Origin of the sequence: Dactylosporangium sp. CA-233914 (genome assembly GCF_050942935.1) — a bacterium.
Classification (GTDB): domain Bacteria; phylum Actinomycetota; class Actinomycetes; order Mycobacteriales; family Micromonosporaceae; genus Dactylosporangium.
Genome location: NZ_CP192030.1, coordinates 4325164 through 4440506, shown reverse-complemented (window position 1 = coordinate 4440506; position 115343 = coordinate 4325164). Strand labels below are relative to the sequence as shown.

Genomic DNA, 115343 nt, shown 5'->3' with positions numbered 1-115343 from the left:
GTCGTGCAGGATCGGCACGCTCCCCGTCCGGGAACGCCAGCTCGGCGGTCTCGACCGCACGCCGCAGGTCCGAGGTCAGCACCACGTCGACGGCGCCCTTGCGGCGCCTGCCGAGCTCGGCCGCGAGGCCCCGCCCGCGTGACGACAACTGGCCGGGCAGCCAGCCGCTGGCCACACCGCGATCGTTGTCCTCACTCCAGGGGTGCGTCTCAAAAACGATTCCAGTCGACATACACCAGACATTACCGACGTCACGCCGGACAGCCACGCCTCGTGCCCGTGTGGGGCGTGTCCCGGTGTGCAGCACGGCGACGATGCCGCGTGGTCGTGCCGGTCAGGACGGCGGCAGCCCCCAGGTCTGGATCACCTTCTGGACAGTGGAGGTCTGCACCTGCAACTGCTGCGGGCGGGGCGCTACGGCGCTCGACACGATCAGGTCCATCTGGAACACCGGCGCGCCGGGCAGGCCGGCGACCGCCGTGCCGCCGAGCTGGAGGGCCGGTGCACCGCCGGTGAGCCGCACCGTGCCGTAGACGGCGTCCGCCGCGACCTGGACTCCCGCCGGCCGGTGGAACCCGCCCGGTGCGGAACCGGACCGGGTCTGGAACGCCGGGAAGTACGCGGCGGCCACGGTGTCGTACTGCTGCACGGTCACCGAGAACGCCACGACCACGGCCGCGGTGCCGCCCGTGCCCATGGCCGTGAGCTGCTGCCGGTTCGCGGCGGAGATCAGCACCGACATGGTGATCGGGTCGGTGGCATCGACGACCAGGTCAGCGCGGCGAGGATGCCGCAGACCTGGGTGCCGAGGGGCCGCTGCGCCGTGCCCGCCGCCACGAGGTCCGGCAGGACCGGCAGGTCACCGATCACCAGCTGCTTCAGGTAGCCGTACGTCGCGGTCGGGTGGACCGTGAGGTCGTACCCACGCAGCGGGTCGCACTGGTACGTCAGGGCAGCGGCCATGAAGGATCCCATCTCTCGTCGCCGTCGGTCTGCTCAACCAGCCACCGCACGGCGAGCCGGTGATACCAGCGGGTCGGATCCTGGACAGCGGCACGACGGCCCGGCGGCCAGCGCGGGTCACGCGGTCAGCCCGGCCCGCAGCGACTCGATGTCGCGGGCGCAGGACCGCAGGCGGTCCGCGCGTTGCCGGGTCAGCTCGATGCGGGTGGCGAGGTCGTGCAGCTGCGCGCGATACCGGCGGTCGTGCTGCCGGACGGCGGCGAGGTCGGCCGCCAGGAGCCGGTGGATGTGCTTGTCCCAGTGTTCCAGGTGCAGACCGACCTGGTTCACCTGATGGTGGGCGTGGTGGCTGAGCGCTGCGCGTGCGGCGGCGAGGTCCCGTGCCGCGAGATCGGCGATGCTGCCCAGCGCCAGGCCCGCCGCCGACCGGCAGCGGCTGGTCGTAGTTCGACGAAAGGCGACGGGTTCCGAGAATCCCAAGGGCCTGACGCCCCGAACTCGCTGGCTCTGTAGACGTTTGACGCGACAAGTGCGTCGGGTTCGGTCGAGTCGCTCCGGTGGTGGCCCTCGCCTACCGATCCTGCGTCGCCGACCTCATAACGACCTCTGCCAAGCTCGTCTGGCGACCGCTATCCCGTAGGGTGGTGCATCGGTCTGAGGCCAACGCCACGTGGTCGGCGCTTACAGCTGGGCCGTGGGTCGTCGCAGGAGGTCACCATCGCCCCGGACAACGTCATCACCGACGTCACTCGGCGCAGGCTCCTTGAGGGCCTGCCGCAGGTCTGTGGTCAGCCGCCCAGCGGCCGGCGGATGTTCCTCGAGCCGCAGCAGAGCTTCTGGAGCGGCTCACTGCCGGAGCCGGACTTCCTGGCGCGTTTGTACGATCTCGAAGCCCTGCCGAGCCACGACTCTCGGTATACCACCGCGTTCCAAGACTTCGTGCAGCATCGCATGGCCAATGACGACTGGGACGAGGACTGGATCTTCACCGATGACCGGTTCGGCCTGGTCGACAGTGACGAGAAAGTTGCTGCTGTTCCTCGCCGAAATGCTGCACCCTGCGGTCCGCACTGATCCGGACGAGGTGGAGCGAATCCACGCCTTCGTCAACGGCGTACTCGTGCATGACGGCTACGAGCTCGTGCAAGTTGACGCGATCAGCGGTGCTCCGGTCTTCGCTTCGCGCCGCATCGGCGCAGGGGTCCGCGGGACGATGAAGAATCTGATCTTCGCCGCGATCGGCCGGAAGCCGCAGATCGCCATTGTCGACGCGCTCAACAACGACCTGCGGATCACCGGCAATGTTGACAACTGCCTGATGTACGACCGGCCGCTGCCCGCGCACGGCCTGACATGGCGCACTTGACCTTCTGGTGGGCCGAGCAGCAGGGCATGGACGGCGCCTCCGATCACGAGGTGTCCCTCAGCCTGTACCAGCGGCTCAACCAGTCGCTCGGCGACAACGAAGCCGAGCGGCGGGTCCTGCGGACCTACGCCGACCGGTACGCGCGCCTCGGGTCCGACATCCCAGCGCTGATCCCGCAGGTATATCTGCACTACGACCCGTACGTCCGCAGCCAGTACCCGCCTGGACAGGCGCCCCTGCAGCGCCAGCGCATGGACTTCCTGATGCTGCTGCCGCACCGCGCCCGAGTGGTCATCGAATGCGATGGGCAGCAGCACTACGACGGCCGCGCGAGCCTGCGGCGGTACGCCGACATGGTGGCCGAGGACCGCGAGTTGCGGCTAGCCGGCTACGAGGTCTACCGCTTCGGCGGCGCCGAGCTCGTCAAAGGCCCCGCCACCGTTGAGCGCCTCAACACCTTCTTCGACCGCCTCGCCGCCCGGCACGCCACCTGACCACCGCACCTCGCGATCGCGAGAGCGGGCACGACTGAGTTGGCCGAAGTGCTCGGCATGGCCTCCAGTCGATCCAGTGCGCCGACGCTGGCGGCCGCTCCAGGACTGGTGTCAAGGGCCGCCGGGCGTCAGGGCACCGGCGTGGCGCCTGCGGGCACCGCGGCCGGGCGGGCGCCGGGCAGGGTCAACATCGGCGGCTGCCGTCGCTGCTCGTACAGGTCGAGCGCGGCGTCGGCGAGCGTCGTGGCGTCCGTCAGCCAGTCGCACAGTCCGGCCACGTTCGGGGAGAGGTGCAGGTCCGCCATGCCCGGCCTGGCGGACGGCTGGCGTGTCTGGCCGGGGATCGCGATCGATGCCCATAGGTCGCCGTGCGCGAGAGCACTGCACGCGCGCCACTGTCCGAGGAGGTTATCGGCACCGATCTCCGTCGTGTCGCCGGCCTCCCGCACGACCTGCTCGAGGCGCAGCGGCTGCAGGGCGAGCTTCGGGTCTAGGCCCCGGGAGGTGGCTGCGTCGCGGACCTGATCGAGGCGTTGGGCTCGGGTCTTGCGGCCGGGCTGGCGGATAAGCTCGCGGAGGGACTCGTTGTTGCGGATATCCGCGGTGGCATGCCGCAGCCGGCGCAGCACCCGGTCGTCGCGGGCCGCCGGGCTGAGCAGCCACAGCGTGACGGCAGCGTTCTCGATCACCGACCGCAGAAGCGTGAACTGCGCAAAGAGGTGCAGATGCATCGTCACCTCGCCGTGCTCGGCGCACCCGACCGTGGCCACCCGCAGGGTGTCGAGGTGGTCGGCGGCGACGACCAGATGATTCCACGCCGCGGCACTGAGCGTGAAGATGCCGGCCTCCCGGTCGTCGCCGGCGAGCGGACTGCCGGGGCCCGGCTCGTACTGCGCGATGTCGGTGTCGCGGATCCGCCGCGCCAATTGGTCGGTTGTCGCGAGCAAGGCCGCGAGCCGCTGCAGATTCTGCTGCTCACTGTCTGTCATGGCTTTGGAGCGTAGGTGTGCTGGCGCCTGGGTCGCATCTGGGTTTGCGGCGAGGACGCCGGCGACCTGCTGCCAGACAGGCCCTGGCTCTGCACGGATCGCAGCCGAGTCGCCTGCCACGTCAGCATCCGCCGTTGGTGGTCCGACTGCGATGGTTGGCCGGTTGCGGGAGGCTCGGTCAAACCCGCTCCGGTGCTCCACCCCGGTGAAGGCGGGAAACCAGGCGGCTCACCGGTACGCCTCAGCTGGCCGGGCCAAGCTAGCGCGCCGCGGCGTACCCGTCTGTATCGGGATCGTCGGCATCCTGATCCACATCACCGCTAAGACCGCATCTCATTTGGGGTTGTTGTAGCGCCGGGTCGTTCGTTGTACGGGTGTGGGTGATGTGGAGAAGTACTGCCCGGACTCGTTGTGGCATCTCGCGCAGCCGCTACTGCCCGAGCATCCGAAACGGCATCAGGGCGGAGGGCGGCGGCGGATCAGCGACCGGATCGCGCTTGCCGCGATCTTGTACGTCCTGGACTCCGGCTGCGCCTGGAACAAGCTGCCGGAGTCGTTCCCGATTTCCTCGGCCAGCGCGCACCGCCGGTTCAGCGAGTGGGTCGTACAGGGGGTGATGGCCGCGCTGCACCAGGCGTTGCTCGACGTGCTCGGCGCTGCCGGGCATATCGACTGGTCGCGGGCCAGTATCGACGCTATGCACGTACGGGCGCTCAAAGGGGGGACCTGACCGGGCCGAGCCCGGTCGATCGCGGGAAGCCCGGCTCCAAGATCCACGCGGTCGGTGATCGGAACGGGCTTCCGCTGCATGCCGATATCTCTGCTGCCAACGTCAACGACCACAAGGTTCTGCCGGATATGGTCGACGGCATCACCCCGGTGCGCCAGCCGATCGGCCGGCCCCGGAAACGGCCGGCGAAGCTGCATGGCGACAAGGGCTACGACTACCGGGCCTGCCGGCAAGCCCTCGCCCAGCGCAGGATCAAGGCCCGGATCGCCCGCAAGGGCATCGAGTCCTCGACCCGCCTCGGCCGGCACCGCTACGTGATCGAGCGCTGCTTGGAGTGGATCACCCGGTTCCCGCGCCTGGCCCGCCGCTACGAACGCAAGGCTACCCACTTCCGCGGATTCCTGCGCCTGGCATGCGCTGTCATCTGCTACCGCCGCGCCGTCAAGCTGAACCTGCTGCCCAGCAACAACCCCAAATGAGATGCGGTCTAAGGAACGGTTGCCGCTAGCCCGGGTCGTCGATGTGCGTCAGCATGCTCAACAGCATCCGCGGGATCTGCCCGATCGCTTCGTCGAGGAGATGCTCGATCGCCGTCGCGTGCGGCGACGCGTTCACGTCGATCATCTTCACCCAGCTGGCCGGCTCGTAGCGGGCTAGTGAGGACAGCGCCAGCAGCACCGCCCACCAGGCCAGGATCGGATGCAGCGGTCCGGTCATGCTGCCCGCCGGTGGGGTGATGAAGACCTCGTTCTCGACCTGACCGACGTACCGGGCGCCGAGCCGTGAGCCCGGCTGCAGAATGGCGGGCTGCTTGCCGTCGACGAGTTCGAACTGCACGTCGAGGTTCGCGGCGAAGTCGTGCACCTGCCACGGCACGTCCCGGCCCGCCGTCCACGACAGGCCCCGCAGTGCTGGGTAGCGCGCGAAGTGCTGAGCCAGACCCTGCTGATCCCGGTCGTAGCGGTGCCGCACGGCATGCCGGACCCAGGCGAGCTTTGCGGTGTAGACGCGGTGGTGCGGCGGCCACGGCCCTGGCCAGAACATGATCGCGGACAGGGTCTCGGTCTTGTCGAGCGGAGCGTTAATCGACTCTGGGATCATCGGCCAGAGGTCGCCGAGCCGGACGTGTTCCTGTGGCACGAGTGCGGGGAAGTCGAGGACCCTGGCCAGTGCCTGGAACAGGCCGTCGCCGTTGGCGGAGACCGTCACGTCGGGCAGGACGGTCGTGTCCGTCACCGTGCTGAGCCCGTGGCCGTGGATGCGCCAGTTCGCGCCGATCCGGGGCGACGCGGTGACCACCGCCCTCGTTCCCTGCGACATCGCGTAGAACAACTGCAGCGGCCGGGTGGCCGGGTCGGCGCCACCGGCCGCGCGGACGAACTGCTCGCACTGTTCCAAAGCGGCCTGGAACGTGGCGCGGCGGGTGCCTCGACCGTTGCCGTTCGCATGCCCGGGCGGGTCATGGCGCAGCGATCGAAGGTCTCGCCAGGTCGAGGTGCTCACCGCGGCAACGTATCCCTGCAACGTGCCAGCGCACCAGGAGATTACCCGCGGCATCGACGGCAGCCAGTCCAACGGGCTGGCTAGCGCGGGCCGGTGAGAGGTTGCGGGCGGGCCGCTCGGACGTATCGCATCGCGGTGCCCGTCCTGGATGCCGAACAGGCGAATCAGCCGGACCGGGTCGGCGGTGACGGTGGCCTCGTGCAGGATGCGATCGGTGCGCAGGGCTGATGGGTCGACGCCGAGGCCGACTCGAGCACCACAACGTCAGCGGTCCGCGGCACGGCGGGTACCGCTCCTCGCCGCGCGAGTACGCGATTTCGGGATAGAATCATCGAATCCGTGAGCTGCTCATGAGATCGGGGAGTGCCTCACGCATTTCACCCACCTGAGCTACATCCCTCCACCGGCAGGATGACCTGCGCAAACCTCGGCCATCTGACGGCAGCATCATGAGGAACTCGCACGAACTCCAGCAGCATCCGGGCGATCACTCGGACGGCGGGAACCGGCCTGGCCATGCATTCGCGTGCCGGACACGACATCACGAACGGGTTCCCGGAAATCCGGGAAATCGTCTTCGCGCTGCGCGGCCGGCGGGCGGTTCTCGACGGCGAGCTCGTCGCCGTCGACCCGGACACGTCGCTGCCATCCTTCGCCCGGCTGTAGCGCCGCGTGCACGTCGGATCGCCCCGACCGGCCCTGCTGGCCGCGGTCCCGGTCCGGCTCTTCGTCTTCGACGTGCTGCATCTCGATGGGCACCCGACGATCCAGCTGCCGTACCACGAGCGGCGGGCGTTGCTCGACCACCTCGGCCTCGACGGCGACCGGGTGTGGGTCCCGCCCGCGTTCGACGACGCCGCCCACGCGCTCGACATCGCCGGCGGTGGCTTCGAAGGGATCGTGGCCAAGGTCAACGGCGGACGCTATCTGCCCGGTCGGCGCTCGTCGAACTGGCGCAAACACGTTTCTATCAGGGAGCCGGGCTGTTCGGCAAGGCCAACTGCCTGCGCAGCTGCACAGCCTCTTGCGCAGCCGTCTGCAACATCTGTCGGAGACGGCTGGCGCGCCCCCAGGTCCCGCTCTGTGACCCTACTGAAGGACAGCTCCCGCCCGAGCACGACGACGCTCCGGCTGCGTTCCGGCCGGTTGGCCAACATCCGCTCATAGCCGATGAGCGTGCATCCGGTCTTCGATTGTGTGATCGTTCGCGGGTGACGATCTTCCCCGACGTCCCCCGGGATGTCCTGCAATCTGCGGCGGCCGATCCCGCCTCCCCGGCCTGGAAGACCATCTGGGAAGCATCGTGTCACCAGGGAACGTGCTTTCCGGCAAGCGCGCTGCTCCTGCCCTGGCTCGCGCAAACCTGCGCCGCGTTCTCCGCACAGGAGCGCGAAGAGGCTCTGGCATTGGCGGGCTTCATCGCGGTGGACGCCACGGACGCTGACCGCGCCGCGTACGCCCGCGAGATCTCCGCCCTCCGCACGCTCGCGATCGAATCCCTGCGTAACGCGTCAACCGACACCATGTTCGTGTACTTGCAGCAGGCTGTGCTCGGCTTCGACTGCGACGAAGTCTGGGCCAAGGAACTCGACCGTATCAATGACGGAGAAGTCGACGTGCAGTGTCCAGAGTGCGAGGAGGAACTGGTCGTAGACCTCACATCCGACGACCCACTGATCAAACCAGGACTGTCCTCCGCGCTGGCCGTCCGTCTGCACGCTGAGGCCATCCGCGCGACCCGCAGCAACGTGGCCACCATGCTGCAACGCCTGTTCGGCCAACTCGCCTGCCCCGGCTGCGACACCCTGTTCCCGGTGGCCGACCACCTGGCCGGCGTCTCCTACGAGTGACCTCGCCTCATCGCCGAGCCACCGATCGAGCACGGCCTGGCCATCGGGACCGCACAATCATGTGCGCGCTCATGCCGCGCTCCGGTGCGACACGATGTCGCACGTTTTGAGTAGTTTCGTCGATGGGAGGTTCGGCTTGATGCCGAAGACGTGACTCCGGTCAGTGTCCTGGAGACCGGTCCCCGCTCCTGGCGTGCGTGGTCAGTAATGGCCGGGTGCGGAGCCCAGGGGAAAGCCCAAGGATGCCCGTTCCGACCGGGTGTCACAGGTGAGGGGAAGACCGAAAGGGTGAACGCGAGTGAATCAGTGGTGATGCCTCGTTACGGCAACTCCCCAGGTCGGGTCGTGGTCGTGGGGATGATGAGGAGCGGGCCGTTGAGAATCGGCAGGCGGCGATCGAGGACGGATCTACGGTCGTGTGGACACCGCTGCTCCCGGGGTAAAGCTGACACCCGACCCGGTCGTATCTCATACGTGTGGAACGTGGGAACCCCGTCAGGTCCATCACGGTTGTTTGTGGTGGTAGGCCAACCGTGAGGAAGGCGTAATCCCGTGGCGGGAACAGGACGCCCAAGAAGCGAATGCCGGTAGCCGAAAGGCGACAGGAAAGCGAACCGTACATGCCGGTCCTTCCCGTCGGCGGGTTCGTATAACTGGCCGGATACCGGGCCTGGTGCCCGGCTGCGAAAGCAGGCTGACGTGTGGCGGGTGAGCCTTTGAACAGAATGTCCCGAACCCACCAGAACCGAAGGGCAAGTTAGACGCGATGACAGCTTTTGCCTTCGATGTTGCGATGGCGGCTCTCGGAGCGAACAGACCGGAGGACAAGACCCTCGACTGGGACACGATCGTGTGGCCTGTGCACGAGGAGCACGTACGGCGGCTACGGGGCAGGATCTTCAAGGCGTCGAAGGCCGGGGACCTGACCAGGGTCAGGAACCTGCAGAAGATGACTGCGCCACGAAGCGCTCTGTTGTATCCCCGGCTCAGCCGGGAGGAATTCGAAGGGAGATTCCTGGACCCGATGCCTTACCTGGACCTGAAAGGGAAAGGGAACCACAGCATGGCAGAAAACTAGTGGCCGTGTCCAGGCGTAAGGAGCGGTGCATTAGGGGGTCCGCGCGGCACGGCTAAAGCTAGACTGCCTGAACCATAATCTCCAGAAGGTGCGACTGCACGCCCGCCGGAAAGACGCCTGAAACCGGTGCCGCATCCTGCGTTGGTCTCATTAGCTGGCCAGCGCACCCTCGGGATGCGGAGCGATGCCCAGCGAGGGTATTCAAGGAGATGAAAGTGGAGCCTAAACCGCGCTAGTACGTATGGCAGAGACGAACGTGGGATCGCCTAACGGGCGCGAGCCCTATGGTGACACAGGTGCCGTAGTAGTCGTGCGAGTAACGCCGCACCAAGGGGGACGGGAAGGCCGTCCGCAGGGCGAAGGGCACCAGGTGGCGGGATATCCGGATACTGAAAGGGTATGCGAAATGCAGAGCGCCGAAACGGTACTGGGTGTCCTCCGTGAACGCGGCAGGCGCGGCCTGCCGGTGGATGAACTGTTCCGACAGCTGTTCAATCCGGAGCTGTACTTTCTGGCATACGGGAACATCTACTCCAACAAGGGGGCGATGACACCCGGGCCAGACGGGGAAACCGCAGACGGCATGTCGCGGGGCGAGATCGGTCGCATCATCGATGCGATGCGCCACGAGCGCTACCGGTTCCAGCCCGTGCGGCGAGTCTACATTCCGAAAAAGAACGGGAAGATGAGACCCCTCGGGATGCCGTCCTGGTCGGATAAGCTGGTTGGCGAGGTAGTCCGTCTCCTGCTGGAGGCGTATTACGAGCCGCAGTTCTCCGGCCGCTCGCATGGTTTCCGTCGCGGTCGCGGCTGCCACTCCGCGCTGAGCGAGGTGGCGGAAACGTGGACCGGGACAGCCTGGTTTATCGAGAGCGACATCTCTGACTGCTTCGGAAGCTTCGACCATGAGGTCATGCTGTCGACCCTGGCGGAGAACATCTACGATAACCGGTTCCTGCGGCTCATCAAACAGATGCTCCAAGCCGGGTACCTGGAAGAATGGGAATACCACGACACGCTGAGCGGCGTTCCGCAAGGCGGAGTAGTGTCGCCCGTGCTCTCCAATATTTACCTGCACCGGATGGACGAATTCGTCGGGACAGTTCTCATGCCGGAATATACCCGGGGACAGCGCAGGGCATCCAACCCTGCCTACTTCAGGCTAAGGTCGGCAGCCCGACGCGCACGTACACGCGGCGACCACGCCAAGGCGCGGGAACTGCGTGCGCAGCAGCGCAGCCTGCCCAGTTCGGATCCCCATGATCCGGGCTACCGGCGGCTGCGGTATGTCCGGTATGCCGACGATGCCCTCCTCGGGTTCGCCGGACCGAAAGCCGAAGCAGAGGACATCAAGAGCCGCCTCGCGGCGTTCCTGCGTAACGATCTCAGGCTGGAACTCAACGAGGACAAGACCCTGCTCACGCACGCCAGGACCGGCGCTGCGTCCTTCCTCGGCTACGAGGCCACCGTCCAGCACAGCAGAACCCGCCCGCACGTCAACGGGTCCGTCTGGCTGCGCGTGCCCCTGGCGGTGATCAAGGCGAAATGCGCCCCGTACTTCCAGCACGGCAAACCCGAGCGCCGCACCGGGCTGCTGAACTTCGATGACTCACTCATCATCAGCACCTACGGAGCCGAGTACCGGGGCATCGTTCAGTACTACCTGCTCGCTGGCGACGTGTGGAGGTTCAACCGGCTCGAATGGGCCGCCAAGACCTCCATGCTCAAGACGCTGGCCGCCAAGCACCGCTCCCGGGTGTCCCGCATGGCCCGCAAGTACCAGGCCAAGGTCGACACCCCGCACGGGAAACGGAACTGCTTCGAGGCCGTCACCGAGCGGCCGGGCAGGAAACCACTGATCGCCAGGTTCGGCGGCATCCCGCTGAAACGGCAGAAGAAGGCGGTCATCGACGACCGCCCGGCAGTCCCGGCAACCACCCGCAAGGAACTGGTCACCCGGCTCCGCGCGGGCCGGTGCGAGTGGTGTCAGCGGCACGCGCCCGTGGAAGTCCACCAAGTCCGCAAGCTCGCCGACCTCACCCGGCCGGGACGACCGCAGCCCGCGTGGGCGCAACGCATGGCCAGGATGCGCAGGAAGACGCTCGTCGTCTGCATCCCCTGCCACCAGGCCATCCACGCGGGAACCCTCACCACTGCCACGGCATAGCCACTGGAGAGCCACGTGCATTGAAAAGTGCCCGCGTGGTTCGGACCGGGGGTCGGCGGAAAAGGACCTGCCCGCACGGCAGGCACCTCGCCGCCGGCCCACCGGTGTCGCTGCGGAGCTGGTCCAACACGCTGATCAGCGTGCGGCAAGTGACGCAACGCAATGCTGGACGCGCGACCGCAGGGGTGGACGGGCAGGTCGCGTTGACCTCCTCCGCCCGGATGGATCTGGCCGTGCTGGTGCACCGCACGGCGCGATCCTTCCAGCCCCAGCCGGTCCGCCGAGTGTTCATACCGAAAGCCAATGGAAAACGCAGACCGCTCGGAATTCCCGTGATAGCCGACCGCGCCCACCAGGCACGTGTTCGGAATGCACTGGAACCAGAGTGGGAGGCCCGGTTCGCGCCCCGAACATACGGGTTCCGGCCGGGCCGAAGCTGCCAGGACGCCATCGCCGTCATCCACGTTATGGGCTGCGGGAAGAACCCCCAACGCCGGTGGGTGCTGGACGCGGACCTGAGCGCCGCATTCGACCGGATCGACCATTCCCGACTATCAGCCGAACTCGGCACGTTCCCCGGCAGGGAAATGATCCGCCGATGGCTGAAAGCGGGCGTGTTCGAGAAAGACGCGGGATTCGCACCGACCGATGAGGGAACCCCTCAGGGCGGTGTCATTTCACCGTTATTACTGAATGTTGCGCTGCATGGGCTGGAGGAAGCGGCCGGAGTCCGTTACGAGGCGAGCGATCCGGCTCGCACGAAGCGAGGCTGCCCGGCCCTGGTGGTCTACGCCGACGACATGGTCGCCCTCTGCCACTCCCGGCAGCAGGCCGAGCAGGTCAAGACGCAATGCCGTTCAGATAAGGCTTCTGCCGAGGTCAGCGTGGTGAGCTGACGTCGATTGTGGAGGCCGGTACGGTGGCTGGCCGTGACGTCATCGATGGCGGAGGAACGGCTGTGGGGTCGGTTGACCGACCATGTCGGGTTGGGTGTGGTGTCGGCCCGGTTCAGTCGCGACCTCCTCGAGGAGGTCCTCAACCGCACGCAGCGGCGGGAGCAGCGGTCCCGGCGGCTGCCGGCGCACGTGATGGTCCGGTATGTGATCGCGATGGGGTTGTTCTTCGCCGAGTCGTACGACGAGGTGATGCGCAGGCTGGTGGGTAACCTGCGCAAACTCGGTTCTTGGGACGACGATTGGCAGGTCCCGACCAAGTCGGCGATCACCCAGGCCCGGCAACGCCTCGGTGTCGAGCCAATGCAGGCGTTGTTCGAGCGGGCCGCGGTGCCCCTGGCCACGCCGGGCACGAAAGGCGCCTGGCTCGGCCGGCGCCGGTTGATGGCGATCGACGCGACCAGCTTCGACGTGGCCGACACCCCGGACAATGCGGAACGGTTCGGCCGGATGGGGTCCGGGCCGAAAGCGTCGGCGTACCCGAAAGTGCACGTCGCCGCCCTCGCGGAGTGCGGCAGCCACGCCATCATCGGCGCGGTGCTAGGCGGCTGCCGGACCGGGGAACGCACTCTGGCCGCTGGCCTTGCCGGCGCGGTCGGCCCGAACATGCTGGTCATGGCCGACGCCGGCCTGTATTCCTACGAACTGTTCCAGGCGTTCGCCGCCACCGGCGCTGACCTGGCCTGGCGGATCGGCGCGTCGGTATCGGTCGGGCACCTGCGCTGGCTGCCCGACGGCTCCTACCAGGCGCTGATCTACGCTCCCGGCCTGAGTGCTCAGCGGCGGGCTCGGCTGGTCGAGCAGGCCAGAGCCGGCCACGATGTTCCCGCGGACCTGGCCCGTCTGGTCCGAGTGGTCGAGTACACCGTCCCCGACCGCAACCCTGACGGCGACCTGATCGTCGTGGTCACCACCATCACCGACCCACACGAGGCCCCGGCCAGGGACCTGGCCGAGGCCTATCACCAGCGCTGGGAGGAAGAATCCGCGCTGGACGAACTGAAAACCGACCTGCGTGGCCGCGGTGAGGTCCTCCGCTCCAAGACCCCGGACCTGGTCGAACAACAAATGTGGGGCCTGCTGCTGGCGCACTACGCCATCCGCGCGCTGCTGCTCGACGCCGCCGACCCAGCCGGTTACGACCCGGACCGGATGTCGTTCATCAAAGGCCTTCGCGTCGTGCGCCGCCAGGTCACCGACCAGGCGGCCATCACCCCCTGAACACCTTTCCGACGCCCTGACCGACGCGCTCACCGAAATCCGCAGCCAGCCCAACCCACCCCGCCGCGACCGGACCTGCCCCCGCGTCATCAAACGCGCCCGACACAACTCCTACCGCGTCAAACGCCCCACCGACCGGATCACCTGCCATCCCGGCCCACCCACACCGTTACTGGCCTGCCCAGACGGCCTTATCTGAACGGCATTGGGTCAAGACGCGCATGGCCGAGTGGCTGGCCCCGCGGGGCCTGTCATTCAACGAGGCCAAAACACGGATCGTGACACTGGAAGACGGGTTCGACTTCCTCGGTTTGTGACTGATCAGGTGGTGGCTGCGGCGGTGGGTAGCCAGGGATGGCCGGTGGCGAGTTCGGTGAGGGCGTTGATGATGTTGCGGCCGTGCGCGGCGGCGGTGGCGAGGTAGGAGCGGATCAGCGTGAATTGCTGGGCTCCGTCGAGGGTGCGTAAGCAGCCGGATACTTTCTGCCGGATTTTGACCATGCGGATCTGCCGCTCGGCGGTGTTGTTGTCGAACGGGGACCGCAGATCGGTCGCGAAGCGCAGGTAGTCGTCGATCCGGTCGCGCATCCGCCGGGCCAGGGCAGTCAGTTTCCGGCCGGTCTTGCAGGTCTCGTGCTGGTGGTCCTTGACCGCGACCAGGGCGGCCTGGCGGAACAAGCCGGTCTGCTCCGCGAGGAGCTCCGCGTCGATCCCGGTCCGGCCCGCAGCGCGGGCGGTGTCAGCGGCGGTCTTGAGTGCCAGCAGCGCGTCTGTCGCTTGTCCGGGCCACACCGCCTCGGGTGCCAGTTCGCCGGCGGCGGCAAGCTCGCGCAACAGATGCGCACAGCACAACTGGTGTCCACCCGGGGTGTAGGTGTCGTACGGGGCCCACGCGTCGTGCACGGCGATCCCGGTCATGCAGCCCATGATCTGCCCGGCGTCGATCCCGGCCCGGCCACGCTTCGGATGGACCCATACCAGGGTGTATTTGCCGGTGGTAGCCACGTGCACCCAGTGCAGCCGCCCCGCGACCCGCAACCCGGACTCGTCGACATGGACCACGCTCGCGCTGCTGAGCGCGTCACGGACCTGATCGACAAACTCCGAATCAGCCAGGACGTCGCTGGCACGAGCGTGCGCGGCAGCGACCGCGCCGGCCGACATCGCCACCCCGAACAGATCCGCCATCGCCTGCGCGGTCCGCGCCTGCGCCCCGAACAACGCCTGCTGCAAATACACTGCGGCAGCCTGGGCCCGGGGCCCGTACTGCACCGGGGCATCGACCCCGTCCGGCGCCCGGCCCGCGGTGACCTGCCCGCACCCGCACCGGCGCGACACGATCCGATGCTCGCTCACCCGCACCCCGATATCGGGCAGCTCGAACACCTGCCGCACCACCGTCGCGGCCAGCGGGGCACCACTCAGGTCATCACCGCACCGGCCGCAGCCGGCCGGTTCATGCGTGATGCGCTCGTGCGGGTCGGTGACCTGCCGCAGCGTGCGGCCCTCATGGCCGGGCTGCCCGCCCGGGCGGCGACCCGACCGCTGCCGCAACGACCTCGGCACCGGCTTCCCCAGGCCGTCCGACGACGGCGGCTTCGACGAGTTCGACGAGTCCTGCCCGAGCCGGGCCCGCAGATCTGCGTTCTCCGCCCGCAACACCGCGTTCTCTTGCCGCAGCCCGCCGTTCTCACGCTCAAGCGCACCGATCCGAGCCTCCAACCGGGCAAGCCGCTCAAGCAGCTCCACGATGGACGGCGATCCGGACACCCGATCATGATCCAGCACAAACCACGCAGGTCAAGTCAACCCGCCGACCAACACCTGATCAGTCACCTCGGTTTTACGATCCGCAGGCACGCCGGCAAACTGATCACCAGGCCGAGCAAGGCCGCCGTCAAGCGGGTCAAACACCGCCTGGCCGTCGAAATCCGCGCCCTGCGTGGCGCGAACGCGGCGGCCGTCCTCGCGAAGATCAACCCGATCGTGCGGGGATGGGCGAACTACTACCGGGGTGCGGCGTCGTCCAGGATCTTCGCGGCCCTGGACCACTACCTGTGGCAGCTCACCTACAAGTGGGCCTGCTTCAGCCACCAGAACAAACCGAAGTCCTGGATCATCTCCCGGTACTACGGCCGGTTCAACCCCGCCAGCCAGGACCGGTGGATCTTCGGCAACCGTGACAACGGTGCCTGGCTGCCCCGGTTCGGCTGGACCAAGATCGTCCGGCACAGTCTGGTCCTCGGCGCAGCGTCTCCGGACGACCCCGCCCTGACCGACTACTGGGCCCGGCGGCGCGGCAAGAACCCGCCCCTGCTCGACCGCAGCGTCCTGATCCTGCTCGCCAAGCAGCACGGCCGCTGCGAACTCTGCCAGGGACTCCTCCTGCACGCCGACCACGAGCCACGCAGCCCAACCGAATGGGAACAATGGCACCGGGCCACCCGCAAAGCGATCACCAAGCACCACGTGATCGCCCACACGGACGGGCCCGCCCAGGACGACACCCGCCTGGTTCACTCACACTGCCAGCGCCGGGCAACCGGCGCCCGCAAAGACCCAGCCAATCTCTACGCCTGACACGCCCTCCGGGGCTTGCTTGAGCCGTATGCCGCGACGAGTGGCATGCACGGATCTGAGGGGGCCCCGACGCAGCAATGCGTCGGGGCTACCCGACGTTCCTTGGGCTAACCGGTAGGATGGTCGGTGCACGTGGCCGGGCTGGTTCAGGTGCTCGGGAGCCCGGGGTGCTCTGGGGGCTGGGCCGAGTCTGCGTCGGCGAATCTCCTAGAGCGGACCGGGGTAGCGGTGCGGCGGCGTGACGCTATGGCTTGTGCTATTCGGTGCTGGACGGCGTAAGGCGGGTCTGGATCTCGACGCGGTGGCGGAGGTAGTCGTCGTGGGAGCTGCGGGCGATTTCGACGGCGCGGGCCGCCAGCGGTCGCAAGTCGGCCGGGTATGCCTCGGGCGTCAGGTTCAGGCCGGGCAGGATGCAGCGGCGGAGGTCGAGGTCGTCGTCGGCGACGAAACGGCGTAGGGCGGTGTCCGCGTAGCGGCGGTCAAGGTCGTGATAGCGGGCCTGTTCCTCGATGCTTTCCGCGGTCGGGGTGCGGGCACCGGCGAGGTAACGCAGCGGGACCATCGTCCAGTACCAGGCCCGGGCAGCGCCTGCGGCGTCCGGAGTCGGGCCGTTCTCGAGGTGGGCGAGCAGGCCGAGGCGCACGCGGCGCCGGCCGAAGGCTGACACGGCCGGCTGGACGAGGTCCCGGACGAAGCTCGGGTCCGGCTCGTGGACCGCGGCGCGGATCAGCGGCTCATACCATTCGTCGGGCACCGGGCCGGCCTCGCTCGCCTGCTCGACCCGGACGGCGACGGCAAGGCTGACGGCCCGTCGGGCGCGGGCCCGCCAGAACCGCCGACCCTCGTCGAGCCCGGGTGCCTCCGCGCCGACGAGCGACAGCAGATCGCGCAGCATCATCTCGTATGTAGCTGACCGGTCGACGGTGCGCCCGGGCAGTTGCTGGAACCCGACGGCACCGTCATTCGTGGACGTCACCATCGAACCATATCGACAGCACCGAACGCTCGACCGATTGGCCGACACCGCATGATCACGTTTCCGGATCTGCCGCCGGTAGTTTGCGCCACTCGGCGGTACCGTCACGCTGGCGCGGCGAGGGCAGCTCGATCAGAAGATCTCCAGCTGTCCCGGGAAGCACGGCCGGCGGGTCGGGCGGGGGCAGGAAATCGGCGGCTTCGACTACGAGGCGGTCGATCGTGTCGACCGGGATCACGAAGGCGATATCCCACGCCTCGTCGTCCGAGCCGATCAGCGCCGTCGCGGTGTCGTCCTTGTTGATACACCAGTGCACCGGGACGCCGGCAACATCGCCGATCTGCAACGAGCGGCGAGAGGTCCAGTCAGCTTGACGAATCGAGCGCAGCTGGCCGAGCTGGCTCAGATGCGCGCGGAAGTTGAACTCCCACGACGGCGCTTGCAGCTTCACCCGCATGACGGCGGGATCATCGCCGCTTTGCTCGACCGACACGTCAACCATGACGGCAAGGATGGCAGCAGAGACTCTCCGCGCGGAAGCTCGGCGACCGGCCGGTGGCTCGTCACCGACGGTGAATAGCCCGGCGGGAGCCGGGCTTCCGATCGTGCCGATGACAGCGCACGGGACTTGCTCACCGAAGATCGGCGGGTGTTCGGCACCATTGGCGAATGGGGATCATCGCCGGAGTCGGTGTCGAAGCCGTGAGGATCGGTGACGTACGCGAAGAGGTCGAACGGCGGCTTGGGCGTCCGGTTCATGACCGCGATGACTCTGGGGCCCTTGCCTGCCGAGCCGTCTACGACACCACGGACCCGATGCTTGTCGTGACCTACGACCGGGAAGACGTTGTTGAACTCGTCGAGGTCGGCTACGGCCCGGAAGACCAGGTGTTCTTCGAAGGGGCAGCTGACTTACCGGTTCATGGACGAGGTGATCGCCGAGCTGGCCGCCAACGGACACTCGAGCACTCCGTCGGACATCGGGTTCGACATGCCGGCTGGGTTCGCGATCTTCTCCATGGCGTCGCTGTCGGCCCGAGATCTGGACCCGGGCGCGCCCGAGGAGGACAGCCGCCTCGTCGTCGAGGGGGTGGCCATTGCGCCGTATTCGTACTTTGCCGCTGACAAACCGCCGGTGAACGGGACCATCGAGGAACTCGAAACCTGGCTGCGGCATCGACGCGTACTTCCGATGGAGTCGTGACGGCTGGAAACGATGGGTTTCTCGTCGGTCATGACCAATGAGACCCGTGTCGCGATGCCTCGGCTGGACAGGACTGCACGCAAGGGCGGATACGACCATCGACAGTGACGTCGTGCGGATACCGCTCGACACGGTGTGGCCTGTAACGAGGATCGTGGATCAGACCGCGGGATGCGAACTCATGCCGCGTAGGTTCGCCACTCCTCCTGCGGAATGCGACTTTCGGACGTATCCCAGCAGCGGTCCGCCCAACTCGTGGCCACCATCACCGGTCGGCTCAACACGAAGTCGCCGGCTCGCTGCACCCGGAGAACCAGCCCGAGTGAGGCCGAACACGGATCGGCAGCCTGGGAGTACTGCCCCTTTCTGCCCAACGCCTCGAGGTACTCGGTGAACCGATCCTCCAAACGCGATGGCGTCTGCCCCACCAGGCGCATCCCATCCAGGAACACCTGTGGGCCACGCAATGCATCGACAGCGATACCCGCCAGGCGCGTCGACGCGTCGTAGTACGTGGTGACCGCCGGCCCACTGAAGCTCGGGCCAGGGCTTGGCGCATGCGAGAAGACCGCCCACTTCTCATTGCCCGGGCAACCCGCCGAGAAGTCAACTCGCAAGACGCCGTGCACCGCCACACTGACCTGCTCGTGCGTCATGCCGAACGCCAACGGGCCGACGCGATCAAGAGGCACGAACGACCATGCCGGCCGTTGCTCCTCGGCCAGCAATCCCCAGACGTCCGTCGCCATGCTTCCGGTTCTGTTGGCGTGGGCTGTGCGGCATCGTACTACGTCGAACGGGTCTCCCGGCTGTGACGGCAAGAGAAGCCGCGGGCCCACTGGGTGATCTCGACGTCCGGATCTGCCGCGACCCGCGCGGCACCTCCCAGCGACGGACGACCGACTCCGCCGATGTGCGTGCACTCGGTCGGCACTGAGTCGCGAATCCGGGCCCCGGTCGTGGGTCGGGACCGCCGTTCAGCGCCGGAGTATTACGCCGTCCCTGAGGGCGCGCCGCAGGTTGGGCAACGACCCGCGTCGGTGCGGACCGGTCGGCCACCTGACGGCAGTCGGCCCCGCGCCGCGAGGGCCAGCGGCATCGAAACCAGGCCGACCGTCAATACCAGCACTGACGCGGCGACCATGGATGACCACGCCGGGATGACGGGCCTGCCGGGGCCGGCGTCGTCGAGCATCGCACCGAGCGGGTTCAGTGCCAGCATGCCGATCGGCGTGAGCAGGATCAGCAGCGCCCAGACGCCGCGGTAGTCGTGCCGGGCGGCCAGGCCGAGCGCGAGCAGCGTCCCGCCGATCAGCAGTGTCACCGCAGCGGCCGGCAATGCCGTCGCGGCGGCTTCGTAGTAGTAGTCGCCGGAGAAGACGAAGCGCGGCGCGGCGCTGGCAGCGACCGGCACGCTCGCTGCCGCGGCGGCGAGCGGTATCAGCCGAACCCACCAGGACTGCGGCCCGGCCGCGCCGAGCGCGACGATACCGAGCACGAGCTGGGGCAGCAGCACGAACAGCGGCGGCCGGTAGGTTTCGGTCAGCATCGCAACGCCCGCAGTCACCAGCACGGCCAGGCCGACCGCCCACCGGAACCACCGGCCGGGTGCGACAACGTGCACGACGACGGCCAGCAACCAGGCCGCCCACACTGGGACGCCGAGCGACAAGAAAGGCCCGCGCTGCCGAAACCACGGCGCCCAGGGCACCACCGCCTCGAAGATCGCCCACCCGGTCGCGAACGCGGCCAGCGTGGCCAGCGCGAGCACGCCGGCGAGCCGGAAACCGGGACCGAGGCCTTGCGCGATTCGCAGGTGCTGGCGCAGCCCACCGACCGCGAGGTCCACGACGTCGGCGGCCGAAGGTCTCTTGCGGTCGGGCGCGGCCAGGGACAGGTAGGTGTCCACCAGCTCCGAACCACGCTCCCGCCGATAGTCGGCCGGATAGAACAGCGCCGTCCAGCGCGCATAGCGGCGTTCCAGATCGGTCATGGCCGAGCCTCCCTGGTCCTGCCCTTCCGGGCGGTCATGCCGGCGTTCCGCCGGGCTCACGCGACCCCTCCACTGAGGCGGGGCGCAGCCTGGATGGCCCGCAACCGCGCGGTTGCGGCATCGACGTTGCGGCGCATGCGTTCGGTCTCGGCGGCCAGCACCTCGCCGCCGGGCTCGGTGAGCTGGTAGTAGCGACGCAACCGGCCTTCGACGATCTCCTCGTGGTCAACGCGCACCAGGCCGGCGTCGACCAGCCGGTCGAGCGCCCCGTACAGCGTGCCGGGCCGCAGCGAGATACGGCCGCCGGACAGCCGATCCACCTCGGCGATCAAGCCGTACCCGTGCAAAGGCTCACCGGCCAGGGCCGTGAGGATCAGAAACGTGGGTTCTCGCAGCGGGGTCTCCACGCGAGCCAATATATCGGCTGCGAAGGTATGACGAAAGCGCGCCACCGCCCGGCACAACTCGGATACAGATGCGTCGTCGCCGCATCCGGAACCCTGTTCCAGCCACACGTCGACGGCGGCGCGCCCGGATGGCGGCTCGATCCACTGGGGCGTGGAAGCTCAGCGTCCGCTCATGCCGCAGGTGTTGCGCAGCGTCAGGACACCGCTGGTAACAGCGAGTGACAGGCTCGACGGGCCCGAGGCTTCCTGTCCTGCCGAGAATCGGATGTTGCCGGGCGGTCAGGTGGCAGTCGGGGTGTAACGCCACCCCCGTGCAATCAACCTTGGTGTTCCAGCGGGCGCCGGCTCTGCCAGTTTTTGTTTGGGTCCAACATGTCGAGGGCGGAACCGCCTGGAACCATCAGAATCATGACGACCTTCCGTCTGCTGCGGCAGACGAATCGCTCCTCGCGATTCGCTCAGGTCACTGTCGAGGTAGCGGCATCGAGCCGGTCCGAGGTCGAGGTGACCGCCATCGCCGCCGACGAACACCGGCGTGAAGCCGAACTGGGCGCTCGGTGGGCTCTGCGCGGCCTCCCCGCGGCGGCGAAGGTGACCGTGACAGACGTGGTCATCACTGAGGTCGACACCAGCACAGGCGATGTCTACGAGGCCACTGCCCGCGCCGTGTGGCAGGCGCTGCGCGTTGAGCACAGGGCGCCGTACGCGGGCTTCAGCGATCCCGAGATGGTTGCGTCGTGGCTGAAGAACATGTTCGGCCGACGGCTCGACGCCGTGACGGAGGCCCGGCACTGGTACCAGGGACGACGTGAGCCCGACGCCGAGAGTCTGCTGCACGCTTGGCTGTTCTTCGAATATGTGATGCCGGTCGGTCTGCACGGCCGCGCCGATCAACTCCTGCTCGCGAAGGAGGATCCATACCGTTCCTACGACATGGACGAGTACGGAGAGACCAGGGTCGGTCCGGCACAACCTCCGGACATACTTTCTGGGTCCATCGGGGCCCTGCTCACCGACGGCGCCGTGATCGTCGGGCACGACGGTGACGCGGTCTGCGCTGGTCTCGTGCTGCGATTCGAGAACGGCGACCTCGTTATCGGCACGCTCGGCGACGAGTGGGTCCTCGCCGTCGGCTCGGTGCCGGCCCCCGCCGCTCACTACTGGGCTCTGCAGCCCTTCCTACGCGGCGCTGACCGGAACGGTTGATCCGGCCATCTCGCCGGTAGTCCGGTGCGGCCGGCTTGCTACCGCCCAGATCGCAGTAAAGGCCATCCGCCGCGGACGGTGCGCGAGGGGCGGCCCGAGTTCGTCACCGACCGTGACCAGTTTCCGCAAGGCCGAGGCTTCCCGTGTTTCGATAAGCGTTTCGTCGGGCGCCGGCTTTGCCGGTCGGGAGTTGCTCTGTTCACTCGCAGTGTTCCTCCAGAAGTGCGGCGCCCTCGATTGGGCGTCCAAGCATGCCGCGCGCGGCGATGCTCGGATCAGCGCCTCGCTCCAGCAGGTGTGATCTCAATATCGTGGCGTGAGGAATTGGACCAGACGGCGGTGCCAGACCAGCAACGTGGCCGGGGTGACCAGACGATGCCCACGCAGCCAACCGGGAAGCAACCGCGTCAACCCGGACAGCACCGCCCGGTCCGGCCACAACGGTCGCGGCCGGCCGACCCGCCGGCGCAGGACCGCGACCTCATAGCGCAGGACGAACAGCTCCGCGGTCTTGACGGCGTCGCTGCGCGATAGCCACACAAGCCAGTCGAACACTTGAACCATGATCAGATACAGCAGCCGAAACACCATCACCTGATCGTCCATCGCCAGGCAAAACCCCAGCTCAATGCCGTGCAACGGGTTATGGCACGGCACAGGGTACTGCTGCTCGAGCAGCCACGGAGCGTTCGCGGCTAGGCCGACCTGCTGTTCCCCGCGGTGAACGCGGTCAGCCTCCGGCCCTAGAACAGCCACCGGCCGGCCGTCCCGGCGCTGAAGAAACTCGCCGGGCCGTGGCATGGCGACGCGACGACCTTGCTGTCGTCTCCGAGCATCGCGGCGAGGATCCAGGCCACGTCGGGTTGACCGCCAGGTCCTGTATCGGGCCGTGGCCGCCCGGGATGAGCACACCGTCGAAGTCTGCCGGATCTATCTCCTCCAGCTTGGCCGGCGCGTCGAGCGGCGCCTGCACCTTCGCCAGGGAGGAACTCAGCTCGGCGACCTTCTCATTGTCGTCGTTGTTCACCTGCAGCGACAGGCTCGACTCGTCCGGCACCGGGACCAGGCCGCCCGGGGTAGCGATCGTCACATCCACCCCACCCTCGACGAGGATGCGATGCGGTGCGGCGAACTCCTCGGCCCAGAACCCGGTCGGGCGCTGCCTGCCGTCCTTCTGGCTCCATTTCCGCGCGGCGGTGAGAACAAACGGCACAGATGGCATGACTACCTCCGTTGATCCACAGATGAATCGCCTGTGACGATTGCCGCGCCCAGCGTCGCCCGCGCTCACCAGCGTGTCGATCGGGCCTTTCCGCCGCGTGGAAGCCACTGGGGACCCGGCGCCGGCCGCTTGCCCGCGTTGATGTGGTCGGCGAAGCCAGCCGCCAGCGCGACCAGCGCAACATCGAGGCAACAGTGAGGTCGCCATCCGCCTGGGAAACCCGGTCCGCACACTGACGAAGACCGTTGCTAAATCGCACAGAGTAGCCGATGCAAGACGGCATTCGTTACTGTGCGAAGATGCATACCGCCGAACTCGTAGAGCGGATGACCGAACGCGACGCCAGCGGCATCGCCCGGTGCCTGGCAGGGCTGATCCACGATCGCGCGCTGCCGGCCGGTGCTCGGTTGCCCACCGTGCGGAAGCTGGCTACGGCCCTCGGGGTCAGCCCGACCACCGTCTCCGAAGCGTGGCAGGAGTTGCAGCGCCACGGCCTCATCGAGGCACGCGGCCGGGCCGGCACCACGGTGAGCTACGACCCGCGGCCGGCCGCTGAGAGCCGGTTCGGGTCGCTGCAGCCGCGGCGGCCCGGCCGGCTCGACTTGTCCACCGGAACGCCCGACCCGGCGCTGCTGCCTTCGCTGCGCCCGGCGATGACCACGGCCCCCGGCGACGCCCGCATCAGCTCCTACTTCGATCCGCCGGTGCTGCCCGAGCTCGAGGCCCTGCTGCGGGCCGACTGGCCCTACGAGGCCGGCGAGCTGATGGTGGTCGACGGCGCGATGGACGCGATGGAGCGGGTCATCGCCGAGACGGTGCGCTACGGCGACACCGTGCTGGTCGAGAACCCCACGTTCCCGGCGATCCTCGACCTGCTGCAGCGGGCCGGCGCCGCCGTGGTGGGCATCCCGCCCGGGCCCGACGGGCCGGACCTCGAACCGTTGCGGGAGGCGCTGGCCGGCGAGCCCGCGTGCCTGATCCTGCAACCCCGCGCGCACAACCCCACCGGGCACCGCTTGACCGGTCGGCGGGCTGCTGGGATCGCTGCGCTGTTGCCCGAGCGCACCATCGTGATCGAGGACGACCACAGCGCGGCACTGTGCCAGAGTCCGCTGGTGAGCCTGGGCGGCCACCGGCCGGAGCAGACCGTGCACATCCGCGGCTTCTCCAAGGCGCTCGGCCCCGACCTGCGCCTCGCCGCGCTGTCGGCCCCACCGGCTGTCATGCGCCCGCTGGTCGGCCGCCGGCAGCTCGGCCCGGCCTGGTCGAGCCGACTGCTGCAGGCGATGCTGGTCAACCTGCTCACCAGTGATGTGTCGCGCGCCGAGGTGGCCGCCGCGCGAGCCGCCTACGCCGAACGCCGACTCCGGCTCACCACCGCCCTCGCGGCGTACGGCATTGCGGTCGAGGGGCATGACGGGTTCAACCTGTGGCTGCCGGTGCGCGACGAGTCGGCCGCGCTCGTCCACCTGGCCGGCCACGGGGTCACGGTCGCGCCGGGTTCGCCGTTCTGGGTCAACGGGCTGCCGCACGCCCCGCACATCCGGATCACTGCGGCGTGCGTGACCGATGGCTTCGACGAGCTCGGCCTGCTGCTCGCCGAAGCCGCCCAGCTCGGTTCCTACGCGCTGCGCCCGGCCCGGTAGTACCGGTCGGCGACATCAAGGGCGTCGTCCAGGATGGCCAGGCCCTCGCGTATTTCCTGCTCGCTGGCCGTGCACGGCGGCACGACGTGCGTGCGGTTGAAGTGGGTCATCGGCCAGAGCCCGCGCTGCTTGCACGCCGTGGCGAACTCGTTGATCGGCTGTGCGTCGGCGCCGGTGGCGTTGTAGGGCACGAGCGGCTCCCGGGTGTCGCGGTCGCGCACCAGTTCCACCGCCCAGAATACGCCCAGGCCGCGCACCTCGCCGACCGACGGGTGCCGGTCGGCCAGCTCGGCCAGTCCGGGGCCGATGACGTCGGTGCCGAGCCGGCGGGCGTGCTCGATGACGCCCTCGTCGTAAAAGATGTTGATCGAGGCGACCGCGCTCGCGCAGGCGAGCGGGTGGCCGGAGTACGTCAGTCCGCCCGGGTAGACCCGCCGCTGGAACGTCTCGTTGATCGCGTCGTTGATCAGTACTCCGCCGAGTGGGATGTAGCCGGAGTTCACGCCCTTGGCGAAGGTGATCAGATCGGGTGTCACGTCCCAGTGGTCGACGGCGAACCACTCCCCGCAGCGGCCGAACCCGGCCATCACCTCGTCGGCGACCATGACGATGCCGAACTCGTCGCACAACTCGCGCACGCCCTGCAGGTATCCGTGTGGCGGCACGAGGACGCCGTTGGTGCCCACGACTGTCTCCAGCACGATCGCGGCGACGGTGTGCGCACCTTCGACCATGAGCAGGTCGCGCAGGTGCTGCAGAGCCCGTTCGCACTCCTGCTCCGCAGTTGTGGCGTGGAATGCCGAGCGGTACAGGTACGGCCCCCAGTAGTGCACGACCCCGGCGATTCCCGGCTCGACGCCCCAGCGGCGTGGATCGCCGGTGAGGGTGAGCGAGCCGGCCGTCGCGCCGTGGTAGCTGCGGTAGGCGGCGAATACTTTGTGTCGTCCGGTGTGCAGCTTCGCCAGGCGAATCGCGTTCTCGTTGGCCTCGGCGCCGCCGTTGGTGAAGAACACCCGGTTCAGGTCGCCCGGCGCCACTTCGCAGATCAGCCGGGCGGCCTCGCTGCGCGCGTCGTTGGCGAAGGCCGGCTGGATGGTGGTCATCCGGGCGGCGTACTCCTGGATCGCGGCGACCAGCTTCGGGTGCTGGTGGCCGAGGTTGACGTTCACCAGTTGGGCGGCGAAGTCGAGGTAGCGGCGGCCGTGGTAGTCGGTGAAGTAGCTGCCCTGGGCCGAGGCGATCGGCAGCGGGTCGATGAGCGCCTGGGCAGACCAGGAGTGGAACACGTGCGCGCGGTCGAGCCGTTGCACCGTTTCGGCATCGGCCGGGATGGTGGCAAGTGGGTTCATGGAGGCCTACCGGGTCCGGGGGAAACCGAGGTCGACGGTGGAGGTGGCCGGGTCGGGCCAGCGGGAGGTGACGACCTTGCCGCGGGTGTAGAAGTTGATGCCTTCCGGGCCGTACATGTGCGTGTCTCCGAAGAGCGATGCCTTCCAGCCTCCGAAGGAGTAGTAGGCCACCGGCACCGGGATCGGCACGTTGATGCCGACCATGCCGACCTCGACGTCGAACTGGAACTGGCGGGCCGCGCCGCCGTCGCGGGTGAAGATGGCGGTACCGTTGGCGTACTCGTGGGCATTGATAATGTTCAGGGCATCTTCGTAGCTGTCGGCGCGCACCACCGACAGCACCGGGCCGAAGATTTCGTCGTGCCACACGCTCATGTCGGGCCGCACGTGGTCCAGCAGCGTGGTGCCGAGGAAGAAGCCCTCGGCCGGCACGTCGGCGGTGCGACCGTCGACCACCACGCGGGCGCCGGACCGCTCGCCGGCGGCGATGTAGCTCGCCACCCGGTCGCGGTGCTCGGCGGTGATCAGCGGGCCCATGTCGGTGTCGGGCTCGGCGCCGTCGCCGACCTTCAGCTTCGGTAGCCGGGCGGCGATCGCGTCGACCAGCCGGTCGCCGGCGTCTCCCACCGCCACGGCCACCGCCACGGCCATGCAGCGCTCACCGGCCGCGCCGTAAGCGGCCGAAACCGCGGCGTCCGCGGCGAGGTCGATGTCGGCGTCGGGCAGGACGACCATGTGGTTCTTCGCCCCGCCGAGGGCCTGCACCCGCTTGCCGTGCCGGGTGGCCGTCTCGTAGATGTACCCGGCGATCGGAGTGGAGCCGACGAAGCTCACCGCCTTGACGTCGGGGTCGGTCAGCAGCGCGTCCACGGCCTGCTTGTCGCCCTGCACCACGGTGAAAACCCCGTCGGGCAGGCCGGCCTGCTGCCACTTGCGGGCCAGCCACAGCGCCGCCGACGGATCCTTCTCGCTGGGCTTAAGCACGAACGCGTTGCCACAGGCGATCGCGTTGGCGCACATCCACAGTGGCACCATGGCCGGGAAGTTGAACGGCGTGATGCCGGCGACCACGCCGAGCGGCTGCCGGATGGAGTACACGTCCACTCCGGTGGACGCCTGCTCGCTGAAGCCGCCCTTGAGTAACTGCGGCACACCACAGGCGAACTCGACGTTCTCCAGCCCGCGGGCGATCTCGCCGTGCGCGTCGGCGAGCACCTTGCCGTGCTCGGCGGTGATGATCTGGGCCAGCTCGCCGGCCCCGTCGAGCAGCAGTTGGCGGAAGGCGAACAGCACCGCCGAACGCTTCGACAGCGACGCGCTGCGCCACGCCTTGAACGCCGCCTTCGCGCTCGCAACGGCTGCCGCGACCTCGCCGGCCGAGGCGAGGCCGACCTCGCCGGACTGCTTACCGGTGGCCGGATTGAACACAGGGCTGGTGCGGCCGGAGGTGCCGGCGCGGGCCGCGCCGTCCATCCAGTGCGGGATGCGGTTCGCCATGCCGAGGACAGTACGTTACACGCAATGCTGACACAATTGTCATTTTGTTACTGGTACAAAAGATCGCGAAGCTAGCGGGTTAGGACTGACTGCGCGAACGCCTCCGTCACAGCGGTAACCGCAGGTGAGTTGCCTGCCGCCGCCCGGTGCGCTGTGAACACAGCACGGGACGGACGGCCCGGAAATTCAAGTCGATCGACGCGGGGCCGCTCTCTGCGAAGGAGCAACTCTGGAACGACAGCGATCGCGTGTCCGGTCTCGACCAGGCGCACCTGGACCAGCAAATCGGGGGACTCATATTGGACGCGAGGCTCGACGCCCAGGTCCCGGCACGCCGCAACTGCCCATTGCCTCGCGTCGCTGCCCTCGGGCTCCATGACCCAGGCTCGCGCGAAGATCAGCTCACCGACCGGCCCGTGTCCGGTGCCGGGGGAGACGACAAGCACAAGCGGATCCTCGAACAGCGGCACCAGCGTGATCCCGGCCGGACGGGCGACTGGACGTCCGGGGTACTCCTCGCCGAGAACGAGGTCGTGCTCCCTCGCTGCCAGTGCCGGCAGAGCTCGGGCCGGATCGATGTGACTGACCACGACACGCAGCTTGGGATGAGACGAGGCCAGTAGGTCGAGCGCCGTCGGCAACACCGAGAGCGCCGCGGTCTGGAACACGGCGACGCGGATCGTGCCGGCGGCCGTACCGCGCAGTCGCGCGAGATCCGACTCGGCCTCCTCCATCCGCGCCAGGATCTCGCGTGCATGCTCGGCGAGCGCGCGGCCCTCGCGCGTCAGCACGAGGCCCCGCCCGGCCCGTTCGACGAGAGACACCCCGACCTCCTGCTCCAGCACCTTGAGCTGCTGCGACACCGTGGACGGGCTATAGGAGAGGGCGCCGCCGACGGCGTGCACCGTCCCGGATCGCGCCAACGCATCCAGCAGTGCAAGGCGATTCGCGTTCAGCACTCGTAACATCCTCCGTTCGATTTCTTCGAATGGTATCCGCCACAAATGTGCGATGGACTCGGAGAGTCGCCTGGGCGAGTCTCGGAACATGCCACGCACCGAGTTCCTGTTCCTCTCCGAGCACGACATGGTCGCGGCCGGGGTCCGGGATGCCGCGCGCAGCGTGGACATCGCGGACGAAGTCTTCCGGCTGCTGCACAGCGGCGACTTCCTCATGGGCGGCCCGAACCGCAACAACCACGGCCTCGGGCTCGTCTTCCCGCCCACGTCGCCGTTCCCGAACATGCCGGTCGCCGGCCCCGACCGGCGCTTCGTCGCGATGCCCGCCTACCTCGGGGGCCGCTTCGACGTCTGCGGCATCAAGTGGTATGGCTCGAACGCCGCGAACCCCGCATCGGGCCTGCCCCGGTCTGTGCTGACCGTGATGCTCAACGATCGCGGGACCGGCGAGCCGCTCGCCCTCCTCGCCGCCAACAGCCTGAGCGCGGTGCGAACCGGTGCCGTTGTCGGCGTCGCCGTCCGCTACCTGGTCCCGACAGTTCCCCGCAGACTGGCGGTCATCGGATGCGGGGTCATCAATCGCGCCGCCGTCGCGGCCCTGCTGTCCCAGCTCTCATTCACCGACGTCGTCTGCCACAACCGCAGCCGCGGCAAGGCGGAGGAGTTCGCTCGCTGGCTTGGCGACGAGCACGGTCTCGCATCGCGCGTGGCCGACTCAGCCGAGGAGGCGGTGCACGGTGCCGACGTCGTGACCGTCGCCGCATCCCGCGCCGCCCCGCTCGAGGTGCGGAGCGAGTGGTTCACGCGCGAGGCGGTGATCCTGCTGAGCGGGCCGATGCAGGCCAACGACGAGCTGTGGACGCAGTCGCGCCTCGTCTACGACCACATCCCGCTCCATCACGCCTACGTCGCCGACGCCCGCGCCTCCCCCGACCTCGACGCCGCCTACGGGGCGACCATGGGCGGGCCGCTCTACCGGCTCATCGATCAGGGGCGCCTGCCGCAGCTCGACGACTCCGAGGACCTCGGAGCCGTGATCGCGGCGGGCACTTCGCCACCTCGTGGACGCACCGTCTTCATCTCCTGCGGGATGGCGGTGTTCGACGTCGCATTGGCCTTCGGCGTGCTGGCCTCGGCGCGCGAGCGCGGGATCGGCACCGCCCTGGAGCTGTGGGGCGACGCGTGAAGATCCGGAATCACGACGAGCTGCGGGCGACCGGCAGCGCGACGTCCCGCGCGATGGTGCTCGACATCGTCGAGGACGCGCTCGCTCGTGTGGACTCGTACGACCGCATCCGCTCCATCATGTCTCTCGACGGGGACCTGCTGCGCATCGGGCACCGGGAGTGGGATCTGCGCACGAAGCGCAACGTCTATCTGATCGGCGCCGGCAAGGCGTGCAACGCGATGGCCATGGCCGTCGACCACGTGCTCGGCGATCGACTCACCCGCGGGATCGCGATCGTGAAGATCGCCGAGGACTCAGATCGGTTCCATCGCACCGAGGTGCACGTGGGCGGCCACCCGATCCCCGATGGGCGGGGCCACGCGGCAGCGCTGCGCGTCCTCGACCTCGTCGACGCGTCGGGTCCCGACGATCTGTTCATCGCCGTCATCAGCGGAGGCAGCTCGGCACTGATGAACGTCCCGGTCGACGGGATCAGCGTCCGCGACGAGGCGATCGCCACCGAGCTCCTGCTGACCTCGGGTGCCGGCATCGCCGAGATCAACGCGGTGCGCAGGCACATCTCCCAGGTCAACGGAGGACGGCTCGCCGAGCGCATCCGCGCGCGCGGCGCGGAGCTGATCGGTATTGCGATCTCCGACGCCGTCGGGCGGCCCGGAACAGAGGACATCGCCGAGCCGGATCCCGGCTACCACGGCACACCGATCGGACCGGACCGCACCACGTTCGCCGACGCCCGGGCGACCATCCGCGACTACGAGCTCGCCGACCGGCTGCCGCGGAGCGTGCGGGACTTCCTGGCGACTGCCGGCCCGGAGGCGGAGACCCCGGCCGCGACATCCGGATGCACCTACTTCCTCGTCAACAGCCTGCCCGACCTCGCCGCGGCGGCCGAGGACGCGGCTCGAGCGAAAGGGCTCCGCGTCCACGTACTGACGACCGGGCTGACCGGCGAGAGCCGCGATGCGGGCGCCTTCCTCGCGGCGATCGCGGCGGAGGTGAACGCCACCGGGCGGCCGTTCGCCGCACCCTGCGTGATTGTCTGCGGCGGCGAAACCGTCACCTGGATCCGCGAGCACGACCGCATAACAGGGCGTGGCGGACCGTCGCAGGAGCTCGCACTCGGCTTCGCGCTGGCCGCGAGCGGCATTCCCGGCGCCGCCCTATACGCGATGGATTCGGAGGGGACCGACGGCACCTCGCCTGCGGCCGGAGCTCTCGTCGACTCGACGACCGCGGATCGTGCCCGCGTGCTCGGCGTCGATCTGCGGGCGCACCTGCGTGGACATTCGTCCTACGAGGCGCTCTCGAAGGTGGGTGACGCGGTGCGGACCGGCAACACCGGCACGAACCTCTGCGACCTCAACGTGCTCTACGTGCCGGGGAGCCCGCGATGACCCGGATCACCGAGGTCATCGCGCGCCAGGTACTGGACTGCAAGGCGCGCCCGATGGTGGAGGTCGACCTTGTGACGGCGTCCGGGCACCTCGGCCGGGGTGCCGCTCCGACCGGCTCGTCGGTGGGCGCGCACGAAGCGGTTGTGCTGCGCGACGGCGATCCGGGCGACTACCGGGGGCTCAGCGTCCACACCGCGGTGCGCAATGTGCTTGACGAGATCGTTCCGGCCATCATTGGCAGGGACATCGTCGACCAGGAGGGGTTCGATCGCATCCTGATCGACCTGGATGGCACGTCCGACAAGAGCCGCCTCGGGGCCAACGCCGTCTACTCCGCTTCCGTCGCGTTCCTGCGGGCGCAGGCCCACGAGGCCGGCCAGCCCGTCTACCGCCATATCGCGCGCGAACCGCTGCGCAGCATCCCGGTACCGGCGTTCAACATGATCAACGGCGGGCGTGCCGGTGACGTGGTGCAGCCGTTCAACGAGTTCCTGGCCGTGCCGGTCGGAGCCCGCGACATCGACGAGGCGGTGCAGATGGGGGTGACGCTGTTCGCCGTGCTCGGGGAGGTGCTCACCCGCTTCGCCGCCCGGCCGCCCAGTGTGGGCGGATCGTACGGGTACCTCGCACCGTCATGCGATCCCGGCGTCGTGCTCGCCCTGATGGAGGACGCGGTCGTCGAAGCCGGATATGCGGGACGGGTCGCGTTCGCCCTCGACTGCGCGTCGAGCGAGTTCTACGACCGTGAGCGGGGCACCTACCGCTACGCGGACGCCGAGGTGACCGGCGCCGAGCTCATCGAGCGCGTGCGGTGCCTGAGCCTCAACCACGACCTGCTCTTCGTGGAGGACTTGCTCGACGAGGACGACTGGGCCGGGTTCACGCTGGCCAAGCAGGTGCTGGACCGGACACTGATCCTCGGCGACGACCTCATCGTCACGAACCGCGATCGGCTCGAGCGGGCGATCGCCGAAGCAGCCGTCGACGGGTTCGTCCTGAAGCCCAACCAGGTCGGCACGATCTCGGAGGCCCTGGACACTCACGAGCTGGCCCGGCGCAACGGGATTCTCTCGACCCCCTCCGGGCGCTCGGGCGGAGTCGTCGACGACATCGTCATGGATCTCTCTGTGGGACTGCAGGCGCCGTTCCAGAAGAACGGTGCGCCGCGATCCGGCGAGCGGATCGAGAAGCTGAACTTCCTCATCCGCGCCGCGCAGAAGATCGCCGGGGCAGAGCTCGCTCGCCTCGACGATCTCGCGCGGTTCGGCCCTGGACCAGCCGCAGGGTCCTCGCCGCCGGATCGCTGATCCGGACGCCGTCGTAGCCGAGCACCTCCATCAGTTCCTTCCCCTTCTCAGGCCGTTCTCCGCCACGAACCGGAGGATCTCCTCCGCAGCGCGTCCGGGCCGCTCCTGCTGGATCGAATGACCGGAGTCCTCGATCTCGACGCTCTCGCCCCGCGGGCTCAGCGCGGCGATGCGGGCTGCCTCGGCGGCCACCAGGCTGCGCAGCGGCTCCACCCGCCGCATCCCGATCAGAATCCGGATGGGCACCGGCGATGGAGAGGATTCGAGACGCGCGACCACCTCGCGGGAGCGGTAGAGCTCGCGGAGTTCGCGCCGCGCGGTGCGCAGGTCCCCCACGGTCAGCTGATCCTCCAGCGCGACGGCCAGGTCGCACGGGGTGTACTCGGGCCACCGGCCGTCGGCGAACGGGCGGAGCAGCCGCCGTCGGAATCCCAGCTGCGACGCCCACTGCCAGCGCGCGTACATCGCGCGGACGCCACGCATCGACCGTTCGCCGAACACCGCCGAGAACGTGGGGTCGACCAGCACCAGCCCGGTCACCCGGCCCGGCGCCCGCTCCTGGATCAGGCGGATGATGGGACCGCCCCAGCTGTGCCCGACGAGGACGACCGGCTCGTCGATCCCCGCGGCGTCGAGGACCTGCAGCGCGTCGCTGGCCATCGCGTCGATCGTGCGCGACTGCGGCGACACGTCGCTCCCGCCCAGGCCGGCCCGGTCGTACGACAGGGTGCGGCAGCTCGCCGCGAGGATCCGCTGGACGCCGATCCAGGTGCCCGCGGCATTGCCGAGCCCGCACTCGAAGAACAGCGCGGGCCCCCGCGCTCCCCCCTCGACGACCCGCATGGATCGACCGTCGAGCAGGGTCAGGTACCTCTCGGTGAGACCCTCGCCGGCGTCGCGCGCTGTCATCCTCGTGGACCGGCGGGCGCCGCGGTCGTACATCTGCGATCCGCCTACTTCGGCGAGATCTGCAGGATGTACGGCGTGACGTCGCTCGAGAAGGCGCTGAAGTCCTTCCACTCGAACGCGCCGGACAGGGCGACGCTGATGTTGCCGGCGTACAGCGGGATGTAGGGCACATCCTCGCCGACGATCTTCAGCAGCTCCGAGTAGTACCCGAACCGCTTGGCGGCATCGGTGGTCGCGTCGGCCTTGTGAATCAGGTCGTCGACCTTGGGGTTCTTGTAGTCGGCGAAGTTGTTCTGGCCGACGGCGGTCGCCGAGCTGTCGAGCGCCAGACGAGGCATGCCGCCCGGGTCCGGGGTGCGGTTGCTGAAGTAGGTGTACGAGATCGGCACCTCGGAGTGTGGCTTGGAGAACATGTTCTGGTATTGCGCCTCCGACTGCACGGTGACCGTGATGTTGATGCCCAGCTTCTTCAACTGCCCGGCGATCGCCTGCGCGGTCTCCACGTAGCCGCCGTACGACGGGGTCTTCAGCTCGGCGCTGAAGCCGTTCGGGTACGCCGACTGGCTCAGCTCGCCCTTCGCCTTGTCGAGATCGAAGTTGTAGGCCGGGAGCGAGCCGATCAGCGCGTCCACCTCATGTTGACTCGCGATCGACAGCAGCTGAGCCGGCGGGATCAGGGTGGAGTCCGCCACGGCGTTGCCGCCGATGACGTTGATGATGTCGTCCTTGTTGATCGCGTAGGCGACAGCGCGACGGACGTGCACGTCGTTCCACGGGGCGACGCCGACGTTCATCCAGAACATGCCCTGACGGGTTCCGGGGACCGAGGTCACCTTGGTGCCCGCGGTCGCCTCGAACGTGCGGACGTCGCTCGGGAACGCGACGTCGAGCTCGCCGGTGCGGAACGCGAGCGCCTCGCTGTTCTCGTCGGCGAAGCCCTGCAGGGTCGCCGTGGCGATCTTCGGCTTGCCGCCCCAGTAGTTCGGGTTGGCCGTGAACGTCACCTTGCCGTTGGTCGAGTCCAGCTCGTTGAGGACGTACGGACCGGTACCGATGACGCCGGTGCCGGGCTTGCCGAAGTCCTTCGCGTTCTTCGACTGGTGCTGTGCGTCGAAGACATAGCCGTTCAGGGCGAGGACGTACTGGAAGCTCGCGGTGGGGGCCTTCAGCGTCACGACGACGGTTTGGTCGTCGCGCGCCTTGATGTCGGTGATGTCGGCGTAGCGGAACGACTCCGAGAACTCCGGTTTGCGCTCGTAGTTGATCGACGCGACGACATCGTCGGCCGTGAGCGCGCGACCGCTCGAGAACTTCACGTCGTCGCGCAGGTGGTACACGTAGGTGACGTCGTCGGTCTGCTCGACGGACTTCGCGAGGTTCGGCTCGACCTTGCCGGTCGGGCTGAGCTTCATCAGGGTCTCGAGCATGAACGCGTCGATCTGACGAGCGAACCCGACGCCGGGGTCGATGTTGGAGAAATCGAGTCCGACGACGCCGACGCGGATCTTGTCGGCCATGGACGAAGGGGTGGAGCCGGTGCAGCCGGCCGCGGCGAGCGCCACCGACAGCACCGCCGCAGGCAGCAGTGCACGGGTTGTGAAACGAGTTCTCATGGTGCGGAGTCCTATTTCTGAAGGGGAGAATCGGTTGAGCAACGGTGACATGCCCCTGGAGGGTGAGGTAGACCACTCTTCTTTGTGCAGCCGCAAGCAAACCTTTGGGCTGACCGCGTGGATCACTGATTCGCTATGACCTGGGTGCCGGCGTTCGCTGCACGGTGACGCGGACGATCGTGCCGTGGAATCCGCGCGACGGATCGAAATCGTCCCAGCGGACGCCGACCCCGCGGCCGATGTAGAGCTGCCGCACCGGAGGTACGTGGAGCTGCGGGATGGACAGTTCCGCCGCCTGTTCTCGGTCGAGGCTCACGGTCACTCGTGCGCTGTCCGCCTCGCGGCGGAACCTCACCACCAGCGTGTGCCGCCCTTCCGTCATCGGGAGCGACGACGGGATGCGGTGCTCGCCGGTCAACCCGAATGTCAGGATGGGGACTCCGTCGACCACGTGACACGACCAGATCGGCCGGGTCGAGAAGGTGTACGGATTCGGGTGGTGTGCCCAGAGCACCCCGGACGACTCCGGGCCGGCTACCAGTTCGGCGGTGAGCTCGAAGGAGCCGGCGAGGAGGTCCGACGTCGTCACCGGCTGGCTTCCGGCGAAATAGACCTCGCGCGGTCTCGGGTCATCGCGCAGGGACCGGATCGAGTCGGGTCTGTCCCCGCTGTCGGAGATCGGGAGGACCTGATTGCGCTCGGCCTCGGCCTCCCAGAGTCCGACCATGCCGGCCAGGCGATCGGGCTCGGCGTCCGCGAGGTCGACGGCCTCAGAGAAGTCCGAGCCCAGGTCGAACAGAGCCCAGTGATCCTTCGCGAAATCGACGCTGCCCTCCATCGGAGGCTCCCACATCTCCGGGAACGGAAGGTGGTCCGTGGTCGCCTTCCAGCCGTCGTGGTAGATCGCCCGCGAACCGAGCATCTCGAAGTACTGGGTGTCCCGCGGAGCCGGGCTCGACGCGTCATCCATCGTGGAGAGCATGCTCGCCCCGTCGATGGCCTGCTGATCCACCCCGTCGACGGACGGATCGGGGGAGACGCCCGCGGCCTCCAGGATGCTCGGCATGACGTCGACGACGTGGACGAACTGCCGTCTCGCCGCATTGTTGTCCCGGCCGATCCGCGAAGGCCAGTGCACGATGAGCGGAGTACGCACCCCGCCCAGCCACGAGTAGCCCTTCCAGTAGCGGAACGGAGTCGTCCCTGCCCACGTCCATCCCCGGGCGTAGTGATTGTGCGTTCCGACACCGCCGAACTCGTCGACGTGCTCGAGCATGGTCGCTACGTCGTTCGGCTGGAACTTGGCCCAGGTTCCCGCTCGCGAGGGATGGTGCGCCGCCCCGTTGTCGGACGTGAGGTAGATGACGGTGTCATCGAGCTGATCGCTGAGCCGGAGGTACTCGACGATCCGGCCGATCTGCTCGTCGGTGTGGGTGAGGAAGCCGGCGTAGACCTCCATCTGCCGGGCGAACACGCGGCGCGCGTCCTCGCCCAGCTCATCCCAGGCCGGCACGGACGGCGGCCGCTCGGTGTTGACGGTTCCCGCGGGGATCACCCCGAGCTCCAGCTGCCGCTGGAACCGGCGCTCGCGCTCGACGTCCCATCCGTGATCGAAGGCGCCGCGGTAGCGCTCGATGTGGGAGGCGGGCGCCTGATGCGGCGAGTGGACCGCGCCGGGCGCGAAGTAGAGGAAGAACGGGTCGTCTCCCCGCGCGGCGCGGTGGGTCTGCATCATGGCCAGGGCCTCGGTCACGAGATCCTCGGTGAGGTGGTAGCCCTCCTCGGGCCCGTAGGGCACATCGGCCGGCGAGTTGTCGCGCACCAGGTCGGGGAACCACTGGTCGGTGAGCCCGCGCATGAACCCGTAGAACCGGTCGAAGCCTAGCTGCAGGGGCCAGCGATCGAAGGGACCGCCGGGTCCCGACTCGTCGCGCGGTGCGATGTGCCACTTTCCGACCGCGAACGTTCCGTAGCCGGCATCGCGGAGATGGCGGGCGACCGTGGCCGCCGACCGGGGGACCCGTCCGGTGTAGCCCGGTGCTTCCGCGGGTACGTCGGCGAGCATGCCCATTCCGACGGCGTGATGGTTCCGGCCGGTCAGAAGGCTGGCGCGGGTCGGCGAGCACAGCGGTGTCGTGTGGAAGTTGGTGTACCTCAGCCCGTCACGTGCGAGGGCGTCGATGGCGGGCGTGGCGATGCTCGACCCGAAGCACCCGAGCTCCGCGAATCCGAGATCGTCGAGCAGGATCACGACGACGTTCGGCCGCGAGCGCCGCTTCTCGCCGGTCACATCGCACCCCGGATCGATCGCGCGCAGCGGAATCCGATGTGGGTGGCCGCGGAGTCCACGCTCTGCCGTGAGCGCGCGGCCGGGCGGTACCTCAGGCAGTAGTCCGGTGAGCACAGGTGGGAGCCGCCCTTGAGCACCCGGTCGCCGGAGGTCGCGTCCGGCCCGCACCCGCAGTGTCCGGAGCCGTCTCCGCTCTCGTGTGTGGACCATGTCGTGTCCGTCCACTCCCAGGTGTTGCCCGTCATCTCGAACAGCCCGTAGCCGTTCGGCGGGAACGAGCGGACGGGAGCCGTCCCGATCCAGCCGTTCGCCCCGCTGTTCAGGTACGGGAACCTGCCCTGCCAGGTGTTCGCGCGCAGGACGTCAGGCTCCTGAGGATCGTCTCCCCAGGCGAATCGTGCGCCCACGAGGCCGCCGCGCGCCGCCCACTCCCATTCCGTCTCGGTTGGCAGTCGCTTGCCCGCCCACGCCGCGTAGGCCGTGGCGTCGTCGAACGCGAGCTGCACGACCGGGTGGTCGCCCGTCCCCTCGATCGTGCTCTCGGGTCCACGGGGATGCCGCCACTGCGCTCCCGGAACCCATCGCCACCATTGACGCCAGTCATCGAGATCGACGGGGCCGCGAGTCGGGGTGAAGACCAGCGACCCCGCAGCCCGGCCCGCCGGCTCCGGGATGTCGAACTCGGCCGGGTCCAGAGGCCGCTCGGCGACGGTCACGTAGCCGGTCTCGGCGACGAACCGGGCGAACTCCGCGTTGGTCACCGCGGTCTCGTCGATCTCGAACGCGGCGACGGCGACCTCGACGACAGGGCCCTCCTCCGGATAGAACTCCTCCGAGCCCATCAGGAGCGTTCCACCCTCGATCCTGCGCATCATGCGGTCAGCTCAGGGCGATCCGGGTCGTGCGGGCGGCCAGCTCGCTGATGCGGGATCCGTCGTATCCGAGCACGGCGCTACGCATCCGATCGTCGAGCGGTTCCACCCAGTGACGCGGAATGCCGGATGCCCCGGTGAGCACGCCGGCGACGCATCCGGCCGTGGCTCCGTTCGAGTCGGTGTCCAGTCCGGCCTGGACGGTGAGGCCAATCGCGGTCGTGAAGTCCCCCTCCGACCAGAGCAGGCCTGCCGTGACCGCAGCGGCGTTGTTGACGGCGTGCACCCAGTGGTAATGGCCGAGCTCGGCATCCGCCTTGTCGAGCGCGGCATCCCATCCGAGGCCCGCGTCGTACGACTCGAGGACCCCGCGCACAGCGACGGCGAGCCGGGATCGCGGAGGGATGTGACGAAGCGACTCGACGACGGCATCGCGAGGGCCATCGGCCGTGAAGGCGGCCGCGACCAGGGCCGCCGCCCACATCTCGCCGTACACGCCGTTCCCGCGGTGGGAGAGCGTCGCATCCTCGATCGTCTGCAGGGCCGCCGCCCGGGGACGCCCCGGATTCGTAAACCCGTGGATGTCGGCCCGGATCTGCGCCCCGATCCATTCGCGGTGAGGATTCCGGTAGCCGCCTGTCGCGGGCGGCCGCACTCCCTCGAGCAGGTTCGCGATCGTGATGATCTCCGCCGTGAAGGTGAGGAGAACGGGCAGGCGGGAGAGCCACTCCGCGGCGACGTCCGAGCCCGTGTACTCCCGGCCGTAGGTCTCCAGGACATGCAACCCGATGATCGTGTAGTCGAGATCGTCGTCGCGCGCCGAGCCGTGTATCCGGCCTCGAGCGGTCTCAGTCCAGCAATCGCGGAACCAGAGCTCGCCGTACCGGTCGGACTCGATCGGGACGTAGTCGCGCAGCGGGTAGGCGTCGACCGACTCCAGGTACCGCCTGATGACGGGACGTGTCCAGGTCTTGCCGCCCTCGACGGGCTTGCCGAGATTGCATCCCGCGACTCGCCCGAGCCAGCCGCCGTGCACCCGATCCTCGATCCGCGAATCCGATGACGGAGGCGGGGAGTCGTCCGCCGGCAGCGCGGCGACGATGTCGTCGCGGCTGTCCGGCTCCTCGAACGCCCAGGTCGGATCCCGGGGCAGATCGTCGAGGGCGTCGAAGATCTCCCAGACCATCGCGGCGGGCGGGTCGGCGGGCAGCGCGGCGAATTGCGCCTCGAGGCCGGACGGGTCGTACCCCGTCTCCCGGCGTTGCTCGAACTCGTACCGCAGCCGAGCCGAGGGCGACAGCTGCGGTTCGAGGGGTTCGAGTCCCTGGTACTCCACCATGTCAGCCCTCCCCCAGCCAGCCGGCTTCCGCGGACGGAACCGAGGCGATCAGCTTCCGCGTGTACGGGTGACTCGGTGTGCCGAGCACGTCGTCGACCGCTCCGGCTTCGACCACCGAGCCGTTGTGCATGACGTACACCCGCTCCACCACCTGGCGCACGATCGACAGGTCGTGGGTGATGAAGAGGTACCCGATCCCGTGCTCCTCGCGGATGCGCGAGAACAGGTTGAGCACCTGCGCCTGCACCGACACGTCGAGCGCGGCGACGGGTTCGTCGCAGATCAGCAGCTTGGGGTGCACCGCCAGCGCACGCGCGATCGCCACGCGCTGATGCTGGCCGCCGGAGAGCGCCGCGGGCTTCCGCTGCGCGTACTCGGGCTCGAGGCCCACCGAGTGCAGCAGCTCGCCCACCCGCTGCGACATGTTCCGCGCGGAGGGGTCACGGATCGAGATCGCCTCCGCGAGCGCCGAGCCGATCGAACGGGTCGGGTTGAGCGACGAGTACGCGTCCTGGAAGATCATCTGCACCGTGCCGCGCAACTTCTTGCGGTCGCGTGCCGACAGCTTCGACCAGTCGGATGCGTCGATCCCGTCGATCTCGATCGTCCCGCCGGTGAGCGTCTCCAGGCCCGCGATCGCGCGCCCCAGGGTGGTCTTGCCCGAGCCGGACTCTCCCACCAGTCCGACCCCCTCCCCCTCTCCGAGCCGGATGGACACCGACTCGAGCGCGGTCGCGGTCCGCTGACCGGAACGGAACTCCTTGTGCGCGTCGGTGACGACCACCAGCGCGGTCGCCGGCTCCGCCGCGAGGGTCTCCACCGCTTCCGCCTCGGCCGCGGAACGCACCTCGCGCAGCTCGCCCCGGATCCCGCCGATGCGGATGCACCTGCTCAGCCGCCCCGGCTCGACCTCGCTCAGTGCGGGGCGCCCGGCGAGGCACTCGGGCTTCGCCCAGACGCACCGCGTCGAGAACGGGCAGGCTGTCGCGACCTGATCGGCCGGCGGCACGGAGCCCGGGATCGCCACGAGCTCCGCGATCCGCCGGTCGGCGGGGGGCTCGGAGAGCAGCAGACCCTGCGTGTAGGGATGGAGCGGCTCGTGCTCGAGTTCGCTCGACGTCGCCGTCTCGACCATCACGCCCGCGTACATGACGTAGGCGCGATCGCACATCGAGAACGCGATCCGGAGGTCGTGGGTGATGAGGATCAGGCTCATCCCGCGCGCGAGCTGCAGCTTCTTGATGAGCGCGAGGATGTCGCGCTGGGTCGTCACGTCGAGCGCCGTCGAGGGCTCGTCCGCGATCAGCAGCTCGGGCTCGCGGGCCAGCGCCGCCGCGATCGCGACGCGCTGCCGCATCCCGCCGGAGAGCTGGAACGGGTACCGGTCGGCGACGCTCGCATCGGTGATCCCGACCTCGGTGAGCCGCCGGACGACGTCCTGCCGCCGCTGCGCACGGGTCATGCGGGACCGGTCCTCGGGACGCAGGGAGTCCTCGATGATCCGGCGCACGCGGAACACCGGGTTCAGCATCGTGAACGGGTTCTGCATGATCAGCCCGATGCGGGAGCCGCGCACCCGCTGCCACGCGTTCTCGTCCAGGGCCATGAGGTCGACCTCGGCGAAGTTCGCCTCACCCTCGGCCCGGATCCCGCGCGGCAGCAGCCCGATCAGCGCCTTCGCGGTCATCGACTTGCCGCTGCCGGACTCGCCGACGATGGCGATCGACTCGCCCGGCGCGAGGGACAGGTCCACGTCGTCGACGATCATGCGCTCGGATGCGCCCGCGACGACGCGCAGTCCGTCGACGGTCAGCCCGGTCATCGCGACACCCCCCGGCTCGACAGCCGCTCGTAGACCCAGTCACCCGCGATGCTCACCGTCGTCGCGGTGAGCACGATCATCGCGGCCGGGGCGAGCACCGCGACCGGGTTCACGAAGAGCAGGCTGCGGCCCTCGGCGACCATCAGGCCCCAGTCGGGAGTCCCGGCGGCGACGCCGAGGCCGAGGAACGAGAGCCCGGCGAGCGCGACGAGCGACCCGGCGAAATTGATGCTGGCGTTCGCGATCGCCGCCGGGGCGACGTTCGGCCAGATGTGGGTGAGCAGGATGCGCGGCTCGGAGACGCCGATGGACTTCGCCGCCTCCACGTAGGGGCGCGGCGCCTGCTCGAGCGTCGCGCCGCGGATGATGCGGGCGTCCCCCGGCGCCACCAGGATGATCAGCAACACCACCGCCAGCCAGTAGCTGCCGCCGAAGGTCCCGGCCACCACGATCACGACCAGAGTTCCCGGCAGCGAGAAGGTCAGGTCGACCCAGCGCATAATGATCGAGTCGATCCGGCCGCCCCGGTAGCCGGCGAGCAGGCCCAGGATGTTGCCGAGCACCATCGCGCCGAGGGCGATGACGAACGGGCCCACCACGGCGCTGGCCGTGCCCGCGAGGATGCGCGAGAGGATGTCGCGGCCGAGCGCATCAGTGCCGAGCCAGTGCTCGGACGACGGCGTCGAGAGTCCGAGTCCCAGGTCCTGCTGCATCGGGTCGTACGGCGAGACCAGACGGCCGAAGACGGCGAGCAGCACGATGAGCCCGAGGATCGTCAGGGTGACGACCACGAGCACGTTCGGCCGGGTCCGCGGCGCCTCGAGCAGCGAGATGACCTCGGTACGGGCGCTCATGCGAGGGTCCTGTTCCGCACCCGCGGGTCGGCCGCGAGGTACGCCAGGTCGGCGAGCAGGTTGAAGCCCATGACGATCAGCGCGATGAAGATCGCGACGCCCTGGATCATCGGCAGATCCTGCGAGTTCGCGGCCTTGACCACGAGCGAGCCCATGCCGTTGATCGAGAACGTCACCTCGATGAACACGGCGCCGATCAGCAGGAAGGCGAGCACCATCGCGCTGACGCCCAGGATCGGGATCATGGCGTTGCGCAGCACGTACTGAAACAGCACCTTCGACCGGCTGAGTCCCCGAGCTCGCGCGAACGTCACGTAGTCCTGGTCGAGCACCGCGAGCACGGCCGCCCGGACGTGCTTCACCACGAAGGCCGATCCGACGATCGCCAGCGAGAAGGCGGGCAGCGTCAGGTGCCACAGCCGGTCCAGGAAGCCCTCGCCCGCGCCGAACGCCGGGAACCAGCCCAGCGCGGCCGAGAACACGTAGAGCAGGAACACGCCGCTGACGAAGGCCGGGGTGCTCAGGCCGACCACGGTCAGCGCGACGAGGCCGCGGTCGGCGAGAGTGCGCTGCCGGAGCGCCGCGAGCACGCCGACCACGAGGCCGATCGCCATCTCGATGACGAACGCGTAGAGTGCCAGGAACACCGTGACGGGCAGCCGCGCGAGGATCTCGCCGGTCACGGGCAGCGTGGTCTGTATCGACTCGCCGAAGTCGAGCCGCAGCGCGCCCCGCAGCCAGATCCAGTACTGCGTGATGAACGGCTCATCGAGGTGGTACTTGGCGGTCAGCGCCCCGACGGTCTCGGGGGTGCGCGGCACGTTCTTCAGCAGGACGTCGATCGCGCTGCCCGGCGCGAGGTAGAGCAGCGAGAACACCAGGAACGAGATGACGAACAGCAGCACGAGCATGGCGAGCAGCCGTCGCACGATGAACCAGACGATCGCCACGGTCAGCGTCCGAGTTCGACGCCGGGCCAGTCGACGCTGACGCTCTTGGCGCGCACCGGCTCCGACATCCCGTCGCGCAGGTAGACGTACTCGAGGGATGAGGCGGTCGTGAACGAGGCGACCTCGCCCTCCGGCGTCATCGCGACCATGTTCATGACGGCGGAGTCCGGGAACTCCAGGGCGATCGGCAGCAGGTCCTCGATGGCGGCGCGGCCGGCGTCGACGAGCGGCTGCCCGGCGGCGAGGCGCGAGATGACGTCGCGCACGAGCCCGCCGCGCATCGACACCTCGCCGAGTCCGGTGCAACCGGCGGCGCCGTACCGGTCGTCGGCGTAGATGCCGGCGCCGACGATGGGCGAGTCGCCGATGCGGCCCGGGTACTTCCAGGCCCAGCCGCTCGTGCTGACCGCGGCGGCGAGGTGCCCGTGCACGTCGCGGGCGACGACGTTGACGGTGCCCGCAACGTGCTCCGGGTCGGCGGCGAGCGCGGTGAGCTGCGCCAGCGGGCCGCGAAACATCTCCAGCTTGCCGGGCAGGACGCCGTTGATTCCCTTCTGCCACATGTCACAGGTCTCGTCGGTGAGCAGGTCCTCCGGCGTCATGCCGATCTCGGAGGCGAACCGGGCGGCACCCTCGCCGACCAGGAACGTGTGGGGCAGCTTCTCCATGACCGCGCGCGCGACCGTCACAGGATGGCGGTACCCCGCGATCGCGCCGACGGCGCCCACGCGACGGTTCGCGCCATCCATGATCGCGGCGTCGAGCTGCACCTCGCCCAGGAGGTTCGGGTAGCCGGTGTAGCCCACCGAATGGTCGGCGGGATTGTCCTCGACGAGCCGGGTCGCAGCCTCGACCGCGTCGACGGCGCTGCCGCCCGCGGCGAGGATCTCCCACGCCGCCGGAAGGCCGATCTCCGCGTTGTGACTCCCCGCGACGACCGCGGTATTCGATGGATCCGGCTTCATCCGACTCTCTCTCCAACAGCGGGTACCACCTGACCAGGGATTCGTTGAGTCTGGCACGCCCCCGACTCCGATGGTAGGTTTGTTTTCCTTCCTGAAACCCAAGGATTACCTTTGACTCTGCGGCAGCTGCTCTACTTTCTCGGTGCGGCCGATCTGGGCTCGTTCACCGCCGTTGCAGCACGCATGCAGGTGACTCAACCGGCGGTCGCCGAGCAGATCCGCCAGCTCGAGCGCTTCCTGAAGGTCGACCTGTTCGTCCGCCTCGGACGAGGCATCCGACTCACACAGGCCGGCGAGGAGTTCCTCCCCCACGCCCGCCGCGTGGTCTCCGCAGCCGAGGAGGCGCAGCGCAGCGTCGCGGGGATGCGGGCGCTGCTGGGCGGGACCGTGACCTTCGGCGCGTTTGGCGCTCCGGCGCACTACCACTTCGCGGCGCTCATCCGGGACTTCGCGACCGCCCACCCGGCGGTGCGGCTCCGGCTGCGTGGGCGCAACTCCTCCGAGATCGCGGATGCCGTGCGGGCCGGCGCTCTCGAGGCCGCGTTGGTGGTGCTTCCGGTCAACGACGACGGCATCGATGTCGAGCCGATCGCGCGGGACGAGGTGCTGATCGTCAGCTCAGATCCCGATGTCACGCGGCGCCCGCTGAGCATCGAGGAGCTGGCGAAGAGCCCGCTCGTGCTCTACGAGGCGCAGTATGCGGAGCACGATCCCACCCGCCGCCAGCTGGCCGAGCGCGCGCAGACGGCCGGCATCCGCCTCGAGTTCCCGTTCGAGGTCGAGCACCTCGACACCGCCCTGCAGCTCGCGTCGGCCAGCCTCGCGACCACCTACGTGCCGAGCGCCGTCACGCGGTCGCCGGTGTTCCCCGCGAACCTGACGACCGGCAGCTTCGACCCGCCGATGTACGACGTCTTCGCGATCATCACCCGACGCGGAACCCGCGTCTCCCCCGCGACCGGGGAGTTCCTGCGCCGGGTCGTCCGCCACATGCGCGGCGTCGCGGAGCCCATCCGCCGCGACACCGACGAGGACTAGTCCGGGATCACTGGGAGCGTCACGCTCGACGCCCGCGAGCCTCCGTAATGCACGGCGTTGCGGGCGACGACGCCCTCGATCTCGTCGAAGTTCGCGCCGCCGGTGTTGAGGTTGCGCTCATACGCCGGGAAGCTGCTCGACGAGATCTCGAGCCGGATGCGGTGGCCCTCCTGGAAGCGGTTGCCCGTCACCATGTTCGGCAGGGTGATCCGGTAGACCTGACCCTCCTCGGCGTGCTGCGCCTGGTCAAACCCGGCGCGGTAGCGCAGCCGGAAGCCGTCGTCGGCGAGGTTGATCGCCGTGCCGTCGGGGAGCACATCGACGAGTCGGACGATGAAGTCGGTGTCCCGCGCCGAGGTGGAGACATCGAGGGTCACCTCGACCGGCCCGGCCACCGTGATCGCCTGCTCGAGGGGCGGCGTGCTGTAGACGAGCACGTCCCGTCGCGCCGAGATCGGGCGCTGATCGAGGGCTGCGTTGAACCCGAGCACCCCGCCGAGGTTCGGGGTCGGGTTCATCGGATCGTAGACGTAGGAGTCCTCGGACTCCTCGGCAGACGGGTCGGTCGAGAGGCCGCCGGCCTCGTTCCGGCGCCAGGCCTCCGGGTCGGCGACCAGGTGGAAGGTGGTCGGCACCGCGGCCGGCGGCGGCCAGCTCTCGGCCGAGATCCAGCCCTGGTGCATCACGAAGAGCTGCACCTTCGGCATGTCCGCGACGCCGTTCTCGGTGCCGCGCACCCACTTGTCGAACCAGGCCAGGTAGAGCTTCGGGTAGCCGTGGTCCACGCCGCGGTACCGCACGTCGCCGAGCTTCAGGTCGCCGAACACGAAGTCGCGCATGTCCGGGGCCGGCATGGCGTCGATCTCGGTGGTGGTGAAGCCGGCGAACATCTCCTTCGCGATCTTCTTGGTGAGCTCAAAGGGAAGCTCCTGCCAGATCGCGCAGTGCGGCCCGCCGCCGATGATGAGGTACTGCTCCGGGGTGTCGAGACTCTGCAGGTAGCTGAACAGCCGGGTGGTCTCACCGATGGCGAGGTCGTGCCAGGTGTTGATGTGCAGGGCGGGGACGCGCGGCTCGTCGCCCTCGCCGATCAGCTCGACCTCGTTCCACGCCGGGTCGGCGGGCGTGCGGGTCATGTAGCGATCGAACGGCGACACCGGCGCCCCGGCGTTGCTCAGCACGTCCTTGCTCGGCAGGTGGCGCAGCTGCTCCGCGGTGTCCGGCGCCCAGCCCTTCCGCGCTGAGAACTGGAAGTACTTGCGGATGCGCTGCCGCTCCTCCTGCGTGGCCCCGGCCGGGATCACCGGCTTCTCGGTCGGGGCGAGGCGCCCGTACCAGTTCGCCCAGTTGAAGAGCATCGGGATGCCGCCCTTGTAGAACGCGCCGCAGGTGTCGTTGCCCGGCACGTCGCCGACCGCGGTCCCCGACGCACCCGGCACCATGGCGACGTGGCCCGGCGCGTTCGCCGAGGCCATCGGCCACTGATGCTCGCCGGAGCTGGAGCACCCGATGGTGCCGACCCGGCCGTTCGACCACGGCTGCTCGAGGATCCAGGCGACGGTGTCCGGGCCGTCGGTGCCGGCACCCGCCAGGTAGTCGACGAACACGCCCTCCGAGAAGCGGAACCCGCGCTCGTTCTGCACGACGACCGCGTATCCCTGGCGCGCGAAGTAGTCGACCCACTTCGTGCGGACCGAGCCCTCGCCGTCGTCCTTGTCGTACGGGGTCTTCACCAGCACTGTCGGCAGGGGACCTTCGGCCCCGCGCGGGAGATAGACATCCGTGGAGAGACGCACACCGTCCCGCATCGGGACCATGACCTCCCGCTCGATGTCGAAGTCGTCGAAGAGCGGCTGCGGCAGCGGTCCCTGCCAGTAGGCGTCGTCGAGGATCATCCGATCCGTCCTTCCGCGAGGTGGAGCGAGGCGAGGAGCTCCGCGTCGGCGTGCTCGCTCGCCATCACGATGCCGCGGGTGTCGAGCATGCGCACCGGCGGGGGCGGGGTCGACCCGAACAGGTGCGTGACCAGGTGGTCGAGCCGCCGCCGCATCCCGTAGCCGGTGACCTCGTGACCGGCTACGGGCAGCACGACGAGGTCGAAGTCCTTGTTCTCGTCGATGAGGGCCTGCACGAACTGGAACAGCTGCGCCGGATGCACGCCGAAGTCTTCGAGCCCGTGGATGAGCATCAGATGCCCCTGCAGCCCCGCGGCGTACGTCTTCGCCGCAGCCCTCTCGTAGCCGGCGGCGTCGAACGGGCCCTGGTAGCGCTCGCCGAACCCGTGGGAGAACAGGCGGGGATCGAAGTTGCCAGAGGCGGCGACGGCGACCGAGAAGAAGTCGCCGTGCCGCAGCGCGCCGAGCGCGGCGAGATAGCCACCGCCGGAGAACCCGGTGATGGCGACCCGGTCGAGGTCGATCGGATGCCGGGCGGCGAGCGCCGTGATGGTCGCGCGGTGGTCGTCGAGATTCGAGACGTCCTGCAGGGCGCCGTACGAGGCCTGCCGGAACGCGCGCTCCCGGTTCGCCGTGCCACGCCCGTCGAGGACGAGGCAGAACGCCCCGAATGCGGCGTACCCCGCGGCCTCGACGAACGTGCACGCCGTCGGGTAGTCGACGAATGCCGCGGTGGGGACGAGCGACTCTTGCGGGCTGCCGTAGACCAGGTCGACCAGGGGATAGCTCCGTGTCGGGTCCTGGTCGGGCGGGAGGAAGAGCAGGCCGTGCAGCTCGAACGACCCGTCTGCGGCGGGGACCGTCACGCGCTCCGGCCACCGCCAGTCGTCCGGCAGGCCGTCGCCGATGGCGGTCTCGATGACGGCGATCTCCTCGCCTGTCCTGCGGCGCAGCACCGAGCGGGGCAGCCGGTCGACGTCTCCGACCGTCTCGACGAAGTAGTCGCCGTCGGGGGAAAGGCCGCTGATCCGTCCGATGTCGGCGCCGGTGGTGCGCGAGAGCACGGCGATGTCCCAGGAGCGCGGCCGCCAGACCCGGTGGTCGCCCGGCTCGCCGGAGACGACGCGCACGCGCCCGTCGTCGAGTCCGGCGACGCAGACCTTCCGCACATAGGGGCTCTCCACGGGGTCGATGCCCCCGGCGAGGAACGACACCTCGCGCCGCACCGGATCCACGCGCAACAGTTCGCGCACCTGCCAGTCGCCCTGCGTCAGGGGCCGCACCAGCTCGCCGGTGGCGAGGTCGTAGAGGTAGAGGTGCCCGCGGCCGGTCCGCTCCGAGTACCAGATGAATTCGCCGGACTCCGCGAGCGGGATGATGAGCGCCGGGTCGTACAGGCTGACGCTCAGCTCGAGCGCGAGCTCCGAGGTCTCGGAGAACAGCGTGGTCGTCGTGCCGGCGGCGACGTCGAACGCCCGCACGTGGGCGGCGCGCTCCCCGCGTTCCAGGTCGACGAAGTAGACGGTCCCGCCGTCGGCCGACCACCACACCGTCTCGGCGGCGAACGGGGTGTCGCTCATCCGGCCCGCCGGGATGCGGGAGTGCTCCGGCTCGAACTGCGCACCGGTCAGCGGATCCAGCACGAACAAGCGGAACTCCGTCACGTGCGCGTCCCCCGGCAGGCTGGTGCGGTTCGGGTGCACCGTCGGACGCAGCCCGTCGGCGGGGACGTACGTGGTTGCGGGCAGCTCGGGGACCTCGCGCTCGTCCGTCTGCAGCGTGAAGAACAGCCGCGAATCGGGGGACCACATCCCGTCGGGGGCGGCGCGCAGCCCGTACTTGTCGTATACCGAGCGCATCCGGGATGCACCCATCCCGTACGCGTAGTCCTCGGCGCCGTCCGAGGTCAAGCGCTTCTCGGTCCCCTTCGCCAGGTCGTGGACCCAGAGGTCGTGGTCGCGCACCGAGATCGCACGCCGGCCATCCGGGGAGACCGCCCAGGTCGGCGCGGGCCGCGCGGCATCCTGAGCGAGGGATGCTGTCGCCGGGTCGAAGCGCCAGCCGCGACCGGCGTAGCCGAACCGCAGGCGCAGCGGGTCGAGGTCGACGTCGAGGGATCGCAGGATGACGGCGTCCGGCGGCAGGTCCCGCCGCAGCGCCGTGCCCAGGGCGGCGACCACGGATGCGTGGGTCGCGATCAGGGTGTTGTCGCCGGACTCTGCGTCCACCAGCCGGTACTCGGCACCGGCGCGGGTCGCCCGGTCGTACCAGAACCGCGAGGGCGAGACCCAGCGCGGATGCACGCTGGGATTGAGCACGAGCGTGCCGAGGTCGGCGAGGCGCTGCACCGCCCCGTAGCGCTCGGCCCACGCCGGCTCGTTCCCAGTCACGTCACTCCGTCCCGCCAGGTCTGGATCGATTCTGTCTCATCCCGCCGCGCTGGTGTCGGTGAAGACGGTGCGGTGCCACGGCCGGCGCGCGACGCCGGAGGAGTCGATCGCGACGTGCTTGACCGTCGTGTAGTCCTCGAGCGAGTAGTCGGACATGTCCTTGCCGAAGCCCGACTGCTTCACCCCGCCGTGCGGCATGTCGCTGACGATCGTGATGTGGTCGTTGACCCAGACGCAGCCGGCCTGGATGTCGCGCGTCACCCGCATGGCGCGGCCGACATCCCGGGTCCAGGCAGATGCCGCGAGCCCGTACACGGTGTCGTTGGCGAGAGCGATCGCCTCGGCTTCGCTCTCGAAGGGCGTGACGGTCAGCACGGGACCGAACATCTCCTCGCGGAACCACTCGTCGGCCGGGTCGGCGTCGGCAATGAGGGCTGGACGCAGATACGAGCCGGGGCCGTCGACGAGCTCTCCGCCGAAGACGCGGCGTTCCGCGCGGGCGCGCTCGATGAAGCCGGAGACGCGTGCGCGGTGCTCCTGCGAGATCACGGGGCCGAGGTCGGTCGCGGGGTCGTCGGTCGGGCCGATGCGGACCGCGGCGTAGAGCTCCGCGACGCCGGCGACGAAGTCCGAGTAGAGCGAGCTGTGCACGATCGCGCGGGTCGCGGCCGTGCAGTCCTGGCCCGCGTTGACCAGGCTCGCGGCGACAGCGCCGTGGATCGCGGCCTCGAGGTCGGCGTCGTCGAACACCACGAATGGCGCCTTGCCGCCCAGCTCGAGGTGCACGCGCCGCGCGCCCTCGACCGCCGCCTGCTGCACGATACGCCCCACGCTCGTGGAGCCGGTGAACGAGAGCATATCGGTTCCCGGAGCCTGCAGCAGCGCCGTCCCAGTGACCGAACCGGGCCCGGAGACCACGTTGACCACACCGGCGGGCAAGCCGGCCTCGGTCAAGATCTCGGCGAGCAGCACCGTCGTGAGCGGGGTGATCTCGGCGGGCTTCAGCACGATCGCGTTGCCGGCCGCGACGGCGGGCAGGATCTTCCAGGCGGCCATCTGCAGCGGATAGTTCCACGGCGAAATGGAGCCGACCACACCGACCGGCTGGCGCCGGATGAACGACGTCATCCCCGGCACGTACTCGGCCGCCGCCTTCCCCTCCAGGTGCCGTGCGGCTCCCGCGAAGAACTCGACGTTGTCGATCGTGCCCGGCACGTCGAACTCGGTCGCGAGGCGGATCGGCTTGCCGGCGTTGCGGCTCTCGACCGCGGCGACCTCGACGGCCCGGTCGGCGAGGATGCGGGACGCCCGGTTGAGCACGCCGGCGCGTTCGGCGGGCGGAACCCGGCCCCACTCGCCGGCGGCGGAACGGGCCGCGGCGATCGCATCCGTCACGTCCCGCTCGGTCGCGGGCGTGTACGTAGTGATCACCTCACCGGTGGAGGGGTCGGGGACCGAGATCGTCCGGTCGCCCGAGCCGGCACGGCGCGCGCCGGCGAGAAACTGCATGTCGGTCATCTGAGCTCCGTTCATGCGGGCCGGGGCGACCAGATGTCGCCCACCGTGAAGCCCGTGGGGAAGATGTCGGCGTCGTCGACGGACCACTGCGCGCGGCCCGTCACCCAGGCGCCACCGGTAATGGTGGGAAGCACCGCCGGGCGGCCCGCCAGTTCGGCGACACCGCGAAGGCGCCCGACGAACTCGCTGCCGACGATGCTGCGGTGGTGGAAGTCCTCCAGGATCGCGAGCTGGCCCCGCGCGTGGAGCGCCGCCATGCGTGCGCTCGTCCCGGTGCCGCACGGCGACCTGTCGAGGGCGCCGGTCCAGGTCGTCGGGTCGTCAGCCCGCAGTTCGCCGTTCGTGACGATGACGGTGTTGCGGTCCTCGCGGCCGGGCTGCCGGTCGCCACTGTGCAGCATCACCAGACTGATCCTGTTGATCTCGGGGTTCACCGGGTGCACCACCGTGGTCTGCTCCAATGCGGCGAGCTTGATGACCGCACCCAGGCGGACCAGCTCACGCCCGTTCTCGGGCACCAGCTCGACGCCGAGGTCGGCCGCGCGCACCTGGGCGAAGAACTGGCCGCCGAAGACAATGTCGGCCGGGACGGTCCCGACGCCGGGCACCTCGAGCGGAACGTCGAGGTCGACGACGAACGCGGGGACGTTGAGCACGGTGACCGCGCGGACCCGGCCGCGCTCCACGCGCGCGACCGCCTGCACGACGCCGACGGCGGTGTCGATCTGCACCTCGGTGACCGGCTCCTGCACCGGGATCATCCCGGATTCGAGCACGGCGGTGACGGCGCACATGGTGTTGCTGCCCGACATCGGGGTGAACCCGCCCTGCTCGAGCACGATGATCCCGAAGTGCGACCCCGTCTCGACCGGCGGGACGATGAAGACCCCGCACAGACCGGGGTAGCCGCGCGGCTCATGCAGCAGCAACTTGCGCACGTCGTCGAGGTTGTCGCGGCAGTACGCGAGGCGCTCGGCCATCGTCGCCCCGACGACGAACTCCCCCGCGTTCATGACGACGCGTCCGGGCTCGCCCTCGGCGTGCACCTCGACGGTCTCGAGAACGGGGATCATGCGGAGATCGCTCCCGCCGACGTCAGGATCGCGGTGAACCGAGCGCGGTCCTCGTCGGACAGACGCTGGATGGGGCGGCGGGGATCGCCGACCGGGTGGCCGACGAGCTCGAGCCCTCCCTTGATGCCGGCGACGTAGTTCACCGACTCGAGGAAGTCGCTGATTGCCCAGAGGTCCTTCCACAGCGCACGCGCCTCGTCGAGGTCCTTCCGCACGGCGAGCGCATCCCAGAACCGCACCGCCTGCTCGGGCAGGACCGAGGCCAGACCCCACACCGAGGCCTCGGCACCGGATGCGATGCCGAAGAAGGTGAGCGTGTCCCATCCGTTGAACGCCTTGATGCGATCGCCGTAGCCGGCGAGCAGGCCCGCGAGCGCGACGGCGTCGCCGGAGCTGTCCTTCAGGTAGTCGATGCCGGGGATGTCGCCGAGTTCCGCGACCTCTTCGGCCGAGAGGCGGATGCCGGTCGCGCCAGGCACGTTGTAGTACACGATCGGCAGGGCGATGCTCTCGGCGACCTCGCGCAGGAACACCTTCAGGGTCCCGAAATCGAGCGGGTCGTAGAACGGCGACACCAGCATCACGGCGGAGGCCCCGACCCTCTCGGCGTGCTGCGCCAGCTCGATCGCCTTCCCGGTCGACATCGCGCCGACTCCGGCGATCACCGGAACGCGTCCGTCCGCCGCACGGACGTACGCCTCGATGACCTGCTTGTACTCGGCATCCGTCAGCGTCGTGAACTCGCCGGTCGTGCCGGTCGAGACGATGCCGTGGATGCCGGCCGAGATGAGACGCTCGGCCAACGCACGGATGCCGTCCTCATTCACCACGTTGTCCGCGGCAAACGGCGTCGGGACGGCGGCCAGGATTCCATGGAGGTCGGCGCTACGGCGGGTGGTCATGGTGGTCCTTTCGTGACTCAACGGGCGCTGCGGAAGCGGCGGGGGTTGAAGGGGGCAAGACGCGGGGAGGCGGTGTCGTGCAGGATCAGCTCGGTCATCGCGGCGGCGCTGCCGGGGGCGAGGGTGACGCCCAACATCCCGTGGCCGGTGGAGACGAAGCCGTTCGAGAGGCGACCGAGGCGACCCATGATCGGCAGGCCGTCGGGGGTCATTGGACGCATGCCCGCGCTCGGTTTCGGCGGGGTCGTCGGGGGCTGCCAGTCGCGGAAGTAGGTGGCCGGTGCCCGCAGGATCGCGTCGACGCGCACCTGGTTGATGTCCTCGTCGAGGCCGCCGAACTCCATGGTCCCCGCGAGCCGCAGGTTGCGGGTGAGCGGCGTGACCGCGACCTTCGCGTCGGACAGGTTCGTCGCGCTGCGCATGGCGAGCGGTTCGACATCGACGCTGTAGCCCTTGCCGGGGCGCACCGGCAACGGGACGCCGAACTGCCGCGACAGGGGACCCGTCCACGCACCGGCCGCCAGCAGGTAGGCGTCGCCCGAGAACGTGCGCTCGTGCGAGCGGACCGCGGTGATGCGGTCGCCGTCGCGCTCGACCGCGGTGAGCGGTGCGTGCTCGACGAGGTCGGCGCCCAGATCGACCAGCCGGCGGTGCAGCGCGCGCGCCAGGGTGCCGGGGTCGACGTGGCGCTCCTTCGGGAAGAACAGGCCGCCCTGCACCGCGTCGGAGAGCAGCGGCTCGTGCACCCGCACGTCGTCGCCCTCGAGCACGGTCGGCTCGAGGCCGTACTTCTTCACCAGGTCGAGGTGCGTGAGGTGGTGGTCGAGATTCGCGCGCTGGGTGAACGCCATCAGCAGGCCGGTCGAGTGCATCTCGAAGTCCATGCCGTCGGCGCGGTAGTCATCGTAGATCTCCACAGTGCTCTCCGCGAGCGCGAGGTGCCCGGCGAACCCGGCTCGCTGGCGGCGCGCGTTCGACGCGCGCCACATCCCGAAGAGGAAGGAGAGGAACTGCGGGTGCAGCGACGGGCGGATGTAGAGCGGGCTGTCGGGCCGCAGCATCCACTTCATGGATGTCAGCACGACTCCCGGCCCCGGCACCGGTGCCGCTTCGGCCGGCACGATCCACCCGGCATTGACGTCGGAGGCTCCGTGCCCGGTCGCCCGCGCGTCGAGAACGGTGACCTGCACGCCCTCGCGAGCCAGGTGATAGGCGGTGGTCAGGCCGATTATGCCCCCGCCGATGACCACGGTTTGCATCCGCACCAACCCTGTCTCTCCGGAATCCTGATCGAGTGTTTCACCGGTCAGCTCGACAAGGTAGGTTTGCTTTCCTTTGCAACACCAAAGGAGAAGTTGTGACATCCCCATCACCGTGATCCCCAACTTGCTGGTGGTGACACCACCCCTGTCGAGGAACTCGCCGCCCTCCACGTCGCCTGGCACACCGCCTACGATCGGCAAGACAGCGGCCCCGGCCGGTGATGTGGATCGAACGATGGCATGCGGCCCGTGCTCGGCCGCCGGCCGCATTCCCGGGCTCGCGCAACCTCGGGTACAAAGACAACAAGCGTCGCTCCTGGGTTGAGGTCACCGTACGTGTTCAGCTTGAGGGCGCTGGGGCATCCACCGGCCGGTGGTGAACAATTGCTTGAGCACGGCGAGCGCGTCTTGGCCGTGTTTGGTGGCGGCGTCGAGGCTCGGCGGTGCTGTCCCGGTTCGGGGTCCGGGTATCGCGGTTCGTCAGAAACGCCGGGCGGGTCGACATGGAGCGGGTCATCCGCCGGTACAACCGCCTCCGAGGCGCGATCCTTGATGCGCTCACCCGGGAATCCGCCGAGGAGGTTCGGGCGATTCTTGAGGCTAGTCGTCGTCACGGTGTTCGGGGCGTAGCGACGTGGTTCCGGCCGCACTGACCGCCAACGTCCCCGGCCCCATTGATGGGGGCCTGCCGACGCCGGCTCAGGCAGAGTTGATCTGGGCTGACATCTGGCACCTGGAGGCACACCACTCCACCGCTCTTGAGGGCAACACGCTCGTGCTGCGGGAGGTCGAGCAACTCCTCGACAAAGGCCAGGCCGTGGGGGCGAAGCCGCTCAAGGAGTACATGGAGGTCCGCGGGTACGCCGACGCCGCACAGTGGGTCTACGCCCAGGCCATAGACCCGGGCGGCTGGAAGACCGATGGGCTGATCTCGCTGGCCGAGCTTCGACACGTCCACGAGCTCGCGATGAATCCAGTCTGGCAGGTCGAACCGCACCCTGAGGCGACACCGAACGAGGCGCCGGAACGGTTCCGGGAGCACGACATCCGCGCCTTCGGCGGCGGCATGACGCCGCCGACGTGCCCGCTGGTGGCGGCGAGGGTCCAGGACTGGATCGACACCGTGAACGCCTCGACCGATGCGCTGACCGGCCAGACCGAGGCCCCGCTCCCGGAAGTCCTCGCGAGGCTGCACGTGGAGTTCGAGCGGGTCCATCCGTTCATCGACGGCAACGGTCGCGCCGGGCGGCTCGTACTCAACCTGGTGCTCGTGCGGCTGGGCTACCCGCCGGTGATCATCCTCAAACGGCAGCATGCGGCGTATCTGTCGGCGCTGGATCGTGGCAACAACGGCGACTATGGCCCGCTCGGGGAGATCCTGGCGCGGGCGATGTACGACAACCTCAACCGGTTCATCGTGCCCGCGCTTGCCGAGCCTGACCGATTGGTGCCGCTCGCCGCGCTCGTGGACGAGGAGTTCTCGCTGGCGGCACTGCGTCACGCAGCGCAGCGAGGACGGCTGGAGGCGATGCAGACGCCCGACGGGGTATGGGCATGCGACCAGGGAGGCTGTCGAGGAGTACCGGCGTACCAAGCGCCGACCGCGCAACTAAGCCGACCGGGGTTTCATCCGGCCAAGAGTGGATTCCTCAGTTTCGCCGGCCTCTCCGACTCTTGGGGCGCCCCTTGCTCAGGGGTGAGTTCGCCACGCTGCTGCGCCTCGGCCGGGCTCGTACCCCATGGGCACGAATCGACCGCGCGAGGCGTGCCGGCGCCTGCTGATCCATGACCGCGCCCCGATGACCAGGCTTGTCGGAGCCATGACGGCGAACTTCATCGCGTTCCAGAAGAACAGCACCACGAGGACGTTCAGCCACCCCAGGGACGGCCTCTGTGCCAAGACGGCACAGACGCTCATGAGGAACAGGTAGGCGGGCACCGCGACGAGTGCAACCGGAATCGCCCATTTGAGCCCGCGTGGCGAGCGCAGCCAGTCGATAGCCCGGTTGGTGGGCATGTAGAAGCGGAGGTAGCCGCGGATCGCGGCGCTCAGGTTCCAGAGCATGGTGAGCATGGTGACCTCCTTCGGTCCGTTCTTCTCCTGTCATACGCCCGCCCTCCGACAAAACTGCGAGGTCCAGCGCGTGTCGCGGAAATGAGTGCCGATCGGGCGCGCCGCCGCCGTCATCCGATCGCCCGCGGCGACGTGATCTCGACAGGCTTCTCGATCAGCACGTGGAGGCCGGCTTCGATGGCGGCCTCGGCCACCTCGAGGTGTGCTCCGCTCGGAGTCGCGACCACGACCATCTCCGCGCCCGCCCGCCCGCACCGCGTCGGCGAGTCGCGGCGGACCCGCGGCGGCGGCGCTCCGTGTTCGGTCGCGGCCTCGATCACCGGCCGCGCGGCAGCGGCCGAGGACGCGATCACCGCGACCGGCGTCAGGTCCCGATTTTCGGCGAGCGCGCGCGTGCACCCGCGCGATCGTCCCGGACCCGGCGATGGCGACCCCGACGGAGCCGGGGCGTCTGGCCCCAGGGCTCATCCCACGTCTCCCCGCCCCGGCTCACCGAGCCCGGCGGCGACCTGCTGGGCCGCGCGAACGGCGAGCGCGACGCTGGTGACCGTCGGGTTGGCCGCGGTCGCGGTGGGGATGACGTTGTTGCCCCCGACGACCAGGCCGTCCACGTTCCAGACGCGGCCATAGGAGTCGCAGACCGACTCCCCGTCATCGATGGCCCCCATCCGGGTGCCGCCCTGGTAGTGGAGCGAGGAACCTCCCGGAGCGAAGACCAGCGTCGGCGACGAGCCGCCCAGGGCAGCCGCCGCCCGCCGGGCGTTCGCCTCCAGGAGCTCGACGGTACGGCGATCGCCGTCGGTGAGGGTGTAGTGGATCGTCATGGCCGGCATCCCGAAGGAGTCGCACTCGGTGTCGCTGAAGGTGACCGAGTCGGAGAACTGGAGTTCCTTGGCCCCGTAGAACGCCAGCCCGGCGTAGTCGGCACCGGAGAACCAGATGCTCCGCGAGGCGGGATGGACCTGGCCCTGGATCTCACGTACCCCGGAGGAGAACGGGATGAGCAGGATTCCAATTGGCCGCGGCGACGCGCCCTCGTCGCCGTGGGAGGAATACCTCTCGGGAAGCGACAGCGAGCCGGTCATCTTCAGGTGGTCGTTGAGGTAATGCCCCAGCGCACGAGGACGCACGCCCGAGGCGAACAGCAGCTGCGGGGTGCGCAGGCCGTCGGCGGCGACGACCACCGTCCGGGCGCGCACGCGGTAGGTCTCCCCCGTCTCCACGGACTGGAGCTCGACGCCCCTCGCCGCGCCGTCCTCAAGGAGGACTCGCCGCGCGAGGGTGCCGGCACGCAGCTCGAACCCGGGCACCTGCGCGGCCAGACCGCCGAGAATCACCGACGGTCCGGAGACCCGCACCCCGTTCTCATCGGAGACGGCCGCAAGCGGAGTCAGGCCCACCGGCGGCGTATCGGGAGCGTCCCGATCGAACTCGGCCGCGAGGGCCGCTCGCATCCGCTCCAAGAGGTCGTCCCCGCCGGCGAGGTCGTGGCTGACGGCCAGCAGCCGATCAGCGACCTCGTACGCGTGCTCCATCTCCGCCGCGGGGATGAAGGGGATGCGCTCGGTCCCGTTCGGCCGCGGGCACGATCCCGACCAGTACAGGCCCATGCCACCCACGCCGGCCGACATGCTCGCCGCGGCCATCCCGAACTCGCCGTCGACCTTGGCCCCCATCCCCAGCAGGAACAGCCCCGGCCGCACCAGCAGATCGCGGTCGAGGATGGGATCGAGCGCTGCCGCCTCACCCGACTGGCGAGCCGGATTCTGGCTGATCCCAGCCTGCGGGCCCTGCGTGCGCAGCATCACCGCCGCGGCGTCCTCCGGCTGCATCGTCTGGACATGGACACCGGGCACGTCGCTGACCGCCGGGCCCACCTCGACCATTAGGATCTTCGCGTCGGGCCGGGCGTCACCGATGATGCGGGCGAAGGTCGACCCGATCGGTCCGCTGCCGACGATGACGACATCGGCATCCTCGACGCCGTTCTGGTTCACAGGGCTCATCTCAATCTCTCCGGAGTGGGGCCGCGTTCCCGGGCGAGGAACCGCGGCGGATGGCGTGGCGATCACCGCTCATGTCAGTCGGATGCCGCCTCAGGGCCGCGCACACAGGTCGCCGTAGCCGAGCCGAGTGAGGTTGCGCAGCGAGGTCTCGGCGCAGGCAAGCGGGTCCCGGCCGAAGAGGTCCTCCTGCTCGACGAACATCCACTGCACGCCCCCGGCCACCGCGGTATCGACGATGGCCCGGAAGTCGAGCGAGCCCTCGCCGACCTCGCTGTCCTGGACGACGCCGATGAACCCGGCGTAGAACTCCGCGATGTCGCCACGCGCCGCGGCCGCCAGGGCCGACTGCGGCACATGGCCGACGCGGTAGTCGCGCAGGTGGAGGAGCGTGACCCGGGCCCCGTAGCGCCGCAGCATCTCCAGCGGGTCCACTCCCCCGCGGTAGGACCAGTGGACGTCGAGCTCGAACTCGAGGCGGGGGGACTCCTCCAGGATGATGTCGATCTGCCTGCTGCGGTCGAAGGTCACGAAGTCGATGTGGTGGTTGTGGTAGGCCAACGAGATCCCGACATCCTCGAGGCGCTTCGCGATCTCCTCGCACTGGCGAGCGAACGCGACGACTCCGTCACGAGAGCCGACGGCGTCGAAGGACAGCATCGGGATCCTGATCTTGTCGGCCCCGAGCGCGCGTGCGTCGGCGATCACCTTGTCCAGATCCGTTGCCAGGGACTCGAAGGGCGAGCCGGGGCGCGAGGTCAGCATCGCAGTGAGGGCGGCGATGTCGACGCCGAGCTCCTCGCGGGCCCGACGCATCCCCGCCACGTTGTGGGGCGTCATGGGTATCTGGGAGATCTCGAAAGCGGTGTACCCGACCTCGCGCGCCGCCTTGAGAGCCTCGTAGGCACCCACCTCGGCGAACCGGTCCTTGAGCATCATCGCCTGCAGGCCGATGCGTGTCATTGCGAACTCTCCTGTGCGTTGCTTCGTCTCGGACTAGAAATGAGTCGTTCTGTTGTCAATCGACTGCCAAATTCGCCGAACCTCCTCGGACCGGCGCCGACCCGACCTCATCCGCCGGCGTCCGCGGCGTCCGCCCGGGCCAGCAGCTCGTAGCGCAGCCGCCTCCGCTCGGCCTGCCGGTCAGGGTCCGGCGTCGGCGAGGCCAGCAGCAGACCTCGGGTGTACGGATGATCCGGATCGGTGGTGACCCGGGCGGCATCTCCGTGCTCGACGACCACGCCGCGGTACATCACCGCGACGCGATGACTGAGGTGTCGGACTACGTCGAGGTCGTGGGACACGAAGAGGTAGGAGACGCCGGTGTCCTGCTGGATCTGGAGGAACAGGTCCAGCACCCGCGCCTGGGTGGACAGGTCCAGAGCGCTGACCGGTTCGTCACAGACGATCAGCTTCGGCGCGAGGGCCAGGGCGCGCGCGATGGCCACGCGTTGGCGTTGCCCTCCGCTGAACTCGCTCGGAAGTCGGGAAAGCGTGCTCGCAGGCATCCCGACCTGGTCGAGCACCTCCCGCACCCGGCGCCGGGCGTCCTTGGCGGACCAGCCCTGGACCGTGAGCGGCTCGGCAAGGATCGCCCCGACCGTCATGGCGGGATTGAGCGAGCTGTACGGGTCCTGGAAGACCACCTGGAGGTCGCGGCTCAACTCCCGTCGGTCTCGCCTCGAAAGGCGGCCGATGTCACGGCCCTCGAACCTGACGCTGCCGCTGGTGATGGGAGCCAGCCCCAGGACGGCTCGTCCCAGCGTCGTCTTGCCGGAGCCGGATTCGCCGACCAGCCCCAGGGTCTCGGCTCGACCGATCTCGATCGAGACCCCATCCAGGGCCCGGAACCGGGCCTTGCGGAATCCCGACTTCCGATAGTCGACGACGAGGTCGTCGACACTCAGCAGCGGCGCCATCATGCCTCCACCGTCACCGTCGGGCGCGGGCCGAGGAAGGTCCGAGCGGGCTTGTTCTCGAGTGTGGCCGCCAGAAGCGTCCTCGTGTACTCGTGGTGCGGACTCCGCAGGATGTCCCGCACCTCGCCGGTCTCGACGACTCTGCCCTGCTGCATCACGGCGACGCGATCGCACAGATCAGCGACGACGCCGAAGTTGTGGGTCACGAGGAGCACGCTCATCTGGGATGCGGTCCTCAATTCCCGCAGCAGATCGAGTACGTCGGCCTGGACCGTGACGTCGAGCGCGGTCGTCGGCTCGTCGGCGATCAACAGGTCGGGTTCGCAGCTGACCGCTCCGGCGATCAGCACCCGCTGAGCCATGCCGCCAGAGAGCTGGTGCGGATAGGCCCGGAACACACGTCTGGGGTTCGCGATGCCCACGGTGTCCAGCAATTCCAGCACCCGTGCCTCGGCCTGCGCCTTGGACAGGCCGAGAACCTTCACGATCGGTCGCGCCAACTGCTGGCCGACACGAAAGTTGGGATCCAGGTTGGACATCGGCTCCTGGGGGACATAGGCGATCCGTCCCCCGCGCAGGGGCTGCATCGCGCGGGCGGAGATCGGCTCACCTTCGGCGAGGAGCAGGTGGGTGTCGAACCTGATGCGGCCTCCCAGGATCCGGGCCTCGCGAGGGAGCAGACCGAGGACGGAGAACGCCGTCTGCGTCTTGCCGGACCCCGACTCCCCCACGATCCCGAGTACCTCGCCGCGAGCGAGGTGGAACGAGACGTCCTCGACGACGTTCTTGAATCCGTGTCCGCGGTGTGGATACCCGACCCGGAGTCCGCTCACCTCCAGCAGAGTCGTCGACGGCGCGGGCGCCACTGTGGGCGCTGTGGGCGCCGCCGTACTGAGCCGACGCGCGGGCCTGCGCCGCGGTGGACGCGGCGGGTCCTCGAGCGTGTCGCGCAGGGCGTTTCCGAGGAGGACGAAGCAGCCGATCGTGACCGAGATGGCGATGCCCGGCCACACGACCAGCTGCGGAGCGGTGTAGATGTTGACGAAGCCCTCGTTCAGCATGACACCCCAGGTGGCGACCAGCGGATCGCCGAGGCCGAGGAACTCCAGCGTTGCCGAGATCGACATCGCGATCCCGCAGACCATCGAGGCTTGAATGATCAAGGGCGACCTGCTGGCGGCAAGGATGTGCCGCCCCAGGATCCTCGCCGTGCTGAGACCGGAGACCCTGGCGGCGTCGACGTAGAGCTCATGGCGCACCGACTGCACCGCGGCGCGCACCAGACGGAAGAAGCTGGGTGACATCAGCATTCCGAAGATCGTCATCGACACCCACACCGTCTTGCCCAGCGCACTGGTGGCCGCCAGCAGGATGATGATCGACGGGAGGGACATCACCACATTGGTGCACCAGCTCGCGACAGCGTCGAACCATCCCCCGAAGTAGCCCGCGAGAAGGCCGCTGGGCAGGCCGACGACGATCGCGACGACGGCCGCGATCCCGGCGGCGAGGAGGGTGTTCTGCGCGCCCTGCAGCAGACGACTGAGCACGTCCCGTCCAGCGCTGTCCGTGCCCAGCAGGTGACCCTGGGAGCCGGGCGGCAGCAGCGCCTTCGCCAGGTCGGCGTGGCTGGGGTCGAACGGAGCCACCAGCGGGCCGATGGCTCCGGCGAGCAAGACCCCGCTCAGGGTGAGGAGCGCGAACATCCCCAGTGGATTGCGGATCAGTCGTCCCACCGCCCCCGGTCTGCCGGCGCGAGGGGAGCTCGCGGACTCCAGGATCGTCGCACTCATGAGATCCGCACCCGGGGGTTGAGCCACGCGACCGCGAGGTCCACGAGGAGGTTGACCGCAACCACCACCAGGACGGTGTAGACGACCACGCCCATCAGCATCGGCATGTCACCCTGCGTGGCCGACTGGAGAGCGAGATAGCCGATGCCGGGCAGAGCGAAGATCTGCTCGATCACCACCACCCCGCCCAGAAGGCCGATGAACTGCAGCGAGAGAACCGTCAGGGCGGCCGGTGCCGCGTCGCGGAGCACATGCCGGAAGATGACCTCGCGTGGGGAGAGACCCCGGCTGCGGAGCGTTCGGACATAGTCCTTGGCCAGCGCCGCGATCGCTGCGCTGCGCACCTGCTGGGACATCGAGGCGATGCCACCGATGGCCAGCGCCACGACGGGCAGCGTCATCGTCGAGCTCCACGCGCGGACGCCGGCTGCCAGCGGCACATAGCCCGTGGCGGGGAAGAGGCCGAACCGGATCGCGAAGACGGTGACGAGGACGATCCCGACCAGGAACTGAGGAACCGCGGCACCGCCGATCGAGAGCACCTGGAGCACGCGGTCCGTCCAGCCCCGGCGTACGGCGGCGGTCACGCCGACCAGCGTCGAGACCACGGCGGTCACGATGACAGCCACGGCCACGATCGACAGGGTCGCCGAGAGCCGGCTCGCGATGTTGCCTGCCACCGAGCCACTGGTGAACCATGAGGTCCCGAGATCCCCGTGAAGCAGGCCGCGCAGCCAGGACAAGTACCGACTGATCAGAGGTTGATCGAGACCGAGTTCGATCTCCTTCTGGTGCACCTGAGACGACGTCGCGGACTCTCCCAGGATGTTGCGAGCCACGCTGGAGGAGGAGAAATAGAGCAAGAAGAACGTCACCGAGGACGTGACGAACAGGGCCGCCACACCCGAGACGAGGCGACGCAGGACGAAGGTCAGCACTGCTGCTCCGACGGGCCGACGTAAAGCGGCGAGCCACCTACGACATCCATGGACGTTGCCTACCGCTTGGGCGCGTAGTTGTAGATCGACGGGACCGACTGCCCGACCTGCGGCACGACCGAGACCGCCGGATCGCTGAACAACAGGTAGTCCGCGCGATAGAACGGCGCGAACCACGCCTGCTTGGTCACGAACTCGTTGAGCTCCTTCGCGGCCGCGCTCTGCTCAGACTCCGTTCCCATCTGCAGAGTCGTCACTAGCCCATCGACCACCGGATCGGTCGTGTGGAAGGGATTGAACGACGCGTTCTTGGTGATCATCTGATTGGCAGCCACCCATGGCGAGCCCTGGAAGAGCGAGTACCAGGCCATCGCGTACTTTCCTTGCGCGATGGAGGACACGAGGTCGGTGACGGTGGTGTTCTGCCAGTTGACCTTCACCCCCACGTCGGCAAGGTTCTGTCCGATGCCCGCGGTCATTGCGGGATCGAGCAGACCCGAAACCGAAGGCATCGTCACCGTGAAGCCGCTCCCGTAGCCAGCTTCGGCAAGAAGGGCCTTTGCCTTCTGAGGATCGTAGGGATAGCTGTCGTCGAGCGACTTCTCGTAGGCATCGGTCGCCGGCCCGAAGACCTGATTGGTCACCGCGCCGAATCCGCCGGCAACCCGATCCAGCAGCGTCTTCCTGTCGATCGCGTAGTTGATCGCCTGACGCACCCGCGGATCCTTCAGCGCCGGCACGATCTCCCCGGCTCGGTCGAAGATCAGCAACCCGGACCAATCGCTCGAGTAGCGGCATTCCACCTTGCCGGCGCTCTTGGCCCGTCCTGCCGTCTTCGCCGACAGGAGCGCCACGTTCACCTGCCCCGACAGCAACGCATTCAACATGGCGGTCTGGTCGGTCAGAGGCTTCAGGACGATCTTTCCCCAACGCTGAAGCGAGGGGTCCCAGTAGCCCGGGCGCTTGACGAACGTGTAGGACGCACCCTCGACCGTCGCGGAACGGTCGAGGGTGTACGGACCGCTGCCCACCGGGTCGGTGGCGATCGCGCCGGCGTTGATCGCCTTCGGGCTGGCGATGAAGCTGTCCTCGGTCGCCAGGTAGTCGAGCAGGGCCGGGTCGGGCGCCTTGAGCGAGATCACCACCGTGCTGGCGTCCTTCACCTCGACCGCCTCGACGCCCGCCAGGCTGGAGGCGTCGGGACCGTTGCCGGTTCGGAAGCGGTCCAGATTGATCTTGACAGCGTTACCGTCGAGCTTCGTTCCGTCACTGAAAGTGACGTCGTGACGCAGCGTCAGCGTCAGGTGCGTCCTCGAGGCGTCGTACGACCACGCGGTGGCCAGCATCGGCACGAGTTCGCCATCGGGCTGACGGCGCAGGAGAGAGTCGTAGACCGGCTGGAAGAACTGGAGCGGCATCCCCACATGCGCCTGCGAAGGATCGAACGACGTCGGGCCGGCCAGCGTGCCGATCACGAGGCTCCCTGGCGTCGGCGTCGTGCCGGACGTGCTGGATCCGCTGGAGCAGCCGGCCAGGGCGAGCACCGCCAAGACCGTGCCGGCGGCGACTGTTCGGGGGCGAAACTTCATCGGGTTGCTCCTGACGAGCGTTGTCATGGCTGCTGTCGGATCGCGCCGCAGTTCCCCTGCGGGCGCACATCGCTGACGCATGGCAATCGATTGCCATACCAGAATGTGACATGCGTGTCACAGGCGAGTCAAGACTATGTGAACGGGCATTTTCTATGCCGACCAGTCGAGTCATGGCTGGGCCGGGAGCCCACCGAGGCACGGCGTTGGACCATGAGCCCCGCACCTGTGGCGCGACACGTGTGCCGAGCTGAGGATCAAAACCCAGGAAGACCCACCCCTACCGGCCCCAGACCAACGGCAGGATCTGCGATTCCACCGCGCCCTGGCCGAGCTATGGGCGTTCAAGAAGTTCTACACCTCCGAGACCGCCCGACTCGGGGCTCTGCCAGCATGGGTCCACGAGTACAACCACTGTGAGTCTTCGGATGGCTGGTCTGGGACTGGCTGGCAGGGTTAGCGGCGGTCGCCTCGCCTTGGATCGTGACTCTTACAATCACTCGCCCCGCTGGGTGCGTTTCGGTGGACTTGTCCGGCCCTGGGCGGGCGGCCGACGCTGACCCGGCTCCACCTCGGTGACTTGATCAGAAGAATGCCCGTCCCCGCCGAAAGCGGATCGTGGCTCATCACAGTGCTGCCCCGAAGTGACTTCCATCCAGGCCGGCGCCGGCCGCGTCGGTGGCCGGATCTGTCCCTCACCTGGAAGGAAGCCTGCCGCCGTGACCATCGTCGCGCATGCCCACCCGTTCGTCATCGGCGTGGACACCCACGCCCGCACTCACACCCTCGCCGTCCTGGTCGCTGGGACCGGCGAACTCGTCGCCACCGAGCAGTTCCCAACCACCGGCGCCGGCTTGGACCGTGCCATCGCCTGGGCATCACGTCGTACCGGAGGTGACCTCGCCGTCCTATGGGTCATCGAAGGCGTCGCCACCTATGGTGCCGTCCTGGCATCGACGGTGACCCGGTCGGGCTACGAGGTCGTCGAAGCTGCCCGAATGGATGCCCGGTCCCATCGCGGCACCGGCAAGTCCGACCGCCTCGACGCCCGACGAATCGCCGCTTCAGTGTTGTCTCTTGAGCCTGAGCATCTGCGCCGCCCACGAAGCGAGGACGGCACGCGGGCCGCGCTACGGATCCTGGTCACCGGCCGCGAGCACATGACGAATGAACGCACCGCGACCGTTAACGCGTTGACCGCGCTGCTGCGCGTCGCCGCACTGGGTATCGATGCACGCAAACCCCTCACCGCCAGACAGATCAGCGAGGTCACCCGCTGGCGAACGCGAGTCGAAGACCTCGCCACGGCCACCGCTCGCGCCGAGGCCATCCGGCTCGCCAAACGAGCCCTTGATCTGGACGAAGAGCTCACGGCCAACCGGGCACGCATCACCGAGTTGATCCGCAACAGCAAGGCCGCGGTGCTGCTGAACAAAACCGGTATCGGACCGATCACCGTCGCCGTCGTCTACGCCGCCTGGTCACACGCTGGCCGGGCGCGGTCAGAAGCAGCGTTCGCTGCCCTGGCAGGCGTCAACCCGATCCCAGCTTCGTCGGGAAACACGGCCCGGCATCGGCTCAACCGCGGCGGGGACCGGCGGCTCAACCAGGCCCTGCACATGGCCGTCGTCACCCGCATGGTCCACGACCCCGGACACCCGTGCCTACGTCGAACGGCGTCGCGCTGAGGGACGTACCAACAAGGAGATCCGACGCTGCCTCAAGCGTTACCTCGCCCGCCAGCTCTACCGGTCCCTCGAGTCACTGCACGCTGCACCCGAGGTTCAACTGCAGACCACTTGACGAAACATAGAAGAGTCCACCGGCCCCACTCAGCAATCGGGAAGGCCGTACCCATCACCAAGTTGCACAACCTGGCAGGCGTCGCGAGCACCGGTCACTCCACGAAAGCGCCGAGCCAGCCCCCGTACGGCGTGCACGAGAGCGAGAGCCTGCTCAACGCCGGGATGTCCTCTCACTGCGGGGACTATCGCCTTTACGGTGTAACGCTTCTGCGTTAGATCGATGCCGGTTGAGTTGTTAGCGGCGGCCGGCGGTGACGCGGCCGTCGAAGGCGATGTCGAAGGCGTTGAGTGCGGCTTTCGTGCGCCGTGAGGCGCTGCTGTTCAAGTGGGGGTGAGAGACCACCATCGCTGGGTCGTCGCAGCGGCCTGGTTGGAGCTGGGGCAGCCTGAGCCGGGAGGTGCCGGTAAGGGTGGGAGCAGCCCCGACAAAGCCGGGGTGCGTCAGTACTGCGAGATGGCGTGGGTCCGGTGAGCGTGACGGAGAGGAGTACGCGAGGAACCGATGGTGTAAAGCCCCTCAACGCTATACCGACTCGAACCTGGTGGATGCGGGTCGGGAGCAGTGCGCACCTGCTGCCGGTGACGGTGGTGGGGAACTTCCGGAAGCTGTGAAACAGGTGACTGGGAGGCCGTGAGGAAGGTCTGCGGCGTACTCACGGCGAGGCTGCTGGGGCAGAGTCGGGCTCCTCCTTCGTTGAGTGAGCAGCAGTGAACACGGGAACCGTCCCGGTCCTCGCCTACCGTCGTCTGTCCAGGATGGACGGTTTGGCTGGGTCCACCGTCGACCGAGCGGTCCGGGAAGGGGCGGAGCCGTCGTAGTACTCGGAGTTGGGGAGAGCCCAGCACGTGGGGAAGGACGGCAGCGGTTTCGAGGAGCGAGGAGGCTGCAATGCCGCAAGACGCGCCGCCGAACGGCGACGCTCTACCGGAGCGGACCTTGGGTCCGTTCGGGCGGGTAACGGAGATGCAGGCCAAGCTTCACCGCTGGGCGGCGGCCGATTCTGGCCGCAGGTTTGACGACTTGTTCAACTTCGTGTATGACCCGGCGACGTTGCTGATCGCGTTCGCTCGGGTCGCGGGCAACCAGGGTGCGAACACGCCGGGCGTGGACGGTTTGGCCGCTGCGTCGGACAGGACTTCGTCCTGACCCTTGACAGTGGAGGAACACGTTGGGGTGTCCGGGTTCTTGGACGGGCTGCGTACCCAGTTGAAGGAGGGCACGTTCCGGCCGTTGCCGGTGCGTGAGCGCAGCATCCCGAAGCCGGGCGGGTCGGGGAAGGTCCGCAAGTTGGGCATTCCCACCGTCATCAACCGGGGTGGTGCAGATGGCGCTCGTGCTGGAGCCGATCTTCGAACCGGGCCAGTGTCGGTCCAGCTACGCCTACCGACCGGGACGTCGTGCGCAGGACGCGGAAGCCGAGATCGCGCACTACATCAACAACGGCTATCTGCCACTCCGAGAAGGAACACGCCGCACCGACGTTCAAACGTCCGGGGCAGCGGTGGGCAGGATCGTTGCGGGGGCGCGGGTTTTCGCCTGTGCGGCGGTGACGGCGCAGACGGCGAGGGCGGCCATGGCCAGCACGAGGTGGCGGTTGAGGGCGGTGTAGAGGCGGACCTGGGCATGATCGAGGCCGGAGTGGTCCTTGCCGAACTCGAAGTCCTCCTCGACCGGCCAGCGTAGACACGCCACCCGCACCAAGGTCATCAGCGGGACCGTCCGGCCCGGCGGGACGTGGCAGTAGTGGTAGGCGACCTCACCGGTCTGCAGATGCTTGCGCAGCAACAGGAAATGCTGCGGGCTGCGGGTCGCGACCCACGCCCAGGCGTACCGCCGGTCGCCCTTGGACCCGGGTACCGCACGGATCTGCCAGCTGTCCTGAGTGGACAGCACCGTGTTCACCACCGCGTCAGCGCGCATCCGGATACCCACAGCCAGGTCGGTGTGGAACGCCCGGCCCACCCGAAGCACGTATCCGATCCCGTTGTCCTCGCAGAAACTGCGCAGTTCGCCGGAGCGACCGTAGACTTCGTCGCCGGCGCACCATCCGGGCATCGTGGCGTCGGTGATCATGTCCCGCAAGATGTCCACGGCCAACTGTGGTTTGGACCGGAACGCGGTCTGCGCCCCGATACCCAGCACGGCCCGGCGATCCGGGTCTGCGAGCTGGTCGGCGGGAACGTAGATCCGGGCACCGACCAGAGCGTGCCCGGACGGGGTGGCATAGGAGCAGTACACCGTGTTCACCCCGTTCGCGATCCGCCCGGCGCAGCCCATGTACAGCCGCTGCACCCCGGCGGTCGCCGCACCGTCCTTCTCCTGCCCGGACTCGTCCAACGCCGCCACGACCAAGGGCTGAGCACGCAACGCCTCGACCACGAACCCGCGGATCGTCGCCATCGCCGCGTCGTGGTCCCACACCGCGTGGTTCAGCAACCGCTGCGTGGGGTCCGGGCATGCATCCCCGGCATGTTCGGCGATGGTCCAGCCGTTCTTCCGCGGCAGGTCACTGACCAGCGCGGTCACATACTTCCCCGCCTGCTCGAATGGTTCCACCCGTCGGAAATACGGCCGCAACCGCCGATGCAGCACGGCCAGGTTCGCCGCTGCGAGGGCGCCCTCTACCATGGCAGCCGCAGCCGCCTCACGGTCTTCTTGCGTCACAACTCGATCATCGCGAGGCGGCTGCCTCCATGATCACCGACCCCCGGCACAAGCTACTCACCAGCCAAAACCACCCAAGTGCGGCTGCCCTACTAGCTTGGTTTGTAGGGTGTAGGACCGGCTTGAGCTGCTCGGGGGGCGAGTTGTCATGCCGATGGTTCTGTGTGCGCGTCCTGCGGTGGACGCGGTTGAGGAGCGGAAGGTCCGGAAGCTGGCCGGGGCCCGGCATGCCCCGGCGGACTGGAGTCAGCGGGCGAAGATCATCACGTTGAGTTGGGCCGGGCTGCACACCCCGGCGATCGCGGCGCAGCTGGGGTGTCACGCCAAGACGGTGCGTGCGTGGCTGCGCCGGTTCAACGCCGGGGGCTGGACGGGCTGGGCGACCGGCCGATCCCGGGCCGGCCGCGCCGGCTCAGCGAGCCGGAGCGGGGTCGCATCATCGCGTTGGCCCGCTCTACCCCGCCCGGCAGGCCGAAACGCACCGCCGGCGGGGACCTGCGCAGCGTTGACGAGCACGCACCGGCGCAATGGACCCTCGACAGCCTGGTCGAGGTCGCTCACGCCGAGGGGATCGAGGTGCAGCGCAGTCAGGTGCGGCGGATCCTGCTGGCGAGTGGGGGCGCTGGCGGCATACCCACTCCTGGGCGACCAGCAACGATGCGGACTTCGCGGGAAAAGGGCGGCGGTCGTCGGGCTCTACACCCACCCGCCGGCGCGGACCACGGTGATCTGCGCCGACGAGTTGGGTCCGGTGATCCCGCGGACGTTTTCCCGCGGCAGTGGCGAGTTTGCTGTGGTCATGCTGGTGACACGTATATCCGAAGCGTTGCCGAAATCTCTGGTGCTGCTCGACGAGCCCGAAGTATCCCTGCATCCTGGGGCCCAGCGCCGACTGATGTCATATCGATCGATGGTCACGATGGCGACGACGCCACCAGTTCAAAGCCAGAACCTGCCACTACCAGCGAAGACTCGGCCTATCGGAAGTGCGGCTGGAGTATTAGGTTACGAGCGGCCGTGCAAGCGCGCTGGGTCGCATCGGCACGAAGACCCCTGAGAGATGTCGAGCTTCGTCACTGCACAGGAACCTAACCATGGCGACGATGTCCGGCTGGCCTAGACGGCCATCGGGATGTGTGGCAGCGACTGCGGCAATGCGGTCCGCGGTGAGCGACGCACGCATGCCTGGTGTGTCGGTTAGCCCCGGCGCCAGAGCCACTGTGCGGATCCCCTTGTCGCCTAGCTCTCGATGCACTACCTCGTTCAGCACGTTGACCGCAGCCTTGGACGCACCGTAGGCGCTCTGACCAGCGTTCGCCTGCAGTCCGATTATGCTGCTGATGTAGACGATCCTGCCGCCGCCACCGCGGATCATCAGGGGTGCGAAGTGCTTGGTCGTCAGCACGCAACCGACGAAGTTCGAGTCCAGCACCCGACGCAGGTCCACCACTGACGTTTCCAGCACCCCCCTGTGCGGAGGGATCCAAGCAGCGTTGTTGATCAGGGCGTCCACCCGGTTCCAGCGTTCGTCCACGGCCCTGGCCGCGGCCATGACTTCGGCCTCATCAGCGACATCGGCGGTGAGAGGGAGTGGCGAGGCTTGGTCGGGGTGCCGGGCCGCGATGTCGTGCGCGATCTGCTCGGAGCGGTCGCGGCTTCTGGTCAGGACGGCGACGCGAGCACCCTCGCGAACCAGTGCGTCGGCGAGTACGGCACCCAGTCCGCGAGCAGCGCCCGTCACCACGATGACCTTGCCACGCACGTCGACCTGCATCTCAACACCCCCTTGGATCGAGGAGACACCGATCCGCAGATCATCGGAACGCCGGGAGTCCGGTCATCAACTGCCCCAGGACGAGGGTGTGCATCTCCACCGTTCCCTCGTAGGTCAGCACTGACTCCAGGTTGCTGGCGTGCCGGATGACCGGGTACTCGAGCGAGATGCCGTTGGCTCCGAGCAGTGTTCGGGCTGTCCTGCAGATGTCCAGGGCCTCGCTGACGTTGTTGAGCTTGCCGAGGCTGACCTGTGCCGGGGTCAGCACGCCGGCGTCCTTGCGGCGGCCGAGGTGCCATGCGAGCAGCACGCCCTTGGTGTATTCGACGTTCATCTCGACGAGTTTGCGTTGGGTCAGTTGGAACGCGGCCAGCGGACGGCCGAACTGCTCACGTTGGCGGGTGTAGTCCAGCGCGGCCTGCAGGCAACTACGGGCGGCGCCCATGGCCCCCCACGTGATGCCGTATCTCGCTTCGTTCAGGCAACTCAGGGGCCCCTTCAGCCCGTGCACGTCCGGAAAGGCGAACTCGTCCGGGATCCGTACGCCGTCCAGTACCAGTTCGCTGGTCACCGACGCTCGTAACGACGCCTTGTGCTTGATCTCTGGGGCTGAGAAGCCGGGGGTGTCGGTCGGCACGGCGAAGCCACGCACACCGTCGTCTGTGACGGCCCATATCACGGCTACGTCGGCCACGGAGCCGTTGGTGATCCACATCTTGCGCCCGTCGAGGATCCAGTCGCCTCCTTGGCGGCGTGCGCGTGTGCGCATTGAGCCGGGATCGGAGCCGTGGTCGGGCTCGGTGAGACCGAAGCAGCCGATGGCTTGACCGCTGGCCATGCGAGGGAGCCACTGCTGCTTGGTCTCCTCGCGGCCCCATCTCCAGATGGCGTACATGGCCAGGGATCCCTGCACCGATACCAGCGACCGCAGTCCCGAATCCGTCGCCTCGAGTTCGAGACACGCCAGACCGTACACGATGGCGCTCATCCCGGCGCAGCCGTAGCCCTCCAGGTGCATGCCCAGCAGTCCCATGTCTCCGAGCGCGATCGTCAGCTCTCGCAGCTGAGGTACCCGCCCGTTCTCGTACCATTCGGCGATGTGGGGTTCGACGAGGTCGTCGCAGAGGCGACGGACCGAGTCGCGGACCGCCCGTTCGTCGTCGGTGAGGAGGTCGTCGAGGTCGAGCAGGTCCATGGGATCGGGTTGGCGCGTGGCTGAATTGGTCAACTGGAGCTCCTGGCGTAGGTGGTACGGATGAGGGCGTTGTGCTCACCGAGCCGCGGCGGTCGCCGGTAGTCCTGCACCGGGGTGCGTGAGTAGGTCACGGGATGCCGAACCTGGTCCATCGCGTCATCGCCCAGTGAGACGCGAGGCTGCAGGCCGAGCCGGGCCGCGAGCTCGAAGGCGGAGCCCACGTCGCCCACTCGTCCTGCCGGCACGTCTGCGCGCTCCAGTACGCCGACCCACGTGTCGACGTCGGCGCGGCGCAACGCCGACTCCAGCTCCTGCACCAGCTCGGCCCGGTGGGCCACCCGTGCCGGGTTGGTGCGGAACCGGTCGTCCTCGGGTAGCGTGCGCAGCCCGAGAGCCTCCGCGAGCCGCTGAAACTGGGCGTCGTTGCCGCACGCGACCGCAAGTTGTCCGTCTGCGCACTCGAGCGTCTCGTAGGGAGCGATCGACGGGTGCTGGTTCCCGAGGCGGCCTGGAGGCGTGCCGGTCGCCAGGTAGGTCGCTGCCTGGTTGGCCAGCGAGCCGAGCAGACTCGACAGCAGGTTGACGCGCACGTGCTGTCCGCGTCCGGAGGTGGTGCGCTCGAGGAGGGCGGTCAGGATGCCCGCGACCGCGTCCTTGGAGGTCAGCACGTCAACGAGTGCGACGCCGACCTTCGACGGCGGCGACTGCGCATGGCCGGTGATGCTCATGAGTCCGCCGACGGCCTGTACGAGGAAGTCGTATCCCGGCAGCGACGAGTCCGGGCCAAACCCTGAGATTGAGCAGTAGACAACGCCCGGGTTCCGCTCGGCCACGGCGTCGTACCCGAGGCCGCGGGCATCCAGGGAGCCCGCGCGAAAGTTCTCGACCACCACGTCTGCGCGGCCCGCCAGGTTGGCCGCGACCTCGAGATCTCGGGGATCGTCGAGGTCGAGCTCGACGCTCAGCTTGGATCGATTGGCCGCTTCGAAGTAGGCGCTGGTCGCCGCGGTCCACGGCGGACCCCACTGCCGGGTGTCGTCGCCGACGTGCGGCCGCTCGATTTTGATCACGGTTGCGCCGAGGTCCGCCAGCGTCATGGTGGCCAGGGGCCCGGCGAGCACCCTGCTGAAGTCGGCCACCACAACACCGTCGAGTACCGGCCTCATGATGCCCTGGCCCGGGTCCAGTTCCCGTCAACACGGCAAGGCAGTGACCACGGGTTGCTCCGCCGCGCCACCGGTGGCAACAGCTCGTCGCGGAATCCCTGGTAGGCGACCGGACGAACGAAGCGTTCCAGCGCCCGGGCCCCGATCGAGGTGGCCGTCGGTTGCGTCGTCGAGGGCCAAGGGCCGCCGTGCTGCTGGGCACGCACGAGCGGCGCCCCCGTCGTCCAGCCGTCGAGGACCACCCGGCCGACCTTGTTGCTCAACGTCTCCAGCCATCGAGCCGCCCACAGGTCCTCTCCGGATCCGGTGAACAGGGTTGCGGCCAGTGCTCCCGGCAGCTCCGTCAATGTCGCGAGGACCTGTTCGGGCGTGTCGTACTCGGCGACCACGACCACGGCTCCGAAGACCTCCTCCAGCACCTTGCTCCCTGCCTTCACCTCCTCCAGCGGCACCTCGAGGACAGCGGCCGGCGCCGACCAGCCAGCACCGTCACCACCCAGCTGCAAGGCGACTATGGCACCTGCGTCCTGCAGGGCCTTGACGCCGGACATGACGCCGTCTGCGATCCGGCGGGTGAGCATCACGGGCTCGGGTGCGAGCCTGGCCAGCTCGTCAGCGACGCAAGCCGCGAGATCGCCGCCTTTCGGGGCAAGGACCAGACCGGGCTTGGTGCAGTACTGCCCGTGCCCGAGCGTGAAGGAGGAAACCAGCCCGTGCGCCACCTCCTCGATCCGCGTCGCGCCCAGCGGCGTGACGACGACCGGGTTGACGGTGCCCATCTCGGCGAAGACCGGGATCACCACGGGCCGTGCATTGGCCAGCCGCCACAGTGCCATCCCACCGGACTGGGAGCCGGTGAACGCGACCGCGGCCAGGTCAGCGTGCTGCACCAGTTCGATGCCGGTCTTGAAGCCGTGGACGATGCCGAGGGTGCCGTCCGGTGCTCCCACGGCCGCGAGGGCGGAGCGCGCGAGGTCGAACAGGTGGTTGCTCAACCCGAGGTGTGCCGGGTGCGCCTTCACCACCACCGGGCACCCGGCAGCCAGCGCTGACGCGGTGTCGTGGCCCAGCACCCCGAAGGCGAAGGGAAAGTTGCTGGCACCGAATACCCCCACCGGCCCCAAGGGCATGTTCACGCGGGTCATGCTCGGGGTCTGCTGGTCGGCGGTGTCGTGCTCCACCCGCAAGAAATAGCCGTCGGCTGCCTCGTCCGCGTAGAACCTGGCCTGAGCGATGGTCCTGGTCAACTCCCCCTGCAGCCGCGCGGTGCCCAGCGCGGTCTCCCAGTCGGCCAACCGGACGAGGTCCTCCCGCGCTACCTCGACCGCGTCGGCGACCGTGTGCAGCCACCGGGCACGTTCGCTCGGTGCGACGCGGGACAGCGTGGGTACCGCGGTGACGGCCCGCGCCATGGTCTCCGCCAACTCGGTCCGGCTGGTAGGACGAGCAGTCGTGGTCGGCAGGCCCGTGCGCGGGTCGTGACTGATCTCGGGAGATGCCGACGTCATTGCGCCTTCACCGCCTCCTCGATCACGCTCAGTGCGTCATCGAGCAGTTGGGGCTCGATGACCAGTGGCGGCAGCAGCCGGAGCACGTTGCCGTAGGTGCCGCAGACGAGGACCAGCACGCCCTGCCGATGGCAGGCGGCCGCGACTGCCCGAGCCGCTTCGGGATCCGGGGTCCGGCTGCCTGGCCGCACGAACTCGATGGCCAGCATCGCGCCGCGACCCCGAGCCTCGCCGACACCGGACTCTGCGCCGGCCAGTGCGCGCAACCGCGGGAGGGCGAGCGCCTCGATGTCGCGGGCGCGCTCAACCAGCCGCTCCTGCTCGATGACTTCCAGCGTGGCCAGAGCGGCCGCGCAGGACACCGGGTTTCCTGCGAACGTGCCGCCGAGCCCACCCGGGGGCACGGCGTCCATCACCTGCGCGGATCCGGTCACCGCCGCGATGGGCATGCCGCCACCGAGTGCCTTGGCCGTGGTGATCAGGTCCGGGACGACGCCTTCCCGGTCACAGGCGAACATGTCACCTGCGCGGCCCAGCCCGGTCTGCACCTCGTCGGCCACGAACACGATGCCGTGCCGGTCCGCCAGTTCACGGACCCGCGGAAGGTATCCGGGTGGCGGCACGATGAACCCTCCCTCGCCCTGGATCGGCTCCAGGACGATGGCGGCCACCCGGTGGCCACCGATCTGGGTCTCGACCAGGTCCCGGAGCGCATCGAAAGCCTCCTCCGCACATCGCTCAGGACCTCCTGGCCATCGGTACGGGTAGGGTGCGGGCGCTCGGTAGACCTCCGGTGCGAACGGGCCGAACCCGTCCTTGTAGGGCACGGCTTTTGCGGTCATGGTCATCGTCATCAGGCTGCGCCCGTGATACGCGTTGCTGAGGACGACCACCGCGGGTCGGCCGGTGGCGACGCGAGCGATCTTGACCGCGTTCTCGACGGCCTCCGCTCCGGTGGAGAACAGGGCGGTGCGCTTGGCGTGGTCTCCAGGCGTGATCCGGTTCAACGCGGCGGCGACCTCGACGAACCCGTCGTACTGCGTGACCAGGAAACATGTGTGCGTGAACCGCTCGGCCTGCTCGCGGATCCGGCGTACGACGTGTGGGTGGGACGCGCCGACAGCGGTGACAGCGATCCCCGAGGCGAGGTCGACGAGATGGTTCCCGTCCACGTCCACCACCACGGCACCGCCGGCGCGTTCGACGAAGACGGGCATCGTCTGTCCCAGACCCGCGGCGACGTTCGCGTCACGAACCGCTTGCCGTTCGCGGGACCGGGGGCCCGGTATCTCGGTCCGCAGGATTCGCCGCTGCGCCGGGAGCGAACCTGCCGTGTCGGCTGTCGTCATCCTGCCGTCGCCTCCTTCTGCAGATAGCGTGGTTCGGCGAAGACCCGACGCAGCGCCGGTTCGAACGCCTCCAGGGGTAGCGCGTCGTACCGGGGATCGAAGCTTTCCTGGTCGTAGAGCTCGCAGAACTCCGCGCAGTCGTCGAACCAGGGCGCGTCGCGGAACCGGTCGCGTGCGTTGCGTGCTTCCGGCGGGAGGTTGGCGTAGTAGCACTGCTGGAAGACCCCGTGGTGGCGGGCGATCCAGGTGAGCTGCGGCCGCACGAACGGCCGCAGCAGAGCCCCAGCCATCTCGCTGTGCGTGTACGGTGCGAGGTGGTCCCCGACGTCGTGAACCAGTGTCATCACGACGTACTCCTCGTCGCGGCCGTCTCGCAGCGCGCGGGTGGCCGCCTGCAGCGAGTGTTCCAGCCGGGTGACGCGATGGCCGCTGAACGATGCCCCCAGCTCCTGAAGCGCGCCGATGATCCGGTCCGGCAGACCTTCGTTGAAGATGCGCTCCTGGCGGTCGAGGTAGTCGTACTCCTCCCGGCTGCCGTCCTTCATCCGGGTGAACCGCACGGTCATGCGGATGCCCTCGCAACCTTCGGCCGGCTGTCCCGGTGCGGGGTGAGCCCCTCGTCGAAGATCCTCATCCAGTTGCCCCCGACCAGCTTGTCGACCTCGGCATCGTCGAAGCCCCGGTCCCGCAGCCCCTGTTCGATCGTCGGGAACATCGCGGGGGTCTTGAAGAAGTCGGGCCAGGGGAGCCAGCCCTGCGCATCTGCGCTCGCCGGACCGAGCTGGGTCTCGTGCGACCACCGTCCCTTGCGGATCCACTGGAGCTTGTCGTCGTCCCACCCGTGGCTGGCGTCGCTGCCGATCCCGACGTGGTCGATACCCATCAGGTCGACCGCGTAAGCGACCATGCTGGTCCATTCCTCCAGGCCGACCGGGCCACCGCCGGTCAGATGGGCGTACGGCGCGACGCCGAGCACCCCGCCGCGGATGGCGAGCTTGCGCAGCACCTCGTCGGACTTGTTCCGCGGATGCGGCCAGACCGCGGCGGGGTTCGCGTGGGTGATCGTGACCGGCCGGGCCGACTGGTCGATGGCGTCCAGCGACGTGCGCTCACCCACGTGCGACAGGTCGACCAGCATACCGAGCCGGTTCATCTCCTCGACGACGTATCCGCCGAAGCGCGTCAGGCCGGCGTCCTGCGTCTCGTAGCAGCTGGCACCGACGTGGTTCTGGATGTTGTAGGTGAGCTGGGCGACGCGGATGCCGAGGTCGAAGAAGACCTCCACCAGGTCGAGGTCGTCCTCGAAGGAGGAGGCGTTCTGGAACCCGAGCACGACCGCGGTGCGCCCGCCGGCGACCACGTCGCGGATCTCCTGTCCGTTGCGGGCCAGCGCGATCAGGTCGTCGTTCTCGCGGAACATCCGGTTCCAGCCGCCCAGCAGGTCGAGCGTGGTCCGGGCGTCTTCCCAGATGACGACCGTCGCGTGGATGCAGTCGATGCCTCCCGCACGGATCTCCAGGAAGCGTTCTCTGGTGAAGTTGCTGCTCTGCAGGGCATCGACGACGATCCGGTTGTTGGCGTCCATGACAGGTCGGGTCTCCTCGCGGGGTCGGTTCGGTCTTGCGTGCGGGTCAGAAGCTCTGCAGGGGCTTGGGATTGTCGGCCTCGGCCGGGAGCCCGTACTTCTCCATGATCTTGCGGAACTCGCCGCTCTCGCGGAGTGCGGCCAGGCCGTCGTTGATGGCCTTGAGGAGGCTCGCGTTCTGCAGGTTCACGGGGAAGTTGGTCTGCCCGGGCTGGAGGGTCGCCTGCACCGCGTTGTTGGGTTTGGGAACCACCACCTGGACGTCGTTCTGCAGGCCGGCCATCTCGATCTGCCGCAGCGCCGTGGGCTGGGAGTTCAGGATCGCCTCGATGCGACCCGCCTTGAGGTCGGCGTAGGAGGCCTCGAGCGTGTCGTAGAGCTTCTGGTTGTTGCCGATGAGCTTGTTGACGTCGTCGACCCAGAGGGAGCCGATCGCGGATCCCACGGTGTGGCCCTTGAGGTCATCGATCTGCTCGATGCCGCTGCCCTTGCGGGAGGCGATGGCCAGGTAGACGGTGAGCACGGGGTCGCTGAGGCTGACGACCTTCGCGCGGGCGGCGGTCCGGTACCAGCTGCCGAGCGTGGTGTCGGCCCGCCCGGACTCCACCGACGGGATCATGCTCGCGACGGCACCCCGCTCGATCTTGATCGTGAGGCACTCCCGTTCGGCGATCCGGGCGAGGATCTCGCCCTCGGCGCCGGTGAGCTTGTTGCCCTCGCTGTCGGCGAACGGCGGGTTCGGGAAGTGCGCGACGGTCAGCGTGCCCTTGGTGACCGTCTGCAGGTCCGGGTGCGCGGGTGTGCAGTTCTTGTCCGGAGCGCTCGCGGTCTCGTCCGCGGTGGGATCGGCGCAGGCGGTGACGGCCAGCGTGGACAGCATGGCGAGGGCGGCGAGGGCGGTGCGTGCTCTCTTCATGGTCTTCTCCAGTGATGGCGTGGAGTGGGATCGGGATCCGCGGCTCAGAGGTGCCGGTTGAGCTGCCGCTCGAATCGCCGCACCAGCAGCGATGCCACGATGGCGATGGCCGCGTACAGCACGGCCGCGGCGATGAAGGTACGGAGGTATTCGAACGTCACGCTTCCCCGCAGGTACGCGGCCTGCATGACTTCCGAGAGGGTGATGGAGTAGGCGAGCGAGGTGAGCTGGAAGGCCTTGATGGCCAGGTTCATCAGCGGCGGGATGGCGATCCGGGCGGCCTGCGGCAGCAGGATGTCGCGGAACGCCGAGCGCGGCGCCAGCCCCAGCGCCTTCGCGGCCTCGCGCTGTCCGGGCGGGACCGCGTTGAGGCTGGAGCGCATGATCTCGCATGCGTAGGCGCCGATGGACCAGGTGAATCCCACGACCGCCGCCAGCATGGGGTCGAGGAAGACTCCGGCCTGCGGCAGTCCTCGGTAGATGAGGTACAGGATGACGAGGAGGGGCAGGCCGCGCCCGACCTCGACGACGACCAGGGCCACGATCCGCACCGCGCGCCGCTGCGCGTCGACAAGCAGTGCGAGCACGAGACCCAGCACGTAGGCGAGGGCGAGGCTCAGGCCGGCCAGCTGCAGCGCCGTGCCGAGTCCCGGGGCCAGGGTCTTCAGGTCAACGAGAAATCCGTCCATCGTCTCCCCCTAGCCGACCGAGAACTTCGCCCGCAGGCGGCTGTCGACCCGCCGCGACCCGTAGGCGAGCGGGAGGCTCAGCAGCAGGTAGACCACGCCGACGACGACGAAGGTGCTGAGGCCGTCGCCGGTGCGCTGGGTCACCAGTCCCCCGCGGAAGGTCAGTTCCATCACGCCGATCGTCGACGCGAGCGCCGACTCCTTGAGCAGGCTGATGGCGTAGGTGGCCATGGTCGGGCTCACGACGCGGATGAGTTGCGGCGCCAGGACGTACCGGCCGCGGTCCCACGTGGTCAGGCCCAGCGCCTTGGACGCCAGCCACTGGCCCTGCCCGAGCGCGCTGAAGCCGCCCCGGTAGATCTCGCCGAGGTAGGCCGAGCTGGTGACGCCCAGCGTGAGGATGGCGGTCGTCCACGGCCCGAGCCGGATCCCGACCTCGGGCAGCCCGAAGAAGACGAGGAAGAGCCAGACGAGGTTCGGGACCGACCGGAACACCTCGATGAGGCTGACGGCCGGCCAGCGCAGGAGCCTGGAGGTGCTGCGACTGGCCACGGCCAGCGGCACGCCGAGCACGGCGCCGATCAGGAAGGCCGACACCGTGATCGTGACGGTGCCGATCACGCCGGTCAGGATGTATCCGGTGTACTGCAGCATCAGCGGTCCAACACCGCGCTCAGGAAGGTCCGGGTGCGGGGATGGCTCGGATCCGACATGACCTGATGCGGGTCGCCCGCCTCGACCACGGCCCCGTCGACCATCACCACGATCCGGTCGGACACGTCACGGGCGAACGCCATCTCGTGCGTCACCACGATCATCGTCATGCCCTCGGCGGCGAGTTCCTTCATGACCGCGAGCACTTCGGCTCCCACCTCGGGATCCAGTGCCGAGGTGGGCTCGTCGAACAGCATCACCGCCGGGCCCAGTGCCAGGGCACGGGCGATCGCCACCCGCTGCTGCTGCCCCCCGGAGCAGCGCCCCGGGTAGGCGCCGGCCTTTTCCGCCAGCCCGACACGTTCCAGCAATGCCATCGATCGCGCCTCGGCCTCGGCCGGGGAACGACCGAGCACCCGCTCCTGGGCGAGCGAGACATTGCGGAGCACCGTGAGGTGCGGGAAGAGGTTGAAGTTCTGGAACACCATCCCCAACTGCCGGCGCAGGGCCTGGATGTCCCGCTCCTTGGGCCTGGCGCCCGGGCCCACGCTGAGCGATGTGTCGCCGACCCGCAGGGTGCCCTGCGTCGGAATCTCGAGGAGGTTGACGCAACGCAGGAACGTGCTCTTGCCGGCACCGCTGGGACCGATGATCGAGACGACCTCTCCCCGGGCCAGGCCGAGCGAGACGTCCCGCACGGCGACGTGGTCGCCGAAGCGCATGGTCACGCCCGACGCTTCGAGAAATGCCGGCTGCGCGCGGCGGTCAGGCTCCACAACTGTCTCCCTCGTGTTGAGTCCGGGCATCAGCTGGCCCCCGCCGTATCGAACTCCGCGTAACGGTCCGGGTCGGTGCGGTCGGCGAGCAGTCGCCGGGCAGCGTTGCGGCCCGGAAGCCCCGAGACGTAGTTGCCCGGCCAGGTCCCCACGCTGCCCAGGTAGAGACCCGCGACGGGGGTGGCGTAGTGACTCAGTCCGAAGGTGGGCCGGGCATCGAACATCTGACCCGCGGTGATGTCGCCGTGGGAGACATGGGCGCCCATGAGCCCGAAGTCACGCTGGAGATCCTCCGGCGAGACGGCGCGGTACCCCACGAGCATGTCCTTCAGGCCCCGGAAGTACACCGCGTCGAGATGCTCGATGATGTGGCGGGCGAACCTGTCCCTTTCGACGTCCCACGTGCTTCCCGACAACCGCAGTGGCGCATGGAAGACCGTCAGGCTCAGCACATGTCCGCCCTCGGGCGCCAGCGTGGGGTCGATGGAGGACGGGATGAGTCCCCAGATGATCGGTTCCCGCGACCACTCACCGGCGAGTGCGGCGTGATACCCCCGGTCCATCCCTGAAATCGTCGTTCCCATGCGGAACCCGCACCGCAGAAGCCTGTCGTTCTCGGCGTCGTCCACGGCACAGGTGAAGCGAGGCGTCCCGTCCACGGCCAGCATGAGCTTGAACGCGGTGCCGTCCATCTTGATCGTGCTCGCCTGGGCGGCCAGGTCCTGACCCAGCTCGTCCGGCGTCAGAAGCTGGGTCAGGGTCAGCTTCGGGTTCGCCGCCGACAAAACCGCGTCGGCGGTGTACTCCTCCCCGTCGTGGGTGACCACGCCGGTGACACGGCCGTGCCTGGTGACGATGGAGGCCACACCGGTCCCGGTCCGAATCACCGCCCCAGCGGCGCGAGCCGACGCCGTCATGGCCCGAGCGATCTCGGCCATGCCGCCGATCGGCGCGACCTTGCTCGTGCCCAGGGTGTGGAAGCGTTCCCCGCTGCGGGTGGCCGAGGAGCCTCGATAGAGCGGCCGGTGGAAGAGCATGTAGGCAGACCCCGGCGTGCTCGGACCCAGATAGTTGCCCGAGATGGCCACCATGCCCAGCAGGGACATCACCTCCTCGGAGGCGATCCGCTCGGCGAGGAAGTCGGTGGCGCTGCCGAACATGAGCCGGTTGAACAGTGCCCGGTCTGCGTCGTTGTCGAGCCGGCCGTACAGGTCGGCAAGGCTGGGCGGACCCTCGTAAAAGGAGACGTCGAGCTTCTCAGCCAGGGTGGACATCGCCCGGAGCGTGGCGAAGTAGCCGTCGACGTCGCCTGCGTTGAGCGATTTGATCTCGTCGGCCAGGGCGCTTCGGGAGTTGGCCGCGACGAACCGGCGCCCGTCGGCGAAGGCCATGACCGAACTCGGATCGGGATGGGCGAACCGAAGCCCGAAGTCCTGCAGCCGCATCTCGGAGACGATGGAGGGCTCGAGGTTGTGACACGAGTTCGACACCGCGTTGGTCCGGTACCCGGGAACGATCTCGGCCGTCGCCAGAAGTCCACCCGCCTCTTCGCGCTGCTCGAGCACCAGCACGTTGAGCCCGGCCCGCGCCAGATAGAAGGAGGCGACCAGCCCGTTGTGGCCGGCGCCGATAACGATGGCGTCGAACTTCCTGCCTAGCCGGTCCTCGTCGGGCACTGCGACCTCCTCTGGAGTAGCGAACGGGATCACCGTAATGCTTCAAGAGGGCTTTTGCTAGACTTTTGATTCCCGATCGATGCCAGGGCCCCCTGGATCAACGACCCGGGATGTAGCATCCCTGTACTGCTTGGATTCGCCGCAGGCTTCACCGGGATGGGTCTTATGTCTGACTTGAAGGTTGAGGGTCCACACTTGAACACCAGCTCGGCGGGACTCAAGCGCGTTCGCAAGGCCTACGAACAGATCGCAGACCAGTTGCGCGACAGCATCCTGCGGGCAGAGCTGCGGGCCGGCGAACGCCTACCGCGGGAGACGGACCTCGCCGAGACCTTCGGCGTCAGTCGAGCAACGGTTCGGGAGGCGCTTCGCGTCCTCTCGAGTGAGAACCTGATCCGAACCTCCAAGGGCGCGACCGGCGGCTCCTTCGTGATGCGCCCGACGATCGACTACGTGTCAGAGTTCATGACAACGCAGATCAATCTGCTGACCGCAGCCGAGGAGGTGAGCATCGCCGAGACCGTGGAGCTGCGCGAGCTGATCGAGGTGGAGGCCACCCGGTTGGGTGCGCTTCGCCGCACCGACGAGCAACTCGCACGGCTGACCGAAACCGTGCCCGACCCGGCCGCCGGGCTGTCCCATGCCGAGATCAGCGACCTCAACCGTACGTTCCACATGACCGTCCTGGAGCTTGCCCACAACCGCCTGATGGTGATCTCCGCCCAGCCCGTGTACGCCGTCCTCGAAGCCCGATCAGAGCGCAGCCTGCTGAATGCGCGCGAACACGACGACATCCTGCGGGAGCACTCGACGATCCTCGCCTGCATCCGGGCCCAGGACGGGCCCGGCGCGGCCGAAGCCATGCGCGAGCACCTCGTCCACCTTCGTCCACTCTCCGAACGGACCTGGCGCAAGACTCTCCCCCGAGCATGAGAACTCCAACGAGCGACACACGAGGTCGCCTCACGTCTTTGGACGCGGACAAGTTCGAAATGCGCCGGCAAGCTCCCCGCCAGCCTTCGACCGCAACTGACCTGGACGCCACCACCGTCGGCGGGTACCGGCATGACCAACCCCGTCGAGGCTGCTGAGGTGCACCGGCCCGTCGTGCTCGACGGCGGGGACCGTCGGTGCGTGCAGCTCCTGCTCGAACTGCGCAAGCTCACCCCTCGCCGTCGCGGCGGACACCGTCATCCACCTCATCGCCACCGACCCCGCCGCACCCCTCGACCTGCCGGCCTGGTGCCACCTCACCGGCCCACCTACCTCGGCCCCGTCCCGGACGCCGAACGACCGACCTACGCACTGCGGATCCGCGCGACCAGCGTGCCGACCGACCCGGTCCACCCGTGGCGTCCGGCAGCCTGACCGCCCCTGCGCCTGCCGAATACCTCGTCCGTGCAGCTCAAGCGGCATGTTGATACTCGTGAAGGACGCCGCCGAGTCGGTCTCGTCGGCGTATGTCGAGGTCAGCGATTCGTCCTCGATCCGTGAACGGTGCGCGGATCTCGTCGATGAGGGCGGGGAACTTCCCGTCCCGGTCCCTGATCAGGTAGCGCGCCCGGCAGCCCGCGTCCTCGAGATCCATCACGAGGTTCTTGATGGCCTGCGCCACCCAGCCCGCAGTCGGATGTGCGGTGGTGCCGAGGATGCGGATACGGCGGTTGGCGTGCTCGATGACGGCGAGGATGTACTGGCGCTGCCCGGTCAGGGTGATGGTCTCGATGAAGTCGCAGGCGAGCAGCGTTTCGGCTTGGGAGCGCAGGAAGTCGGCCCAGGTCGTGCTGCTGCGCTGGGGCGCGGGGTCGATGCCCTCTGCCTTGAGGATCTCCCAGACGGTGGAGGGGGCGACCTTGATACCGAGGGTGGCGAGTTCGCCGTGTATCCGCCGGTATCCCCAGTTCGGGTTCTCCCTGACCAGGCGCAGGACGAGGGCGCGTATGGAGCGGACGGTGGGCGGGCGTCCGGGCCGCTTGGGTCGGCAGGTGAGCGCGTGACGCTGATGCATCAGGTCGCGGTGCCAGCGCAGGAGGGTGTCCGGTCGTATTAGCAGCCGCAGTCGGCGCAGTACCTGGCGGGGCAGGGGCGCGAGAAGGGCGGCGAGGAAGGCCCGGTCCTCGGGCGCGAACTTCACCCGGTCACCGCCGAGCTGCCGCTCCAGGACGGTGATCTGATGCCGCAGCGCCAGAATCTCCACGTCCTTGTCCCGGTCCCCCAGCGGCAGCAGCCGCAGCGCGGCAAACGCGTTCGTGACAGTCAGATAGGCCAGGCGCAGCAGCACGAGAGATTATCCTGCCGCGTTGCACTACCGTTATGACGGCCGGGGCCACGCGCTGGCCATGAGGAGCCAGACATGGCCCCCCACCTGCACGGATGGCATTCTCGGCAGGCGCACTGTCCTGACCGGCTGTGCAGACGAGCGGATCAGCGTGCCGGGATCAACCGCCAGAGCGGGTCATCGTTGCCGGTGTCCGGATGCTGGAACAGCCTCGTGCCGTCCGTGTCCACCATGTACTGCAAGGCCAGCAGTAAACCACTGTTCGAATTCTGGACCTGGTACTTCCCGCCACCAACGTCCTTCAGCCGCCACCGCGTCGCCGCCGCACTGACATCGGGCACCTGCGCAACAAGCGCGTACGGATCAACAGACCCGCCGAGCGGCGAAACCACCAGCCCGTTGAACACACTCCTGATACGAACCATGCCATCGGCATCCCTGACCAGCAGCCACCGCTGATCAACACCACCACTGTCGGCCTGCTGCACCAGAATGTCGTTCGCCGCCCTCGAACGACTCGGCACGGTCATCACCTTGCCCGTACGGACATGAACAAACTTGTACCGCGTCGGCCCCGACGGGGACGGACTGGACGTCGCAGAAAGCGTCGGCTTGGCCGACGCCTTACTGGACATCAGGCTCGGGCCCACCGTCGGACTGAACGAGGGCGAGGCACCCACGGTCGGGGCCATCAGCCCCACGGCCGCTGACCCTGTGGTCCCGCCCGGCGCGGCCGTCCCACCACCCGGTCCGTGCCGGTTGGAGCCAACTGTCAGCCACCCCACCAGCGCCACGACGACCAGTACCGTCGCCCCGACAAGCGTGATGGCCTTCCCCCGGGTACGGCCGGGAGCCTCCTGCGCCACGCCGCCGCTCTCCGACCGCTCGATTCCCGTCGACGCCACGTCGCCCGGCGACTGTTGCTCCACGCCCTCCCCGGGTTCGGCGTCCGTACCCATGGCCGGCTCGAACGTGTCGGCGCCGCCAGACTCGCTCGTGGCTTGGGGTTCGATCGTGTGCTCAGGTTCGAGGGTGTGCTCGGTTTGCATGGCTGCCTGAGGTTCGGCCACCTCGGGTTCGGTCGCGGCGGCGGCGCGCAGCAGTTCGGCCGTCTCGACAAACCCGGCCCGCATTCGCAGATCCTTGCACAGCAACGCTCGCAGCACCGGGGCCATCGCGCCGGCCCGCTGCGGCGGCTCGGCCTCCTCAGAGGCCAGCGCGCTCAGGGTCTCCATCGCCGAACCGCGGCCGAACGGCGAACGACCCTCAACCGCCGCGTACAGCGTCGCCCCCAACGACCATAGATCACTCGCCGGGCCCGCGACGACCCCGCGGGCGCGCTCCGGCGCGATGAACTCGGGGGAGCCGAGCACCAGACCGGTCCGTGTGAGGTGGCCTTCGCCCTCGACCCGCGCGATGCCGAAATCGGTCAGTACGATTCGTCCGCTCTCAGCGAGAAGGACGTTTGCCGGCTTGATGTCGCGGTGTTCCACGCCGGCGCGGTGGGCGGCTTCCAGCGCGTCGAGGACGGCGAGGCCGATCTCCGCCACCCGCGTGGGCCCGAGCGGGCCGTCGGCGCGGATGACCTGGTCCAGGGAGCGGGACGGCACATACTCCATGACCAGCCACGGATGCCCCTCGGCCGCAAACACATCGTAGACCCGTACGACGTTGGGATGGCTCAGCCGCGCCGCAGCCCGCGCCTCGCGCAGGGTCCGCTCCATCGCAACGTCGCGCGGACTGTCGAGCAGCTCGGGCTGCAGGATGATCTGCTTGACGGCGACGTCGCGGTGCAGCGCCTCGTCTCTGGCCCGCCACACCCGGCCCATCCCGCCGACGCCGCACGGCTGCAGAAGACGGTAGCGGTTGGCGACGAGGGAGGGCGCGTCGGACATGCACCATTGTGTACCCGATCGATTTTTACGGCACGCACGGCGGGCGGCACAGTGTGATGTTGCCCGGTGTTCATGATTTTTGTGGTACCCGTTGAGCAGAACTGGTGGCGAATACGTCGACTTCTACCGCGAGCGCACTGCGCCCGGCGTCGCTTCAACCGGCAACGGTCTCCTCAGAGATCGGGTCGGCCGTGCCGGTCGCCACCGGTACGCCGACGGCGACTGACCCCTCAGTCGCGACGGCGGGCCGATGTCACGACGGTATCCAGGTCGGCGCCGGACGACCGCAACCCGGCCTGCACGGCTGTCGGCGAGCAGTTCGCCAGGGTGTCGGTGAGCAGGTCGAGCAGCGCCGCGTGGGCCGGCGCCGCGACGCCGTGCCGATCGGGGTGGCCGGGAATGCCGGACTTCCGCACCCGGTCGCGCAGTTCGTCCAACCGCAGCACCCAGAACGCCTTGTCCTGCGGAGCCAGCGCACAGCGACTCACGTCGTCGAACTCCTGCCGGCGCCCACTCGCCCCAGGTCTGCTCGCCCTGGTCACCGACATCCGCAGCACCTTGTCGACCGCGGCGAACACCGTCGCGTTCCCCCCGCCGTAGTCGAGACCCGAACGCTGACCCTGCACCGGCTGCTGCCCACGCTCCACAACCCCCCGCGCCAAGACCACAGCCAGCCCACGAAACTCCTGCCGCTGATACATCAACCGCAGCAACCGGTCATCCCAAGGCTTGCGTGACTGCCGGTCCGGCTTCGGCGCCAGGTAGTCGAACGCGAACGTCACCGGCACCGGCCCGTCCACAGCTGGCCACGGCTCCATCATGGTGATCGACTTCACCGGCCGGTAACGGGACTCCGCCAGCGCCTTCACACCACCGGCCTGACCCACCAACTCAAGAATCGCACCATACGCCGCCACCACCCGGTTGTCCGGATCACCCAGGCGCAGCCTCCGCATGGCCTCAACACTCTTCGGCTCCAGCAACGCAGCCACGTTCGCCCGCAGATACCCCTCAGCCTCCTGCCAACTGGACTGCGCCAACCACCCCGCCAGCACATCGGGCAGAGTGACGGTCGCCGGCTGCGGCGGGTCGAGCACCAGGTTTGCGGCGAGACCGTTGGACATGGCGGCCCCCGCGGCCCGGGCTGGCTCACCGGCCGGCGGGGCGGCAGGGTCCGACCGCGGCGCCGCCCGCATCAGCTCCTCCGCGGGTGGCGGCGCGAGACTCGCGTCGCCGCGGCCGGCCAACCGCGACCGGACGGCATCGTACGCCTGGACCGCCTCAACGAGTTGGTCCCGCACGCCCTGCTGCGACGCCGGGGTCAGGTCGCCGAGCAGGCCGTGCAACCCCTCCAGCCGCTCGCGGACATCAGCGAGCGCGGCCTTCGCCCCGACAGCGGCCGGATCCGCCGCGGCAGCCCGCGGCTCCAGCATCCGCACCGCCCACTGCCACAACCGCGCCCGGAACAGCACCACCGCCGCCGCCACACCATCCGCCGACCACGCCGCCTCCCGCATCGCCGCGTCAACCCGCGCCCGCTCAGCCGCCTCCCGCTCGACCGCCTCCCGCGCACGCACCTCCGCCCGCCACGCAGCACCATGCACCTCATCCACAGCAATCCACTCGGACGCCGCCTCCCGCACCGCCGCATCAACCCGCGCCCGCTCAGCCGCCTCCCGCTCGACCGCCTCCCGCGCACGCACCTCCGCCCGCCACGCAGCACCATGCACCTCATCCACAGCAATCCACTCGGACGCCGCCTCCCGCACCGCCGCATCAACCCGCGCCCGCTCAGCCGCCTCCCGCTCGACCGCCTCCCGCGCACGCACCTGGTCCTGGACGGTCGGTGTGGTCGGACCCTGTCGCATCGTCGACGCTCGCGGCACGGCGGGCAGGAAGCGCTGCGGCGGTGCGGTGACGGACGGATCGTCGGGGTCGCCGAAGACGGTACCGTGGTCCCGGTTGAGTTCCTCGGCGACGTCCTTCGGCAGAATTCCGTACATCGTGCCGCCGACGCTGACGTCCCGCCTGCCGTGGGTGACGAAGGTGCCTTCGAACTCGTACACGAGGAACTCGGTGTCGAACGTGAAGTTCGACTCGATGTAGTCACCGGCGGAACTGGTCCGCTCTTGGTCGCTCTTGCGCGTCGGATCGTAGGCGAAGCCGGACCCGAGCGCCCAGTTCTTCCCGGTCGTCCATTGTGGATGGAGGTCGAACCGGCCCGCCTGCTGCACGACGAGAATCCGTTTGGTCTCCGCTTCGATCGCCAGCTCGGGGAAGTTGAGCTCGGTCGCGTGGAACCTCGCCAGCGGGGTGCCGCGGGTGACGCCGAACCCCTGACGCAGTGAGTCGCCGGTGATCGAGGGCACCGTGAGGTCGTGATGCAGCAGTCGCGGGCCCGCGGTGCGCAGGTTGTTCTCGCTGAGCGCCACGGCGAGTATGTCCCCGTCCACCCGCGCCGGGTGCAGCGCGGACGTCCCGGTCGATCCCGCGACCGGTGCGGCGGCTCCGGCCGCCAGTGCCGCCACCTGTGCCGCTTGCGGTGTGGCGATCATCAGCACGTACTTCGACAGCACGTCGGTGAAGGCTTGCGGCCCGTCCGGCACGGCGGCCGGCGGCTGCGGGTGCCGCTCGGTGGAGGGGTCGGCGGCCGACGTCGCCGGCTGCGGCTCGTCCCGGACCATGAACTGCGGCACCAGCGCCTTGATCCGGCCGCGGATGTTGTCGACCGTGCCGATCGGGGTCGCGGCCCGATCGGTGCCTCCGACGTGTTTCGCGACCCACCGCAGCGCGTCGCCGACGAGGCGAGCCGGCTCGTGGACTTCGGTGACGTCGAACAGTTCGACCTTGAGGCTCAGGTCGTGTGTGAACTCCTCCGATCGGCCGGTGACGGGCTGGCTCTGTCCGTGCGCCTGCCCGTCCGCCGGTGGCTGCGGCTGCTGCGGTGACGGCTTGACCGCGATGCGCCGGATGTCCCGCCCGGTCGTCGTCTCCTCGGTCTCGGTCTTCGACTCGGTCTTCGTGCCGGCGTCGCCGCTGAGGTTGAGCCGGAAGTCACCGAAGACCCTGCGACCGGCGAGCTTGAACAGGTCCCACGACCAACTGCTGGCCGACTCCTGGCTCTCGGAGCTGATGTCGAACGACTGCCCGCCCATGGTCGCCGAGGCGTCCGAGCGCAGACGTCGGTACTGCTCCGGCCCCCACTGCGCGGTCACCTTGATCTTCAGCTTGCGGGTGTTGCCCGCCAGCCTGCCGGCGAGCGTCGCGGCCGGCACCGTAACGGTGTGCTCGATCGCGCCGCCCTTGAGGGTGATGGCGGTACGGCGCAACGCCCGATCCGAGAACTTGTTCGTCACGCCCCGGACCGTGGCGGTCGGCACGTCACGCTGGGCGCGTGCGAGCGCGCCGTGCGCAACCAGCAGATCCTTGATCTTGTCGACCAGGTTGTGGGAGCGGAAGCTGATCGACGTGCCCAGTGCCAGCGCGGCGTCGAACTTGACGTACGCGGTCCGGGTGTCCGCGGGCGGCGGCGCGGTCGGCTCATCGGCCAGCGCACCGGCCGGCACGTCGAACCCCAGGTCGATTGCGACCACGTGCGGAGCGCCCACCAGCACGCCGCCGTCGACCCACAGGCTGTCCCGGGCCGTGTGCGCGGCCCCGTCGCCCTGCCACCGGAAGCTGGTGATCTCGAAGAGCGCGTCAGCGCGGTTGCGGTAGCCGGGTGCCGCGTAGGTGGTCATGTTGATGGTCAGGTTGCCGCCGATCTCGTTCTCCGCCCGTCCTCGGGAGTATTCCCAGGTCGGCCGGGGCGGCCCCCACAGCAGGCGGTCACTGGTGGCGTTGGCGTCGGAGATGTCGCCGCCGCGGGCCGGGCCGCCGCCGGCCGGTGCGTTCGACCCGCCACCGCGCTGGCGCGGGACCAGACGGTGCGGGTCCCCGGGGACGTGCGGCGGCTCCGGACCGTGCCACGGATCGTGCCACGGAGCATGGGACGCGTCATGAGACACGCTGTGCGCCGGGGCCGGGTCCTGCGCGTCGTGGCCCGTGTCGAAGACCCGCACCACGGTGCTGACGCCGCCGCTGACCTCGGCCACCTTCGTGGAGAACCCGCGCTTGACGCTGTAGCGGCCGTCGGTCTCCAGGTAGTCCTCGGTGGACGCGTCGCGGCGTCCCTCGTACCGCTGGTTGAACAGCCTCAGCCTGATGCTCACAGCCCGGTTCCAGCCGTTCTGCTCCGGCAGCATGATCACCGCCGCATCGGGCGAGAGCATCGCCTCGAACTGTGCCGGCAGGTTCGTTGTCCGCAGCCCCTCCCGGATCTCGATCGGGATGTCCGACCTGTCCGCGACCGGTTCCTGCCCGGCGTGCCGACGAACCAGGTCGCCCGCAACCTTGGTCAGCCACTCCGAGCCGTGAACCAGCACGGACAGCCCCGACAGGTCACCCGACGGGATGCTCCACTCCTGGTGGCCGGCCAGGGCCCGTTCCGTCAGGTCGGGCGACGACGGCAGCGGGAACGGTCTGACCTGGACGACCTGCCCCTTGGCCGGTGTGCCCGGGCCGTCGTGCACCGGCAGGTACTGCGGCGGCACGCGCAGCGGCGTCCAGTACCTCGGGCCGTCCAGGATGACAGGGTCGGGCCGGCGGCGCAGACTGTCATGCTGCCGCACCACGCCGTAGACCCCCCAAGGCGTGGTGTAGTCGAACCGGCGGACGTCGCCGTTAAGCCGCTCCCGGAAGTACATCTTGCTGCCGGTGATCGTCTGCGCGCTGCGGGTCTGCCCGTGACCGGCCCCGTACATGACGCCCAGGTCGAACAGCCAGTCCTCGCCGACGTGCCCGTGCCACGCCGGTTCGAGGTCACCGCTGACCCGCCAGCCCCGCTCCTCGCCGACGGAGGCCGCGAACGCGCTCCTGTTCTGCACGTCAATCGACTCGCCCGGCTCCACGGTCGACGGGCGCAGCAGCGCACCGACGCGCGTCGCCACGCTCACCTCGAACTCGTAGCCACCCAGCTCGATCCGGAAGTCGATGCCGCCGCTCGCCGCATCGACGAAGCGCGCCCGCAGGGCAGGCGTGGCGAACCGCAGCGCCATGTCCCGGTACAGCTTCGAAAGGCCCGACCGGACCAGCAGGTCGCCCACGCCGGCATCGAGCACCATCCTGGTCAGCATGGCCACGGCCGCGAAGTACACGTCCTGCGCGCCGGGCACCTCACGCACCCGCGCGGGCCATACCGAGATCCGGCTGGCCAGCTCCGGCGGCTCGTACGGGTCCCGCAGCGGCGTGCTCCCGGCAGGCTCCTCGGGGGCGGCCTGCGCCTTCCACACGGCCGGGACGACCATGCCGGGCGCCACCTCCTCGAAGGCCAGCGCGCCGATCACGGTTCCCCCGTCGTCGACGAGGAAGCGCAGCAGTGGCCGCTGGTCCTCCAGCGGTGTCGCCTGCTGCTCGACCGGACCGTCCAGCACCGTCACCGGTGCGCCGGAGTTGCGCAGGTCCTGCCACTCCAGCCGGGCGGCCACCTCCGTCGGCAGGTACACCTGCACGGGCCCGAAGGCACGGGCGTAGGCCGTCAGCTCCACGGCGCCGGTGACCGGGTTCTGCTCGGTGAACGGCTCGTCCGCCGCAGGCGCCGCCGACCGGGCCTGCGGTGGCGCTGCGGTCCCGTCCGCCGGCTGCGCCGGGCCTTCCGAGCCGTCCGGCACGGCCTGTGGGATCCAGGCGGTCGGCAGATTGATGCCGCCGCCGGGCTCGACGAAGCCGCGGTACGCCCCGAGCACGGCGCCATCGGCGTCCACCACGAACCGCAGCGGTGTCTGATCAGGCACCGGCACGGCGCGCGTCTGCGGCGGCCCAGGGACCAGCACGACCTCCGACTCCGGGGCCTCGCCCAGTCCCCGCCATTCCGGCCGGCCGGCCACTTCCTGCGGGAGATGTACCTGGACCGGCCCGTGCGCGCGGGCGTAGGCCGCCACCTCGTCCGGGTCCCTGACCGGATGCTCCGCAGTGAACGGTTCCGGCAGGCCGGACGTCCCGGCCGCCCGCGACCGCTCGCTGGAGGTCTCCTGTGGCAGCCAGCGGCTCGGCATGTCGATGCCCTTGAAGCCCAGCGCACCGATCACTGCGCCGGTGTTGTCCACGACGAACCGCAGCGGCGTCTGGTCCGGCGTCGGGATGGTCTCCGTGTCCGGCACGTCCAGCAGCGTCACCGGCGCGCCGGACCCGCGCAGCGCCTGCCACTGCCGCAGCTGGGCCACCTCCGGCGGCAGGTATACCTGGGTCGGCCCGTGCCTGCGGGCGTAGGCGGCCAGCTCGGCCGCGCCGGTCACCGGGTTGTGGTCGGTGAACGGGTCGCTCGGGCTGCTGAACCGGTCGGCCGTGTTGGCGACGAAGGTCGTAGCGCCCCGCCACACCAGGCGGGCACGCCGCCGCGTGCCGAGCATGAAGCCCTTCAGATCGTTGGGGTGCACCCCCAGCAGGTCACCGACCGGCGACGCGGCCGCATCCGGATCGGCCCGGCCCGGATCACCGAGGACCGGCAGCTCACCCCTGGCAACACTCTCGGCCAGTGCCACCGTCTGAACGCCGCCAAGCGCCCGGTGCTCGAACTGCGCGGCGTGCTGGTGCGCGACGGCCAGCTCGCTCCTCGTGCTCGCCCGGACCGCTCCGATGAACTTCCGCGAGCCGGACTGCACCGCGATCTCGATGGCCCATTCGGCCTCATACCGCTGCTGCCCCAGCTGAGGGCTCGACATGAAGGCGGTCTTCGCCTGGAACTGGTCCTGCAAGGTGTAGCCGAACGACCGCTCGACGCCCCCGCCGGCGGAGAACGAGACGGACAGCGCCTTGAACAGTAGGTTGTCGAAGGGGAACTTCACCTCCGCCTTCGTCCCGAGCCTCCGCGCCGTCTTGGTGGTGTATGTCGCCGCCTGGTCGTCACGGAGCACGGGTGCGGCCGCGCCGATGTGCCGCACCTTCTTGAGGGTCGCCTTGGCGACCAGGACCGCCGTGCTGCGGTCGGGCAGCGTGATCTCGTCGGACACGTACGTGCCCGAGGTGAGGTACCGGTTGCGGTCCTTGAGCGCCTTCTCGTGCATGTACTCCGAACGGATTTCCCGCTCCGTCCGGGCCACCCGGGCGCTGCGCCCCCGCTTCTGGAAGCCGAGGCGGCGCAGCACCGAGAAGTTGGTGTTCACCAGCAGCCGTCGCAGGCTCCGCGCGATCGGCTCCACCTCAATGCCGTTGAGCGTGTGGTTGACCTCGAACACGGCGTCCGAGTCGACGACGTCGTGCCAGGGCCCCGGTTCCTGCCCGGGGCGCTGCGCGAACGGCTGTGGATAGGCCACCACCAGGTGCCTGGCCAACGTCGGCTGCGTGGGGTGCGTCGCCCCGTTGACAGACACCGTGGCACGCACGTCGGCCAGGTACGTGTCGAGGGCGTTGGCCAGGGACCGGCTGCCCGCCTGCAGCTCGTGCGCGGTCCCGTGCTTGCGGGTGTCGATCCGGCCGGCGCTGATCTGGATCTTGCCCGCCAGCAGGCTGAGGATGTCGGTGAGCTTCCGGCCGATGAACTCCGGCCCGGCCTGACCCTTGTGCTCGAGCCCCTCAATGGTGGCGTCCTTGGCCGTCATGTCGCCGTAGCGGCTGGTGCTCTGGGTGACCCAGTCCCGGCCCGCGTGCGGACCGAACTCCAGGGCGTCCGCACGAGTCCGCTCGCCCATCGCGAACCGGACCTCGACCCAGTCGGCGCCGTCGCGGACCAGCAGACCCTCGCGCAGCAGCCGAGTCCAGTGCGTGTGCTCGTCGTCCGTCAGCGCCTCGCGCAGCCGAGCCCGCAGCTCGTTCCTCAGGCCGTCGCGTTTGCCGACGACGAGGTTGACGATGTCGTCCACGGCGCGGTTGACCGCGGCCGCTTCGGCCTGCTCCCGGCTCTGCCCGGCGACGGCCCTTTCCGCCGGGTCCACGAATGGCATGACGTGGGCAATGAACGAGTCGCCGTCCATTCCGGCCTCGACGAACCAGGGCAGCCCGCGTTCCTCGGCCTGCTGCGCCTTCGGCGACACTTCCAGCTGGGATTCCAGTTCCAACTCGGACACGGACGGCGAGACCGGGCCGCGCATGTTGAGCGTCATCGAATCCGCCGGTTGCTTGCCGTTGGCCACGCTCCGACCCCCAGAATCCATCGATACGTCACTGTGACCCGGCGCCAGCGAGGTCGGCGCGTCGGCGAGGCTGGACGCGTCACCGCCGAGGCTCGCGGACACCGGCGCTGTCGAGCCCAGCGGCTCGAGGTCCGGATCATCGACATCCTCGACCGGTTTGCTCGGCACCGGCAGCAGTGCGGCGACCGGCGGCGGGTCGTTCATGCTGCCGGTCGGTTCGCCGCGCTGACTTGTCACCGACTCTTGCGCGGCCGACGCGGATGGCCCTCCAGCCGCAGCCGGATCATCCAACTCGATGTCCGTCACCGTGAACACGGTCAACTCCTCCCGCCCGACCACTGGCTCTTGACCCGACCGCAACGGCAGCAGGTCAGACAACGCCGGACCACCGCCACCCCCCAACCCACCACCCAACGCTGCAACCGTGGTCGCCCGGCCATCCGGACCAACCACCAACACCACCGTCGCCGGATCACCCAACGCCGCCAACCGCCAGTCATCCACCACCCGCGTAACAACCGGCCCCGGAACACCACCCGAACCCGACGGCGCCCCAAACCACCACAACGCACCACCCCCAACACCCCCCATCAACCACGCCATCACAGCCGGCCCCCCATCACGCGACCCGAACCACACCAACGCCGCCGAACCAGGCACACGCAACAAGCCATCCACCAACGCATCAACATCCCCCACCGGCACCAGACCACCACCAAGCACCGCCAACAAATCGGCGACCGACACCGGCATCACCTTCCGCGCCAACACCCCCGCATCCACCTCCGACAGAACCGCAAACCGCGCCAAATACACCGCAAAGGCCAACGCCGCCGACGGCACCGACACCCGCAACCGCTGCTGAATCTCCCCCAACACCCCAACCAACAACTCAAGCCGCCCCCACGACGGCTCAGCCCCACCCGAACCAAACCCCACCGCCTCCCGCACCGCCTCCCGCGCCGCCACATGCGACCACGGCAACCCCCGCACCGCCACCGCCTCACCCCACCCCACCTCCCGACCCAACACATCCACACCAACCAACCGCCCCGACCGCGCCAACCCCACCGGCACCTGCACCTGCACCCCATACAAATCCGCAAGCCCCTCCACCGCCACCGCATCATCCACCAACGGCACCCCCCCAACCCCCCAACGCTCAACACCCCACGGCACCAACACCAACTGATCCCCAAACGGCTGACCACGAACAAACCCCAACCCCACCGCCGAACGCGGCACCTCCTCCACCAAAAACACCAACGCCGCATCAACCGGCCGAACCGCAACCACCGACGCCGCCAACGCCACCGAATCCCCAACCCCCACCAACCCACCCGTCAACACCAACCCACCCGGCACAACCAAAATCTCCCGACAACCATCACCAACCACCACCCAACTCCCCTCTCACGACAGCGCGACACCCACAGACCAGCACCGCACACTGACACCCCCCACCACCCAGCCGGTATTGCCTCCGTGTCCGGCTGACGGAGGGCGGGTGAAGAGTGGAGACTTTTTCTTACAATCCCGAGGGGTGCGGTTCCCCACGTAGCGTGGAGGCCAGAGCTTGTGGGATGGGTCTGCAACTTCTCGTTTGACGTGACGCTGCGTTATCGGCGGGTTGAGCGTGAACGGCGTGTAGCGGCCGATAAGCGGTATTGATGTAAGTATATTGATGTGATGGTCGGCCGTTCTGCGGCTGCGCAGCTGGCCTGGGCGCGTTGGGGTGCCGGGGCCGGGACGGCCTTTGTCTGGACTTTCGCAGTGGCGGCACGGCCTCGGTCGTCTGTGCTGTGCCGAAAGCCCTGGCGTGCAACGGAATGAGCCGACGCAGTGTGGAAGTCGAGGTCGTGTTCGACCGTCACGCGGCCGCGGATGTCTCCGCGGCCTACGCCATCTTGGTGCCACCACGCCGGGCCCGTGTCCGGGCCGGTCAGAAGGGAGCGTCCCATGACGAGCGCAGCGATCTACGCCCGGGTGTCCTCGGCCCGGCAGAAGAAGGACGAGACGATCGGCTCGCAGACCGCAGCGCTGCGCGCGCACGCCGGGCAGTTGGGCGTCGAACTGCCTGAGGAGTGGGTTTTCGAGGACGAGGGCCACTCCGGGGCAACGTTGCTGCGTCCCGGCCTGGAACGGCTGCGTGACCTGGTCGCGTCCGTGGGCGTGGACGTCGTGCTGGTCTACTCCCCGGACAGGCTGGCCCGCAAGTTCGCCTACCAGGCGCTGCTGATCGAGGAGTTCGCCCGGGCCGGCACCCGGGTGGAGTTCGTACGCGGCCCGCGCGGGGACAGCCCCGAAGATCAGCTGCGGTGCAGTTCCAGGGCATGTTCGCCGAGTACGAGAAGGCTCAGCTGATGGAGCGCTACCGGCGGGGCAAGACGTTCCGCGCCCGGTCGGGGTCGGTGAACGTCCTCGGCGGCGCTCCGTTCGGCTACCGCTACCTGCGCAAGACCCCCGAGGCCGGCGCCTGCTACGAGATTGTTGAGGCCGAGGCGGCCCTGGTCGCGGAGATGTTCCGCCGCTACACCGACGAGGGCGCCACGATCGCCGGCTTGACCCGCTGGCTGACGGGCCAAGGCGTGGGCCCACGTCTTCAAGGGAGACAAGCCTGGCAAGCCCGCCGCTACCGGAATCGTCGAGCTATACGCGACGCGATGGCCGATCGAGCCGGCGAACGCCGCTGGGAAACAGCACATGGGAGTCGGGCAGGCACGCAACCGGCTACCGAGGGCCGTCGAACGGACCGTGCCGTCCGGGATGCTCATCCAGTCACTGGTCATCGTCTGGTACGCGGTGCCCGGTCACCACCCCGACGACGTCGATCTTCGCCGCCAGACCCAGCCGTGGTACGACACCAAGACCGAGCCATCATTCGAAGACATGCTCACCAAGCCCCGCAAGACCCTTATCGCAGCCCGGTTTTCCACCGTTCGCACAGGTCAGACCGACCCGAAATACTACGTGACTACGCCCTGGCCTGCGCCGCAGCCGCCGCATAGACGCGAAACACGAGCAGATACCGAAAGATCTTTCATAGACTTCAGCGACGCCAAAACCGGCAGGCGCAACGACGCCACGGCCGCCGACGCAACCGAGGGCCAGGGTGTGAACGACGATCGGTGGAACAACGCAAGCTCTCAGCGGAACTTGCCGCCGTCTGAGGCTGGCCAACGGATAACCTGCCAACCGCACGGCATCGCTAACGTCTCCTGACATGATGGTTGGGAACGGACGCAAATAAGCCGCTGAGGTTGCGTGTTCGAGCAGCTCACCGGTCAGGTGATGGTCACCTTGTCGACATCCGGCGCCGCTCCTTCCTCATTGAAGAGCGCCACGTTGACCTCGCCCGCCGGGATCGTCGCGGTGAACGTCAGCCGGCGCGGGGCCTCCCAGCTCGTGCCGTCGACGGTAGTGACGTACGGCAATCCGTCGTTGATCGAGACCTTGAGGAGGCGCGGCACGTCTGTCTCGTAAACGACGGTGACGGTGCGGGTGCCTGCCACGTTCGCGGTGGCGCGGACCACCACGCGGTTCACGCCTATGATGTAACGCACCCGGGCGCCGCCGTCGCAGGTGGCGCAGTCGACGACGCCTGCGCCCCCGAAGAGGGTGTTGCCGGGGTCCTCGGTCTGCACGCTGATCGGGGCGAATGCGGGTGGCGGGGGCGCCGTCGTCCGCGTCGGCGCGGCGTCGCCGGTCCGCGAGGCATCCGTCCCGGACGACCCGCCCGTGATTTTCCCTAGCACCAGGACGGTCGCCATCACCAGTATTGTCATGACAACCGATCGCCAGATGCGCCGCGTCCGGGGTGCCCGGCGCCGACCGTAGAGCCAGTCCGACATACTCCGCACGGTATCGGCTGCGCGGACGGGCGTTCTTGAGCCGAAAGACCCATTGACGCCCGGGCGCGGACCAACCCGCGCGGTGTGGGACCACGACGCGGCGATGGCGACGATCCGCGGGTTCGTGGTCGAGGCGTTGCGTGCTCAGCCCTTGGTCGTGGCGGCGTTGGACGAGTCCGGGCAGGAGAAGGACGGTGCGGCGACCGCCGGGGTGCAGCGGCTGTACATGGGCTGCGCCCGGCGGATCGCGAACGGGGTGAACACGGTGTACTGCTCCTATGCCACCCCGTCCGGGCACGCTCTGGTCGGTGCCCGGATCTACGTTCCCGCCGACCAGCTCGCAGACCCGGATCGCCGGGCCGTGCTGGGTATCGGGGCGCAGACCGCGTTCCGGTCCAAACCACAGTTGGCCGTGGACATCTTGCGGGACATGATCACCGACGCCACGATGCCCGGATGGTGCGCCGGCGACGAAGTCTACGGTCGCTCCGGCGAACTGCGCAGTTTCTGCGAGGACAACGGGATCGGATACGTGCTTCGGGTGGGCCGGGCGTTCCACACCGACCTGGCTGTGGGTATCCGGATGCGCGCTGACGCGGTGGTGAACACGGTGCTGTCCACTCAGGACAGCTGGCAGATCCGTGCGGTACCCGGATCCAAGGGCCACCGGCGGTACGCCTGGGCGTGGGTCGCGACCCGCAGCCCGCAGCATTTCCTGTTGCTGCGCAAGCATCTGCAGACCGGTGAGGTCGCCTACCACTACTGCCACGTCCCGCCGGGCCGGACGGTCCCGCTGATGACCTTGGTGCGGGTGGCGTGTCTACGCTGGCCGGTCGAGGAGGACTTCGAGTTCGGCAAGGACCACTCCGGCCTCGATCATGCCCAGGTCCGCCTCTACACCGCCCTCAACCGCCACCTCGTGCTGGCCATGGCCGCCCTCGCCGTCTGCGCCGTCACCGCCGCACAGGCGAAGACCCGTGCCCCCGCAACGATCCTGCCCACCGCTGCCCCGGACGTTTGAACGTCGGTGCGGCGTGTTCCTTCTCGGAGTGGCAGATAGCCGTTGGAATCCCGAGTCGGCGGACTTTGCCAACCTTCTTGGGAATCGCCCGTTCCCGCACGGGTTCGGGCCGGTAGGCGCCTTGTTCGAGCCGGTCGCGAAGCCCGCGAAGGAACGGCTCCTCGCCGACCTGCTGCTGCTCCACATACGAGCAGCTGACACCATCGACCCCGGCGCTACGGGCTCCACGATTCGTTCGTACTCGCAGCCACGCCACCCGCAGGGTGGCCAGGTCGGCAACGAGGTTGAACAGATCGTGGAACTGCTTGTCCGCCCGCCCAGCACTCCGTCTGCGACGGATACTCAATGATCGATTACAGCCGATCACGCTCGAGCGCTGAAGGCCCAGGCCGCATCACGGAATCCACGATCCAAGGGATTGACAGCTGCTGGTAGCAGCTGACCGGCGGACCACCCCGCATGCGCGGGGACGACGAGTGGATTATCAATACGGGGAGGTGGACACGATGGCGTGGCTCTCAGGGGGTGACACGCCATCGTGGTCATCGGGGCGGTCGCCGGGCTCAGCGCTCGACGATCGCCGGGAGGAGGCGGGCGACGGTGTCGCCACCCTCGAGCCGGACGAACCGGCCGCCCCTGTCCCGCGCGGTCACGGCGTGCGCGCCGAGCAGCCGGGCGGAGCGGACGAGGACCATGGCGAGTTCCAGGTCCAACGTGCGGATCAGCAGGGCGCCCGAGGTGCGCACCGGCCGGCCGGCGAGCAGCACGCCGCGCCACGCCGAACCCGCGTACTCCTGGCGGCGCCGCCGGCGGGGGTCCGTGGGGCCGAGCAGTGTCGGGTCGACCAGCACCCCCGCGCCGGCCCGCCACAGCGTCGTGAGCGCGTCGACGACCGGCTGGAGCGCTGCGGCGTCCACCGTCACCCGGTGGACGAGGTGCCGGTGGCGAATCCCGCCGGAGACGGACACGACGTTGACCTGGCGCCCGGGGGCGGACAGGGCCGTGCCGAACCGGTGGGCCGCGACCCGCGAGTCGAAGTCGGCCACCACACCGGCGGCGCGGTCGTGCCAGCTCGCCGGCCGGTCCCGGCGGGTCCCGGCACGAGCCCCGGTGAGGTACCGGTACATGACGGCGGCGTCGAACGCCGTGGCGGCGGCCGAAGATTCGGTGGTGGCCAGAGCCGACTGGACCTGAGCGATGACCGGGAACATCTGAACTCCTCCGTCACCCCATGACCGGCGTCGTGTGTATCGACGTAGATGGAGGCTATTGACGGCGTCCGTCCGGCGGCGGTTCTTGAGGAAGGCTTGTGGATGCGGCCGCGGGCGTGTCCCTCAGCGCGCAACCTTGGCCGCGCGGTAGTACGCGCGGGCGCCGTCGTGCAGCGGGACCGCGCCGGTGAATATCCCCGCATGGCGGTCGACCTGCCCGACCGCGGGGACCGAGCCGGTGATCCCCGCGGCGCTCGCGAACAGCACGCCGGTCATCCGCTCGACGACGTCGTCCGGCGTGGCCTCGGTGGCCAGCAGCAGGTTGGGCACGACGAGGGTCGTGACCGGCCCGGTCATCCCCCGGTACGTGCCGGCCGGCACGCTGCCGGCCTGATAGTAGGAGCCGTAGGTGGAGCGCAGTGTCGCGGCGATGTCGGCGAGATCGATCAGGCGGACCGCGGACTGCCGGGCCAGGTCGAGCACCGCCGGCGTCGCCAGCCCTCCGGTCACGAAGAACGCCTCGATGCGGCGCTCGCGCATGGCCGTGTTCGCGTCGGTGAGGCTCAGCTCGATCCGCCGCAGGTCGCCGTCGGGGTCGAGCCCGGCGGCGCGGAGGACCCGGTCGGCGACGAGCGCGGTGCCGGACCCGCCGCTGCCGACGGACACCCGCATCCCGCGCAGGTCGGCGGCGGTGTGCACCGGCAGTTCGGCCCGGACGATCAGGTGGACGTAGTTGTCGTACAGGCGGGCCAGCGCGCGTACGGGCGCCTCGCCGGTCGAGGCCGACTGAGCGGCGTACGCCTCCACCGTGTCCGCGGTCGCGAACCCGAACGTCACACGTCCCCGGCCCAGCAGATGGAGGTTCTCCACGGCACCGGCGGTGGTCAGGGTGCCGGTCGGGCCGAGCTCGCCGCCGGCGGCAGCCGCCAGCGCCAGGCCGTAGCTGTGGTCCACCTCGCCCGAGTCGCCGATGGCGAGCAGCACCGGTGTCGTCCGCCGGCTGCCGGAGCCGGACCACGTCCACGGTGAGCTCGTGTATCCGGCCACGCCGAGCAGGACCGCGGCGGCCGCGGCCAGGATCCACCGGCGGCCAGCCCGGCGGGTCACGCCCCACCGCCGGCCGGGCGTGGCAGCCGGATCGTCACGCACAGGCCGTGCGGTTCGACTCCCGCGAAGGCAAGCGTGGCTCCGGTGGTCTCCAGCAGCGCCCGGGCGATGCTGAGACCCAGTCCGCTCCCGGGGATGTTCTGGCTGGCGGCGCTGCGCCAGAACCGGTCGCCGACGTGGGCCAGGTCGTCCTCGCTGAGCCCCGGCCCGCTGTCGGTCACCTCGACGTCCACGGCCGCGGCCGTGGACGTGACGGCGACGGTGATCTGGCCTCCGCCGGGTGTGAACTTCACCGCGTTGTCGAGCACGGCGTCCAGCGCGGAGGAGACCAGGATCGGATCGACCAGGGCGACGGCGGCCGGGGCGGGTTCCGTGGCGGGTAGGCCGGGCAGTCGCACTCCGCGCCGGTCGGCGAGCGGTCGCCAGGCGGCGATCCGGCCCCCCACCAGGTCGTGCACGTCGGTACGGACCGGCCGGGCCGTCACGTGTACGACCGTGGCCAGTTCGAGGAGCTCGTCGAGGATCTCGCCGAGCCGCACCGCCTCGTCGCGGGCCAGGTCGAACTGCTGACGCTGCTGACCGTCGAGGCCCATGCCGAGCGCTTCGAGCCGCAGGACCAGCGCCACCAGCGGATTGCGCAGCTGGTGGGACGCATCGGCGACAAAAGCCTGCTGACGCTGCATCGCCAGGTCGACCGCCTGCGCCATGCCGTTGAACGTGGTCGACAGCCGGCGCAGCTCGACCGGGCCGGTGACCCCGCCGATCCGGGCGGTCAGGTCGCCCGAGCTGATGCGGCGGGCCGCGGCGTCGAGCACGTAGACCGGCCGCAGCACCCACGTCGCCAGACGCGTCGCCGCAGCGCCGAGCAGGACCATCGCGGCCAGGTCGGCGACGAACAGGAGCAGCAGGTCGCGCCCGACGCTGACCCGCAGTCGCGCCGCGACCGAGACGGTGACCGCCACGGCGACGACGTTGTCACCGCGGATCACCGGCACCGCCACGACGATGGGCCGGTCCGACCAGGGCCAGATCGTCGGCGGTGCGGTGCTCTGGTGCCCGGCCGCCGCCTGGCGGATGCGTTCGACGACGTCGTCCCGGTCGAGATCGGCCAGCGCGCCGGAGATCGCCCACGTCGTGCCTCCCCGGCCGACCACAGCGACCGTGATGCCGTACAGGTCGGCGTAGCGCTCGAGGTCGTCACGAAGCGCCTCCTGCGCGACGGACGTGGTCGCCTGCTGCGCGATGGCCGCGAACTGGCTGGTGTCCTGCAGCCGGTCGACGAACATCTCCTGCTGGCGCCCGGCGGCGATACTCCGGCCGAAGGGCACGCTCAGCGCGGCCAGGACGCATCCAATGAGCAGCGTCAGCAGCACGACCAGCCGCGTGCGCATCGGCTCAGGCGTCCGCGGAGGGCAGGACCGGGAGCGTCAGCCGGTAGCCCACACCGCGAACGGTCTTGATGAGCCCCGGCGTGGCGAGCTTCTGACGCAGCGAGGCGACGTGCACCTCCAGCGTGTGCCCCGCGCCCTCCCACGCGGTGCCCCACACCTCACTCATGATCTGTTCCCGGCGGAACACCACGCCGGGGTGGCGGGCGAGCAGCGCGAACACGTCGAACTCCTTGGCGGTTAGGTGGATACACCGGTCGTCCACCGTGACGATGCGCGACTCGGGGTGCAGGCTCACCGGCCCGAAAACCTGCGGTGCGGAGCCGGTGGCGGGTGCCTGGCCCGCGCGCCGTGTCACGGCGTGGATCCTGGCCACCAGTTCGGCGGGGGCATATGGCTTGACGATGTAGTCGTCGGCGCCGAGATTCAGCCCGTGTACGCGCGAACGCCAGTCCGCCCGGGCCGTGACGACGATGATCGGCACGTTCGACACCTTGCGCATCTGTGTGCACACCTTAAACCCGTCGCGGTCCGGCAGGCCCAGGTCGAGCAGCACGACGTCGGGGCCGTCGGCGACGAGTTCCAGCGCCTGCTCGCCGGTGCGGGCGCAGGCGACGTCCAGGCCGTGCTGGGCCAGGACGGCACGCAGCGCGGCCATCACCCTGTCGTCGTCCTCGACGACCAACACCTTCATCGGATTCTCCATCGGCAAAGCGTGGGGTCTTGCTGTGTGAGCTGGCGGTGGCATGACCAGCGCGCCGGCCGTGCGGACTCAGTACCGGCTGACCGCGGGCGCTTCGGGCATGGCCGGGTCGTACCTCCCGGCGGTGCCGGTCCACGCCTTGGCGTACCGGCCGTCCTTGGCGATCGTCTCCAGGACGTCGTTGACGAAGGCGCGGAACCTGTGGTCGCCCTTGCGCAGGCCGATCCCGTACGGCTCGGTGGTGAACCTGGCGCCGACGAGCTTGAAGTCCTCGGGGTGCTGGGCCACGAAGCCGGTGAGGATGACGTTGTCGGTCGTGACCGCGTCCACCTGGCCGGCTCTCAGGGCGTCGGCGCACTTGGTGTAGACGTCGAAGAGGACGAGCTGCGCCGCCGGGTCCTTGAGGTACGTGGTGATGTTCTTCGCCGGGGTGGACCCGGTCGATGAGCAGACCTTCTTGGTACCGAGGCGGAACGTCTTCGGGCCGGTGACCGAGTTGCCGGACGTGCGGGTCGTGATCTGCTGGCCGGCGACGTAGTACGGACCGGCGAAGTCGACGCGTTCGAGCCGCTCGGCAGTGATGGTGTAGGTGGCAACCACGATGTCGACCTTGCCGGTCCCGAGGTACTCCTCCCGGACCTTCGGTGTGGACTCGACCCACTCGATGCCAGCCGCCGGTATGCCCAGCTCGGCGGCGACGATCTTACCGATCTCCACGTCGAAGCCGGTCGGCTTGCCGTCCGGGCCTGCGAGCCCGAAACCCGGCTGGTCGAACTTGGTACCGATCCTGATCTTCCCGGCGCGATGGAGCCGGTCCATCGTGGTGCCGGCCTCGAACGTGACTTCCGCGACCGGTCCGTTGTCGTGGCTGGAGGGGGTGTCACCCATTCCGCAGGCGCTCGCCTCCGGTCAAGGTCAGGACCCAGGCGACCACGATCGACGGGACGCGAGCTCGCCGCATGCGCTGCTCCTCGGTCTCGGCCGCCGGTCGTGCTCATGTGGCGGCGGGGTTGGGAATCGTGGGGGACGAAGGTCAGCATCGGGTGGCAAGTTCCGGAGACGCTCAAGTCCCCGGTCGGGGCGCCCCGCCCCCGGTTGACTCGGACGACCAGGCCCAACCCGACCGGAAGAGGCGCCGATGCAGCCGCTGACTACCGACGAACCCGAGGCTTCGACCACCGCCCAACGGGTCAGATCCGAGCACGATCTCCTGGGCGACCGTGACGTACCCGCCGAGGCTTACTACGGCATCCACACCGCACGCGCGGTGGACAACTTCCCGATCAGCGGAGTGCCCATCGCGATGCACCGCGACCTGGTCGTGGCCATGGCCTGCTGCAAGCAGGCGGCCGCGCTGGCCAACCGGGAGCTGGGCATGCTCACCCTGGACAAGACCGCCGCGATCGTCGCAGCCTGCGCCGACATCCGCGCCGGCATGCTGCACGAGCAGTTCGTCGTCGACGTCGTGCAGGGCGGCGCCGGTACCTCGACGAACATGAACGCCAACGAGGTCATCGCCAATCGGGCGCTGGAGCATCTGGGTCAGCCCAAGGGACACTACGAACGGCTGCACCCGCTCGACGACGTCAACCGGAGCCAGAGCACCAACGACGTCTACCCGACCGCGATCAAGATCGCCCTCCACATGTCCACAGGCCGCTTGCTGACAGCGATGGCGGAGCTCCGGGCGGCGTTCGAAGCCAAGGCCGACGAGTTCGCCAACGTGGTCAAGATGGGACGTACCCAACTGCAGGACGCCGTTCCGATGACCCTCGGGCAGGAGTTCGGCGCCTTCGCCGTCATGATGGGCGAGGACATCGACCGGCTGACCGAGGCAACCAAGCTGATCACGGAGATCAATCTCGGCGGCACGGCCATCGGGACGGGCGTCAACACCCATCCGCGGTACGCCGAGGTGGTGCGCCGCCACCTCACGTCGATCACGGGCATCACCCTGACGACGGCGCCGGACCTCATCGAGGCGAACCAGGACGCGGGTGTCTTCGTCCAGCTCTCGGGCGTGCTGAAGCGCATCGCGGTGAAGCTGTCCAAGATCTGCAACGACCTGCGACTGTTGTCGTCTGGGCCCCAGGCGGGCTTCGGTGAGATACGGCTGCCGGCGGTGCAGGCAGGCTCGAGCATCATGCCAGGCAAGGTGAACCCGGTCATCCCGGAGGTGGTCAACCAGATCGCCTTCGCCGTGGTCGGCCACGACATGACCGTCACCATGGCCGCCGAGGGCGGACAGCTGCAGCTCAACGCCTTCGAACCGATCATCGCGCACAGCCTGTTCACCAGCGTGTCCTACCTGCGCGCCGGATGCCAGGTCCTCGCGGACCGCTGCGTACCCGGCATCGAGGCCGAACGCGACCACCTGCGTCACACCGTCGAGCGGTCCATCGGCGTGCTCACCGCACTCAGCCCGTACATCGGCTACGCGCAGACGTCGAGCCTCGTCCATGAGGCGTTCACCACCGGCAAGGGGGCCCACGAACTCGTACTCGACCACGGCCTGCTGACCCGCGACGAACTCGACGCCCTCCTCGGCGACCCCATTCAGCTCACCCGCCCCCACCGCCCGTTCGCCGAGATCGACCTGCCCGACTGATCCTGCGCACGTCAACCAGTCGGGCGGTCCCGGCATCGTCACGTCCACATCCCAACGACGATCCGCAACGCAGTGGCGTTCATGCGCGTCGCCGGCATCCCGGTCTGAGACCGCACGCGCCGCCCGGCCCGCAGGCCGAGCGGCGCGTCATCCAACACCGGGAGGCGGCAGGCACACCGGCTATCGCTTACCGGGCATGCCTCAGAAGCCGAACTTCCACTTCTGGTAGCCGCCCCCGTTACAGACATGGCGGTAGCCGCTTCCGTTTCCGTTGCTGTCGAGGCAGGCGCCAGTGTCCTCGTTCTGGAACTGGACCTGGTCATAGCCGCTGCCGTGCACCAACCAGGGAGCAACCCCGGCCTCGAGGTCCACACCGGCGCGCCCCGCCCGGGCACCGCGGTCGTGACCGCCGACGCCGGGGTCGCGGCGGGCGGCACCATCACGCTGCAGGGCCGCCCGTTCCCGGTCGCATCGGTCGCGCCCGGCACCCGGACGGTCTGGCTGACGCCCGAGGACATCACCGCCGTGTACGGCGATCCGCCCCCGCGCCTCGCCGAGGTCCAGCTCGACCCGGCCGCCGGCGTCCCGAAGCTCGACGCCCGCGCCGCGCTGGACCGGGCCCTGGCCACCTTCCCGTCCGTGGTCGCCTACGACCACGACGAGTACGTCAGCAGCCTCAACGAGCTGCTGAACCAGCGCCTCGACGCCGCGACCGCCCTGCTCCACGCGATCGGCCTGACCCGCCGCTGGCTCCGGGTGACCCTCGCGGCCGAGGCGCTCGTCATGGCCCTCACCGGCGCCCTGACCGGCGTCGCCGCCAGGGTCGCCATCACGCTCTGGGCGCGGGGATCGATCCTGACCAGCAGAACTGGCTGGCCGTGGACGCTCGCGAACCCGCCGAACGTCCGCCTGACCGGAGCCGCCGACCCGGACTTCGGCCCCACCTTCCACCTGGTCACTGCCTCACAGGCCTATCCCGCCTATCCTGACGTGACGCTGGCTCGCGGTGGCACGGCTTACGTGACGGCGCTCTACCTCCTTGGCCGTACCTACATCGGCCCCTCCGCGCTCCTGGTGTGCTCAAAGATCAAGCTCGGTGGTGTCGACCAGCGGATCGGCCAGGATCGCGAGGCGGAACAGCTGCCAGATGAGGTCGCGGGCGGGTTGCCAGTCGGTGTTCCAGATGCCGCTGCTGCTGATGTGGAAGGTGCTGGGCAGCATGAGGTGGGCGCGTAGCAGGACTGTGGTGACGGCAAGGTCGTAGGGGTGTGCGCTGGTTTGGCAGTAGCGCCGTTGAGGCCGGCTGGGGCTGGGGCTGGGGCTTTTCAGGCGGAATGCGTCGCACGTCTGGCCGACGGTGCCGTTGAAGGCGATGCCACCGGTCGGGTCGAACGTCGGTGTACCGGTACCATCGGGTCCGGCGAGGCGTAGTCCGGCGGCGGTGTCCAGGATGCGGCGGGTGTCGGTGAACAGTTGTGGCCAGGCCGCGGCGTACCAGCCGCTGCCGGGTTGGCAGCGCCATGAGTGTGTGTAGCTCATGTGTTCCTCCACGAAGGCCAAGTGGGATGCTGGTGTCCGAACCGACCAACGTTCGTAGGGCCTAGCTCCAGCGCGCCGCCCGGAAGTTGGGACGCCGTGCCGGGCAGGCAGTCCTGCCCGGCACGGCGCTGGTCGGCCACCGCCACGGCGAGGCCCGGTTGCGGGCGCGTGAGCATGGCCCCCCTACAATCCGGCCATCGCAGGATGCCGTCGGCCGGTCTGGTGGGGGTGCTCCGGCCAGCCATCCACCACCATCGGCCGGAGCCGCCCCGTACCCACAGCACCCCCATCCTCGGCCCGATCCGCCGCCCGACCGATGCCATCCGATACGCCGACGGCACCGCAGCAGCCGGGGCCATCATCTCGGCCGGATAGACGGGTGCGACGACGCTGACCCGGTCGTCCGGCCATAGTGCGCAGGGCTTGACATGGGTCCCGCTGCGCTGCCCGGCATCATCCGGTGCCTGGAGAGGCCGCTGCCGGGTCGGCTGCCGGGCCCCGGCGAACGCCGCATCCGGCTGCTCCGCCATGCTTCCCCCAGGTTCCGCTGCCCCGCGGGCGGCCATCTGCCCCATCGTCGTCAAAGTCGAGCCAGGTGCTCAATTCCCTCCAAAGAAGCATGTGACCGTGTCCTCTCTTTGGGCGACGCGCGTCCCTCGCCGGGGTCAGGCGGTTCGGTTCGCCGAGCGGAACTCGTTGCATGACCGTCCGCCCGGCCCTCCTTCCGCCGAGCCCGAGGCGAGCTGCCGCTGACGTCAGCAGCCGGGCTGCCGGTCCCGGACCTGGTCCTCGAACTGGACGCGCGTCGATCGCGATCTGCCAATCCGGCAAGGAAGCCCCGGCCCCGACCTGGAAGCACACGTTCGGGTTCCATCCGTTGTTCTGCTTCTTGGACAACACCCGCGAAGCGCCGTCCGGGATGCCGCGCGAAGGCCGGGCCGGGTCGAACACCACCGCCGATCACATCACCGTCCTGGACCAAGCACTCGCCCAGATCCCCGACGTCGACCGGCACGGCACCCCGATCCTGACCCGGACCGACACGGCCAGCTGCACCCACGGTCCGCTCACCCGCATCCGCAGCCTCCGCGAGCACAGCCTCAACATCCGCTACTCCGTCAGCGTCGCGATCGCCGAAGACGAACACCGGATCAGATGCTGACCACCGCTGCACCGTGGACCTCACCGTGGCTACCCCGCAGTTACGCGCAGAACTTCCGAGGACCCGCTTAGCCGCCCGACTGGCAGGAGGTACAGGTCACTCAAAGGGAGGACTCGTCGCGTGCTTCTTTGGGGGGAATTGAGCACTGACACGGCATTGATGACAATGGAACACTGGCCATCAATGATGATCAAACGACCGCGGCCGGTGGGTGGCGGAGCTTGGGGGGCGACATGGTGGAGCAGTCGGATCCGGTGGTATCGCGGCGCAGGCTCCTGTGCGCCGGGGTGGCGGTCGCCGGGGGCGCCGCGGTCGGCGCTGTCGCGGCGGCCGGACCGGTGGAGGCCGCCCCGGGCACCGGGCAGCACGGCGGGACGCCCGTCAAGCCCCGCGCACTACAGCCCGGCGACCGGGTCCGCATCGTCGCACCCGCCTATCCGGGCGACGGACGGCTGGTCCGGGGTCGGGAGATTCTGGAGAGCTTCGGGCTGGTCGTGGAGTTCGGGAACCACGTGTACGACAGGTTCGGGTATCTGGCCGGCACCGACGCCGACCGGCTCACCGACCTCAACGCGGCTTTCCGCGACCCCGGCGTGCGTTGTGTCGTCGGTGCCCGCGGTGGGTACGGGACCCAGCGCATCGTCGACGGCCTCGACATTGACGCGGTCCGCCACGACCCGAAGATTCTCATCGGCTTCAGCGACCTGACCGCCCTGCACGGCAGGCTGTGGCGGGCCGCCCGGCTGGCCAGCCTCTACGGCCCCCTGGCTGCCTGGACCGACACACGCCTCGGGCCCGACTCAATCGAGTCGATGCGCAAGGCACTGATGACCACCGACTCGATCGTGCTCACCCGTGACCCGGCCGAGCCCAGCTCCGCGGTGACGATCGCTGGCAACGGCTCCGGCCAGGCCTCCGGTCCGCTGCTTGGCGGCAACCTCACCATGGTCGAGACCAGCATCGGCTGCGGCGACTTCCCAAACCTCGACGGCGCGATCTTCCTTTTCGAGGACACCGGCGAGGCACCGTACAGCTACGACCGGATGCTCACCCAGCTCCGGCGGGTCGGCGCGCTGCGGCGCGTCGCCGGGATCGCGATCGGCCAGCTCGACGCCGCTGGCGACGGCTCCAGCGGATGGACCGCCGCACAGGCCATCACCGACCGGCTCGCCGACCTCGGCGTGCCCGTCCTTGGCGGGCTACGCATCGGCCACGGCAATGGCCAGCTCACCGTGCCGATCGGGGCAACAGCCACGATCGACACCGTCGCCGGCACGCTCACCGTCGACGCCGGGGTGCAGTAGCTGGCAACAATCCCGCCCGCTGCTGACCAGCGTTTGGGACTCGCAGCGCGAGCTGCGGATGGCTGGCACAAGACGACACCGTGACGTGGGTACGTCCGTCGCTGTCCGCCGTCGCGCGTGGTCGTGTCGGGCGGTGCCGCCTCGGTCGCCGTGCTGCTGGACGGCGGATCGATCATCGGCCCTACCCTGTGGCGGCGGCAGCATCCGGCACGACGAAGCACGAGCTGTTGGCCTTGGCGTGCCTGGCTCACCGGTGCTGAGGCCGGTGCCTCATGGCCGGTGGCGTTGAGCAGGCCAGCGAGGCCGAGCACCGCGGTGGGGGTGGTCGTGATCCCGGCCGCTGCCAGCATCTGCTGGGCATGCTCGATGTCGGTGGTGCTGGCCTGGACCATCCGGTTGGTGCTGTGGGCCGAGGTGGGCTCGCAGTGGGGTGTCCAGCAAGGCCGGAGCCTGGTGGAGCTGGCGGACCCGGGCGGTGGTGGCAGGCGACCGTGTTGAGCGTGGTGGGCCAGCCCATGAGCTGCTGGGCAGCTCGAGGGCGGTGCTCTGCTCGTCCAGCGGTGTCCAGATCGCTGTCGGCGGCTCGGGCAGGCTGCTGAGCAGACCGACGAGGTAGACGGCAAGCGCGAACAGGCCGTGGTTGCCGTACGGGCCGGGCGGGTTGGCGTCGTGACCGGCTGGCCGAGGCGCTGCTGCACGACTAGCCGCAGCCGCGCGGCCGGATGCCGCACCGGCAGCGGGGCCGGCCACCCGCTGCCGGGTCACGTCGGCGGCGGCGACCTGCAGATCGGCCGGACTCAGGGCGTCGATGCGCAGCCCGCCCGCTGGCGTCCCGTCGACCGCGCTGCCGGCGGACCTCGAAGTGTGTCTCCTCGTTCTGCGGCACGCCGGCCGAGAGCAGGACGGACCAGCCCGCCGGCGCGACCCTCGTGTAGCCCACGCGGATGCCGCCCACGGCCTGTTCGTGCCGGTGTCGTCCGTCCCGTCCGCTGTGGCCAGATTGTGGGCCCGGGGTGAGCAGCGCCCGCAGGGCGTCGGCCGCGAGCCCCGCCAGGACAGCAGCCGAGCGACCGCGTGACTGGGTGTGGTTCGGCCTGCGGTACCGCGGCGCCGAATTCGTGAGCGACGACTACGCGGATGGAAAACCGCGCTCACCCACACGGCGATTGGCCGGCGCCCTCGACGGAGTGGGCGGGCGTCCCCGGTGCCGATAGCGGCGAACGTCCCCACAGCTGGGCAGGCGTGTCGCACGAACTGGCGACTAGTCCCGTTTCGCCTACTGTCAGGCAGGATGGCATGGGCCTAGCCGATCGCGGTCCCCCTTGGCAGGCCGGACGGTGGGACCCAGCACCGAACTGAGGAGGCTCGATCAATGGCATCGACCATCCACATTACGCCGCAGATGCTCTTGGACGGAGCGCAGAGCTGTACCGATACGGCTGGTCACGTTACGTCGGAGCTGGGAGCACTGCGGCGATATGTCGAGGGATTGGCCGCGTACTGGCTCGGGAACGGTTCCGCCGCGTACCAGAGTCTGATGGAAGACTATGACCGGCAAGGGCGGTTGATGAACGACGCGCTCATCGGGATCGCCGACGGGCTGAAGGGCAACTTCCACAACTACACCACCACCGAAGCGGAAGTCATGACGGGCGCCCCCAAGATTACTGGCGGCGCTCCGAAGATCAATCTCGATCGATAGCCAGCGGCCCGCTCGCTGCAATCAGGTGACGCATTCTTCAGCGAGGACAGGAGACACCGTGCCGGATATCGCAGGTTCCACCCTTCAAGTGCCGCCGGAACTGGAGACCGCTGGGGCAAGGATGAGTTCCACCGCGACGACGATCAGTGACGAGCTCATTGCTCTGAAGGCCATGCTGGCCCCCTTGGAGGCCCACTGGACGGGTACTGCGCAGCCCTACTACGAGGCGTTGCAGGCCCAGTGGAACAACGCCGCGAGGGAGCTGTTCGGACCTGATGGCGTGCTCGGCGACATCGCATCGGCGCTGAACCTCGCCTGGCGCAACTACAGCGAGTGTGAATGGGTAAATACCAGAACCTGGCGAGGCTGACATGCTGCCGATGGTGAACTCGTTATCGTAGTGTGACGAGCCGCCACCTGCGCGTTGGGCGAGGTGCCGACACGCCACCCATCTCGATGGATGGCGTGTGTCGAAAGTGAATACCGTGTCGGCTACATCGGTTGCGTGGCGACACCCGGAACCTGCGACGAACGAGCGTGAGCCGCCGATAGGCCGGTCAGGGCCGGATGGCGTAGCCAGGCCAGGTCGGGGGTGCCGTCCCGGCCGGCTGGGACGGCACCCCCGACGGGCCGGTCCCGGCTGCCGTGCCGAACACCTGGAACTCCCACAGCGAGTAGCCGTAGCCGGTGGCCGACCTCGTACCGTACGTCCGCACGTACCAGCCTTGCCGACGACATCGAGCGTCTGCGTACCGCCGACACCCGTGGTCGTACTGCGCAGCGACGTCCAAGCCGTCGCGTCTGGCGAGATCCGAATCTCGAACGCCAAGGCGTACGCTGCCTCCCAGCGCACGACCACGCGATAAACGCTCGCCTGGCTGCCGAGGTCGACCTGAGGCCACGGCGGGTAGCTGAAGGCGCTGGACCACCTGGCCTTGTCGTTACCGTCGACCGCCGCGGCCGCGGACCACTGCGAACCTTGCCGCGGCGACGCCGTCGCCGGTCTGCCATGCGACAGCGGCTGCTCGTCGGGACCGGCCAGCCGCAGCGGGCCGACCGCGGTCCACGACACGAGCGCGGCGGCGACCGCAACGGCCGCCGCCGACAAGAGATTATCGCCAGCGCCGCCAGCGCAGCGGCGAAGTCTGGGTTCGCACTGAGCCTCCGAGGGATTCCATCTTCGGTGGAGTTACGGCGTCGGATAGCTACGCTAGCCGCACCCGCCGCCGGTGCGGATGAAGCGAATGACCCCGAAGGCCCACGACGACGGCCCAGCCTCTGCCCTGCTCAGAAGAGGTTGCGCCCCACGTCGATGAGGTGATGAAAAGCGCCGAACACGCCGAGGGCCAGCGGAGCCAGGAACACGCTGGCGACTACCCCGACCACCTCGGCCCGGCTGCGCCGCCGAGCCGGGCGGGGCCCGGTTGTCCCATCGGCGTCCGGTGGTTCCGGAACGGTCGGCCGGAGTGCACTGATGCCTACTCCGGTGGCCACAACGAGGAGTCCCGCCATCACCAGCACGTTGACCGCCGTGCCCGGAGCCGCCAGCCGGGCGGCTGCAGCGACCAGGCTGAAACAGCCGATCGCCGCAGTGCTACCGAACGCGAGCAGCTCGGCGGAGAACGCCGCCAGCCGGCAGCGCGCGACCAGGGCGATGCAGGCCACGCCGACCAGGGCGAGAGCGAAGGTCCGCCCGGACCAGGCCAGCACCGGCAGCGCGACCGCCAGCGCGACCGCGGGCCCGGCCAGCACGACCGTGAGCACCCGCCGGGACCGGTCGACCAGCTCGGACGTGACCGTCACCGCGACCGCGTCGTCCGGCGGCCGACGTCGGCCCCAGGAGGCCACGGTGGCTGCGATCCGGCGGGCGACCGCGAAGATCCCCAGGCTCGTCACGACGACGAGCGCCGCCGCCTCGGCCGGGTCGGCGTCGAGGCCTTGGGCCAGCGACACCAGCACGAGCGCGACCGTGATCTGCAACTGCACGGCGAACAGCCCCGCATTCGGGATGACCCCGAGCATCATCAGCGCGGCGAGGCTGGCGCCCACGAGGGCGCCGGCCCAGCGGGACGCCGGTGCGCCCAGTACCTGGGCCACCAGCATGCCTGCGGCGGCCAGGCAGGGCAGCGAGGCCAGCCCGACCGCCAGGCGCAGCGCATCTGGCACCACGGCGCGCTGCTGTGCCAGGCCCCATGCGGTGGCGAGCAGCAGCATGCCGACGATGGTGAAGCCGGCCACCACGCCGGTGCCTCCGTCGAACCGCCGCGCGGCGAGGACGGCTGCGGCGGTCAGCCACAGCAGGCCGAGGCCGAGCACGACCGGCCCGCCGCGCAGCCGCTGCTGGCGGTAGTGTCGGGCCTCGTCAGCGACGACCTCCTCGATCTCCTCCACCAGCGGTGCAGCGTAGGACTCGCCGGCGACGTCCCGTAGATACAGCACTTGCCCGTCGATCACGCCCTGGTCCAGCAGGCTGGCGTCGAGCGGGAACGGCGGCTGGCCGGCGGGCGCGAGCGACCAGGTCGGCGGCAGGACGTCGGCCTGTTCCTGGCGGCAGATGCTGGCCAGCTGCGCGGTGTATTCGCCGACCGGCGCACCGGATGGTACCGACACGTCGATCCGTCGACGCGTGCCCACCACGGTGATCCGGCTCTGCTCATTGCTCATCGCCGTCTCCTGCCATCCTCGGAACCACCTCAGCCGCCACGCCCGTGTCATTGATCGGCAGGTCCTCCGCCTCCAGCATGCTGAGCTCCATGTTGGTGGGCGCGGCCAGATCGGCGACGCGGGCGGCGTGCCGCTCGGTCATCAGCTGGAACACCTTGCGGGCGAAGCGGGCGTTGCCGAAGCCCTCGCCGCGGGGGATGGCGGTGAAGTACGCCAGGATCGTGGCCCGCGCCTCGTCCGCCAACCCGTACTCGTGTTGGGCCGCCTGCTTCTCGACGATCTGCACCAGCTCGGCCGCGGAGTAGTCGTCGAACGCCAGGGTACGGGAGAACCGCGACGACAGGCCCGGGTTCGCCGCGATGAAGTGTTTCATCTCGTGCGGGTAGCCGGCGACGATCACCACGACCTCGTCGCGGTGGTCCTCCATCAGTTTCACCAGCGTGGAGATCGCCTCCAGGCCGAAGTCGGTGCCGTTGCCCGCGGGCACCAGTGCGTACGCCTCGTCGATGAACAGCACCCCGCCGAGTGCCCGCCGGAACGCGGCCTGGGTCTTCGGCGCGGTGTGGCCCACGTACTCGCCGACCAGGGTGCTGCGGTCGACCTCGACCAGGTGCCCGCTGGTCAGCATGCCCAGCGCCGCGAGCAACTGTCCGTAGAGCCGGGCGACCGTAGTCTTTCCGGTGCCGGGGTTGCCGGCGAAGACAAGATGCCGGGACATGGGCGGGGGCGCCAGACC

96 protein-coding genes and 7 pseudogenes (3 of these 103 cut by a window edge) are annotated in these 115343 nt (G+C 69.0%); 36 read left to right on the top strand and 67 right to left on the bottom strand.

Features of this window, described 5'->3' with window-relative positions:
- Positions 1 to 18, bottom strand: the 5' portion of a protein-coding gene (locus tag ACQPY0_RS19955) for a histidine phosphatase family protein (protein WP_432990954.1). 306 nt of this gene lie to the left of the window's left edge; only the first 18 of its 324 coding nucleotides appear in the window; its start codon is at positions 16 to 18; its stop codon lies off the left edge, out of view.
- On the bottom strand, positions 1 to 175 hold the 5' portion of the coding sequence (locus ACQPY0_RS19950; RefSeq protein WP_432990951.1) for a histidine phosphatase family protein. The gene continues 14 nt to the left of window position 1, outside the view; 175 of the gene's 189 nt are visible here — the first part of the coding sequence; its start codon is at positions 173 to 175; its stop codon lies beyond the left edge, outside the window. Before ACQPY0_RS19950 ends, ACQPY0_RS19955 begins: the two co-directional genes overlap by 32 nt.
- Positions 176 to 334: 159 nt before the next feature.
- On the bottom strand, positions 335 to 742 hold the full coding sequence (locus tag ACQPY0_RS19945; protein WP_432990949.1) for a hypothetical protein: 408 nt from the start codon (positions 740 to 742) through the stop codon (positions 335 to 337).
- The gene (locus tag ACQPY0_RS19940) at positions 730 to 963 is read right to left on the bottom strand and encodes a hypothetical protein (RefSeq protein WP_432990946.1); all 234 of its coding nucleotides are present in this window, start codon (positions 961 to 963) and stop codon (positions 730 to 732) included. The genes ACQPY0_RS19945 and ACQPY0_RS19940 overlap by 13 nt, the downstream gene beginning before the upstream one ends.
- 117 nt (positions 964 to 1080) lie before the next feature.
- A complete protein-coding gene (locus tag ACQPY0_RS19935) occupies positions 1081 to 1443 on the bottom strand; it encodes a hypothetical protein (RefSeq protein WP_432990943.1) in 363 nt (120 codons plus the stop codon).
- Between the two features lie 126 nt (positions 1444 to 1569).
- Here ACQPY0_RS19935 and ACQPY0_RS19930 point away from each other — a divergent pair.
- Both ACQPY0_RS19930 and ACQPY0_RS19925 read left to right on the top strand, forming a co-directional pair.
- Positions 1570 to 2329: pseudogene (locus ACQPY0_RS19930) on the top strand (hypothetical protein).
- Positions 2326 to 2823 (top strand): DUF559 domain-containing protein, encoded by a 498-nt coding sequence (locus ACQPY0_RS19925; RefSeq protein WP_432990940.1) that lies wholly within the window; start codon positions 2326 to 2328, stop codon positions 2821 to 2823. Before ACQPY0_RS19930 ends, ACQPY0_RS19925 begins: the two are co-directional and overlap by 4 nt.
- A 128-nt stretch (positions 2824 to 2951) precedes the next feature.
- On the opposite strand, the gene ACQPY0_RS19920 is transcribed toward ACQPY0_RS19925, so the two are convergent.
- Entirely contained in the window at positions 2952 to 3932 is a 981-nt protein-coding gene (locus tag ACQPY0_RS19920) for a hypothetical protein (RefSeq protein ID WP_432990938.1), read from the bottom strand.
- 265 nt (positions 3933 to 4197) lie between these two features.
- Between ACQPY0_RS19920 and ACQPY0_RS19915 the strand changes: the two genes are divergently transcribed.
- A protein-coding gene (locus ACQPY0_RS19915) for an IS5 family transposase (RefSeq protein WP_432995303.1) occupies positions 4198 to 5021 on the top strand; the annotation gives its coding sequence in 2 pieces (ribosomal slippage) (positions 4198 to 4530 and positions 4533 to 5021; 822 coding nt in all).
- Between the two features lie 25 nt (positions 5022 to 5046).
- On the opposite strand, the gene ACQPY0_RS19910 is transcribed toward ACQPY0_RS19915, so the two are convergent.
- Complete coding sequence (locus ACQPY0_RS19910) at positions 5047 to 6045, bottom strand: YaaC family protein (protein WP_432990936.1); 999 nt, start codon at positions 6043 to 6045, stop codon at positions 5047 to 5049.
- 516 nt (positions 6046 to 6561) lie between these two features.
- On the opposite strand from ACQPY0_RS19910, the gene ACQPY0_RS19905 reads away from it, so the two are divergent.
- The 7 genes from ACQPY0_RS19905 (at position 6562) to ACQPY0_RS19875 (ending at position 13314) form a co-directional block, all read left to right on the top strand.
- Positions 6562 to 6711, top strand: a complete 150-nt coding sequence (locus ACQPY0_RS19905; protein ID WP_432990933.1) for a hypothetical protein — start codon at positions 6562 to 6564, stop codon at positions 6709 to 6711.
- Positions 6712 to 6717: 6 nt separating this feature from the next.
- Positions 6718 to 7212 (top strand): hypothetical protein, encoded by a 495-nt coding sequence (locus ACQPY0_RS19900; protein ID WP_432990930.1) that lies wholly within the window; start codon positions 6718 to 6720, stop codon positions 7210 to 7212.
- 44 nt (positions 7213 to 7256) lie between these two features.
- The gene (locus ACQPY0_RS19895; RefSeq protein ID WP_432990927.1) at positions 7257 to 7895 is read left to right on the top strand and encodes a hypothetical protein; all 639 of its coding nucleotides are present in this window, start codon (positions 7257 to 7259) and stop codon (positions 7893 to 7895) included.
- Positions 7896 to 8661: 766 nt separating this feature from the next.
- Positions 8662 to 8973, top strand: coding sequence for a reverse transcriptase N-terminal domain-containing protein (locus ACQPY0_RS19890; RefSeq protein WP_432990925.1), 312 nt, complete (start codon positions 8662 to 8664; stop codon positions 8971 to 8973).
- A 406-nt stretch (positions 8974 to 9379) separates the two neighbouring features.
- Positions 9380 to 11140 (top strand): reverse transcriptase domain-containing protein, encoded by a 1761-nt coding sequence (locus ACQPY0_RS19885; protein ID WP_432990922.1) that lies wholly within the window; start codon positions 9380 to 9382, stop codon positions 11138 to 11140.
- Between the two features lie 140 nt (positions 11141 to 11280).
- Entirely contained in the window at positions 11281 to 12036 is a 756-nt protein-coding gene (locus tag ACQPY0_RS19880) for a reverse transcriptase domain-containing protein (RefSeq protein WP_432990919.1), read from the top strand.
- Positions 12037 to 12081: 45 nt separating this feature from the next.
- Positions 12082 to 13314: an IS4 family transposase gene (locus tag ACQPY0_RS19875; RefSeq protein ID WP_432995276.1), complete on the top strand. Its 1233-nt coding sequence runs from the start codon at positions 12082 to 12084 to the stop codon at positions 13312 to 13314.
- Positions 13315 to 13635: 321 nt separating this feature from the next.
- On the opposite strand, the gene tnpC is transcribed toward ACQPY0_RS19875, so the two are convergent.
- On the bottom strand, positions 13636 to 15084 hold the full coding sequence (tnpC, locus tag ACQPY0_RS19870; RefSeq protein WP_432990917.1) for an IS66 family transposase: 1449 nt from the start codon (positions 15082 to 15084) through the stop codon (positions 13636 to 13638).
- 6 nt (positions 15085 to 15090) lie between these two features.
- On the opposite strand from tnpC, the gene ACQPY0_RS19865 reads away from it, so the two are divergent.
- Positions 15091 to 15894: a group II intron maturase-specific domain-containing protein gene (locus ACQPY0_RS19865; RefSeq protein ID WP_432990914.1), complete on the top strand. Its 804-nt coding sequence runs from the start codon at positions 15091 to 15093 to the stop codon at positions 15892 to 15894.
- Between the two features lie 256 nt (positions 15895 to 16150).
- Here ACQPY0_RS19865 and ACQPY0_RS19860 read toward each other — a convergent pair whose 3' ends face one another.
- Together ACQPY0_RS19860 and ACQPY0_RS19855 are read right to left on the bottom strand one after the other, a co-directional pair.
- Positions 16151 to 16870 (bottom strand): hypothetical protein, encoded by a 720-nt coding sequence (locus ACQPY0_RS19860; RefSeq protein ID WP_432990912.1) that lies wholly within the window; start codon positions 16868 to 16870, stop codon positions 16151 to 16153.
- 55 nt (positions 16871 to 16925) lie between these two features.
- Positions 16926 to 17372, bottom strand: coding sequence for a hypothetical protein (locus ACQPY0_RS19855; protein WP_432990909.1), 447 nt, complete (start codon positions 17370 to 17372; stop codon positions 16926 to 16928).
- A gap of 420 nt (positions 17373 to 17792) precedes the next feature.
- Here ACQPY0_RS19855 and ACQPY0_RS19850 point away from each other — a divergent pair, with 420 nt between their 5' ends.
- On the top strand, positions 17793 to 18074 hold the full coding sequence (locus tag ACQPY0_RS19850) for a hypothetical protein (RefSeq protein ID WP_432990907.1): 282 nt from the start codon (positions 17793 to 17795) through the stop codon (positions 18072 to 18074).
- A gap of 179 nt (positions 18075 to 18253) precedes the next feature.
- On the opposite strand, the gene ACQPY0_RS19845 is transcribed toward ACQPY0_RS19850, so the two are convergent.
- The 3 genes from ACQPY0_RS19845 to ACQPY0_RS19835 form a co-directional block, all read right to left on the bottom strand.
- A complete protein-coding gene (locus ACQPY0_RS19845) occupies positions 18254 to 18823 on the bottom strand; it encodes a hypothetical protein (RefSeq protein WP_432990904.1) in 570 nt (189 codons plus the stop codon).
- 242 nt (positions 18824 to 19065) lie between these two features.
- Positions 19066 to 20127 carry a hypothetical protein gene (locus ACQPY0_RS19840; RefSeq protein WP_432990902.1) on the bottom strand — a complete coding sequence of 354 codons (1062 nt, stop codon included), beginning with the start codon at positions 20125 to 20127 and terminating at the stop codon, positions 19066 to 19068.
- On the bottom strand, positions 20124 to 20474 hold the full coding sequence (locus tag ACQPY0_RS19835) for a PadR family transcriptional regulator (protein ID WP_432990899.1): 351 nt from the start codon (positions 20472 to 20474) through the stop codon (positions 20124 to 20126). The genes ACQPY0_RS19840 and ACQPY0_RS19835 overlap by 4 nt, the downstream gene beginning before the upstream one ends.
- A 408-nt stretch (positions 20475 to 20882) precedes the next feature.
- On the opposite strand from ACQPY0_RS19835, the gene ACQPY0_RS19830 reads away from it, so the two are divergent.
- The gene (locus tag ACQPY0_RS19830; protein WP_432990896.1) at positions 20883 to 21680 is read left to right on the top strand and encodes a hypothetical protein; all 798 of its coding nucleotides are present in this window, start codon (positions 20883 to 20885) and stop codon (positions 21678 to 21680) included.
- Positions 21681 to 21983: 303 nt separating this feature from the next.
- On the opposite strand, the gene ACQPY0_RS19825 is transcribed toward ACQPY0_RS19830, so the two are convergent.
- Both ACQPY0_RS19825 and ACQPY0_RS19820 read right to left on the bottom strand, forming a co-directional pair.
- Positions 21984 to 22319, bottom strand: coding sequence for a hypothetical protein (locus ACQPY0_RS19825; RefSeq protein WP_432990894.1), 336 nt, complete (start codon positions 22317 to 22319; stop codon positions 21984 to 21986).
- A 91-nt stretch (positions 22320 to 22410) separates the two neighbouring features.
- Positions 22411 to 22902, bottom strand: coding sequence for a hypothetical protein (locus tag ACQPY0_RS19820; protein WP_432990891.1), 492 nt, complete (start codon positions 22900 to 22902; stop codon positions 22411 to 22413).
- Positions 22903 to 23201: 299 nt separating this feature from the next.
- On the opposite strand from ACQPY0_RS19820, the gene ACQPY0_RS19815 reads away from it, so the two are divergent.
- Positions 23202 to 24548 (top strand): aminotransferase class I/II-fold pyridoxal phosphate-dependent enzyme, encoded by a 1347-nt coding sequence (locus tag ACQPY0_RS19815; protein WP_432990888.1) that lies wholly within the window; start codon positions 23202 to 23204, stop codon positions 24546 to 24548.
- Here the strand turns inward: ACQPY0_RS19815 and ACQPY0_RS19810 are convergent.
- From ACQPY0_RS19810 to ACQPY0_RS19800, 3 genes are all read right to left on the bottom strand, one after another.
- Positions 24524 to 25897 carry an aspartate aminotransferase family protein gene (locus ACQPY0_RS19810; protein ID WP_432990885.1) on the bottom strand — a complete coding sequence of 458 codons (1374 nt, stop codon included), beginning with the start codon at positions 25895 to 25897 and terminating at the stop codon, positions 24524 to 24526. The two genes, ACQPY0_RS19815 and ACQPY0_RS19810, sit on opposite strands and share 25 nt — an antisense overlap.
- Positions 25898 to 25903: 6 nt before the next feature.
- Positions 25904 to 27394, bottom strand: a complete 1491-nt coding sequence (locus ACQPY0_RS19805; RefSeq protein ID WP_432990883.1) for a CoA-acylating methylmalonate-semialdehyde dehydrogenase — start codon at positions 27392 to 27394, stop codon at positions 25904 to 25906.
- A 71-nt stretch (positions 27395 to 27465) separates the two neighbouring features.
- Positions 27466 to 28353, bottom strand: a complete 888-nt coding sequence (locus ACQPY0_RS19800) for a LysR family transcriptional regulator (protein ID WP_432990881.1) — start codon at positions 28351 to 28353, stop codon at positions 27466 to 27468.
- Between the two features lie 88 nt (positions 28354 to 28441).
- On the opposite strand from ACQPY0_RS19800, the gene ACQPY0_RS19795 reads away from it, so the two are divergent.
- From ACQPY0_RS19795 to eno, 3 genes are read left to right on the top strand one after another with little or no spacing between them, the layout of a single operon-like run.
- Entirely contained in the window at positions 28442 to 29539 is a 1098-nt protein-coding gene (locus tag ACQPY0_RS19795) for a hypothetical protein (RefSeq protein ID WP_432990878.1), read from the top strand.
- Positions 29536 to 30936 carry a glycerate kinase type-2 family protein gene (locus ACQPY0_RS19790; RefSeq protein WP_432990876.1) on the top strand — a complete coding sequence of 467 codons (1401 nt, stop codon included), beginning with the start codon at positions 29536 to 29538 and terminating at the stop codon, positions 30934 to 30936. Before ACQPY0_RS19795 ends, ACQPY0_RS19790 begins: the two co-directional genes overlap by 4 nt.
- A complete protein-coding gene (gene eno, locus ACQPY0_RS19785) occupies positions 30933 to 32243 on the top strand; it encodes a phosphopyruvate hydratase (RefSeq protein ID WP_432990874.1) in 1311 nt (436 codons plus the stop codon). Before ACQPY0_RS19790 ends, eno begins: the two co-directional genes overlap by 4 nt.
- A 30-nt stretch (positions 32244 to 32273) precedes the next feature.
- Here eno and ACQPY0_RS19780 read toward each other — a convergent pair whose 3' ends face one another.
- From ACQPY0_RS19780 to ACQPY0_RS19740, 9 genes are all read right to left on the bottom strand, one after another.
- Complete coding sequence (locus tag ACQPY0_RS19780; RefSeq protein ID WP_432990872.1) at positions 32274 to 33152, bottom strand: alpha/beta fold hydrolase; 879 nt, start codon at positions 33150 to 33152, stop codon at positions 32274 to 32276.
- A 44-nt stretch (positions 33153 to 33196) separates the two neighbouring features.
- Positions 33197 to 34765, bottom strand: coding sequence for an ABC transporter substrate-binding protein (locus tag ACQPY0_RS19775; RefSeq protein WP_432990870.1), 1569 nt, complete (start codon positions 34763 to 34765; stop codon positions 33197 to 33199).
- Between the two features lie 133 nt (positions 34766 to 34898).
- Positions 34899 to 37055, bottom strand: coding sequence for an arylsulfatase (locus ACQPY0_RS19770; RefSeq protein ID WP_432990868.1), 2157 nt, complete (start codon positions 37053 to 37055; stop codon positions 34899 to 34901).
- Complete coding sequence (locus ACQPY0_RS19765) at positions 37052 to 37930, bottom strand: formylglycine-generating enzyme family protein (protein WP_432990866.1); 879 nt, start codon at positions 37928 to 37930, stop codon at positions 37052 to 37054. The genes ACQPY0_RS19770 and ACQPY0_RS19765 overlap by 4 nt, the downstream gene beginning before the upstream one ends.
- Positions 37931 to 37934: 4 nt before the next feature.
- Positions 37935 to 39266: an ADP-ribosylglycohydrolase family protein gene (locus ACQPY0_RS19760; protein ID WP_432990864.1), complete on the bottom strand. Its 1332-nt coding sequence runs from the start codon at positions 39264 to 39266 to the stop codon at positions 37935 to 37937.
- 1 nt (position 39267) lies between these two features.
- A complete protein-coding gene (locus ACQPY0_RS19755) occupies positions 39268 to 41088 on the bottom strand; it encodes a dipeptide ABC transporter ATP-binding protein (protein WP_432990862.1) in 1821 nt (606 codons plus the stop codon).
- Positions 41085 to 41942 (bottom strand): ABC transporter permease, encoded by an 858-nt coding sequence (locus ACQPY0_RS19750; protein ID WP_432990860.1) that lies wholly within the window; start codon positions 41940 to 41942, stop codon positions 41085 to 41087. Before ACQPY0_RS19750 ends, ACQPY0_RS19755 begins: the two co-directional genes overlap by 4 nt.
- Positions 41939 to 42892, bottom strand: coding sequence for an ABC transporter permease (locus tag ACQPY0_RS19745; RefSeq protein ID WP_432990858.1), 954 nt, complete (start codon positions 42890 to 42892; stop codon positions 41939 to 41941). Before ACQPY0_RS19745 ends, ACQPY0_RS19750 begins: the two co-directional genes overlap by 4 nt.
- A 2-nt stretch (positions 42893 to 42894) precedes the next feature.
- Positions 42895 to 43857 (bottom strand): N(4)-(beta-N-acetylglucosaminyl)-L-asparaginase, encoded by a 963-nt coding sequence (locus tag ACQPY0_RS19740; protein WP_432990856.1) that lies wholly within the window; start codon positions 43855 to 43857, stop codon positions 42895 to 42897.
- 111 nt (positions 43858 to 43968) lie between these two features.
- Between ACQPY0_RS19740 and ACQPY0_RS19735 the strand changes: the two genes are divergently transcribed.
- Positions 43969 to 44895, top strand: coding sequence for a LysR family transcriptional regulator (locus ACQPY0_RS19735; RefSeq protein WP_432990854.1), 927 nt, complete (start codon positions 43969 to 43971; stop codon positions 44893 to 44895).
- On the opposite strand, the gene ACQPY0_RS19730 is transcribed toward ACQPY0_RS19735, so the two are convergent.
- Genes ACQPY0_RS19730 through ACQPY0_RS19705 form a run of 6 tightly spaced genes read right to left on the bottom strand, consistent with a single transcriptional unit; the run spans position 44892 to position 54205 of the window.
- Positions 44892 to 46790 carry a CocE/NonD family hydrolase gene (locus ACQPY0_RS19730; protein ID WP_432990852.1) on the bottom strand — a complete coding sequence of 633 codons (1899 nt, stop codon included), beginning with the start codon at positions 46788 to 46790 and terminating at the stop codon, positions 44892 to 44894. The two genes, ACQPY0_RS19735 and ACQPY0_RS19730, sit on opposite strands and share 4 nt — an antisense overlap.
- Positions 46787 to 49180 carry a DPP IV N-terminal domain-containing protein gene (locus ACQPY0_RS19725; RefSeq protein ID WP_432990850.1) on the bottom strand — a complete coding sequence of 798 codons (2394 nt, stop codon included), beginning with the start codon at positions 49178 to 49180 and terminating at the stop codon, positions 46787 to 46789. Before ACQPY0_RS19725 ends, ACQPY0_RS19730 begins: the two co-directional genes overlap by 4 nt.
- Before the next feature lie 36 nt (positions 49181 to 49216).
- A complete protein-coding gene (locus ACQPY0_RS19720) occupies positions 49217 to 50698 on the bottom strand; it encodes an aminobutyraldehyde dehydrogenase (RefSeq protein ID WP_432990848.1) in 1482 nt (493 codons plus the stop codon).
- An 11-nt stretch (positions 50699 to 50709) separates the two neighbouring features.
- Positions 50710 to 51771 (bottom strand): proline racemase family protein, encoded by a 1062-nt coding sequence (locus ACQPY0_RS19715; protein WP_432990846.1) that lies wholly within the window; start codon positions 51769 to 51771, stop codon positions 50710 to 50712.
- Positions 51768 to 52673, bottom strand: a complete 906-nt coding sequence (locus ACQPY0_RS19710; RefSeq protein ID WP_432990844.1) for a dihydrodipicolinate synthase family protein — start codon at positions 52671 to 52673, stop codon at positions 51768 to 51770. Before ACQPY0_RS19710 ends, ACQPY0_RS19715 begins: the two co-directional genes overlap by 4 nt.
- A gap of 17 nt (positions 52674 to 52690) precedes the next feature.
- Positions 52691 to 54205, bottom strand: a complete 1515-nt coding sequence (locus tag ACQPY0_RS19705; protein WP_432990842.1) for an NAD(P)/FAD-dependent oxidoreductase — start codon at positions 54203 to 54205, stop codon at positions 52691 to 52693.
- Between the two features lie 364 nt (positions 54206 to 54569).
- On the opposite strand from ACQPY0_RS19705, the gene ACQPY0_RS19700 reads away from it, so the two are divergent.
- On the top strand, positions 54570 to 55724 hold the full coding sequence (locus ACQPY0_RS19700) for a Fic family protein (protein WP_432990840.1): 1155 nt from the start codon (positions 54570 to 54572) through the stop codon (positions 55722 to 55724).
- Here ACQPY0_RS19700 and ACQPY0_RS19695 read toward each other — a convergent pair.
- The 8 genes from ACQPY0_RS19695 to ACQPY0_RS19660 form a co-directional block, all read right to left on the bottom strand.
- Positions 55626 to 56009 (bottom strand): hypothetical protein, encoded by a 384-nt coding sequence (locus ACQPY0_RS19695; RefSeq protein WP_432990838.1) that lies wholly within the window; start codon positions 56007 to 56009, stop codon positions 55626 to 55628. The two genes, ACQPY0_RS19700 and ACQPY0_RS19695, sit on opposite strands and share 99 nt — an antisense overlap.
- A gap of 110 nt (positions 56010 to 56119) precedes the next feature.
- Positions 56120 to 56362 (bottom strand): Gfo/Idh/MocA family oxidoreductase, encoded by a 243-nt coding sequence (locus tag ACQPY0_RS19690; protein WP_432990836.1) that lies wholly within the window; start codon positions 56360 to 56362, stop codon positions 56120 to 56122.
- A 111-nt stretch (positions 56363 to 56473) separates the two neighbouring features.
- A complete protein-coding gene (locus ACQPY0_RS19685; RefSeq protein ID WP_432990834.1) occupies positions 56474 to 58015 on the bottom strand; it encodes a GMC oxidoreductase in 1542 nt (513 codons plus the stop codon).
- Positions 58016 to 58105: 90 nt separating this feature from the next.
- The gene (locus ACQPY0_RS19680; protein WP_432990832.1) at positions 58106 to 58975 is read right to left on the bottom strand and encodes a sugar phosphate isomerase/epimerase family protein; all 870 of its coding nucleotides are present in this window, start codon (positions 58973 to 58975) and stop codon (positions 58106 to 58108) included.
- 107 nt (positions 58976 to 59082) lie between these two features.
- Complete coding sequence (locus tag ACQPY0_RS19675; protein ID WP_432990830.1) at positions 59083 to 59934, bottom strand: ATP-binding cassette domain-containing protein; 852 nt, start codon at positions 59932 to 59934, stop codon at positions 59083 to 59085.
- A complete protein-coding gene (locus ACQPY0_RS19670) occupies positions 59931 to 61724 on the bottom strand; it encodes a dipeptide/oligopeptide/nickel ABC transporter permease/ATP-binding protein (protein WP_432990828.1) in 1794 nt (597 codons plus the stop codon). Before ACQPY0_RS19670 ends, ACQPY0_RS19675 begins: the two co-directional genes overlap by 4 nt.
- Complete coding sequence (locus ACQPY0_RS19665; RefSeq protein ID WP_432990826.1) at positions 61721 to 62662, bottom strand: ABC transporter permease; 942 nt, start codon at positions 62660 to 62662, stop codon at positions 61721 to 61723. Before ACQPY0_RS19665 ends, ACQPY0_RS19670 begins: the two co-directional genes overlap by 4 nt.
- A gap of 59 nt (positions 62663 to 62721) precedes the next feature.
- The gene (locus tag ACQPY0_RS19660) at positions 62722 to 64251 is read right to left on the bottom strand and encodes an ABC transporter substrate-binding protein (RefSeq protein WP_432990824.1); all 1530 of its coding nucleotides are present in this window, start codon (positions 64249 to 64251) and stop codon (positions 62722 to 62724) included.
- A 223-nt stretch (positions 64252 to 64474) separates the two neighbouring features.
- Here ACQPY0_RS19660 and ACQPY0_RS19655 point away from each other — a divergent pair.
- From ACQPY0_RS19655 to ACQPY0_RS19645, 3 genes and pseudogenes are all read left to right on the top strand, one after another.
- Positions 64475 to 64666, top strand: a pseudogene (locus ACQPY0_RS19655) (integrase core domain-containing protein); the annotation flags it as partial.
- A 304-nt stretch (positions 64667 to 64970) separates the two neighbouring features.
- Positions 64971 to 66054, top strand: a pseudogene (locus tag ACQPY0_RS19650) (IS110 family transposase).
- Positions 66055 to 66945: 891 nt separating this feature from the next.
- The gene (locus tag ACQPY0_RS19645; protein ID WP_432990822.1) at positions 66946 to 67203 is read left to right on the top strand and encodes a hypothetical protein; all 258 of its coding nucleotides are present in this window, start codon (positions 66946 to 66948) and stop codon (positions 67201 to 67203) included.
- 336 nt (positions 67204 to 67539) lie between these two features.
- Here ACQPY0_RS19645 and ACQPY0_RS19640 read toward each other — a convergent pair whose 3' ends face one another.
- Complete coding sequence (locus ACQPY0_RS19640) at positions 67540 to 68613, bottom strand: IS701 family transposase (RefSeq protein ID WP_432990820.1); 1074 nt, start codon at positions 68611 to 68613, stop codon at positions 67540 to 67542.
- A 256-nt stretch (positions 68614 to 68869) separates the two neighbouring features.
- Here ACQPY0_RS19640 and ACQPY0_RS19635 point away from each other — a divergent pair.
- From ACQPY0_RS19635 to ACQPY0_RS19625, 3 genes and pseudogenes are all read left to right on the top strand, one after another.
- Positions 68870 to 69067 (top strand): annotated as a pseudogene (locus ACQPY0_RS19635) (helix-turn-helix domain-containing protein); the annotation flags it as partial.
- Positions 69037 to 69267 (top strand): annotated as a pseudogene (locus tag ACQPY0_RS19630) (hypothetical protein); the annotation flags it as partial. The pseudogenes ACQPY0_RS19635 and ACQPY0_RS19630, both read left to right, overlap by 31 nt.
- A gap of 253 nt (positions 69268 to 69520) precedes the next feature.
- Positions 69521 to 69778, top strand: coding sequence for an AAA family ATPase (locus tag ACQPY0_RS19625; RefSeq protein WP_432995301.1), 258 nt, complete (start codon positions 69521 to 69523; stop codon positions 69776 to 69778).
- Here ACQPY0_RS19625 and ACQPY0_RS19620 read toward each other — a convergent pair.
- The 12 genes from ACQPY0_RS19620 to ACQPY0_RS19565 are packed head-to-tail and all read right to left on the bottom strand — an operon-like array spanning position 69722 to position 82009.
- On the bottom strand, positions 69722 to 70495 hold the full coding sequence (locus ACQPY0_RS19620) for an SDR family NAD(P)-dependent oxidoreductase (RefSeq protein WP_432990818.1): 774 nt from the start codon (positions 70493 to 70495) through the stop codon (positions 69722 to 69724). The two genes, ACQPY0_RS19625 and ACQPY0_RS19620, sit on opposite strands and share 57 nt — an antisense overlap.
- A 40-nt stretch (positions 70496 to 70535) precedes the next feature.
- Positions 70536 to 71690, bottom strand: coding sequence for an acyl-CoA dehydrogenase family protein (locus ACQPY0_RS19615; RefSeq protein WP_432990816.1), 1155 nt, complete (start codon positions 71688 to 71690; stop codon positions 70536 to 70538).
- A gap of 29 nt (positions 71691 to 71719) precedes the next feature.
- Positions 71720 to 72829 carry a CaiB/BaiF CoA transferase family protein gene (locus ACQPY0_RS19610; RefSeq protein ID WP_432990814.1) on the bottom strand — a complete coding sequence of 370 codons (1110 nt, stop codon included), beginning with the start codon at positions 72827 to 72829 and terminating at the stop codon, positions 71720 to 71722.
- A gap of 23 nt (positions 72830 to 72852) precedes the next feature.
- Complete coding sequence (locus ACQPY0_RS19605; RefSeq protein WP_432990812.1) at positions 72853 to 74364, bottom strand: aldehyde dehydrogenase family protein; 1512 nt, start codon at positions 74362 to 74364, stop codon at positions 72853 to 72855.
- Entirely contained in the window at positions 74361 to 75713 is a 1353-nt protein-coding gene (gene gabT / locus ACQPY0_RS19600) for a 4-aminobutyrate--2-oxoglutarate transaminase (protein ID WP_432990810.1), read from the bottom strand. Before gabT ends, ACQPY0_RS19605 begins: the two co-directional genes overlap by 4 nt.
- Positions 75710 to 76279, bottom strand: coding sequence for an HD domain-containing protein (locus ACQPY0_RS19595; RefSeq protein WP_432990808.1), 570 nt, complete (start codon positions 76277 to 76279; stop codon positions 75710 to 75712). The genes gabT and ACQPY0_RS19595 overlap by 4 nt, the downstream gene beginning before the upstream one ends.
- Entirely contained in the window at positions 76276 to 77298 is a 1023-nt protein-coding gene (locus ACQPY0_RS19590) for a dipeptidase (protein WP_432990806.1), read from the bottom strand. The genes ACQPY0_RS19595 and ACQPY0_RS19590 overlap by 4 nt, the downstream gene beginning before the upstream one ends.
- Before the next feature lie 46 nt (positions 77299 to 77344).
- Positions 77345 to 78214, bottom strand: a complete 870-nt coding sequence (locus tag ACQPY0_RS19585) for a substrate-binding periplasmic protein (protein WP_432990804.1) — start codon at positions 78212 to 78214, stop codon at positions 77345 to 77347.
- Between the two features lie 44 nt (positions 78215 to 78258).
- A complete protein-coding gene (locus tag ACQPY0_RS19580; RefSeq protein WP_432990802.1) occupies positions 78259 to 78903 on the bottom strand; it encodes an amino acid ABC transporter permease in 645 nt (214 codons plus the stop codon).
- A 9-nt stretch (positions 78904 to 78912) separates the two neighbouring features.
- Positions 78913 to 79557, bottom strand: coding sequence for an amino acid ABC transporter permease (locus ACQPY0_RS19575; protein ID WP_432990800.1), 645 nt, complete (start codon positions 79555 to 79557; stop codon positions 78913 to 78915).
- On the bottom strand, positions 79557 to 80333 hold the full coding sequence (locus ACQPY0_RS19570; RefSeq protein WP_432990798.1) for an amino acid ABC transporter ATP-binding protein: 777 nt from the start codon (positions 80331 to 80333) through the stop codon (positions 79557 to 79559). Before ACQPY0_RS19570 ends, ACQPY0_RS19575 begins: the two co-directional genes overlap by 1 nt.
- 29 nt (positions 80334 to 80362) lie before the next feature.
- Positions 80363 to 82009, bottom strand: a complete 1647-nt coding sequence (locus ACQPY0_RS19565; protein WP_432990796.1) for a phytoene desaturase family protein — start codon at positions 82007 to 82009, stop codon at positions 80363 to 80365.
- A gap of 195 nt (positions 82010 to 82204) precedes the next feature.
- On the opposite strand from ACQPY0_RS19565, the gene ACQPY0_RS19560 reads away from it, so the two are divergent.
- Positions 82205 to 82942, top strand: coding sequence for a FadR/GntR family transcriptional regulator (locus tag ACQPY0_RS19560; protein WP_432990794.1), 738 nt, complete (start codon positions 82205 to 82207; stop codon positions 82940 to 82942).
- A 472-nt stretch (positions 82943 to 83414) separates the two neighbouring features.
- On the opposite strand, the gene ACQPY0_RS19555 is transcribed toward ACQPY0_RS19560, so the two are convergent.
- The 3 genes from ACQPY0_RS19555 to ACQPY0_RS19545 all read right to left on the bottom strand — a co-directional run bounded on the left by ACQPY0_RS19555 (position 83415) and on the right by ACQPY0_RS19545 (position 94662).
- Positions 83415 to 84290, bottom strand: a complete 876-nt coding sequence (locus ACQPY0_RS19555; RefSeq protein ID WP_432990792.1) for a helix-turn-helix domain-containing protein — start codon at positions 84288 to 84290, stop codon at positions 83415 to 83417.
- Positions 84291 to 84433: 143 nt separating this feature from the next.
- Complete coding sequence (locus ACQPY0_RS19550) at positions 84434 to 86182, bottom strand: serine/threonine protein kinase (protein WP_432990790.1); 1749 nt, start codon at positions 86180 to 86182, stop codon at positions 84434 to 84436.
- Between the two features lie 230 nt (positions 86183 to 86412).
- On the bottom strand, positions 86413 to 94662 hold the full coding sequence (locus tag ACQPY0_RS19545; RefSeq protein WP_432990788.1) for a hypothetical protein: 8250 nt from the start codon (positions 94660 to 94662) through the stop codon (positions 86413 to 86415).
- Positions 94663 to 94771: 109 nt separating this feature from the next.
- Between ACQPY0_RS19545 and ACQPY0_RS19540 the strand changes: the two genes are divergently transcribed.
- From ACQPY0_RS19540 to ACQPY0_RS19530, 3 genes are all read left to right on the top strand, one after another.
- Positions 94772 to 95212 (top strand): hypothetical protein, encoded by a 441-nt coding sequence (locus tag ACQPY0_RS19540; RefSeq protein ID WP_432990786.1) that lies wholly within the window; start codon positions 94772 to 94774, stop codon positions 95210 to 95212.
- A gap of 1094 nt (positions 95213 to 96306) precedes the next feature.
- Positions 96307 to 96711, top strand: a complete 405-nt coding sequence (locus tag ACQPY0_RS19535) for a recombinase family protein (protein WP_432990784.1) — start codon at positions 96307 to 96309, stop codon at positions 96709 to 96711.
- 339 nt (positions 96712 to 97050) lie between these two features.
- Positions 97051 to 97569, top strand: coding sequence for a hypothetical protein (locus ACQPY0_RS19530; protein ID WP_432990782.1), 519 nt, complete (start codon positions 97051 to 97053; stop codon positions 97567 to 97569).
- Between the two features lie 62 nt (positions 97570 to 97631).
- Here the strand turns inward: ACQPY0_RS19530 and ACQPY0_RS19525 are convergent, their stop codons facing one another.
- Positions 97632 to 98198 carry a hypothetical protein gene (locus tag ACQPY0_RS19525; protein WP_432990780.1) on the bottom strand — a complete coding sequence of 189 codons (567 nt, stop codon included), beginning with the start codon at positions 98196 to 98198 and terminating at the stop codon, positions 97632 to 97634.
- Positions 98199 to 98301: 103 nt separating this feature from the next.
- Between ACQPY0_RS19525 and ACQPY0_RS19520 the strand changes: the two genes are divergently transcribed.
- Positions 98302 to 99219 carry an IS701 family transposase gene (locus tag ACQPY0_RS19520; RefSeq protein ID WP_432990778.1) on the top strand — a complete coding sequence of 306 codons (918 nt, stop codon included), beginning with the start codon at positions 98302 to 98304 and terminating at the stop codon, positions 99217 to 99219.
- Positions 99220 to 99782: 563 nt separating this feature from the next.
- Here ACQPY0_RS19520 and ACQPY0_RS19515 read toward each other — a convergent pair.
- The 5 genes from ACQPY0_RS19515 to ACQPY0_RS19495 all read right to left on the bottom strand — a co-directional run bounded on the left by ACQPY0_RS19515 (position 99783) and on the right by ACQPY0_RS19495 (position 104516).
- Positions 99783 to 100430 carry a hypothetical protein gene (locus tag ACQPY0_RS19515; protein WP_432990776.1) on the bottom strand — a complete coding sequence of 216 codons (648 nt, stop codon included), beginning with the start codon at positions 100428 to 100430 and terminating at the stop codon, positions 99783 to 99785.
- 123 nt (positions 100431 to 100553) lie between these two features.
- Entirely contained in the window at positions 100554 to 101537 is a 984-nt protein-coding gene (locus ACQPY0_RS19510; RefSeq protein ID WP_432990774.1) for a TAXI family TRAP transporter solute-binding subunit, read from the bottom strand.
- Entirely contained in the window at positions 101534 to 102928 is a 1395-nt protein-coding gene (locus tag ACQPY0_RS19505) for a sensor histidine kinase (RefSeq protein WP_432990772.1), read from the bottom strand. The genes ACQPY0_RS19510 and ACQPY0_RS19505 overlap by 4 nt, the downstream gene beginning before the upstream one ends.
- 4 nt (positions 102929 to 102932) lie before the next feature.
- A complete protein-coding gene (locus ACQPY0_RS19500) occupies positions 102933 to 103619 on the bottom strand; it encodes a response regulator transcription factor (RefSeq protein ID WP_432990770.1) in 687 nt (228 codons plus the stop codon).
- Between the two features lie 78 nt (positions 103620 to 103697).
- The gene (locus tag ACQPY0_RS19495; RefSeq protein WP_432990768.1) at positions 103698 to 104516 is read right to left on the bottom strand and encodes a glutamate ABC transporter substrate-binding protein; all 819 of its coding nucleotides are present in this window, start codon (positions 104514 to 104516) and stop codon (positions 103698 to 103700) included.
- Positions 104517 to 104766: 250 nt separating this feature from the next.
- On the opposite strand from ACQPY0_RS19495, the gene ACQPY0_RS19490 reads away from it, so the two are divergent.
- From ACQPY0_RS19490 to ACQPY0_RS19465, 6 genes and pseudogenes are all read left to right on the top strand, one after another.
- Complete coding sequence (locus tag ACQPY0_RS19490) at positions 104767 to 106236, top strand: aspartate ammonia-lyase (protein WP_432990766.1); 1470 nt, start codon at positions 104767 to 104769, stop codon at positions 106234 to 106236.
- A gap of 333 nt (positions 106237 to 106569) precedes the next feature.
- Entirely contained in the window at positions 106570 to 107472 is a 903-nt protein-coding gene (locus ACQPY0_RS19485) for a hypothetical protein (RefSeq protein ID WP_432990764.1), read from the top strand.
- A 1040-nt stretch (positions 107473 to 108512) separates the two neighbouring features.
- Positions 108513 to 108913: pseudogene (locus tag ACQPY0_RS19480) on the top strand (IS1380 family transposase); the annotation flags it as partial.
- A gap of 257 nt (positions 108914 to 109170) precedes the next feature.
- A complete protein-coding gene (locus ACQPY0_RS19475) occupies positions 109171 to 110241 on the top strand; it encodes a S66 peptidase family protein (RefSeq protein ID WP_432990762.1) in 1071 nt (356 codons plus the stop codon).
- 1372 nt (positions 110242 to 111613) lie between these two features.
- Positions 111614 to 111943, top strand: coding sequence for a WXG100 family type VII secretion target (locus tag ACQPY0_RS19470; RefSeq protein WP_432990760.1), 330 nt, complete (start codon positions 111614 to 111616; stop codon positions 111941 to 111943).
- Positions 111944 to 112001: 58 nt separating this feature from the next.
- Complete coding sequence (locus tag ACQPY0_RS19465; RefSeq protein ID WP_432990758.1) at positions 112002 to 112313, top strand: WXG100 family type VII secretion target; 312 nt, start codon at positions 112002 to 112004, stop codon at positions 112311 to 112313.
- Positions 112314 to 112500: 187 nt separating this feature from the next.
- Here the strand turns inward: ACQPY0_RS19465 and ACQPY0_RS19460 are convergent, their stop codons facing one another.
- The 4 genes and pseudogenes from ACQPY0_RS19460 to ACQPY0_RS19445 form a co-directional block, all read right to left on the bottom strand.
- A complete protein-coding gene (locus ACQPY0_RS19460; RefSeq protein WP_432990757.1) occupies positions 112501 to 112659 on the bottom strand; it encodes a hypothetical protein in 159 nt (52 codons plus the stop codon).
- 26 nt (positions 112660 to 112685) lie between these two features.
- Positions 112686 to 113015 (bottom strand): annotated as a pseudogene (locus tag ACQPY0_RS19455) (discoidin domain-containing protein); the annotation flags it as partial.
- 215 nt (positions 113016 to 113230) lie between these two features.
- Positions 113231 to 114607, bottom strand: coding sequence for an EsaB/YukD family protein (locus ACQPY0_RS19450; protein ID WP_432990755.1), 1377 nt, complete (start codon positions 114605 to 114607; stop codon positions 113231 to 113233).
- Positions 114597 to 115343, bottom strand: partial view of a right-handed parallel beta-helix repeat-containing protein gene (locus ACQPY0_RS19445; protein ID WP_432990753.1) — the 3' portion only. 2037 nt of this gene lie beyond the right edge of the window; 747 of the gene's 2784 nt are visible here — the last part of the coding sequence; its start codon lies beyond the right edge, outside the window; its stop codon occupies positions 114597 to 114599. Before ACQPY0_RS19445 ends, ACQPY0_RS19450 begins: the two co-directional genes overlap by 11 nt.

Bases quoted from the DNA above. Each gene is read 5' to 3' on its own strand.
- ACQPY0_RS19740 (WP_432990856.1), bottom strand. From the start codon at position 43,857: ATGAAGCCGGATCCATCGAATACCGCGGTCGTCGCGGGGAGTCACAAC.
- ACQPY0_RS19530 (WP_432990782.1), top strand. From the start codon at position 97,051: ATGGGAGTCGGGCAGGCACGCAACCGGCTACCGAGGGCCGTCGAACGG.
- ACQPY0_RS19625 (WP_432995301.1), top strand. From the start codon at position 69,521: ATGCTGGTGACACGTATATCCGAAGCGTTGCCGAAATCTCTGGTGCTG.
- gabT (WP_432990810.1), bottom strand. From the start codon at position 75,713: ATGACGACAGCCGACACGGCAGGTTCGCTCCCGGCGCAGCGGCGAATC.
- ACQPY0_RS19475 (WP_432990762.1), top strand. From the start codon at position 109,171: ATGGTGGAGCAGTCGGATCCGGTGGTATCGCGGCGCAGGCTCCTGTGC.
- ACQPY0_RS19830 (WP_432990896.1), top strand. From the start codon at position 20,883: ATGACGACCTTCCGTCTGCTGCGGCAGACGAATCGCTCCTCGCGATTC.
- ACQPY0_RS19875 (WP_432995276.1), top strand. From the start codon at position 12,082: ATGGCGGAGGAACGGCTGTGGGGTCGGTTGACCGACCATGTCGGGTTG.
- ACQPY0_RS19525 (WP_432990780.1), bottom strand. From the start codon at position 98,198: ATGTCGGACTGGCTCTACGGTCGGCGCCGGGCACCCCGGACGCGGCGC.
- ACQPY0_RS19795 (WP_432990878.1), top strand. From the start codon at position 28,442: ATGCCACGCACCGAGTTCCTGTTCCTCTCCGAGCACGACATGGTCGCG.
- ACQPY0_RS19945 (WP_432990949.1), bottom strand. From the start codon at position 742: ATGTCGGTGCTGATCTCCGCCGCGAACCGGCAGCAGCTCACGGCCATG.
- ACQPY0_RS19505 (WP_432990772.1), bottom strand. From the start codon at position 102,928: ATGCGCACGCGGCTGGTCGTGCTGCTGACGCTGCTCATTGGATGCGTC.
- ACQPY0_RS19595 (WP_432990808.1), bottom strand. From the start codon at position 76,279: ATGACCGTGCGGTTCACCCGGATGAAGGACGGCAGCCGGGAGGAGTAC.
- ACQPY0_RS19850 (WP_432990907.1), top strand. From the start codon at position 17,793: ATGGACGAGGTGATCGCCGAGCTGGCCGCCAACGGACACTCGAGCACT.
- ACQPY0_RS19750 (WP_432990860.1), bottom strand. From the start codon at position 41,942: ATGAGCGCCCGTACCGAGGTCATCTCGCTGCTCGAGGCGCCGCGGACC.
- ACQPY0_RS19575 (WP_432990800.1), bottom strand. From the start codon at position 79,557: ATGCTGCAGTACACCGGATACATCCTGACCGGCGTGATCGGCACCGTC.
- ACQPY0_RS19720 (WP_432990848.1), bottom strand. From the start codon at position 50,698: ATGACCGACATGCAGTTTCTCGCCGGCGCGCGCCGTGCCGGCTCGGGC.
- ACQPY0_RS19515 (WP_432990776.1), bottom strand. From the start codon at position 100,430: ATGTTCCCGGTCATCGCTCAGGTCCAGTCGGCTCTGGCCACCACCGAA.
- ACQPY0_RS19885 (WP_432990922.1), top strand. From the start codon at position 9,380: ATGCAGAGCGCCGAAACGGTACTGGGTGTCCTCCGTGAACGCGGCAGG.
- ACQPY0_RS19780 (WP_432990872.1), bottom strand. From the start codon at position 33,152: ATGACAGCGCGCGACGCCGGCGAGGGTCTCACCGAGAGGTACCTGACC.
- ACQPY0_RS19500 (WP_432990770.1), bottom strand. From the start codon at position 103,619: ATGAAGGTGTTGGTCGTCGAGGACGACGACAGGGTGATGGCCGCGCTG.
- ACQPY0_RS19675 (WP_432990830.1), bottom strand. From the start codon at position 59,934: ATGATGGCGCCGCTGCTGAGTGTCGACGACCTCGTCGTCGACTATCGG.
- ACQPY0_RS19765 (WP_432990866.1), bottom strand. From the start codon at position 37,930: ATGATGCGCAGGATCGAGGGTGGAACGCTCCTGATGGGCTCGGAGGAG.
- ACQPY0_RS19470 (WP_432990760.1), top strand. From the start codon at position 111,614: ATGGCATCGACCATCCACATTACGCCGCAGATGCTCTTGGACGGAGCG.
- ACQPY0_RS19705 (WP_432990842.1), bottom strand. From the start codon at position 54,205: ATGCGGCCGGCGGCCGAGCACGGGCCGCATGCCATCGTTCGATCCACA.
- ACQPY0_RS19495 (WP_432990768.1), bottom strand. From the start codon at position 104,516: ATGGGTGACACCCCCTCCAGCCACGACAACGGACCGGTCGCGGAAGTC.
- ACQPY0_RS19815 (WP_432990888.1), top strand. From the start codon at position 23,202: ATGCATACCGCCGAACTCGTAGAGCGGATGACCGAACGCGACGCCAGC.
- ACQPY0_RS19585 (WP_432990804.1), bottom strand. From the start codon at position 78,214: ATGAAGAGAGCACGCACCGCCCTCGCCGCCCTCGCCATGCTGTCCACG.
- ACQPY0_RS19775 (WP_432990870.1), bottom strand. From the start codon at position 34,765: ATGAGAACTCGTTTCACAACCCGTGCACTGCTGCCTGCGGCGGTGCTG.
- ACQPY0_RS19715 (WP_432990846.1), bottom strand. From the start codon at position 51,771: ATGATCCCCGTTCTCGAGACCGTCGAGGTGCACGCCGAGGGCGAGCCC.
- ACQPY0_RS19805 (WP_432990883.1), bottom strand. From the start codon at position 27,394: ATGGCGAACCGCATCCCGCACTGGATGGACGGCGCGGCCCGCGCCGGC.
- ACQPY0_RS19615 (WP_432990816.1), bottom strand. From the start codon at position 71,690: ATGGACCTGCTCGACCTCGACGACCTCCTCACCGACGACGAACGGGCG.
- ACQPY0_RS19620 (WP_432990818.1), bottom strand. From the start codon at position 70,495: ATGCAGGTCGACGTGCGTGGCAAGGTCATCGTGGTGACGGGCGCTGCT.
- ACQPY0_RS19685 (WP_432990834.1), bottom strand. From the start codon at position 58,015: ATGAGCCCTGTGAACCAGAACGGCGTCGAGGATGCCGATGTCGTCATC.
- ACQPY0_RS19810 (WP_432990885.1), bottom strand. From the start codon at position 25,897: ATGAACCCACTTGCCACCATCCCGGCCGATGCCGAAACGGTGCAACGG.
- eno (WP_432990874.1), top strand. From the start codon at position 30,933: ATGACCCGGATCACCGAGGTCATCGCGCGCCAGGTACTGGACTGCAAG.
- ACQPY0_RS19645 (WP_432990822.1), top strand. From the start codon at position 66,946: ATGCCGCAAGACGCGCCGCCGAACGGCGACGCTCTACCGGAGCGGACC.
- ACQPY0_RS19450 (WP_432990755.1), bottom strand. From the start codon at position 114,607: ATGAGCAATGAGCAGAGCCGGATCACCGTGGTGGGCACGCGTCGACGG.
- ACQPY0_RS19490 (WP_432990766.1), top strand. From the start codon at position 104,767: ATGCAGCCGCTGACTACCGACGAACCCGAGGCTTCGACCACCGCCCAA.
- ACQPY0_RS19730 (WP_432990852.1), bottom strand. From the start codon at position 46,790: ATGATCCTCGACGACGCCTACTGGCAGGGACCGCTGCCGCAGCCGCTC.
- ACQPY0_RS19890 (WP_432990925.1), top strand. From the start codon at position 8,662: ATGACAGCTTTTGCCTTCGATGTTGCGATGGCGGCTCTCGGAGCGAAC.
- ACQPY0_RS19605 (WP_432990812.1), bottom strand. From the start codon at position 74,364: ATGACGTCGGCATCTCCCGAGATCAGTCACGACCCGCGCACGGGCCTG.
- ACQPY0_RS19660 (WP_432990824.1), bottom strand. From the start codon at position 64,251: ATGAAGTTTCGCCCCCGAACAGTCGCCGCCGGCACGGTCTTGGCGGTG.
- ACQPY0_RS19680 (WP_432990832.1), bottom strand. From the start codon at position 58,975: ATGACACGCATCGGCCTGCAGGCGATGATGCTCAAGGACCGGTTCGCC.
- ACQPY0_RS19670 (WP_432990828.1), bottom strand. From the start codon at position 61,724: ATGAGTGCGACGATCCTGGAGTCCGCGAGCTCCCCTCGCGCCGGCAGA.
- ACQPY0_RS19535 (WP_432990784.1), top strand. From the start codon at position 96,307: ATGACGAGCGCAGCGATCTACGCCCGGGTGTCCTCGGCCCGGCAGAAG.
- ACQPY0_RS19710 (WP_432990844.1), bottom strand. From the start codon at position 52,673: ATGACCACCCGCCGTAGCGCCGACCTCCATGGAATCCTGGCCGCCGTC.
- ACQPY0_RS19695 (WP_432990838.1), bottom strand. From the start codon at position 56,009: ATGCTCACCATGCTCTGGAACCTGAGCGCCGCGATCCGCGGCTACCTC.
- ACQPY0_RS19820 (WP_432990891.1), bottom strand. From the start codon at position 22,902: ATGCCATCTGTGCCGTTTGTTCTCACCGCCGCGCGGAAATGGAGCCAG.
- ACQPY0_RS19520 (WP_432990778.1), top strand. From the start codon at position 98,302: ATGGCGACGATCCGCGGGTTCGTGGTCGAGGCGTTGCGTGCTCAGCCC.
- ACQPY0_RS19590 (WP_432990806.1), bottom strand. From the start codon at position 77,298: ATGGACGCCAACAACCGGATCGTCGTCGATGCCCTGCAGAGCAGCAAC.
- ACQPY0_RS19550 (WP_432990790.1), bottom strand. From the start codon at position 86,182: ATGTCCGACGCGCCCTCCCTCGTCGCCAACCGCTACCGTCTTCTGCAG.
- ACQPY0_RS19580 (WP_432990802.1), bottom strand. From the start codon at position 78,903: ATGGACGGATTTCTCGTTGACCTGAAGACCCTGGCCCCGGGACTCGGC.
- ACQPY0_RS19855 (WP_432990909.1), bottom strand. From the start codon at position 17,372: ATGGTTGACGTGTCGGTCGAGCAAAGCGGCGATGATCCCGCCGTCATG.
- ACQPY0_RS19940 (WP_432990946.1), bottom strand. From the start codon at position 963: ATGGCCGCTGCCCTGACGTACCAGTGCGACCCGCTGCGTGGGTACGAC.
- ACQPY0_RS19755 (WP_432990862.1), bottom strand. From the start codon at position 41,088: ATGACCGGGCTGACCGTCGACGGACTGCGCGTCGTCGCGGGCGCATCC.
- ACQPY0_RS19905 (WP_432990933.1), top strand. From the start codon at position 6,562: ATGCATTCGCGTGCCGGACACGACATCACGAACGGGTTCCCGGAAATC.
- ACQPY0_RS19865 (WP_432990914.1), top strand. From the start codon at position 15,091: ATGATCCAGCACAAACCACGCAGGTCAAGTCAACCCGCCGACCAACAC.
- ACQPY0_RS19760 (WP_432990864.1), bottom strand. From the start codon at position 39,266: ATGGTGGAGTACCAGGGACTCGAACCCCTCGAACCGCAGCTGTCGCCC.
- ACQPY0_RS19845 (WP_432990904.1), bottom strand. From the start codon at position 18,823: ATGGCGACGGACGTCTGGGGATTGCTGGCCGAGGAGCAACGGCCGGCA.